This window comes from Acidimicrobiales bacterium, assembly GCA_034521975.1.
Lineage (GTDB): Bacteria > Actinomycetota > Acidimicrobiia > Acidimicrobiales > SKKL01 > SKKL01.
Genome location: JAXHLR010000005.1, coordinates 1 through 114640, shown reverse-complemented (window position 1 = coordinate 114640; position 114640 = coordinate 1). Strand labels below are relative to the sequence as shown.

The following is a 114640-nucleotide window of genomic DNA, read 5'->3' as shown; positions in this document are numbered from 1 at the left end:
ATCCCCGACTACCCGCCCTTCGCCAAGCGGTTCATCCTCGACAACGGAACCTGGACAGCGGCGATACGACGCGACGACGTGCACCTCGTGACCGACCCGATCGCGGAGGTCACCGAGACCGGCGTCCGCACCGCCGACGGAACGCTCCACGAGGCCGACGTGATCATCTACGGCACGGGCTTCGCGGCGTCGGACTTCCTCACCCCCATGAAGGTGACCGGGCGAGGTGGGATCGACCTGCACGAGCGCTGGAGCGGCGATGCCCGTGCCTATCTCGGCATCACCCTGCCCGAGTTCCCCAACTTCTTCATGCTCTACGGGCCCAACACCAACATCGTCGCCAACGGCAGCATCATCTACTTCTCCGAGTGCGAGGTGCACTACATCCTCGGGTGCATCCGCGAGATGCTCGAGCGGGACCTCGTCGCCATCGAGCCCACGGTCGAAGCCCACGACGCCTACAACGCCGAGGTCGACGCCCAGAACCAGTGCATGGCCTGGGGTGCGTCGTCGGTCAACAGCTGGTACAAGAACGATGCCGGCCGCATCACCCAGAACTGGCCCTTCACTCTGCTCGACTTCTGGCAACGCACCCGCAAACCCGACCTCGAGCACTACGAGGTGCAGTAGCCGCGGTGGCCGTCGCCGAGGCGGGCTGACTGCCACGGCGCCGGTCGCGGCGTCGGGACCTTCGACCCTAGGCCGGTGGGCGATGAGGCCGGGAGGATGGGACCCATGCCACTGGCGAGCAGCGGACGGGTCGCGGTCATCGGCGGAGGCATCACCGGCCTGGTGGCCGCGCGGCGACTGGCCCAGTCCGGTGCCGAGGTGACCGTCCTGGAGGCCGGCCGGCGCCTCGGCGGACAGGTCCACACCGTGCAGGTGGCCGGCCTGCCCGTCGACGTGGGCGCCGAGGCGCTCCACCTCTCCGCTCCCCAGGTCAGCGCCCTGGTCGACGAGCTCGGTCTCGCCGACCAGCTGATCAGATCGTTTCCCGGCAGTGCCAACATCTGGAACGGAGACGAGCTGCTCCCCCTCCCGGCCGGGGTCGGCCCGACCGGTCCCACCCGTCTCGGCCCGGTGGTGCGCTCGGGCATCCTGTCGCCGCGGGGGCTGGCCCGAGCCGCCTTCGAGCCCCTGATCCCAGGCGGGCTCCCCGACCGCCGGGACATCAGTGTCGGCCACTTCCTCTCACAGCGGTTCGGTACCCAGGTCACCAGCCGCCTCGTCGATCCCGTGTTGGGCAGCCTGCATGCGGGGGATGTGACCCAGCTCTCGCTGCGGGCAGCGGTCCCCCAGCTCGCCGCCGTCGCCGGCCGGCACCGATCCCTGGTCCTCGCCCGACGGGGCGGCCCGAAGCCACCGCCACCAGCCTTCGCCACCTTCGGCGAGGGCCTGGTCACCCTCATCGACCATCTGCTCGACGGCGTCGACGTCGAGGTGCGGACGTCCGCGCGGGTGTCGACCATCACCCCGGTCGAACGGGGCTACGAGGTGTCCACCGCGGGCGGCCTCGCGCTCGACGTCGACGCCGTGGTGGTCGCGCTGCCGGCGGCTGCTGCTGCATCGCTGCTGGAGCCGATCACCCCCGGGTGCGAGGACACCCTGGGTTCGGTGCGCACCGCGTCGGTGGCCACGGTCGTGGCCGTCTATCCCCGCAGCGCCACCGACAGGGTCGAGGCGATGATGGCCACCGGGTTGCTGGTACCCAGCTCCTCCGGCCGGGCCCTCAAGGCGGCCACCTTCCTCTCCTCCAAGTGGCCACACCTGCAGCCCCCTGATCACTTCCTCGTACGACTCTCGGCGGGGCGAGCCGGTTCGCCGCTCGTGGCGTCCCTCGACGACCAGCAGCTGGCCGAGGCCCTCCACGCCGACCTCGCCGAGGCGACCGGTCTGGCCGCCGACCCGACCGAGGTGCAGGTCCACCGGTGGCCCCGCGCGCTGCCACAGCTCGAGGTCGGACACCTCGACCGCATGGCCGCGGTGCGCGAACGTTTGGCCCTCCACCCCGGGCTGGAGCTGGCCGGCGCCTCCTGTGACGGGATCGGCATCGCGGCCTGCATCGCCTCCGGCGATCGGGCGGCGGCCGCCACCAGACTCGCGACGACACCGGAGGTCGTCTGATGTCCAGGCTTGCCTCTCCCGACGGCGCCGTCCGGACCACTCGCCAGGACAAGGCAGACCGACCCTTCCTCGTGATCTGGGAGGTGACCCGGGCCTGCGCGCTCGCCTGTGCCCACTGCCGTGCGACCTCGATCCCCGACCGCGACCCCGACGAGCTGACCACCGCCGAGGGGCGAGCCATGCTCGACGACATCGCGGCGTGGGGGCCTCCTCGCCAGATCGTCGTCCTCACCGGCGGCGACCCGTTCCAACGTGACGACCTCGCCGACCTCGTCCGCCACGGCGCATCGACCGGGCTGAGCATGGCACTGGCTCCGTCGGTGACACCGCGCCTCACCCGCGACGCCCTCGTCGAGCTGCGCGAAGCGGGTGCCAGGGCCGTCTCGCTCTCGCTCGACGGGGCCTCAGCCGCCACCCACGACGGCTTCCGGGGCGTCGACGGGGTGTTCGCCGCCACCTGGCCCGCAGCCCGCACCGCGGTCGAGCTGGGCTTTCGGCTCCAGATCAACACCACCGTCACCCGGACCAACGTGTCCGAGCTGCCATCGATGCTTCGCCAGGTCGTCGAGGCCGGCACCGGGTTGTGGAGCGTGTTCTTCCTGGTCAAGACCGGTCGCGGCACCGATCTCGACGCCCTCGAGCCCCACGAGGTGGAGGACGTGATCCACTGGCTGCACGACATCTCCCACCACCTCCCGGTCAAGACCACCGAGGCGCCCTACTACCGTCGGGTGGCGATCCAGCGGTCGCATCCCGACGCCCAGCAGCCCGGGAGTCGGGGCCCGGTGTGGGAGGAGCTCACCGCCCGGACACGGGAGGTGTTGGGTACCGGTACCGGCGAGCGTCGGGCCCGGCCGCCGATGGACGTGAACGCCGGGCGGGGGTTCGTGTTCGTCGACCACCTGGGCATCGTCCAGCCGAGCGGGTTCCTTCCCATCCCCGTCGGGTCGGTGCGTGAGCGCCCCCTGCGGGAGATCTATCGCGATGCTCCCCTGCTCCGGGCGCTGCGCGACCCGACGGGGTTCGGGGGCCGGTGCGGACGCTGCGAGTACCGCGAGGTGTGTGGCGGTTCGCGGTCCCGCGCCTTCGCCGCCACCGGCGACCCGCTGGCCGAGGACCCCACCTGTGTCCACGACCCCGGCGCACCCGTCGAGATCAGCTGAGCCCGAGGCGGGCGAGCAGGGTCGGCGGGGGTGACGGATCGCCCGCGGCCATCATGGCGGCCCGCTCGACGTTGACCTCGGTCCACTCCTGGCCCGGCCACTCGTCCCAGGGACCTGGTCCGACCCGGGCCGGGTCGCCGTCGGCGGCCACGCAGGCTCGCAGGTAGGCCTGCAGCTCGCGCACCTCCTCCTCTCCGCCGATGCGACCGTGCCCGGGCACGATGATCGGAGCGAGCTCGACGACCTGATCCAGCGCGTCGGCCCAGGCGGCGGGATCACCGTCGTAGGCAGCGGGCACGACCCCGAAGCTGCACATCGCCCCGGCGAAGACGATCTCGGCGCCGGGCACCACCGCCACCAGGTTCTCCAGCGCCTGCCCGGCCACGGGGACCAGCACCACCGCCGGGGTCAACGCAGCCGCCTCGGTGACCACGTGGGTGACGGTGCGGGTACGGAAGTCGTCGCCGAACTGGGCGACCGATGCCGGGAACAACCGGCGGAAGACCTCGACGTTGGCTGGTTGATCGAGCATGGCGCTGGCGTGTTGGGTCCCATAGATCCCCGCCAGCCGGAAGCGGGACGTGCCACCGCTGAACTCGACGTGGCTGCTGGTGAGCACGACCCTGGGAACGGGACGACCGATCGCCTCGACCGCCCCGGCGAAGTCCTCCCACTGCGAGGCGACCATGAGGGTGTCGACCACGGTGATGCCGTCGTCCTCCACGATCGCACCGGCGTTGGTGCGCCCGTGGCCGGGATCGTCGGCGAGCCAGGCGTAGACACCCGGCGCCAGCCCGGCGAGGGGGTCGGTCCGGTTCAGCGGCGCACCAGTAGACGCAGCACGTACCAGAACATGGTCATGATCGAGGCGAACAGGCCGGCCGCAGCGGCCACGTAGGCCTCCTCGGGGAAGGTCCGGAGGGCCTTCTGGGTCTGGTAGAGGATCGCTCCGCCGGCGAGACCGATCATGGCCACCGAGAACCAGGTGCCGAGGTTCATACCGAACAGCACCGCGCCGACGATGGCCAGAAACGCCAGACCGAAGCCCCACATGATGATCGGCCGCAGGAAGCTGAGGTCCTTCGCGGTGGTGAGGCCGATGACGCTGAGGATCGCGAACCCGATGGCGGTGATGACCGCCGCGTTCACCACCGGCGCCGCACCCTGGTAGGTGAACACGTAGTAGAGGAACGGAGCGAAGATCACCGAGTAGGCACCGGCGATGGCGAACAGACCCATGTACTGCTTCGCAGGGTTGTCGAGCGCGGCGGTGGCCTGAGCGGCGAACCAGTTCACGACCATGAACGCGCCCAGCAGCAGCAGCCAGGAACCGCCGCTGTCGCCAACGAAGAAGAGCTCGAACAGCATCTCGGCCACGCCCCCGTTGAACAGGGCGACCTCGATGCCGATGAACACGGCCAACGCCAGGGCGATGTGCTGGTAGACCTTGATCATGAACGCCCGGCGGCGATCGTCGGCCAGCGAGACGACCGGCGTGGGGGTGGGAGTTGGGGCACCTGCGTACACGTGAGACCTCCGCCTCATGTTCTGCGAACGATCACCGTTCTACCAGGTCGAAGGCGAAAACCAGCGGTCAGGACCGCCCACTGAGGAGCGAAGGATCTACCCCGGCGTCGCGAAGGTGCAGCGGGGCCCGGTCGCCGCTGCCAGTCGCTGGTCCACGGTGGCCAGAGGCGCGCCGAGTTGCTCGGCCAGGGCCACGTAGGCGGCGTCGTAGGTGGTGACGTTCTCCCGAAGCTGCCAACACCGTTCGGCCAGCGGGGCGTATGGGAACAGCTCGATGCGCAGGGCGAGGAGATCGCCGTGGGCGAGCGCCGCGGAATCGGTGGTCAGCTCACCCGAGAGCGTGGCACGGCGCAGGATGTTGGCCGCCTCGATGGGCATGTGGTGCGGCGCGGCCAGGACATGGCCGTCGAGGATGTCGGCGGCCCAGTCACCATCGCTGCCGCTGTCCACCAGGGCCGCGACGATCACGGACGCGTCGACGACCAGGGTCACCTGCGGTCGTGGTCGCGGTGGGCGAGGATCTGGGCGGCTGACAGCCGACTGCCCGTACGGCGAGTGCGTTCGCGCACCTGGGCCATGAGCACCGCCGGGTCGGGCCGACCGGCCAGTTCGGTCAGCTCCGAGCGCAGGTACTCCTGCAGGGACCGGCCCGACAAGCGCGCGCGGGCGGCGAGCTCGTCGCGAACCTCATCCGGTATGTCGCGGATCGTGATGGACGTCATGCATGCATTATGCATTCGTCGGCGATGATCTGCAATCACCGAGTGCTCCGCCTGCCGCTGCGCCACCGACGGACCGACGGGATGCCCCAGCCGAGCTCAGACGGCCGACACGGATCCAGCCTCGCCATGGCTGTCCGGGTCGTGGGGGCCGTGGCGGTCCTCGCGCGACGGCGGCACCAGCGCGACCAGCAGGGCAGGGACGGCCGAGGTGAGCAGCGCCTCGGGACGACCCAGGCGGGTGGCCAGCACCCCGAACAGGCTCGGCCCGATGACGAACCCGGTCGCGACGAACACGATGGCCAGCGTGAATCCGGTGGTGGGGCGGTCGTGGAAGACCTGCTGACTCCACATCACCAGAAACGCGAACCCCGTGGTGAAGCCCACACCGAACATCGCCGCCGACCCCAAGGCGGCGACCACCGAGCCGGGCGCGACCAGCAGCACCAGGCTCGATCCACCCACCAGGACGAGCATCACCGCCAGCGGCCCGCGCAGCCCATACCGGTTGGCGATCCCGCCACCGAACACACCCACCGCCGCCCCGGCGATTCCCAGGGCCGCCCACATCGCCGGACCGGTCCAGCTGGCCAGCCCGGCGGCCTGTGCCGTGTCAGGTGCGTACGCGAAGTAGGCACCGGAGGTGATCGACACCCCCAAGGTGACCGCCAGCAGCCGCACCGACCGGGGGTTGAAGAACCACCGGAGCCGGAGCCGTGCCCGGTCGAGGGCCGGATCCGCCGGGACCGGCGCCAGCACCCTCCAGGCCGTCGCAGCTGCCACCAGCCCAATCGTCGCGAACGCCCACCACACGGCCCGCCATCTGTCCCCGGCCACCAGCACGAGGGCGCTGGCAACCATCAGGCCGACCGGAGAGCCGGCATTGACCAGCGCCAGGGCACGCCGACTCCCGGACGGCGGGACCTGGTTGTGGACCACATCGGAGAACGGCGCCCACGCCCCGCCGGCGCTCGTCCCCGCCGCCGTGATCCCAACGGCCAGCAGCACCGGGCCCGGCGCAGACGCGGTCATGGCCGCGCCGACCGCGAGCAGCAGGCACCCCGACACCACCGGTACACGAGGCCCGAAACGGGCCGTGAGCACGCCGGTGATCACAGTGGTCACCAGGTAACCGGCCTGGGCAGCGCTGGCATAGAAGCCCAGCACCTCCAGTGACAGGCCGAACTCCTCCCGGAAGGTCGGCACGAACAACCCGTACGCCTGCCGGCCGATGCCATAGGTCGCCACCAGCGCCAGCAGGCCCGCAATCCCCACACGGGAGCTCTGGCTGATGCTGATGACCGGTCGGTTCCGGCCGAAGCCGTGGGTCAAGGTGCAGGCGGAGCCAGCACCGGCCGACCGCCTGCTCCTCGCTTCGATTCGTACATGGCGTCGTCGGCCCTGGCCATCAGCGACTCTGCCGACTCCTCGCCAGCAGTCCAGGCCACACCCATGCTGGCGCGGATGGCACGGAGGCGGTCGTCGGCGGCGGGACCCGGTTCGAGTGTCGCAGCGACGCGACCGGCGGCAGCGAGCGCGTCGTCGACACCACCGACATCGGGGCAGACGACGAGGAACTCGTCGCCTCCGAGGCGACCGACGACGTCGCGGCCCCGCACCGCCCCGGCCAGGCGAGCTGCCACCTCGGCGAGCACCTCGTCGCCGACCGCGTGTCCGAACGAGTCGTTGACCGTCTTGAACCCGTCGAGATCGATGAAGATCGTCGCGACACCCGTAGCCGCGACACCACCCGGCCCGGCCGCGAGCACCGCCGCCTCGAGTGAACGGATCGTCGACTCCCGGTTGTGCAGCCCGGTGAGCGGGTCGAAGGTGGCCCGGATCTCGAGGTTCTCACGCAGGCGCGCCCGCTCGGTGACATCGGAGATGCAGCAGATGAACCCGTCCGGCGCACCGCCGTCCCCGGACAGGCTCCGCAGGACGATCTCCGCGATCAGCGGGTGAGTCCTGCCGGGGACCGAGAGCAGGACCTCGATGTCCTGGTCCCCGCCCCGCAGCGAGGCCTCCAGAGCCGAGGCCAGCTCACCCCGGCGCTCGGGATCGGTCGCGGCGAGCAGCGGTTCGACCATCTCCACGCCCGCTCCGAACAGCTCGCCCACCAGGCGGTTGCGGTAGACCACGCGCCCGTCGCGGTCGAACTGCACGATGGCTTGGGGCAATGCCTCGGCCAGGCGGTCGAGCAACCGCTCGCGTCGTCGGATCTCGTCCTGGGCCTCCACCTCGAGGGAGATGTCGACGAGCCCGAGCCGCACCTCGGGCTGTTCCGGGTCCGCCAACCGGTTGGTCATCGATGCCTCGAACCACTTCCAGCCGTCGCCGAAGCGGCGACGGAAGCGCAGACGATGCACCACGTCGGGGTTGGCCAGCATCTCTGCCCAACCCAGACGTACCCGGTCGTAGTCGTCGGGGTGCACGACCTCCATTGACAACGAGCCGACCGACCGCTCCTCCGCCGGGTCGAGGTCGTCGCGTCCTGCGGTGTCGACCCAGAGCACCCGGCCAAGGTCGTCGGTGCCGAGATGGGTGACCCGAACGGGGACGACGTCGCGCGCCGCGGTGGCCGGCGGGGCCGACGCGCCGGAGGCAGGGACCTGCAGGCCGAGATAGACCTTGCGGCGAGCGATCGTGTCGAACAGATAGGACTCGACCGGTGAACCGTCGGCAAGGAAGAGATGGTCGCAGACCACGCCGGTGGGGGCGACCCGGTCGATGGCGGTGAGCGCGGCCGGTCGCGAGTCGGGGTGGAGCAGGTCGAGCGCGGCCACGGGACCGTGGACCTCGAAACCGGCCTCGACCAGGTCGGCGATCCCAGGATGTCCGGGCTCGACGACCGCGTAGTTGCCCGGCTCGATGGCGAGGACGGTGGCGTCGGGGTGGAGCGCGAGCAGGTCCTGGATCTTGGCCTCGAGTTGCTCGTCCGAGTAGCGCTCGCTGCTCATGTGTCTCCCCGTCGGAAACCGATCCGACCTGAACAGGATACGCAGACCCGATTCTCGGGCGTCAGCCGACCCCGAGGATGCTGCGCACCTCCGGCAGCGTCGAGTCGTCGGCCATGACCAGGAGCCGGTCGCCGCCGTTGATCTCGGTGCGCCCCTCGGGAACGACCACGTCACCACCGCGCTGGATCAACACGATGAGCGAATCGGCGGGGAGGTGCAGGCCCACGATCGCCACCCCGTCGGCGGCCGAGCCCGGCGGCACGACCATCTCGTGCAGGTCGTGACCGGAGTCGCCCGCGAGGGCGGCCTCGATCCAGTAGCCCCTCGGCTCGTCCTCATCGGAGGCCACTCCGAGCCACCGCGCCACCAACGGAATGCTCGAACCCTGGATCAACACCGAGCTCAGCACCACGAAGAACACCACGTTGAAGATGGTCTCGGCCCCTTCGATCTCCTCCACCACCGGCAAGGTGGCGAGGATGATCGGGGTCGCACCCCGCAACCCCACCCACGACACGAACCCGACGTGGCGCCAGGGCACCCGGAACGGCAGCAACGTGATCACCACCGCCAGAGGGCGGGCCACGAACATGAGCACCAGCGCGACCGCCAGCGCCTGCAACACGACCGGTCCGAGATCGGAGGGGAAGACCAACAGGCCGAGCACCACGAACATGGCGATCTGCATCAGCCAGGCGATGGCGTCGTGGAAGTGGGTGAGACTGCGCTTGTGCAACACGTCGCTGTTGCCGAAGGTCAGTCCCGCCACGTAGGCGGCGAGAAAGCCCGAGCCTCCGAGCCAGGTCGTCCCTTCGAAGACCAACAACACGAAGGCCACGGTCATGACCGGATAGATGCCGTCGTAGTCGAGCCGGACGGTGTTGATCACCCACACCGCCCCCTTGGCGGCGACCAACCCGATCAGGATCCCGAGCCCCATCTGCAGCACGAAGACGCCCGCAAGGCCGGCGACGCCCGGACCATCGGCATTGATCAAACCGATGATACCGACGGTGAGGAACACCGCGGCAGGGTCGTTGCTACCCGACTCCAGCTCCAGCAAGGGTTTGAGGGGCCGTTCGACACCCAACCCGCGCGACCGCATGACCGAGAACACCGCCGCGGCATCGGTCGACGCGATGACGGCCCCGAGCAGCAGGCCATCGACCAGGTCGAACCCCAGGATCAACGCGGCGAAGGCACCGAGCACCCCCGCCGACAGGCCGACGCCGACCGTCGCCAATGCGGCGCCGCGAGCGAGCACCGTCCGGATCCTCGTCCAATCGGTGCCCAAGCCTCCGCTGAAGAGGATGAACGCCAGCGCGATGAAGCCGATCCTGCTGGCCAGCTCGAAGTCCTCGAACTCGATGCCGAGCACTCCCTCGGAGCCCGCAGCCATCCCGAGGAACATGAACAGCAACAAGCTGGGGACCCCGAAGCGCGACGACGTCTTGCTCAACAGGGCCCCGGTCAGCAGCAGGGCCGCGGCGGCAATGATCATCGGCTCGGGCGTCACCGCACCAGCGTGCCCCAAGACCACATCACTCGCGCGCTGCAGCGACTCAGGTGGGTGGGGTGCCATCATGTCGACATGATCAGCCCTGGCGAGTTCGATGCCGTTGTGCTCGACACCGACGGTGTGATCACCGACACCGCAGCGGTCCACGCCGCTGCCTGGAAGGAGCTCTTCGACGAGTTCCTGCTGGCCCGCAGTGGTGATCGCGACTACGAGCCCTTCACCGACGACGACTACCGCCGCTACGTCGACGGCAAGCCCCGCTTCGACGGGGTGCGCGGGTTCCTCAGCTCCCGCAGCATCGAACTACCCGACGGCGACCGTGACGACGCACCGGGCCACGACACCGTCGCCGCGCTCGGTAACGCCAAGAACGACCTGTTTCTCGCCCGACTCCAGCGGGAGGCGCCCCGCGCGTTCGCCGGCACGATCACCTTCCTCCGCGAGGCTCGCCGGGCGGGTATCGCCACCGCCGCCATCTCCGCCAGCCGCAACGCCCGGGCCGTGCTCGACGCCGCCCGGGTCACCGACCTCTTCGACGTGATCGTCGACGGCAACGATGCCGACGAGCTGAGGTTGGCGGGCAAGCCCAACCCCGACATCTTCCTCGAGGCGGCCCGCCGCCTCGGCACCGAGCCCGCCCGCACCGTCGTGGTCGAGGACGCCATCTCGGGAGTCGAAGCCGGCCGCGCCGGCGGCTTCGGGCTCATCGTGGGTGTCGACCGCACCGGCCACCCCGAGGACCTGGCCACCCACGGTGCCGGCCAGGTGGTGCACGACCTCGACGAGATCGAGATCATCACCCCTGCCGCCGCCCTGCGCGAGCTTCCCCACGCTCTCGACGACATCACCGGCCTGGCCGAACGGCTCGAAGGTCGCCGTCCGGCGGTCTTCCTGGACTACGACGGAACGCTCACCCCCATCGTCGACGACCCGGCGGCCGCGACCTTGTCCGACGCCGCCCGGCGGGCGATTCATCGCCTGGCCAAGCTGTGCCCGGTGGCGGTGGTCAGCGGGCGCGACCGGGCCGACGTCGCCGACCTCGTCGGCGTCGACGAGCTCGTCTACGCGGGCAGTCACGGGTTCGACATCACCGGGCCGGGCTGGGCCCACCAGCACCCCGACGGCGCGGCCGCCCAACCACGGCTCGCCGAGGCCGCCGACGCTCTCGACGACGAGATCGGCGACATTCCCGGAGTCATCGTCGAGCGCAAGTCCTACGCGGTGGCCATCCACTTCCGGATGGCGCCCGACGCCGAGCTGCAACGGATCGACGAGGCCGTGGACCGCGCCATCGAATCGAGACCCGGGCTGCGACGCACCACCGGCAAGAAGATCTTCGAGCTGCGCCCCGACCTCGACTGGGACAAGGGTCGGGCGCTGCGGTTCCTCCTCGGCCAGCTCCACCTCGACCAGCCCGACGTGATGCCGCTCTACGTCGGCGACGACGACACCGACGAGGACGCCCTTCGGGTCATCCACCACGACGGCCTCGGCGTCATCGTCGGCACCGAAGAGCGCTCCACCGCAGCCCACCTCCGCCTCGACGACCCCGGTCAGACGGTCACCTTCCTGCACCGTCTGGCCGACCTGCTCGAGTCCCGTCTGCACACCGACCGGTGGGTGCTGCGCTACGAGGGGTTCGACCCCGATCAGGAAGGGCTGCGCGAGGCCCTGTGCACCCTGGGAAACGGCTACATGGCGGCCCGCGGCGCGCTGCCCGAGAACGATGCCGGGGGATCCAGCTATCCCGGCACCTACCTGGCCGGCGTCTTCAACCGACTCGTCAGTGAGGTGTCGGGCCGCGAGGTCGAGAACGAGGACATGGTCAACGCCCCGAACTGGCTGCCGTTGTCGTGGCGCCCAGAGGGCGGTCAGTGGTTCGACCTCCGTCTCGTCGACATCATCGAGCACTCGCTCGAGCTCGATCTGCGCCGCGGGGTCCTCACCCGCAGCTCGCGGGTGAGAGACGCCCAGGGCCGCACGACCCGCATCACTCAGCGGCGCCTCGTGTCGATGTCGGACCCGCATCTCGCGGTGCTGGAGACGACACTGCTCGCCGAGGACTGGTCAGGCCGGGTCGAGGTGCGGTCCTGCATCGACGGCGGCGTCACCAACGGTGGGGTACCGCGCTACCGCGACCTGGCCAATTGCCACCTTCAGGTGATCGACGCCGAATCCCGCGACGACGGCGTCGCCTACCTGCAGGCCGAGACGACCCAGTCACGGGTCCGACTCGCGGTGGCGGCGCGCACGAGGCTCTCCCCCGGAGGTACCGGACCCAGTGCCGAGGTGCGCGCGACCACCGACGGCGACGTGGTCGGCCACCACCTCTCGTTCGACCTCGAGCAGGGGTCGCCCGTCTCGGTGGAGAAGGTCGCGGCCATCCACACCTCCCGCGACCACGCCGTCACCGAGATCGGCGCCGATGCCCGCGCCCGCGTCGAGCGAGCAGCGACCTTCGACCAGATCCTGGCGCCCCACGTCATCGCATGGAGCCACGTCTGGAACCGGGCCCACCTCGACGCGTCGGTCGAGGAGTCCACCGCCATGGCGATCAACCTCCACCTCTTCCACCTGAGCCAGGTGGTCTCGAAGCACTCGGCGGAGGTCGACGCGGGGGTGCCGGCCAGAGGGCTCCACGGGGAGGCCTACCGGGGCCACATCTTCTGGGACGAGCTGTTCATCCTGCCGCTGCTGGCGGTCCGCTGGCCGGGCCTCGCCCGCGGACATCTCATGTACCGCTACCGGCGCCTCGACGAGGCGCGTCACGCTGCCGCCGAGGAGGGCTATCGCGGTGCGATGTTCCCGTGGCAGAGCGGGAGCAGCGGGCGGGAGGAGACCCAGACGCTGCACCTCAACCCCAGATCGGGTCGGTGGCTCCCCGACGGATCGCATCTGCAACGCCACATCAACGCCGCGGTGGTCTACGACGTGTGGAAGTACTACGAGGCCAGCGGCGACGGCGACTTCCTGGCCTTCCACGGCGCCGAGCTCATCCTCGAGATCGCCCGGTTCTGGGACAGCGCTTCGACCTACAACAAGGCCCTCGACCGCTACGAGATCGGCGGGGTCATGGGACCCGACGAGTTCCACGAGCGATACCCCGACGCCGACGAGCCGGGCCTGCGCAACAACGCGTACACCAACGTCATGGCGGTGTGGTGCATCAGCCGGGCCCTCGACACCCTCGACGAGGTGACCGAACGCCGATCCCAGGAGCTGCGCGAGAGTCTCGGCCTCACCGCCGCCGAGCTCGACCGTTGGCGCGACATCACCCACAAGATGCGGGTCTGCTTCCACGACGACGGCATCATCAGCCAGTTCGAGGGCTACGGCGCCCTCGCCGAGCTCGACTGGGCCGACTACCGGTCGCGCTACGGAGACATCCAGCGCCTCGACCGCATCCTCGAGGCCGAGGGCGACAGCCCCGACAACTACAAGCTGTCCAAGCAGGCCGACGTGTTGATGCTGTTCTTCCTGCTGTCGCCGCGGGAGGTGGCCGAGATCTTCGAACGGCTCGGCTACCCCTTCGATGACACGACCATCGCCCGCAACGTCGAGTACTACGACGCCCGCACCTCGCACGGCTCGACGCTCAGCGGTGTGGTCCACGCCTGGGTCATGTCACGCATCGACCGGCGCCGGTCGTGGAACTTCTTCCTCGAGGCGCTGCGCAGCGACCTGTTCGACGTGCAGGGTGGAACCACCCAGGAGGGGATCCACCTCGGCGCCATGGCCGGCACCGTCGATCTGCTGCAGCACTGCTACACCGGCATCGAGACCCGCGACGGCGTGCTGTGGCTCGACCCCAGCCTCCCGGCCGAGCTCGAGCACCTCTCGCTCGACCTGCGCTACCGGCGCCGGTGGGTCGACCTGGAGTTCGAGGACGGCACGGTCACCGTGGCCGTCCGTCCAAGCAAGCTCGGCCCGATCCGTGTCGGCTTCGGAGGCGAGGTCCACGAGCTCGCCCCCGGCGAACAGCAGACCTTCGCCGCCGACTAGAAGATCTCGAAGAGCCCGGCGGCGCCCATGCCTCCGCCCACGCACATGGTGACCACGCCGTACTTGGCGCCACGACGCTTGCCCTCCAGCAGCACGTGGCCGGTGCAGCGGGCACCGGTCATGCCATAGGGGTGACCGATCGAGATCGCCCCGCCGGACACGTTGAGGCGATCGTTGGGGATGCCGAGGGTGTCGCGGCAGTACAGCAGCTGGCTGGCGAAGGCCTCGTTCAGCTCCCAGATCCCGATGTCGTCGATGCTGAGCCCGGTCTGTTCGAGCAGCTTGGGCACGGCTGCGACCGGACCGATGCCCATCTCCTCGGGATCGACGCCAGCGACGGCCATCCCCCGGTAGGCGCCAAGGGGCTCGAGGCCCCGGCGCTCGGCCTCGGCGGCCTCCATCAGCACCACCGCGGCGGCGCCGTCGGAGAGCTGGGAGGCGTTGCCGGCGGTGACGTACTTGCCTTCCTTGGCGAACTGGCCGCCGCTCCACACCGGTGCCAGCTTCTGGAGGTCTTCGATGGTGGTGCCGGGACGGTTGCCCTCGTCCTGGGTGAGGGTGACCTCCTCCTCGCTCGTCTCGCCCGTCTCCTTGTTGACCAGGGTCTTGACGGTGGTCATGGGGACGATCTCGGGCTCGAAGCGGCCCTCCTCCTGAGCCTGGGCGATGCGCTGCTGGGATTGGAGTGCGTACTCGTCCTGAGCCTCGCGGGAGATGCCGTAGCGGTCGGCGACGACCTCGGCGGTCTCGATCATGGCGGTGTAGATGCCGGGCACCTCGGCGACGAGATCCTTGTCGACGAGGCGGTAGACGTTCTGGTGCTCGTTCTGCACCAGCGAGATCGACTCGACGCCGCCGCCGACGGCGATCTGCTGGCCGTCGAGGATGATCTGCTTGGCGGCGGTGGCGATGGCCATGAGCCCCGACGAGCACTGGCGGTCGATGCTCTGGCCCGGCACCGAGGTGGGGAGCCCGGCCCGCAGCGCCGCCTGGCGGCCGATGTTCATGCCCTGCGACCCCTGTTGGAGGGCGGCACCGACGACGACGTCGTCGACCTCGGGGCCTTCGAGACCGGCGCGCTCGACGGCGTGGCGGATCGCGTGACCGGCGAGGGCCTGGGCCTGGGTGTTGTTGAACGCACCCCGGTAGGCCTTGCCGATCGGGGTGCGGGCGGTGGAGACGATGACGGCTTCGCGCATGGGCACGACGCTACCGCCCTCGCCCACATCAGTCGAAGTGGCCCCGACCGTCTTCCCCGGACCCGGGCGATGGCGTTCGGGTAGGCTCCACGAAAGAGCCGTGTGGACCACGGGGAGGTCATCACCGTGCAACCAGTTGCCGAGATCCTCGGACCAGTTGTAGAGACGATGGTCGGATCATCAACACCGGTGCGGATCGAGTTCTGGGACCAGAGCTCGCTCGGTCCTGACGACGCTCAGACCACCATGGTCATCCGTTCACCCGACGCCATCCGCCGAATCATGTGGGCACCGGGCGAACTGGGCCTCGCCAGGGCCTACGTGTGCGGCGACATCGACATCGCCCCCGGCGACGACCTGCTCGAGGGACTGCGCAGCTTGCGCGCCGCGGCCCCCGAGCGACCGATGTTCAGCCCCAGGATCCTTCGCGAGACCGCGTCCGCGGCGAGGACGCTCGGGCTGGTCGGCAAGCCACTCCCCCCTCCGCCCGAGGAGGCAGCCCCCCGGGGAGTGCTGCACTCCAAGCGTCGCGATGCGCAGGTGGTCGGCCATCACTACGACATCAGCAACGACTTCTACCGGTTGGTGCTCGGACCGAGCATGACCTATTCGTGTGCCCGCTTCACCGAGCCGACGCTGTCGCTCGACGAGGCCCAAGCTGCCAAGCACGACCTCATCTGCCGCAAGCTCGGGCTCCACGAGCGCTCGGACATGCGGCTGCTCGACGTCGGGTGCGGGTGGGGATCGATGGCCATCCACGCCGCGACCCACTACGACACACGAGTGGTGGCGGTCACCATCAGCCGGCAACAGGCCGAGCTCGCCCGCAAGCGGGTGGCCGAGGCCGGGGTGTCCGACCTCGTCGAGATCCGCCTCCAGGACTACCGCGACGTGCCCGACGGCCCCTACGACGCCATCTCGTCGGTTGGCATGTTCGAACATGTCGGCGCCAAGCGGATGGGCGAGTACTTCGGCCACCTCCACGAGCTGCTGGCGCCAACGGGCCGCTTGCTCAACCACGCCATCTCCTCGGTGGGCGGGTCCAGGGTCGACGATCGCAGCTTCGTCGGTCGCTACGTCTTCCCCGACGGTCACCTGATCGATGTCGGCGACGTCGTGGCAGCGATGGAGGCGGCGGGGTTCGAGGTCCGTGACGTCGAATCGCTCCGCGAGCACTACGCGCAGACCCTCCGCAGCTGGGTCGACAACCTCAGCACGAACTGGGACGCTGCGGTCGACCTGGTCGGCGAACGGCGCGCCAGGGTGTGGCACCTGTACATGGCCGGCTCCGCCCTCGGCTTCGAAGATGGCGGCATCTCGATCCACCAGGTGCTGGGCGTGGTCCCGAACGCCACGGGATCCAGCGGGATGCCGCCCACCAGGGCCACGTGGGGATGATGACCTTCGACCCTTGGAAATCGCGGCGACCCGCGCCACGCTGAGAGAGCAATGCCGACGCGTCGCGACACCTTCCGACGGAGAACCCCACGGATGTCCTGCGACGCGGCCGGGCCACCCCGTCCCGTCTTCCCTCCCGGCGCATCCGCGCGCTCCGGGAGCGACGAGACCTGACCTGAAGGGATCAGCCATGGTTGATCGTGTGTTGGGAGACCTGCCAGTCGAGGTCGCGCTGTCCGGCGAGATCGCCGACGCCGACCGTGAGCTCGCACTCGACCGGATCGAGAAGGTGCTGCATCTGATCGACCAGCCGGTCCTGCACATCGACCTGCGCATGGAGATGGCCGGCGGCCCCGGGCGCGAACGGCCCGCGCTCTGCCGTGCCACCCTCGACCTCAACGGCGACCGCATCCGTGCCCACGTCTCGGGCACCTCCATGACCGAGGCCATCGACCTGCTCGAACAGCGCCTGCGCCGTCGCATCGAGCAGATCCACGAGCACCGTCGCGCCCTCCGTCGGAGGGGCCCGACCAGCCCCCCGGGCGAGTGGCGCCACGGCGACCTGCCACCCGAGCGACCGCCGTGGTACGACCGGCCGGTGGCCGAGCGCGAGATCGTGCAGCACAAGTCCTTCGCCACGCCGGCCGCCTCGATCGATGAGGCCGTGTTCGACCTGGAGTCGATGGACTACGACTTCTTCTTGTTCCGCGAAGCCTCCTCGGGGCGCGACGCCATGGTCCACCGCCGCGACGACGGGGCCTACGGGCTGCGCTTCGACGACGGGCGCGACAGCACCGGTCAGAACGGGGCGCCCCCGGCGGCGGCGATCGTGGTCGAACCGCTCGCCGCGCCCGAGCTGAACCTCGACGAGGCACGTGAGGCACTCGACAACAGTCCCGACCCATGGGTGTTCTTCACCGACCTCGCCACCGAACGCGGACGGGTCCTCTACCGCCGCTACGACGGTCACTACGGTCTCATCACCCCCGTCGACGACGAGGACTGAACCCCCACCCGCCCGTCGGACACGAGCCCATCAGGACCTTCGCCTCTGTCGCTCAGCTGAACCGCTCGCGACAATGGCGACATGACCGGGCCGATGGGGACCCCGGGTCCCGCCAAGAGGTGCGACGACGATCGCAAGGTGCAGCTGCTCACCGCTCGCGCCTTGGCCCTGGCGCTCGACACGAGCCGAGGCACGGCCGACGCATCCGCCGATCTGGCAAGGTACTCGGGCGGCGATGAGGCCGCGGTCGAGGATGCAGCCGACCAGGTGCACGCGATCGCCGCCGACCACCCCGGTCACGACGCCACCAGAGCCCGGCTCATCGTCGACGGCGCGGTGCGCCGGGTCGCATCGCTGCAACGGCACCCGAGCAGCGGTTGCCCGGCCCACGGTGCGCGCCGCGTCCTGACCGACCGCGTCGACACGGCATAGGGTCGATGCGACCGGCCCCACCCGAGGAGACCGATGGCCCGACCCGAGATCACCCGCGTCGACTTCCACTTCGACATCATGTGCCCGTGGGCCTACCAGGGCTCGATCTGGATGCGCGACGTGCGCGACCAGCTCGGCATCGAGGTGGGCTGGCGGTTCTTCAGCCTCGAGGAGATCAACCGGGTCGAGGGCAAGAAGCACCCGTGGGAGCGCGAGTGGTCCTACGGCTGGTCGATGATGCGCATCGGCGCGCTGCTGCGGCGCGACGACCCCGCTCTGCTCGACCGCTGGTACGAGGCCGCCGCCACCGCGCTGCACGTCGACGGGCGCAAACCCCACCATCCCGATGTCGCCGAGGAACTGCTCGGAGAGATCGGTCTCGATCCCGGCCTGGTCCGAGCGGCGATCGAGGACCCGTCCACCCACGACGAGGTCCACGCCGACCACGCCCGCGCCACCGGCCTCGGGGGCTGGGGCGTGCCCATCCTGGTGTTCGAGAACGACCGGGGCGGTGAGACAGCACTGTTCGGCCCGGTGCTCATCGACCCACCTCGGGACGACGCCGCGGTCAGACTGTGGGAGCTGATGCTGGGATGGCTCGAGTTCCCCCATCTCTATGAGGTACAGCGGCCCAAGCGACGCGACGACCTGGTCGAGATCAGCGAACGCTTCCGGCCATACCTCGAGGCTCGCGACTGGAAGACCATCCAGAACGAGACGCCCTGACCGGGCGTTCGCGTCAGCGGCCCGGCCCGAGGCGGGCGAAGCAGATGGTCGAGACGTCGTCCTACGTCGAACCATCGGCGAGCGCTGCGTCGACCAGCGCGCTCGCGTGGAGATGCGTGGTCGGGAACACCGCTACTGAGCTGTCGTCGGCGCCGACGAGCAGCTCGATCTCGGTGCAACCGAAGATCACGCCTTCAGCGCCGGCATCGACGAATCGCTCGATCACTTCCCGGTAGCGATGTCGCGACCCGTCGTCGACCACGCCGTGCACCAACTCCTCGTAGATCACCCGGTGCACCTCCGCCCGGTCGGCATCGTCGGGGACCAACACCGTCAGGCCGTGCGACTCGAGGTGACGCCGGTAGAAGGGCTGTTCCATGGTGAAGGCAGTGCCGAGCAGGCCGACAGTGGAGAGCCCGGCGTCGCGCACCGCGCGCGCGGTGACATCTCCGAGGTGAACCAGCGGAACCTCGACCGCGGCGGCCACGACATCGGCGACCTTGTGCATTGTGTTGGTGCACAAGCCGAGTACCCCGGCCCCGGCCCACTCAAGACGCCGCGCAGTCTCAGCGAGCAGAGCCCCCGCGTCGTCCCATCGCCCGGCAGCCTGCATCTCCTCGATCTCGGCGAAGTCGACCGACCACAGCACGAGCCGAGCCGAGTGATGCCCGCCGCGGCGCCGTTGCGTCTCCAGATTGATCAGCCGGTAGTACTCGGCGGTGCTCTCCCAGCTCATCCCCCCGATGAGTCCGATCGTCTCCATTGGCCCATACTGCCCGACACATCGACAGACGGGGTCACAAGAGGAGAAGCACGTCGAGGTGGTAGCCGGCGCGCTCATCGAGTCGGTCCCGCTCCACCACCCCGGGTGCGCCCGATTTCCCGCACTCGCGCCGCGTCAGTCCGAGCCGCTTGCCCTGGTCGCCACGAATCGATCCTCGGGCTGCAACTGGAAGAGGTCGTCCCACCGGCGGTCGAGATGGGCGAGTGCGTCGCGCAGAGGCCGGCACCGGAGCCGGTCGTCGCCCTCGACCAGATCGAGATCTCTCAGCTTGTCGAGCGCGTCGTCCACCTCGAAGTCGATGTCGGCGTCGTAGCGATCCGACAGCCACTGCTCGACGCGGGCGTCGAGCTCGTCCTCGGTCATGCCCTCGGGCTCGGCGAGCAGGAAGCGATACGCGAGCAACACCTCGACGACCTCCTGCTGCTCGGCCGACGACAACAGGATGTGCAACACGCCGGGCCCGTCGGCCAGGGTGCGGAAGTACAGCGCCTCGGAGAGGGTCTTGAGGTAGTTGACCCGGCGGTTCTTCAGCTTCGACCACTGCCGGACCATGAACCCGCCGACGGTCATGAGCCCACCGAAGAGCACCACCAGCGCTGCCTGGTCGAGCTCGGGCTGCTCGTCGCGCACACCGATCCAGGCGCCGGCCAGCACCAACATGAGCCCGATCGTCGGCAACAGCTTGGTGGCCAGCACCACGATGCCCGAGGCCACCGCCGGGACACCGACCATGAGCGTGTCGATCGGCCGGTAGCGGACCTGGGTCGAGGGCAGCAGCATCTCGATGTCGGCCCGCGGGACCCGCTGGAACTGCTTGAGCGAGACGTGCCCGGGGACCAGGTTGCGCTTGGCGGGGTCGATCCCCCGCTCCTCGAACCACTCGGCGGGCCGCACCTTGGCGAACACCACGACCCGGCCCTCGATGGTGACCGTGCGCTCCTCGGTGCGCAGGCCCTTCCACCTCGGTATCTCGATGGTCTCCTGGCTGGTGTCGCGCCGGCAGATCAGCAGCTCCTCGTAGTCGTCGAGGTCGACCTCGAGCCGCAAGGGGATCATCGACTCGCGATGGAGGGCGTCATCGAGCTCGTCAGCGCTGACGGTGATGTAGTTGGCATCGTCGAGCAGCTCGTCGAGGGCGGAGCGCAGCTCGGTCGCCGCGCCCGGGTCGCGCGCCATGAGGTCCCAGGCCTCGACGAGGGACTGCTCACGTTCGTGGAACTCGAAGTGGTACAGCGCCGCGGCCAGGCGAGCGAAGGCCCGGAAGGCCTCGGCGTCGTCGGTGCCGCCCTGGTCGTCCCATGGCATCTCGGCCAGGTCGCGCATCAGCTGGCCGACCCGGCGGGGCACGAATCGCTCGCGTTCCTCCATGAGGTCAGGGTAGGACGCCCCGGTAGCTCATGCGCCCCAGTGGCACGTCGCGAGGGAGACGCCTTGGACCGATCCGCCGTCTCAGCAGGATTCGGCCACCGTGTCGTGGTGCACCGCGGCCGCAACCACCTCCGAGGCTGCATCGCCTCGGACCGCATCACCAGCGCCTCCTCAGGCGAGGGGCGCCGCCGGGCTCGAACGGATCGTCGCGGTCGACGCCGCCCATCTCATCGACCGTGCGGCAGCAGTGGAGTTCTGAGTCACTCCACGATCAGCTCGGCGTACATGCCGTGAGCGATGTGGGGCGGCCCACCCTCGACCTGTGGCGGCCCTTCCTCGGTCTCGGCCGCGGCGGCGAAGTACACCTCGGGCTCGACGCCGGTGGGGATCACGCACAAGATGGCGTAACGGCCGGGTTCGCTCAGTGTGCCGTCACCCACCGCGGCGATCTGCTCGCCACCCGGCGCAGCCATGAGCACGGTGACCGGCTCGACGGCGAAGAGCGATCGACCCATCTCCTCGGGAGGAAGGCCGACCAGTTCGTCGACGGATCGATCCTCGTCTTCGGGCAGGAGCACCGCCACCAGCTCGTGCAGCTCGGTGGGTGCGTTGTTGACGAAGGTCAGCTGGGTGCCGGCCGGGACACGCTCGGGCAGGTTCTCGAACTCGAAGTCGACCGCGACGACCTCGAGCGTGTCGGGCGCGGCGGCGGTGTCGGGCGCGGTGGTGTCGGGCGGGGCGGCAGAGGCCCCGTCGTCCTCGTCACCGCAGGCGGCGAGCAACAGCGTCAACGCACCCGTGAGTGCCGCAGCACGGATCAGACGGGACGGAGCTCGGGTCTCGACAGACATGATGTCCTTTCGGTTGGGGATCGAGTCGGTTGGGGATCGAGTCGGTTGGGGATCGAGATCGGATCAGGCCGGCACCGAACCGCTGACGATGGCGGCGAGGGCCTGCTGGTCGGGGTGGGGCGGGGGCACCGTGGAGGGCAGCGCCGCGAGCAGGTCGAACGCCCGCTCCACCGCCTCGCCCCCGATGATCGGGCTGTGCGCCGACACGACCACCTCGGGTGAGAGGGAACGGAGCGCGCCCACCTCGGCCTGGTACTTCGACTCGTCGACGATCGAGAGCCACGGGCACAGCGCATGGTGGTGGAACATGGCCATGCCCTCGGCCCACATCGTGGGTGACAGCTCCTCGACGTCGTCGACCGTGTCGCCCGGCATCGGCGTGGCGAAGGCATCCGACGCCCAGTAGACGCGGGTGGCGGGGTCGAACAGGCCACGAGTCGTCGGGCTGTCGTACACCGGCGGACGAATGGCCCGCAGGGTCCGGTCACCGACCTCGAGGGTGCCGCCGTCGTCGACCCAGCGCATCCGCTCGGGTGGCAGGCGGAAGGACGCCCCCATCCGTTCGGTGGCCGCCCAGCTGACCACGAGGATCGCGTTGGGGCAGCGCTCCATCGTCTCGGCGAGGTTGCCCACGTGATCGTCGTCGTCGTGGGAGATGTAGATCCAGCGCACATCGGTGGGCTCGACGAGGGAGAAGACATCGTCCAGCCACTGCCTTCGGTTGGCGATGGTGCCGGTGTCGACGATCACCGGCTCCTCGGCCCGGATCAACAGCGAGTTCAGGTTGACCGCGAGGGGTGCCCCGAAGGCGGGCTGGGCCGAGCGGATCAGGAATGTGTCGGGGGCGACCTGGACGGGCGCCATCCGGATCGGGGGGTGCGGGTCGAGGCTCACGGCGTCGGACCTCCGGTCGGTGCGGGCGGACCGGAGGAACCTACGACGATCCGGTGGCTGACCAACATCCCCGGTTCCGGGGAATCCTTCCCCCCGCCACGGGGAGCCAGACCCCCTCGAATGAGGGGCACCACCTCGGGGGCGATCGTTGGTGTGCTGCTCGAGGCCGAGGGAGACGTCCGCACCGCCGACCAGCGGGCTCACCCGCCGGCGAGCACCGAGTAGATGAAGTCGTCGTCGGTGGGGAGCGAGCCGGTGATGATGAGGGTGGCGAGCCCGTGCACCAGCGCCCAGTGGCGCGCCGCGGTGACCCCCGGCTCCTCTCCCTCACATGCCGCATCGGGTGTGGTTGCGATGGCGTCGCTCAGTCGCTGGTACGCCGAGGCCGAGGTGGTCACGAGGTCGGGATCGGACCCATCGAGCAGTTCGGGACGGAACATCACCGCGAACTCGCCGGGATTGTCCCGAGCGAAGGCGACATAGGCCCACCCGAGCGCCAGCAGTGGCTCCGTCGACGACCCGGCCGCGGCCACCATCGTCTCGTTCATGCGGCGGAACCCCTCGGCGGCCACCGCGGTGAGCAGGCCGGCCCGGTCACCGAAGTGGTGCGCCGGTGCGGCGTGGCTGACACCCGCCCGCCGGGCGATGGCCCGCAGGCTGATGGCACTGGGACCGTGTTCGGCGATCTCGGCGGCGGCGGCATCGAGCAGCGCCCGCCGCAGGTCGCCGTGGTGGTAGCCGGCCATGCCCATATCTTGACACTGTCACGGCACTTCGCCTAGGTTGCCACTGTCAAGATTCAGCGACGAGGGGACCCCGATGAGCACCGACGCCGAGACCGGCACCGCCAATCCTTACCTGCGAGGCAACTACGCCCCGGTGCAGATCGAGCGCACCGACCACGACCTCGAGATCACCGGCCGGCTGCCGGCGGCGCTGAACGGTCGGCTCCTGCGGGCCGGACCCAACCCCGCCGGACCGGTCGGCCCGGACCACCACTGGTTCCTCGGCGACGGCATGATCCACGGCATCGAGATCTCCGAGGGCCGGGCCCGCACGTACCGGAACCGATGGGTGCGAACGCCGTCGGTCGAAGAGGCCCGTCCCGAGCTTCCGGCAGCGGGAACGGTGCCGAGCGGCGCGGTCAACCCCAGCAGCGGTGCGGTGCACGTCATCGAACACGGCGGGCACGTCCTTGCCCTGGGCGAGGTCGGGCTCCCGTACGAGCTCACGCCCGAGCTGGACACGGTCGGGCCCCACACCTTCGGCGGAGCGCTGTTGACCTCGATGACCGCCCACCCCAAGCGCGACCCCGACACCGGCGACCTGCACTTCTTCGGCTACGACTTCGGGCCGGTCCACCTTCGCTATCACCGGGCCGACGCGGCAGGCGAGCTGGTCCAGACCGAGGTGATCGACCTCCCCCGCACCACGATGATGCACGACTTCAACATCACCGCCAGCCGTGTGGTGTTCATGGACCTGCCGGTGGTGTTCTCGACCGAGCTCCTCGCCCGACAGACGATGCCCTTCGCCTGGCAGCCCGACGCCGGCGCGCGCCTGGGGGTCATGCCCCTCGGCGGCTCGGGCGACGACGTGCGATGGTTCGACATCGACCCCTGCTATGTGTTCCACCCGCTCAACGCCTTCGACGACGGCGACCGGATCGTCCTCGACGTCGTCCGCTACGACACCATGTTCGCCGCATCGACGATCGGTCCCGAGGGCGAGTCGTCCCAGCTGTGGCGCTGGGTGATCGATCCCACGAGCGGTGCCGTCTCCCAGACCCGGCTCGACGACCGGCCGGCCGAGTTCCCGCGGGTGCCCGATGCCCTCGTGGGTCGGCGCCACCGGTTCGGCTACGGGGTCGCCATGGACGCCTCGGCGCTCGACGAGGCCTTCGACTCCGAGGGCCTGATCAAGTGGGACCTCGACAAGGGTGACGCCACGCTGCACCCTGCCGGCGACGGCCGGTTTCCCAGCGAAGGAGTGTTCGTCGCCGACCCCGACGGCACCGCCGAGGACGACGGTTGGGTCCTGTCGGTGGTCTATGACGCCGCGACCGACCGAAGCGACGTCATCGTCGTCGACGCTCGCGACTTCGACGGCTCACCGGTGGCCACCGTGCACCTGCCGGTCCGGGTGCCCTTCGGGTTCCACGGCAGCTGGCTCCCCGCCACCTGAGCTGGCGGATCAGCGGTCAGGTTCTGGCCTGAATCACCACAGGGTGGTCACCCCCACCCCCGCCGTCGCGGCGAGCGCACCGATCACCACTGAACCGACGACGTTCACCAGGCCGACCAGCGTCTCGCCCTCCTCCAGGAGGCGCACCGATTCGAAGGCGAGGGTCGAGAAGGTGGTGAACGAACCGATGCCCCCCACGACGACCACGGTGACCGAGTCGGCGGAGAGGCCCTGGTGCAGGGCAACGCCAGCCATCAGCCCTGCGACGAGACACCCACCCACGTTCACCGCGAAGGTGCCCCAAGGGTGGTGACCGCCGACGCGTCGTTGGATCCAGAGGCTCGCCAGGTAGCGGCAACAGGCCCCCAGGGCAGCGGCGGCAAGGAACCCGCACCAGGTCCACACACTCAACGGTCGTGCTCCCCTGCCGCGGTCAGCACCGAGCGAGCGAGGACGATGCCCACCCACGCGGCGCTGAGGCCGGCAACCAGGCTGAGCACCCAGTAACCGGCCGCCAGCACGGCCTGGCCGTCGCGGATCAGTTGGTCAGCCTCCACCGCCAGCGCAGAGAAGGTGGTGAACGAACCGAGGAAGCCGACGGCGAGGAACGGACGCAGATACCGCGAGCCGGGAAACCGCCTGACCAGCGCGCTCAGCACGACACCGAGGAGGAAGGCGCCGGCCACGTTCTCGACGAAGGTGTCCCAGGGCACCTCACCAGGCGTGGCGGAGATCAGGGTCCCGAGACCGTAGCGACACGCCGCCCCGGCCATCCCGCCCAGGGCGACGACCACCAGAATGTCGGGTGCGGCCGCAGACCGCAGCGGGTCGGCGTGCGCGGGCGAGCTGGTGTCGATCGGATCCTCCTCCAGAGCGCGTGGCCTCGATCGAGTGGGGCCTCATCATTCCACGATCATCGAGCCGAGACCCCCCAACTAGGGGATTGAGCACCAGGTCCACCCTGCTTAGGCTCCGCCCATGGGGATCGTCGCCTTCACCCGTGCCCGTGACCGACTCCGCGCCGCCGACGAGGCCGAGCGGCCGCTCAGGGAGGTCAACGACGAGGTAGTCCTGGCCTTCGAACAGGTCGCCCGGTTCGACGGTGCGGCGGTGATGATCACCGACCCCGACACCAGCTTGCCCGTGTGCGGCGTCGTGAAGGGGTTCGACCCCGTGCTGTGCGAGCCGTTCTGGGACAATGAACTGCTCGATCCCGACTTCAACAAGTTCAACCAGCTGGCGCGGGTCTCACCCCCCATGGCCACCTTGGCCGAGACGATCGACGGCGACCTCGACCGCAGCCCGCGGTTCACCAAGGTCTATGGCAGGAGCATCGACGACGAGCTGCGAGTGGCCTTCGTCGCCGGTACCACCTGCCTGGCGGTCGGGGTCTTCGCGCGCGCTGCCGGCGACGGCCCGTTCACCCCCGAGGAGATGGCGGACGTGCGCGAGCTCATCCCCGCCGCCACCATGGTCCTCCGGCGGGCATTGGGCCGCGTCGACCACGCCACCAGTGCCCAACCGCCGGTGGTGCTCATCCTCGACGCGGCAGGAGCGGTCCGTTCGGTCAGCGCTGGCGGCCAGCGTCTGCTCGACGACCTGCGCACCCAGGGCGCCGAGGAGACCGGGCTGCCGAGCATCGTGCGGGTCGCCGCCACTCGGGCGCGGTGGAGCCGCAACACCTCCAGCCTCGCCACCAGGGTCCAGGGCCGCGACGGCGAGTGGCTGCGCATCCACGTCACCCCCATGGACGACGGAGAAGGATCGGTTGCGGTCACCATCGAACAGGCACGCCCCGGCGATCTGGTGCCGATCATGCTGGAGTCCTACGGCCTCACCGGTCGCGAGACCGACGTGGTGCTGTACATGGCCCGCGGTCTGTCCACCAAGGAGATCGCCGAGGAGCTGCTGATCTCCAGTCACACGGTGCGCGACCACATCAAGTCGGTCTACGAGAAGTCACAGGTGACCGGCCGGGGTGAGCTGCTGGCCCGGCTGTTCTCCGAACACGTGCTCGATCAGTTCCACACCTCGGTCTCCCACGTCCCCTGACACCTCAGGAGCACGTCTTGAGCCTGTTCCCGGGTCGGCGGTCGACGCAGCCACCATCGGCCACCTCGCCGACTCACCGATGCACCTGTCCGCCGCCGGGTAGCACCGGGCCGGTGCGTGCCTAGCCTGAGGTCATGGCCATCGACGAGGAACTGATCAACAAGGTCACGTGGAAGATCCCCAACGCCCTGGCGTTGGTGGGCTCACGAGCAGGTGACGAACGCAACGCCATGACCACCAGCTGGATCACCCAGCTGTCGATGGAACCGGTGCTGATCGGCATCGGGGTCGACAACGATGCCGTCACCCACCGACTCATCACCGACGGCGGCGGCTTCACCGTCAACCTGTGGGATGCCGACGACACCAAGGTGTTCGTGAAGTTCTCCAAGCCGGCAACCTTCGAGGACGGCGCCCTCAACGGCCGCGCCGTCAAGGAGGCCACCACTGGCGCACCGGTCTTCGACGAGGCGATCGCCTGGATGGATTGTGAGGTCCGTCAGCACCTCGACCTGGGCACCCACACGCTGTTCATCGGCGAGGTGGTCGACGCCGCAGTCAACGACGAGGAGACCCGCGCCGCGGCGATGTCCGACACCCGCATGAAGTACGGCGGCGTCAAGCGCCACTGACCGCCCGGGGGGTCAACCGCCGGCGCCGGCCGGGTTGTCCGGAGGCGGCAGGGGGGTGCCGCTGTCGAGGAACCGTCGCAACCGGTCGCGGTCGCAGTCGGGACACAGGTACACCGTGGTCATGGCCACGATCGACAGCTGGGTGCCCCGCGACTTCTCCCACACGGCCTGGGGCACCGGACGCAGCTCGGTGCTGCCACACGACGCGCAGCGCGGGGCAGGATCGCGGTCCCAGATCAGGTCGCAGGCCGAGCACGTGATGCGGATCAGGTCGCCGTGGGGCTCGCCGGCGAGGTGCTCGTCGGAACCGCAGTTGGGACAGAGGAGATCGTTGCTCACCCCGCGAGTATCCCATCCGACTGCGGTCAACCCGACAGCGACCCGCCGTAGATCTGCCAGGCGAGCGCCGACTTCGCGCCGAGGCTGAGCACCAGATAGGCCTTCTCGCCGAATCCGTAGTCGGCCCACGGGCCCACGCCGCGGTACTGCAGCCACTGGTTGAGCCCGAAGCTGAAGAAGAACACCAGCTGCACGACGAAGATGGCGTAGACGAAGCCGGGCACCTGGTCGGCGCCCACGAAGTTGATGGCGATGGCGATCCAGGGGGCGACGCCGGCGAGGGTCCCGAACCAGAACGCCAACATCGTCGTCCGCGTGCGACCCGGCGGGTTCAAGACCTCCTGCAGCCAGCCGAACAGGATCATGGCCACGTTGGCCCCCGCCACCGCGACCAGCGCGTTGATCCCGGTGATGCCGCTGTAGAGACAGATGAGGATCACCATCAGGGTGGCGCTGAACGAGTACTCGACCCAGCGGAACCGGTTGATGCCCCGTTGCAGGTCTCGCTCATAGACGCCGCGGCCGACGGTGGCGGTGACGAGGTGGTCGAGGGCGGCCAGGCCGAGGAACACGGCGATGGCCCCGCCGATCCACACCTCGAACAGCTGCTCGGGCGCGGGCACCTGGCTGCCCGGTGGTCCCTGGGGGAAGGTCGAGGTGACGGCGACGGCGAAGCTGCTGGCCAGCACCAGGACCAGCACCGCCTGGGCGCCGTGCAGCGCGGCGAGCCCCAGGTTCCAAACTCTGAGGTTGGCGAGGCGATCGTCGCTCAGACCGGTCGTGGCGTGGCTGCTCGGCTCCATGGGCCTCCCTCCTACCCACAGGGTTGCAGAACCAACACCACACACGAGGCCAGTAGGGTCACCGGGCGTGAGGGGGCACGTGAGCTTCGAGGGGATCCTGGTCGCCAACCGGGGAGAGATCGCCGTCCGGATCCAGCAGACCCTGGCCGACCTGGGTCGACGCGGCGTGGCGGTGCACGCGGCCGACGACGCGGATGCCGTGCACGTCCGGCTGGCACCGGAGGCGGTGGCGTTGCCCGGCCGGGGGGTCGAGGGCTACCTCGACGTCGAGGCGGTGATCGAGGCCGCCCGCTCCACCGGATGCGGGGCCATCCACCCCGGCTACGGCTTCCTCAGCGAGCAGGCCGTGTTCGCCGAGGCCTGCGATGCGGCCGGGGTCGCCTTCATCGGTCCCTCCCCGGCGGTGTTGCAGGTGCTGGGCGACAAGGCCAGGGCGCGGGGGTTGGCGCGGGATCTCGGGATCGGCGTGCTCGACGGCTCCGAGGGACCGGTCTCGCTCGAGGAGGCGGCGGCGTTCCTGGAGTCGGCGGCTGGACCGGTGGTGCTCAAGGCGGTGGCCGGCGGTGGCGGGCGCGGGCTGCGGGTGGTGGAGCGCGCCGAAGACCTGGCCGGCGCCTACGAACGCTGCCGGAGCGAGGCCACCGCGGCGTTCGGTGACGGCGACCTGCTCGTGGAGCGCTACCTGTCCGGCGCTCGCCACGTCGAGGTCCAGATCGCCGGGGACGGCGCCGGAACCGTGCTCGCACTGGGAGACCGAGACTGCAGCGTCCAGCGCCGTCACCAGAAGGTGGTGGAGATCGCGCCCGCTCCGAACCTCTCCCCCGACATCCGGGGCGCGCTGGTCGACGCCGCCACCAGGATCGGACTGGCCGTCGGCTATCACGGCCTGGGAACCGTGGAGTTCCTCGTCGACCCCACCGCAACTGATCCTGACGACGCGGTGCGCTTCCTCGAGGTGAACCCCCGCCTCCAGGTCGAGCACACCGTCACCGAGGAGGTCACCGGGCTCGACCTGGTGGCCGTCCAGATCCAGCTGGCCGAAGGGGCCACTCTTGCCGACCTCGGACTGGAGAAGACTCCGGCCACCTCCGGTGTCGCGGTCCAAGCTCGGGTGTATGCCGAACGGATGGCTCCCGACGGCTCGAGCCTGCCGTCGGGTGGCACCATCACACGCGTCGACCTGCCATCGGGACCGGGCATCCGGGTCGACCACGCCACCGCCGTCGGCGACACCGTGCATGCGGGGTTCGATCCCCTGCTGGCCAAGGTCATCGCCCGTGGCCCCGACCTCGCCACCGCGCTGCGTCGCGGCGAACGGGCGCTCGGCGAGCTGGTGGTGACCGGTGTCGACACCAACGTCGGGTTCCTCGTCAGGGTGCTCGCCCATCCCGACACGAGAGCCGGACGGGCCGGCACCGACCTCGTCGAGACCCACGCGTCGTCGCTGGTCCCCGACCAGCCGCTCGCGACCGGCACCGGCACAGACACCGACACCGTCACCGCTCCCCTCGCCGGCACCGTCGTGGCCGTCGACGTCGCTGCCGGCGACGAGGTGCCCCGTGGCGGCCAGCTGATGGTGATCGAGTCGATGAAGATGGAGCACGTCGTCGTCGCCCCCGCCGACGCCGTGGTGGTGGAGGTGGCCGGCCGGCCCGGCGATCTCATCGCCGAGGGTCAGCTGCTCGTGCGGATCCGGGCGACGGGCTCCGGTGACGAGGACGCGGCCGACGATCCGCACCACATCGACCTCGATGCACCGCGAGCCGATCTCGACGCCATCGTCGACCGGCACGCGATCGGTCTCGACGAGGCCCGGCCCGAGGCGGTCGAGCGCCGCCACTCCACCGGTCACCGCACGGCCAGGGAGAACCTGGCCGACCTCGTCGACCCCGACTCGTTCGTCGAGTACGGACCGCTGGTCATCGCCGCCCAGCGGCGACGCCGCGAGCTGCAGGAACTGATCGAGCGCACTCCAGCCGATGGGCTGGTCGGCGGCATCGGGCGGGTCAACGGTCGACGGTTCGGAGCCGACCGCAGCCGTTGTGTGGTGATGTCCTACGACTACATGGTCCTGGCGGGGACCCAGGGCCACAACAACCACATCAAGAAGGACCGCCTGTTCGAGTTGGCCGAGGCTCAGCGGCTGCCGGTGGTGCTCTTCGCCGAGGGTGGCGGTGGACGGCCGGGCGACACCGACATCACCCAGTTCTCGGGTCTGGCCACCATGGCGTTCCACCTGTTCGGACGGCTCAGCGGCACCGTCCCGCTGGTCGGCATCGCCGCCGGACGCTGCTTCGCCGGCAACGCCGCACTGCTGGGGTGCTGCGACGTGATCATCGCCACCCAGAGCGCCACCATCGGCATGGGCGGTCCCGCCATGATCGAAGGTGGGGGTCTGGGCAGCGTCGAACCCGACGAGATCGGTCCCCTGTCGGTGCAGGTGCCCAACGGCGTGGTCGATGTTCCCGTCGCCGACGAGGCCGAGGCGGTGGCGGTGGCCAAGCAGTACCTGTCGTACTTCCAGGGCCCGATCGACGACTGGGAGTGCGCCGACCAGCGCGTGCTGCGGCACCTGATCCCCGAGAATCGGGTGCGGGTGTACGACCTGCGCCGGGTGATCGATGCGCTGGCCGACACCGGGTCGGTGCTCGAGCTGCGACGGCACTTCGGGGTGGGCATCGTCACCGCCCTGGTGCGGATCGAGGGCCGGCCCATGGGACTGATCGCCAACAACCCCGCCCACCTCGGCGGAGCGATCGACCACGACGCCGCCGACAAGGCAGCCAGGTTCATGCAGCTCTGCGACAGCTACGGGCTGCCCATCGTCTCGCTGTGCGACACGCCAGGGTTCATGGTGGGGCCCGAGTCCGAGCGGGCGGCCACCGTCCGCCACTTCTCCCGCATGTTCGTGAACGGAGCCAACCTCGATGTCCCCATCGGCACGGTGATCCTCCGCAAGGGCTATGGGCTCGGCGCCCAGGCGATGGCGGGCGGCAGCTTCAAGACCCCCCAGTTCACGGTGTCGTGGCCGACCGGGGAACTGGGTGGCATGGGCCTCGAGGGGGCGGTGAAGCTGGGGCAGCGTCGGGAGCTGGAAGCGATCGAGGACCCCGACGAGCGCGAGCGGGTCTTCCAAGCCGCGGTCGCCCGGGCCTATGAGATGGGCAAGGCGGTCAACGCCGCCTCGACCTACGAGATCGACGATGTGATCGATCCCGCCGACACCCGTCGGTGGATCACGACGGTGCTCGTCGCGCCCGACCGGCCAGTGGGAGCGCCGCCACGCCGCCCCGCCATCGACACCTGGTAGGACACGCGTGGCACGATCTCGTGCACGAAGTCAGTGGTCGGGATGAGGTACCTCGACGACCTCGAGGCCATCGATTCCAGCGAAGTCGGCCGGGTTGCAGGTGTGGACCGGCAGTTCGCTCGCGACACAGATCGCAGCGATCATCGCGTCGTAGGCGCGGGCCGATGTCTTCCGGCCCGACCGTCGCAACGACACCGCGACCCGACCGAAGCTTCGTGCCGCCGCGGCGTCGAAGGGCAACGGATCGAAGTCGGCCTCGGCCTGCTGGAGATGGGCCTGACGAGCGGCTCGTTCCTCGTCGCTCGTGGCGACCAGCGGACCCACGGAGAGCTCGGCGAGCGTGACCGTCGTGATCAGAGGCTCCGTTGGCATGGTCTCCGCGGCGCCGATCCGCCCCAGCATGATCAGCGTGCTTGTGTCGAGAACGCCTCGGACCATGTCAGATCAGAGCGCGGGGTCGACGACGTCGTCGATGTCGCGCCGCAGCGCGGCGGGATCCACCACGGGAAGCTTCGCCCATCGCCGGCGCAACTCATCGAGAGGAGCCGGAGGCCGGGGGAGCGCAACGAGCTGCGCGACCGGCTTTCCGGCCCGAGTGATCGTCAGTCGCTCGCCGCGCTGGGCTCGCTCGACCACCTCACCCCCGTGGTTCCTCAGGTCCCGGATCGAGATGTCTGGCATGTGATCACTGTATCACAGGTGATACACCTACCGAGACTCACGAGCGGCAAGGACCTCGTCGGGGTGCTTGTCCATCCACTTGGTGGCGAAGGGGCACTCCGACTCGAGCTCGAGACCCTCGCGGGCCGCCTTGGTCGCCGCGGCGAGGACCAGCCGTCCGCCAACACCTTGTCCACCCCAGCTCTCGGGCACCTCGGTGTGCTCCATGACGAGTTGGTTCCCGTCGACGCGGTAGCGCAGCTCGGCCCGCTCATCGCCTTGGACCACCTCGAGCCGCCGGTGGGCGTCGTTGTCGACGACGTCGGGAGTGGACGGGTCTTCGATGCTCTCAGCCATGGTCATGGCCTACCACAACCGTGGTGGGTTCCAATCCGCTCGCTCTCGACCCATCCGTGCTCCGGTTCTCTTTCGGCATGTTTCGGTGGTTGTGGTTGCGAACAGGTGTTCGAGCCGGTATTGTGGGGTGCATGAGCGAACATCCGGCGGTGTTGGTGCGACAACTGGGGGAGGTGCTCGACGGGTTGGCTGGGGTCGACTGGGCTCTGGTCGATCCGGGGTCGGCTGGTGAGGTGTTGGTGGGGTTGATGGGGGCGGGTTCCAAGCTCGATGCGGTCACCGCGGCGGTGGCGGGCCGGGTGGAGGCGTCGCGGGTCTGGGCCGAGGACGGGTCCAAGTCCGCGTCGGCGTGGTTGGGTCGGGCCGCGGGTCGTGATCGGGCCGAGACCAAGGGCGTGTTCGGGCGGGCTCGGGCGTTGCGGGACATGCCCGGGACCGCGGCTGCCCACGAGGCGGGGGAGTTGTCGGCGCGTCATGTGCGGTTGTTGGCTCGGGCCCAGCGGATCAACCCCGAGGTGTTTGCCGGTGATGACGAGGCGTGGCTGGTGGCCCAGGCCCAGGTGTTGGGTTTCGACGATTTCGCCAAGGTGGTCGACTATTGGTGTCAGTGCGCGGCGCCTGATGAGGTCGAGGACCAGGCCCGGGCCCGTTACGAGGCCCGCCGGGCCCGACTCACCACTGGGTTGGACGGGATGGGCCATCTCGAGGTCGATCTCGACCCGGTCGCCCACGCCGTCTTCGCCGAAGCGTTGGCCCGTATCGAACAAGAACTGTGGGAGACCGATTGGGCCGAGGCCCGCGACCGTCTCGGGGCCGACGCCACCAAGGCCGATCTGGCCCGCAGCGATGCCCAACGTCGCCACGACGCCCTGGTCGAGATGGCCCGGCGTTCCGCCGCGACCCCCGCCGGTGCCCGCAAACCGGTGCCGTTGATCACCGTGCACATCGACCACGACACCCTGGCGGGCCGGGTGTGTGAGCTCTCCACCGGCCAGGTCCTCACCCCCGGTGAGGTCCTGCCCCTGTTGAGCGAAGCCGACATCGAACGGGCCGTGTTCGACACCCCGTCGCGGCTGGTCGACCTCGGCGAACAGGCACGGTTCTTTGTCGGTGGCACCCGCCGAGCCGTACAGATCTGCCAACCCCAATGCGTGCACAACACCTGCGAGGTGCCCGCCGAACGCTGCGACGTCCACCACATCGAGGCCTGGCCCGCCGGGCCCACCACCCAAGCCAACGGCGAACCCCGCTGCCCCGCACACCACCCCGGCCGCCGCCGCACCGACAAAGCCCGCCAGAAACGACGACGAACTGGCCGCGGCAGCAAGACAGACAGCAGCGACGACGACAGCGACAGACCAGATCCGTGAACCGGGGGCACCCCGGGGGCCGGCATGGGTGACAGAGTTGTCGATGTGAACGATCCAGCCAGCAGCAGGCCATGGTGGCGCGACGCTGTCGTGTATCAGATCTACCCGCGGTCGTTCGCGGACGCGAACGGCGACGGCGTGGGCGACCTGGCGGGCATCGTCGAGCGGCTCGACTACCTGGCCGACCTCGGTGTCGACGCGCTGTGGCTCTCCCCCATCTTCGTGTCGCCCATGGCCGACTTCGGCTACGACGTGGCCGACCACACCCGGATCGATCCGTTGTTCGGCACCGACGAGGATCTCGACGCGCTGATCGGGGGTCTTCACGACCGGGGCATGCGGCTCCTGCTCGACTGGGTTCCGAACCACACCTCCGACCAGCACCCGTGGTTCGTCGAGTCGCGGGCGGCGAGGGACAGCCCCAAGCGGGACTGGTACGTGTGGCGGGATCCGGCGCCCGACGGTGGTCCGCCGAACAACTGGATCGCCGCCTTCAAGGGTGTGCCCGCCTGGACCTTCGACGAGGCGACCGGGCAGTACTACCTGCACTCGTTCCTAGCCGAGCAGCCCGACCTCAACTGGTCGAACCCGCAGGTCGAGACGGCCATGCACGATGTGCTGCGGCACTGGCTCGACCGCGGGGTCGACGGGTTCCGGGCCGACGTGGTGCACCTGATCGGCAAGGGAACCGAGTTGCCCGATCTGCCCGAGGAGCTCCGCGAGCTGCTGGTCATCTCGATCGACGAGCCCTTCACCCACGAGCTGATGCGGCGGATCCGGTCCCTGCTCGACTCCTACCCGCACCAGCCGATGATCGTCGGCGAGGTCTACCTGTTGAAGCCCGGCCAGGCCGCCACCTATCTGGGCGACGGCGACGAGCTGCACCTGGCCTTCGATTTCCGTCCCGTGCACACCGACTGGGATGCCGCGGCCATGCGGGCCACGATCGCCGCCACCCAGAGCGAGTTCACCGAGCCGCACTGGCCCACATGGGTGCTGTCGAACCACGATCGCCGGAGGCATCGCACCCGTTTCGGGTCCGACGACGCGGCGCGCGCTGCGGCGGTGCTGTCGCTCACCATGCGGGGCACGCCCTTTCTCTACGCGGGCGAGGAGTTGGGGCTGGAGGACGCGGTGGTCCCGCCGGACCGGGTCGTCGATCCCGATGGGCGCGACGGCACCCGGGCCCCGGTCCCGTGGACACCCGACGCCGGCCACGGGTGGGGACCCGACCCGTGGCTCCCGTTCCCGCCCGATGCCGACACCAGAGCGGCCGCGGTGCAAGTGGGCGATCCGGGCTCGTTCCACACGCTCTACCGCGACCTGCTCGCGCTGCGGCGATCATCGCCCGCGCTTCGCCGAGGAGCGTTCGAATGGCTCGATGCCGAGTCGCCCGAGGTGCTCGCCTATCGACGCTCCCTCGGCGACGAGCAGCTCATGGTTGCGGTCAACATCGGGGCCGGGCCCGCACACGTCGGCCTGGGCGGAACGGTGGTGGCCGCCAGCCGCGCCGACCGCCCCACCGGATCCTTCGACGGCACCCTCGCGGCCAATGAGGCCGTGGTTCTCGAGGATCGATCCCGGTAAGGCGCGGCCAATGTCAGGGGACAGCGTCTCCGAGGGCGGTGACGCAGCGATTGCGCAGCTCGCCGATGACCTCGGCACCGCTCTCGACCACGTCGCCGTCGCGAAGGAACCGGCCTCGGGGCCCTCCGACACCGGCGGGAGTCCCGGTGAAGACCACATCGCCGGGTTCGAGCGTGCAGATCGATGACAGGTAGGCGATCAGCTCCGGTACGGCGAAGATGAGGTCGCTGGTGCGGGCATCCTGCATTCGCTCCCGGGAGACGTCGCACCACAGCCCGATGTCGTCGGGGTCGTCGAAGGCGTCGACGCTCACCACGGCGGGGCCGATGGGCCCGTAGGTGTCGAAGCTCTTGCCCATCGAGAACTGCGCGGGGTTGCCGGTGAGCTGCACGGTCCGGTCCGAGACGTCTTGGCCGAGGCAGAGCCCGGCGACGTGTTCCCACGCGCGGTCCTCGGCGATGTGGCGGCCACCGCGGCCGATCACCGCCACCAGCTCGACCTCCCAGTCGACGGTGTCACCCCCGAGCTCGATCTGGGCGGTGGGCCCCGCGAGGCAGCTGGGGAACTTGGTGAACACGACCGGCGCCGATGGGAACTCGAGATTGGACTCGGCGGCGTGCGAGCGGTAGTTGAGGCCGATGGCGAAGACCTTCTGGGGTCGGGGCACACAAGGCCCGAGCGTCACCTCCTCGATGAGGCCTCCCGGGTCGGCGCCGGCCAGGCGTTCGTTCGCGGCGTGCAGCTCATCGAAGCGGGAGATCGCCACCATCGGATCGGCGAGGGCGGGGGCATCGGCGAGCGACGCCAGGTCGTACCAGTGGTCGACGGCGACCAGCACAGAACGGCCGTCGAGGTTGGCGAGTCGGAACATCGGACGCTCCCCTTGTCGGCGAGACCCCAGCGGGGATCAGTCCCCCAGACGATACGGGACCCACCCAGACGCCGACACCGATGCGGCGTCCAGGTGGTCGACCCTGACTCGCTCGCCACGCCCTACAGGCCAGCTCGTGATCGCGAGCGGCTCACAGGCGCGCCTCGTACACGATGTGGAGTGGCGTCTCGGCGACCCGGCGGAAACTCGAGTAGCTGGCATGGTCGAAGATCGACCGCAATCTGGCCTCCCCCGCCTGGGCCCCGAGCGCTGCTCCGTCCTCGGCGAGCGATGACGGGGTACAGATCAGTGTCGATCCGGAGTAGTACAAGCGGCCGACGGGGTTGAGGTTGTCCTCGAGACGATCGGCCGCAAACGGCTCGACCACCATGACCGAGCCGCCGGGCGCCAGGATCGTCGCCGCGTGGCGAACCGCTCCGAGCGGATCGGCCATGTCGTGGAGGCAGTCGAGATAGGTGATCAGGTCGTACCCGTCACCCGCGAGCTCGGTCGCACTGGCGACGTCGAAGGTGATCCGATCGCCGAGACCTCGCTCAGCGGCACGGCCTCGGGCGACCTGGATCGACTCGGGGTGCTTGTCGCACCCGACGACGGTCGCATCGGGATAGGCCTCTGCCATGAGCACGGTGGAGGCACCATGCCCGCAGCCGACATCGGCCACCCGTCCACCGGCAGCCAAGCGTTGCTCGACCCCGTCGAGGGAGGGGATCCACTCAGTGGTCAGCGCTGCCTCATAGGTGGGGCGGAAGGTCCGCTCGACGCCCTCGAACATGTCGTGGTGATGGTCGGCCCACCCAAGGCCCGTTCCGGTGCGCAGTGCCGCCAACGCGTCGTGGGGCCTCTGGTACACGCCGGTCACCATCTGGAACCCACCTCCCAGGAACGCGGGGCTCTGCTCCTCCGCCAGCACCATCGCATGCTCGGCCGGCAGCTCGAACTGGCTTGTCGCAGGGTCGTAGGTCACATAGCCCGCTGCCGCTTGGGCCGACAGCCACTCCCGGATCATGCGCTCGTTCGTCCCCGTCGCTACGGCGAGCTGGTCGGGAGTGGTCTGGCCTGATCGGGAGAGCTCCCGCCAGAGTCCCAGCTGATCGCCGAGGTGGGCGAGGAGGACCCCGAGCGCTGCCCCGAGGTCGGCGCCGACCTGGAAGGCGAACGCTTCGACGGCACTGGGATCGATCGTCGGGTCGGGGGTCGGTGCTGGCGTGGTCGCCTGCTCGGTCATCTTGCACCTCCAGGTGTCGGTTCGTTGCCACCGACCGTGCACCCGAAGGAGCGAACGAGCATCACCCGACCGGGTGATCCGGCGAAGACCAACAGGTCAGCTGGCCCGACGAGCGACCTCGGCCGCCAGCTCGGAGCGCCGGCCGATACCGAGCTTGTCGAAGACGTGGGAGAGATGGGTCTTCACCGTGTTGACGCTCACGAACAGGCGATCCGCGACCTCGGCGTTGGTCAACCCTTCGGCAACCAGCGATGCGACCTGGCCCTCCGCTGGAGTGAGGCTCTGCCAACCGGTCACGGCGCGAACGCGCTCACCCCGACCTCGCCTGGCATAGGCCACCGCCTCACCGACTGCCAGGGAGACACCGCCGGCCAGCGCCTGGTCGAACGCCTGCTCGCCGAGCATGGCCCGGGTGGTCGAGACCATCTGTGGATACCGATCCCGTTCGAACGGGAAGCGGGCGATCCCGATCTGGTTGCGGAGGCGGTCGGCGGCGCCCAGCAGTCGAGCGGCCTGCTCGGCCCGATCGGTGACCAACCCGAGACCTGCGAGCGCCTCGAGGGCGTCGGCCACGTCGTGGAGGAGCTCGGCACCCGAGGCGATCTCGAGGCTCTCGTGGGCGTGCTCCCAGGCTGTGGCGAGGTCACCGTCATCGAGCGCGAGGTGACTGAGCGTCAGCGACGCCCCAGCAAGGACCTGGGCGTATCGGGGATCGTCACTCAGGGCCCTGGCCCGCATGGTGTGGTCCCATGCCGATTTGGTGTCGCCGTCGAGCCGATCGAGGATCCCGAGGACCCACCGGCTTTCCGCTTCGAAAGTCCGGCTACCGGTGTCCAGCGAGCCGGCGTAGGCGCTCTCGGCGTGGCGTCGAGCCGAGTCGAAGTCGTCGAATCGGTACGCCCTGTGGGCCGCAACTTGGTGCGCCATCATCTCGAAGGTCACGAGGTTCTCGGCCTTGGCGACGTCGAGCGCCTCGCGGAGGTGAGCAGCAGATGCTGCGCTGTTCCCGGCGAAGGTCTCGGCGGCAGCGAGACGCGTCAGACCGGCCGAAACGAAGGCATGAAAGCCGATCATGCGACCTTTCTCGACCGCCTCACAGGCTTCACGGCGTGCCCGGTCGAGATCTCCCCTGAGCACGAGCACCTGCGACATGAACACCTGCACAGGTGCTGCCAAGTTCGTGAGGTCGTGCGCAGCGGCCGCCTCGAGCGCGCGCTCGAGCTCGGTGAGACCAACTGAGGTCCGGCCGGCCATCGCGTGCAGTGTTCCGCGATACAGATCCACCCGCACCCGATCATCGGCCAGGCCCACCTCACCAAGCTCGACCGACGCTGCGTCGAGGTCATGCTCCGTGTCCTCGGTGGAGGCGAGTCCGCCGAGGTAGCCGCACCAGGCCCGGTAGAGGTGGGCCCTACCTGCGATGAGCCGGTCATGAGATCGCTCGGCAGGCGCAACTGCATCGTCGGCGCACGCGAATCCAGCGTGGAAGTCGCCTCCCATCAGGGCGAGCACCGACGCCGACGCCAGCGCCTTCGCCCGATCCTGTTCGGAGTCGCCACCGGTCGTTGCCGCCTCACTCAGACGGCGATGGGTCTCGTTGAAGAGGCAACGCACCATCCAGAACCCCCAAGAGGCCTCGACGATGGCCACGACGTCAAGAGGTCGGCCAGATGCCATCGCCCAGTCCATCGCGGCGCGCAGGTCGTCCAGCGCACTCCCGAGCCTGCCGAGCCATCGGGGGGCGTCGGACACAAGACCTTCACGGGAGCTGGCCGCCAGATCGATGAAATAGTGCAGATGGCGGTCGCGAGCCGCATCGGGGTCGTCGAGCCCGGCGAGACGCTCGCGAGCGAACGCTCTCACCGTCTCGAGGATCCGGTAACGGGCCTCGTCCTCACGGAGGTCGGCGTGGACCAAGGAGCGATCGACCAGTGAGCTGAGGAGGTCGAGGAAGGCCCGATCGCCGCGCTCGCTGTCCTCGCGGGCGACGACACCTGCAACTCGTTCCGCGGCCTCGATGGTGAACGAGCCGGCAAAGACCGACAGCTGGGCGAGGACGAGCTGCTCAGACGGGGTGAGCAGGTCGTAGCTCCATGCAACCGACGCCTCCAGGGTCCTCTGCCGGGGGAGGGCGCTGCGTCCACCCCCGGTCAGCAGTCTGAAGCGGTCGTCGAGACCTTCGGCGATCTGCAGGGGAGTCAGCATGCGGACCCGAGCTGCCGCCAGCTCGATCGCCAGCGGGATGCCGTCCAATCGGGAGCAGATGGCAGCGACCGCAGGCGCGTTGTCATCGGTCAGCGAGAAGCCTGGTCGCACCTGGCGGGCTCGATCGACGAAGAGCCGGACCGAGTCGACCGACTCGAGGTCGGCGACAGCGGACTGACCTCCGACGGGGACCGCCAACGAGGGCACCCTGAAGGTCGTCTCACCCATGACACCGAGGGGTTCTCGGCTGGTGGCCAGCACCACGAGATCCGGGCAACCGCGAACGAGCTCGTCGACGACTCGTGCACACTCCTCGATCAGGTGCTCGCAGTTGTCGAGCGCGAGCAGCGAATCGAGCGGGGACAGCGCTTCGACCAGGGCTGGCAAGGGGTCCCGACCCGGGCGGGGGCGTAGGCCGATGGCCTCGGCGACGATGGTCTCCACCAGCGCCGGATCGCTCACCGACCCCAGCTCCACCCATCGAACACCCCCGTCTCGCCGCGACCGCTCACCTGCGGCGACCGAGATCGCCAGGCGGGTCTTCCCACTCCCGCCCGCTCCGATGAGGCTCAGTACGCGGGTGGTGGGGAGCAGGCGGGTGATCGAAGCGATCTCCTCGGTCCGACCGACGAAGCTCGTGGCGGGCGCGGGGACACCGCCGGGGCACGCTCCGGACATGCGGTCGACGGTGACCTCGGCGAGATCCGGGTGGCGAAGCCAGTAGACACGTTCGGGCCGTCCGAGGTCCCGGAGCACCTGGCTGCCGAGGTCCTCGAGGACTGACCCGTCGGGGAGCGAGTCGAGCACCAGATCACGCGTGGGTTGGGAGACGAGGGTCTGGCCGCCCCGCCCGAGATCCCTGATGCGGGCACACCGGTTCACGGTGGGACCGGCGTAGTTCCCTTCGTCGCGAAGCTCGATCTCGCCGGTGTGCACACCAAGGCGGAAGCCGAGATCGAGCCCGCCCGGCCAGGCTTCGGTCTCGACCTCGCGCTGGAAGGCGAGAGCGAAGGCGACCGCAGCGGACGGGCGCGAGAACGCCAGGACGAAACTGTCACCCTCACCCTGCTCCACCGGCCGCACCCCTTCATGGCGGACTGCCAGGGAACGAACCATCGAATCGACTCGCTCCACCGACGTTGCCATGGCCTGCCGGTCTTGCTCCCACAAGCGCACCGACCCCTCGAGATCGGAGAGCACCAGGGTGACCGTTCCCACGGGAAGCGACTCGTCCATGTCCACGACCTCACCCTGGGCGTCCCGAACTCGGCAAGCATCACCCGTTCGGGTGACCTCGTAGATGCCTCAGCCATCCCGACGATACGGGTTCCAGGCAGCGGGCGCCTTCTGGAACGGTCGGCGATCTCGCGGCGGACGCTCTCGGGGTCGAGGACACGAAACCCGGGGCGATTGATCATGGCATGGGACCGACGGTACGAGCTCAAGCCGCCTTGAGGTCAAGGGTGTCGAACCTCAGCACCGACAGGTGGCCGAGGGGGCACCGGACATAGGCGATGCGGCCCTCGCTGGTGGTGTGGACCGAGACCACGTCGCGGCTCGATCCGGTGTGGGTGGTGTCGCAGCGGTTGCAGTGGAAGGTGAACATGGGTGCAGCGTCACACGACCTTACTCTGAAGAAAAGCGAAACGTTGATTAGGACTCCATCAAGTGTAGCTGTTGAATCGCTGCTAGGGTCGCCGCAGTGGATCTCACCCTCCGCCAGCTCCGCATGCTCCGCGAGGTCGCGGTCCGTGGCACCCTCGCTGCGGCGGCGGCATCGCTCGGCTACACCGCGTCGGCCGCGTCGCAGCAGATCGCGGCGCTCGAGCGGGCCACCGGCCAGCCCGTGCTCGAGCGGGTGGGGCGGGGCGTGCAGCTCACCGATGCCGGCCACGCCCTCGCCGCTCACGCCGAGGAGGTGCTCGGCACGATCGAACATGCCCAGGCCGCGCTCGAGGCCATCGGCGAGGAGCCGACCGGGACGGTGCGGATCTCCACCTTCGAGTCCTTCGCCTCGGCCCTGATGCCCGAGGTCGTCACCCGCCTCGCCGCCGAGCATCCGGGCGTCACCTTGCGATCCACCCAGCTCGACCCCGATGTGTCGCTCGAGGCCCTGCTGGCCGGCGCCATCGACATCGCCCTGGTGCTCGACTACCCCCACGCCCCCAGCCCCCGCCCGCGCGGAGCCCATCGCGAGACCGTGCTGACCGAGCCGTTCCGGCTGGCCGTGCCCGACCACCACCCCCTCACCGCACCGGTCGATCTCACCACGCTGACCGACGAGGTGTTCATCGCCGGAACCGCCGAGTCGAGCTGTCGCCGGTGCGTGGTCGGGGCGTGTCGGGAGGCGGGCTTCGAGCCCCGCGTGGCTCACGAGATCGACAACCTGCCGGCCACACTTCGCTTGGTGGCGGCAGGGGCGGGCATCACCCTGCTTCCCGAGCTGGCGTTGCACGACCGGCCGCCGGGGGTCCGGCTGCTCGAGATCACCCAGCCGGTGCAGCGCTCGGTCGAGGTGGCCTACCGCGAGGCGTCGAGCAAGCGCCCCACGGTTCGAGCGGTCCTCGATGTCATCATCGACGCGACATCCAGCGCGAAGCTCACCGCGGCCTAACCGTCGAGCGAGTCGAGCGCGGCCTGGATACGCTCGGCGGCGGCGCCGGCCAGCTCGGCGAACTGCTCGCCGGCCATCAGCGAACGGGGATCGACTGCCGAGACCTTGGTGCCACCCTCGGGATCGGGTTCGAGCACGACGTTGCACGGCAGCACGAGACTCGCCGACGGGTCGAGCTCGAGGGCCTGGTGGGCGAAGGTCGGGTTGCAGGCGCCGAGGATCTTGAGCGGTGCACGCTCGACGCCGATCTTGGCGCGAAGCGTGGCCGCCACGTCGATCTCGGTGAGCACGCCGAAGCCCTCGGCCGCGAGTGCCTCCCGGACCGCGGCTTCGGCTTCGTCCATGGGCATCTCGACCCGAATCTCGATCGCTCGCGGTGTTGACGGTGATGGTGTGGTCATGGGTTCATCCTGCCTCGGCCCGGACCGAATCGTCGCTCGGACCGGCGAACTCCCGGTAGGCATCCCAGGCCCGTGGGCCGTACACCGAGGCGGTGCCGCCGTCCATGAGCAGGGCGACGCCGAGCACCTCGGCCACCTCCTCGGGGGTGGCCCCTCGACGGGCAGCGGCCTTGGCGTGGTAGGCGATACAGCCGTCGCACTGCTTCACCACCGCGATCGACAGCGCCACCAGCTCCTTCACCCGAGCGGGAAGGGCTCCATCGGACACCGCCGCCTTGTGGAGCTCCCCGAACCCGGCCCAGACATCGGGCGAGGCCTGCCGCAACGAGCGAGTGGGCTCCTTGAGCTCATCGATGACATCGGTGTAGTGGTCTGTGGTCATGTCTCCATCCAACCCGCTGCACCGGTCGATCCATAGGGTCGAAGGTCCTGGCGAGTGGGGCCGACGGTCGGGAATACCTCCAGGGGTATCCTGGTTGGACCGTGGTGAACGCCCCCGACAGACCGCCCCCACAAGGAGCAATCGTGACTGCAACCGTCGAACTGACCGAATCGAACTTCGAAGAGACCATCAGCAACAACGACATCGTGCTGGTCGACTGGTGGGCGTCGTGGTGTGGCCCGTGCCGCGTGTTCGCCCCCATCTTCGAAGAGGCCGCCGAGAAGCACGACGACATCGTGTTCGGCAAGGTCGACACCGAGGCCAACCAGGCACTCGCCGGTGGAGCAGGGATCATGTCGATCCCCACGCTGATGGTCTTCCGTGAGAACGTGCTGGTGTTCAACCAGGCCGGCGCCCTGCCCCAGGCCGCCCTCGAGGACCTGATCTCGCAGGTGCGCGACCTCGACATGGACAAGGTCCACCAGGAAGTCGCCGCTCAGTCCAGTAGCTGATCATCCCGTTCGACGGGCCGGGGTGGGACCATCGTCCCACCCTGGTCCGCTGGGGCCTTGGTAGGTTCCCGGCACGGAGGTGGTCATATGGAGGTTGGGGTCGCCATCACCTCCTTCGTGGTGGCTGCAGGACTCATCACCGTGTTCGGGCTGCGCCTGGCCACCGTGGTTGACGTGCTGGCCGACCGGACCGGGATCGGCGGAACCCTGGTCGGAGCGTTCCTCACCAGCATCGTGACCTCGCTCCCCGAGCTGGTCACCTCGGTGGCCGCGATCCTCGGCGTCGGGCTGATCCGACGACAGCGCAGCGGGATCGGCTTCGAAGGAGTCGCCATCCTCGGTCTCTACGCCGCTGGTGTCGTGGTGGTGTCGCTCATCGGGTGACGGCTGCCCCACCGACTATGGTGGTTGGACCACCAACCAGACCACGCCAGGGGGAGCCGTGAGCCAGGTCTTCGACGCCGACAGTCACGTGATGGAGGTGGAGGGCTGGCTGCCGTCCTTCGCCGACCCCGAGATCCGCGAGCGCCTGGCCCCGCTCGGGCTCGAGAAGGCCGGCAAGGGCGCGGCCGAGCTCATGCAGTCGCTGCCAGAGCTGTGGGAGAAGCACAAGGACGAGGCGATCGATGCCTCGGTCATCTCCGGCCCCAAGGGCTGGCAGGCACCAGGCGCCCTCGACACCGGTGTGCGCTCCAAAGTGCTCGACGCCCTGCAGATCGACGCCCAGCTGGTCTTTCCCACCTTCTCGCTCGGCCACTTCGCCCGCAGCAAGGATCGCGACGTCCTCTACGGAGGCACCCGGGCCATGAACCGGGCGATGGCCGCGTTCTGCGCCGACGACCCACGACTGCTGCCGGTGGGGTACCTGCCGCTCAACGACCCCGACCGGGCCCGCCAGGAGCTCGACCTGGCCATCCAGGCCGGCATCAAGGCGGTGTGGGTCCCGTCCGAGGCACCCGGCGACTTCTCTCCCGCCCACGTCGACCTCGACCCGGTCTGGGCACGTCTCGCCGAGGCCGGCATCCCGTTCGTGCTGCACGTGGGGGGCGGCAAGACCCTGGCCAAGGCGTTCCACAACAACGGGCGCCCCCTGCCCAAGGACTGGTTGGGGGGAGGCGAGAACCTGCGGGCCAAGGACCTGCCGGTGCTGCACCACTCCCCCGAGCAGTTCCTCGCCTCGATGGTCCTCGACGGCACCTTCGAACGACACCCCGGCCTGCGCGGCGGCGCGATCGAGCTGGGCGCCTCGTGGGTGCCCACCCTGTTGCGCAACCTCGACCACGCCGCCCGAACCCTCGGCAAGCGCGAGCCGTTGATCAGCGAGCTGTCGCTCGATCCGTCGGACTACCTGCGCCGCCAGGTCCGCTTCACCCCGTTCCCGTTCGAGGACACGGCATGGCTGGTCGAGCAGTGCGGGCCCGAGCTGTTCTGCTTCTCCACCGACTACCCCCATCCCGAAGGTGGTCGCCGCCCGTTCGAGATCTTCGGCGAGGCCATGGCCGGCTTCGACGACAACGCCCGCGAGCGGTTCTTCTGGCGCAACGGCGCCGACCTCGTCGGACTGGGGTGACCCGTGGTCGAGTTCGCCTCGATCCCCAAGGTCGACCTCTCGGACGCGGTCGTCGAACAGATTCGCGACGCGGTGCTGCTCGGCCACCTCCGCCCCGACGACACCTTGCCCTCCGAGCGCGAGCTCGCCGTCCAGCTCGGGGTGAACCGTACGACGGTCCGCGAGGCCCTGCTCCGCCTCGAACTGCTCGGGCTGATCGACCGCGGGCATGGCCGCCTCTGCCGGGTGCTCGACTTCCGGCGACACGGATCCACCTCGCTGGTCCCACACCTGGTTCGGCTCCGGGTCGAGGGGGCCGCCGAGTCGTTCGTCGAATCGATCGCGGTGATGTATGAGGGCACCGTCGGCCTCGCCACCGTTCGTGCGACCCCCGACGACCTCCACACCATCGAGCGAGCGGTCGAGGAACTCGAGGACGCCATCGGCTGCGGGGACCACCATGCGATCGTCGTCGCCGACCGCGAGTTCCACCACGCGGTCGCCGCGGCATCGCACTCGGTCGTGCTCGAGCTGATGACCGGCAACCACTACCGCACCTTCGACGGCGCGTTCGACGCTGCCGGCCGGGTGAAGCAGTCCCAGGTCGACGAGCTGGTCGACCTCCACCAGCGAGGCCGGACCCTGCCCCACCGGCGCATCTTCGAAGCCATCGCCGCCGGCGACGAGGAGCGGGCCCGCGAGCGAGCGGTGGCGCTGGTCACCCGGTCGCCGCGGGGGCGTCGCTCGGACTGAACCAGGATGAGCGCGCCGGGATGAGCGCGCCGGGATGAGCGCGCCGGGATGAGCGCGCCGGGATGAGCGCGCCGGGGTCAGACCGGTCCGGCTGGGCGGGCCCGCTCGACGATCGGAACCAGATCGAGCCCCGACGGCAGCGTCCCGAACACCCGGCCAGAGCCTCGGTCCAACCGCGATGCCACGAAGGCGTCGGCCACCGGGGCCGGGGCGTGGCGCACCAACAGCGACGCCTGGAAGACCGTGGCCATGGCTTCGACCAGGCGCCGGGCCCGCACCTCGATGCCGTCGAGATCGCCGAGTTGGGCGTGCAGGTCGGCCACCGCCGCGTCGAAACGGGCGTCGGCTCCCGATGCCAGCTCGACCTCGGCCCAGTAGCGCTCGAGTGATCGAGGCTCGCGGGCGAGTGCCCGGAGCACGTCGAGGCAGATGACGTTCCCCGAGCCCTCCCACACACCGTTGACCGGTGACTGACGGAACAACCGGGGCAGATCGGACTCCTCGACATAGCCCGAGCCGCCCAGGCACTCGAGCGACTCGGCGGCGTGCTGGGGTGCCCGCTTGCAGGCCCAGTACTTGAGCACCGGGGTGAGCAGCCGCTTGAGGAGCTGCTCGTCCTCGTCGGCCGGGTCGGCGTCGAAGGTCCGGGCCAGACGGAGGGCGGCGAGGGTGGTGGCCTCGGATTCGACGGCCAGGTCGGCGAGGACGTTCACCATGAGCGGCTGGCTGTCGAGCACACCGCCGAAGGCCGAACGGTGGTGGGCGTGCCAGCTGGCCAGGGCAACGCCCTGGCGCATGACCGCGGCCGACGCGAGCGTGCAGTCGAGCCGGGTGTGGTTGACCATCTCGATGATGGTGCGCACACCGGCTCCTTCGTCACCGACCCTCGCTCCCCAGGTCTCGAACAGCTCGATCTCGCTCGAGGCGTTGGACCGGTCTCCGAGCTTGTCCTTGAGTCGTTGCAAGTGGATCGCGTTGCGCTCACCGTCGGGGAGCCAGCGGGGGACCAGGAAGCAGGTCAGCCCGCCAGGCGCCTGGGCCAGCATCAGGAACCCGTCCGACATCGGCGCCGAACAGAACCACTTGTGGCCGGTGAGACGGTAGGTGCCGTCGGCGGCGGGATCGGCGCTGGTGGTGTTGGTGCGCAGGTCCGAGCCACCCTGCTTCTCGGTCATGGCCATCCCGAAGGTGGCGCCGCGCTTCTCGGCGGCGGGACGGTTGGCGGGGTCGTACCGGGGCGAGGTCAGCAGCGGCTCCCACTCGGCCGCCAGCTCGGGCGCGTGACGCAGCGGCGGCACCGCCGAGTAGGTCATGGAGATCGGACAGTGGTGGCCGCCGTCGACCTGGTACCAGACGATGAACTTGGCGGCCCTCGCCACGTGGGCGCCCGGCCGGCCGTCGGCCCACGGTCCCGCGTGGATGCCGTTGGCCACCGCCACCGACATCAGCTCGTGATACGCGGGGTGGTAGTCGACGACGTCGAGGCGATGGCCGTACCGGTCGTGGGTCCTCAGCGTCGGGGGGTCGGCATTGGCCTGGCGTCCCCACTCGAGGCACTCGGCGCTCCCGGCCCGCTCGCCGAGGGCCAGCAGATCATCGGTGGCCCAGCCCGCGCCCTCGCGCTCGGTCGCCTCGGACAGTGCCACGTCGGACGCGAAGACGTTGTGACCCTCGAGGGGTGGGGGTTGGTTGGTGACCTCATGGGTGCTGAAGCCCGGAGTCATAATCATCGCTCCTTCTCGACGCTGCGGTGGACCGCGTCCATCTCATCCCACATGACATCATCGAAGCCGAACATCGCCATCGGGAACAGCTCGAACTCCTCCTCCTCGACGTGGGCTGCCAGCGCGTAGTAGTCGTCCCGGGTGAAGGTCCCGGCCTCGAGGATCGCGTGCTGGTCTCGATGCTCCTGTTCGAGGGTCGCGATCTGCTGGGGCGTGCAGTCGCCGGCCTCGAGCACCAGCGGGAACAGGCCGCGCTCCTCCTTCGTCGAGTGCCGCGCCCGCAGGTCACGTAGCCGGGCACGCACCTCGGCGTCGAGCGCGTGGCCCCCGCGTTGGGCCTCGGCCACCTGCCAGGCCAGGCCGAGGATCTCGTCGTGCTCGGCCGTCAGCTCAGCGGTCGGCCCCACGTCCCGGCAGCCGCAGTGGTCGCACATGACCTCAGCCTACGAGCCGCCGGAGGCAACAAGCTCGAGGTCATTCGATGATGCGGAAGGAGACGAGCACCTCGAACCGCGCGTAACCGGCACCGTGGTCGGCGGTGGCCGCCACGATGCAGCCAGCGGTAGGGTGCCGCCGACCCCGTGCGCCACGTGGCTGATGCCGGTTGTCCGGCCGGGGCCCTTCAAGGTCAGCGTCGTTCCGGAGTGCATCTTGCGCTCCGCCGTCTCGGCGATCTTGTCCTGGTTGATCCCGAGCCGGAACGTGAGCTCACCACGGTTGTACTTGCCGTCACCGTCGTAGGTGACACCGATCCGGTGGAACGTGATCAGCAGGGTGTGCTCGACCTCGGGGTTGTGGAACGATCCCGCCCGGTGGGCCCGTCGACCCTCGCCGTCCACCGCGTTCACGACGATGTGGTAACCGGTGTCACCCTTCAGCCCGGTCAGGGTGGTCGTCCAGGACGACTCCATCTCACCGCCGGTCGTGACGAGGGGATCGACGCCGGGGAAGTGGGGCACCCCATCGGCGTCGGTGCTCGGTGGCTGTTCGGAGACGAAGACCTCGATCGCCGCAGGAACTGTCGCCTCGACCTCGATCGAGACGCCGGCGCCACCCTCGGCCGGTGTGAGCAACGCCTTGGTGATGCACTGGGAGGCGCACCCCCCGACATCGTCATTGGGGACGAGGACTGCAGGTCCCGTCGCCGGGGAGATCGTGGTGAACTCCCCCGCCTGGGAGGCGAAGTCGAAGGCACCAGCGCCGAGGGCGCCGCAATCGATGACGAACTGGATGTCGACCTCGGCTCCACCGGCCAGCGTGCCGGCGTGCCGGCGTCGAGATGGAGGCTCACCTGCGGGACGGTCTGCGCGGTCCAGTCAACCGGCGTGTCGCTGCAGTTGGTGACGAGGAGCTCCGACGCCATCACCTCTGGCTCGAGTTGCAGTGGATCGGGGGTGACGAGAAGGGACCGGCCGGGTGGGAGCGCGTCGCACGGATCAGCGGGGACCGGGTCTCCGTCGGGCAGCTCGACGCCGACGTCGTCACCGCCAGGGTCGCCGGAGGCGGGCTCACCGGTCTCGGAGCCACCGACTGGCGAGCCGTCGCTGAGGTCGATGTCCGACCCCGAACGCACCACGGTGAGGGTGGCGGCGAGCACGAGCAGGGCCAGGGTGGCCGCGATCATCAACAGGCGACGGTCGCGGGCAGAGGTCGAAGTGGTTGCGGCGATGGTCGGATCGATGGTCATGGCGGGTCCTTTCGCAGCAGCTACCACTCCTGACCACCAATCCGGTCGGGCCTTACCTGGCGACGGACCTTCGCTCCCAACCGGTTGGGCGAGCCGCCGACCTGCGAGACTCGGGGTATGGCCTTCGGTCAACAGCCCGGTCCGCCGGCGTCGCACCGACAGATGCAACAGCTCACCGATCTCGTCCACCAGGCCGGTCATGTCGACTTCCGCGACGCGCGTGGCCCGCTGGGGCTCAACCAGCGTCAGGCCGGCGGCAAGTTCACCCGCGAGGAAGCCGACGAGCTGATCGCCCGTCTCGAAGCCGAGACCGAGGACGCTCCCGGCGATGCTGACGAGCAGGAACCGCCACAACCGAGCCCCTCGGCCGCCATCGACCGACGTCAGGCTGAGCAGGCTCGCTCGCTGCAGAAGGTTCCGGACGAGGTGCTCGCAGCCGAGCTCCAGCGGCGAGGCTGGGTCGTGATGGAGCCCTGACCACCCGGCCGTGGCAGGTTCGGGCGGCAATGATCATGGAGCGGAGAAGGAGGAGTCGCTGATGGAACCCCAGCTACGGTCCCGGCCTCTCGACGAGCTCACGCTCACCGTGGTGGTCGACAACGAGACCGACACGCTCTCGACGGTCGACAAGGAGCTACCGCAGGTCCCCGAGCTGATCGGGCACATGGGACGGATCGCACCAACCACCTCGGCCGACGGTCATGACTGCTTCGAGGTGTTCGGCGAGTTGTGCGTGGCGTGCCACGGGTACTCGGCGGTGGCCGAGGGACGGATCGGCGACGAGACCCACACCGTGCTCTTCGACGCCGGCCCCTACGAGGAGGTGTGGCTCGACAACGCCGCCAGACTCGACATCGACCTGGCCGCGATCGAGGTCGTGTTCCTGTCCCACTGGCACTGGGACCACAGCGGTGCCCTACCGGCAGCAGCGAAGGTGATCGCCGAGGCTCGTGCGGCAGCGGGGTTGCCGCCCCCCGTGGTCGATCTCCACCCTGACCGTCCCGACCAGCGCGGCACCAAGGCCGCATCCGGAGCGATGGTCCTCCTCCCCAACGAGCCCCGCTTCGAGGCGTTCAGCAGCGCCGGCGGCGAGGTGACCACCAGCGCCGAACCCCACACGTTCGCGGGCGACTTCTTCCTCGGCAGTGGCGCCATCGAGCGACGCACCCGCTACGAGGTCGGCCTCATCGGCCACCACTCGTTCCGCGAGGGTGTCGGCGAACCCGACCCGCTGATCATGGACGAGCGGTTCCTCGCCGCCGAGGTGAAGGGCAGGGGCGTGACGGTGATGTCAGCGTGCTCGCACGCGGGGATCGTCAACGCGTGCATGGGTGCGCGAGACCACTTCGCCGACACCCCGGTCGATCTCGTGCTCGGGGGGTTCCACCTGGCCGGCGGCGCGGTCGAGTCCCGTATCGCCGACACGGTGGCCGACCTGGCTGGGGTGATCGATCCGACGATCGTCGCGCCCGGTCACTGCACGGGCTGGCGAGCCAAGGCGGCCCTGGCCGACCGCTTCGCCCCAGACCGCTACGCCCCCAGCGTGGTGGGGACCACCTACCGGCTCACCGCCCACTGACTCCGCTCCACTCGAGCGACCGGGCCCGCGACGCTTGTACCGTGCCCGACCAGATGGTGAGTCGGCTCGAGCGTCATCAGGTCTGGGTCTATCTGGCCGCGATCCTCCTGGGCTTCGGGGTTGGCCTGGGTCTCGACGACGGGGCCGGGGCGCTCGACGTCGCGGTGCGACCGACCCTGGTCGCACTGCTCTTCGTGACCTTCGCCCAGGTGCGGTTCGATCGACTGCGGACGGCGGCCGCCGATGTGCGCTTCCTGGCCACGGCGGTGGCCGCCAACTTCGTGGTGGTACCGGTCGTGGTGTGGGGGCTGCTCCCTGTGGTGGGGCCCGACCCGGCCGTGCGGCTCGGTGTCCTGCTGGTCCTGCTGGCTCCCTGCACCGACTGGTTCATCACCTTCACCCATCTGGCCCGGGGGGACACGGGGCGAGCGATGACGCTCATGCCGGTCAACCTGGTGCTGCAACTGGCGCTGCTCCCCGTCTACCTGTGGCTCATGCACGGCGAGGTGTTCGATGGGATCATCTCGATCGGGTCGGCGACGGGGACCTTCGCCACCCTCATCCTGCTGCCGCTCGTCGGCGCCTGGGGAGCCCAACGCCTGCTCGAACGGACGGCGGGCGGGCCAGGCTCGCTGGAACGAGTCGGGACGCTGGCCGTTCCGCTCGTCGCGGTCGTCGTGTTCCTCGTCGCGGCCTCACAGGTGAACGTGGTGACCGACTCGTTGGGCCTGCTCCCCCGCCTGGGAGGCGTCTACGTCGCGTTCGCCGTGGCCGCGTTGCTGATCGGTGTCGTGGGCGGGCGACTGGTGGGGTTGTCGCCCGGGCCGGCGCGTACGCTCGTGTTCAGCGTCGGCACCCGCAACTCGTTCGTCGTGCTGCCCTTCGCCCTCGCGGTGCCCGATGCCTACGGGCTGGCCGTGGTCGTGGTGGTGTTCCAGTCACTCGTCGAGCTGCTGGCCATGGTGGCCTACCTGCGCGTCGTCCCGTGGCTCCTCCCGGATCGGGAGGTGTGAGGCGACTCGCTCGGTCCACCGAGTCTGGTCACCGTCGATGGCGTATGTGACCCATGAACGTGACCAGAGTGGCGACCCTTGCCGAAGCCGGCCACTCACGCATACGCTTCTGCACGCCTTCCCCGGGAGCTGTCGACTGCCTGGGGAACGCCATGTCCGCCATCGAGCGAGCGATCAATGCCCTGGCCCGAGACCAGCACGGCGTCGTGGCCTACCGCCAGATCACCGCGCTGGGCGGAACCGCCGACCTCGTGCGTCGCCGGATGGGCGCGGGCCACTGGCACCGAGCCTCTTTCGGCGTCTACCGAATCGGAGCTGCACCGAAGACCTTGCATCAGCGGTTCATGGTGGCGGTGCTCTCGGTGGGGCCCGACGCCCTGCTGAGCCACCGAGCCGCGGCCCGCATGTGGGGCATCGCCCCGACGGGAGCGGTTCCCATCGAGGTGTCGGTCCCGAGGGGAGGTCGAAACCGGAGCCGGCGCGGGATGCTGTTGCACGCGACGCGTGACCTCGACAAGGCAGGAGCCACCCACATCGACGGGATCCCTGTCACGAGCCTGGCCCGCACCCTGCTCGACCTCGGCGGGGTCGAACCGAGCGCGGTCCGTCCGGCGATGTGGGAGGCCCGGCGACGCCACGGCCTGGAGTGGGACGAGCTGCTGGCCACCCTCGTCGACCACGGCCGTCCCGGCCGCGACGGGATCGGTCCGCTGCGCCAGCTCGTCGCTGCCCACTACGGCGAGGTCGCCCGCGACAGCCGTACCGAGGATCATGCCTTCGTGCTGATGCGCGACTCGGGCCGGCTTCCCCAACCCAAAGCGCAGGTGAAGGTGATGTGCGCCGACGGGGTGCCGGTCACGATCGACTTCGGGTGGCCACACCTGCGCTGCTACCTGGAGATCTTCGGCGGGCCCCACTTCGCCAGCGAGGACCTGATCCAACTAGACCTCCACCGGCGGAACCAGATCGAGCTGGCCGGCAACGCGTTGCTGATCCACACGGGCCGCATGCTCGAACAGCGACCCGACCAGTTCGTCACCGACGTCGCCCAGATGCTGCGCTCGTCTGGTTGGGACGGTGATCCGGGAGTCTGGTCACCGTCGATGGCGCATGTGACCCATGGACGTGACCGGAGTTGAACCGCACCCGTCGGGCGGCGACGTCGGCCGGTCAGCGGGCGTGGGTGGGGTCCTCCGGGTGCACCGTGATCGGTTCGGTGGTGGAACCCTGATGCACCCGGATCGCCAGCTGGCCGTTGGCCAGCGTGGCCTCCAGCTGTCCCCCATAGCCGTCGGGCAGCTCGAGCTCGCGCTCGAACCCGCCGTACTCCCACTCGTGGATCAGGAACTGGCGAGGACCGGCGCTGCGAACATGGGCCCAGAACCGCAGCTGTCCGGGACGTAGCTCGACGGTCACGTCCTGGGGCTGCACCGCAGGCATCGGCGCCAGCACGACCAGAGTGGTGCTGGACTCATAGACGTTGACGGCCACGGTCTGGGGCTCCATGGTGCGCTCGGTCTCAGCCGTGGCGTCGAGCACCTCTTTGTGGGTGGGCTGATCGATCGACATGGCGGTCCTCTACCCTTGCGTACACCCGGCCAAACGGCCTCGGTCGTGGTCGCGACGGTTGCGATGACCGACCACCGCTGGGGCACGACTGCCGACACGACGACCGAGGACCGACGCTGGTGAACGACCAACGCAGGACACGATCCAGAGCCCGGGCGTGGACGGCCACGGCCGTGCTCTCATGCCTGCTCGTCGCGGGCATCGTCTTCTCGGGAGCGGGTCTGCTCACCGGCGACACGTCGCCGGAGACGACCCGGTCCGACGCGCCGGGCTCGCCGGACGCAGCGGCCGAGTTGGTGCCAACCAGTCACCGGCGACCGGCCGAGCGCGCCACCACACCGGTCCCCGCCACCCTCGGCGACCACGAGGGCTTCCTCAACGCGGCCTACCAGGGATTGCTCGGGCGCGAGCCCGACATCGCCGGGCGGCGCTACTGGCTCTCGCGATTCGACGACGGCGTCGCGCCGAGGGCGGTGCTGGAGTCCTTCGGAACCTCGACCGAGCACCACCGCCACCTCGTCACCCGGGCCTACGAGCGCTTCCTCCATCGATCGCCCGAGCCCGCCGGCCACAGCTGGTGGGCCGCGCGGTTGGGTCGTTCCCGGGCGGTCACCGACCTCTGGACCGGTCTCACCGCCTCGTCGGAGTACTTCTCCGCACAGGGCGGCGGTACGCCCGAAGGGTACGTCCGAGCGTTGTATCGCGACATCCTCGCCCGGGACCCCGACCCCGCGGGGCTCACCCATTGGAGCGCACAGGTGGCCGCCGGCGCCGAGCGGACCAGCGTCGCACGCGCCGTGCTCACCTCGCCCGAGGCGTTCGGGCTCTCCGACCTCGGGGTGCAGTCGGCGTCGCCCGCCCCTGGACGGGAGATCACCCATCTCGACACCGTCGTCTTCGACACCGACAGCCCTGTTGTGGTCGAGGCGTCGACGATCATCGTGACCGTCGACGGTCGCCGGGTCGCCGGCACGATCGACGCCGACGGGACGACGCTGCGGTTCACCGCCACCGAGACACCGGTGTGGGTCCCGCTCGGTGGGCAGGCCGACGTGGTCGTGACCGCGTTCGGCTACGACGGCGACACCGTGGCACGGGCCGACTACACATTCTCTCTCCGCCGTGGTCCGAGGCCGGGCCGCACCGACGGCCAACTCCCCAGAGGCGGCACCGAGCTGTTCCCGGATCACCTGCTCGTCGCGTTCTACGGAGGGACAGCCACTCCGGTCCTGGGGGTGCTGGGTGAAGGTACTCCTGCAGAGGCGGGTCAGCGTCTCCTCGAACAGGTCCGGCCCTACACCGAGCTCAGCGACCGCACCGTGCTCCCGGTCTTCGAGCTGATCGGCAGCATCGCCCACTCCACGCCGACCTCCACCGGCGACTACACCTCCCACACGCCCTTCGCAGAGATCGAGCCGTACCTCGACGCGGTGCGCGCTCTCGAGGGGATGCTCGTGCTCGATCTCCAGCCTGGACGGGCACGGTTCATCGACCATGCCCGCCACTACGAGCCGTTCCTCGTCCAGCCCGACGTCGGGCTCGCGCTCGATCCCGAGTGGTCGGCCGGACCTGGTCAGGAGCCTGGTGGCGGGCTCATCGGCACCATCGACGCGGCCGAGATCAACCAGGTGTCGGCCTACCTGGCCGAGCTCGTCGCCACCCACGACCTGCCCGAGAAGCTGCTGGTCGTCCACCGCTTCACACCGGGCATGGTCACCAACGCCGACCAGGTCGTCGACCGCGAGGGGGTGGCGATCGTCTTCCACGCCGACGGCTTCGGCTCGCCGGAATCCAAGCTGGGCGACTATCACACACTCCTCCCCGACCGCTTCGAGCGGGGCATGAAGCTCTTCTACCGCCAGGACACCAGGGTCATGACCCCGGCAGAGCTCATGGGGCTCGACCCACCTCCGGGGTTCGTCTCGTACCAGTGACGCCGGCAGTCGTCCTAGGGTGGCAGGGATGGAGATCCGGGGGGACATCGAGACGCGGGTGCTGGTCGTGGGTGCGGGCTTCGCGGGGATCTGTGTGGGACACGACCTGCTCGACGCGGGCATCGACGAGTTCGTGATCGTGGAGATGTCCGACGGCGTGGGCGGCACGTGGCGTCACAACACCTATCCAGGGGCGGCCTGCGACGTTCCCAGCCACGTGTACTGCTACTCGTTCCGAGGAAACCCCGAGTGGAGCCGGGCCTACTCCCCGCAGACCGAGATCCTCGCCTACCTCGAGCGGTGCGCGTCCGAGTTCGGTCTCGACGAGCACCTCCACTTCGGTCGCCGGGTGACCGGCCACACCTTCGACGACGACCGATCCCGCTGGCACACCGAGCTGGCCGACGGGTCGACGATCACCTCCGAGGTCGTGGTCAAGGCCACCGGGGTGCTCCACCATCCGAACTGGCCCGACGTCGCCGGACTCGAGTCCTTCGGCGGGCAGCTGATGCACACCGCTCGCTGGGACCACGAGGTCGACATCTCCGGCAAGCGGGTCGCGGTGATCGGCTCGGCCGCCAGCGCGATCCAGGTCGTGCCGGAGCTGGCCGCCACGGCGGAGCGGGTCACCGTGTTCCAGCGAACCCCAAGCTACGTGCTGCCCCGCAACGATCGGGAGTTCACCGCGGAGGAGATCGCCGCGTTCTGTGCCTCGCCCGACGACTTCGATCGCTTCCGGGCCACCATGGCCGACGAGCGCGAAGCGTCGCTCTACCCGTTGTTCGAGTCCGGGTCCCCACTCAACGCCGGCGCGGCCGAGCTCGCGCTCGGCTACATGCGCAGCGTGATCGACGACCCCGACCTGGCGGCCAAGCTCACCCCCGACTACGAGCTCGGATGCAAGCGTATCCTCATCTCCGACAACTGGTTCCAGGCCCTGGCTCTGGACCACGTCGAGCTGGTGGACGGTCCGGCCACCGGACTCACCCCCACGGGGGTGGTCGCCACCGAACAGGGACGCGAGGTCTCCGTCGACGCCGACATCGTGGTGTGCGCGACCGGGTTCGATCCCGAGGGCGGCTGGCGGACCCCACCGGTCACCGGTCCCGGTGGGATCAACCTGTCCGAGGTGTGGGCCGACGACCTGATCTCCTACAAGGGCGTCGCCGTCCCCGGGTTCCCGAACTTCTTCCTCATCGACGGACCCAACTCGGCCAGCGGCTACCTCCCGAGCGTGGCCACCATCGAGGTCGACTCGCGGTTCGTGACCGAGCTGCTCGTCCGCAACGGGCCCGGGGTGCTCGTCGAGGCCAAGCGCGAACCGACGCTGGCCCACTGCGAAGCCCTGCAGGCGCGCTTCGAGCCGACGGTGTGGTCGGGCTCGTGCGCCAGCTGGTACCAGGCGCCCGACGGCCGGATCTGGACGCTGTTCCCCGGCAACCTGGCCGAGTACACCCAGGACAAGGACCTCCGCTACCTCGGCGACTTCGAGGTGTTCGTGCCCGCTCCTGCCTGACGCCCGGCCATGGCCGCTACTGGTCCAGCAGCCGGGAGCGGAGATGCTCGAGGACCCGGTCGAGCGCGGCGCGTGTGGGCTCGCCAGGAACGTCGATGAGATGCTCGGTCAGCACCGAATGCGGCTTCATCCTCGCGTCGGGGTTGGCCGACTCGGCGTCGAGCTCGATGGCGACGAAGGCGTCGCCGAGCTGCTGACGCAGCAACTCGAACCGTTCGGGGGGCACCAACCGGTCGCCCCGGAACCTCAAGCCCAAGACCTCGAGACCCTCGGTCGCGCAGCGCTGCGCGACCAGGTCGAGGTCGGCGGGCGAGCAGTCGATGGACCTGCGCTGCTTGGATCGAACGGCGATCGGCATCGACGGCTGGCTCATCACGGGAGCGACGAGGACGGGGTCGGTGGCCATCGCCAGGGCGAAGCCACCGGTGAAGCACATGCCGACCGCACCCACGCCCGGTCCCCCGCAGCGTTGGTGCTCCTGGGAGGCGAGGGCACGCAGCCACTCGACGACCGGCGAGGTTCGCCCGGTTGCCCAGGTGGTGAACTCGCGGCTGACACAGGCCGGGACCAGCGATGACATGGCGTAGGTCAACGGCGCGATGCGACCGGCGTTGGGATCGCGCCCCGGGATGCCGAACAGGTGGGGCATCACCGCGGTGCAGCCGAGGTCGGCCACGCGTCGGGCGAAGTCGGCGACGTTGGGGGTGATGCCCGGCAGCTCCGCGATCACGATGACCGCGGGGCCGTCGCCCTTCCGGAAGATCGCGCGCTCCTTCCCATCGACGGGAGCGAAGCTCGTGTGCTCGAAGTCGGACAGCTCGTCGTCGGCCATGGTGCGCTCCAGGTGGTCCGGGGGGTCAGGTGGTCAGCGTCGGGTTCTCATCGGATCGGGAGGCTCGGTCGGCGGGCCGGGCAGCGAGAATGGCCTGGGCGATGGCGAGACGGGCCGTGGGCACACGGAACGGTGAGCATGACACGTAGTCGATGCCGATGCTGTGGAAGAAGGAGATCGACTCGGGATCTCCGCCGTGCTCGCCGCACACACCGATCTTCAGCCCCGGGGTCACCGACCGACCGCGCTCGGTACCGGTGGCGACCAGTTCACCGACGCCGCGGACGTCGATCGTCTCGAACGGGTCTCGGGGCAACAGCCCTTCGCTGAGGTACCGGGGCAGGACCCGGGCTTCGATGTCGTCCCGGCTGAACCCGAAGGTCATCTGGGTGAGGTCGTTGGTGCCGAAGGAGAAGAAGTCGGCGGCCTCGGCGATGTCGTCTGCCCGGATGGCCGCCCGCGGCGTCTCGATCATGGTGCCGATCGACACCTCGACCAGCCGTGGGGATCGTGCCTGGGCATCCTCGACCTCCTCCTCGATCCAGCGGCGAACCAACGCCACCTCGGCCAGGGTGACCACCAGCGGGATCATGATCTCGATGATGGGGGTTCCCCCGGCGTCGGCCCGCTGGGCCGCCGCCTCCAGCAGGGCACGAACCTGCATCTTGTACAGACCGGCCTTGATGACCCCCAGCCGCACGCCGCGGACACCGAGCATCGGGTTGGACTCCCGCCAGACCCCCGCTGCGGCGAACAGCGCCAGGTCGTCGGCGTCGAGCTCGTCGCGGGCGTGGGCGCGCAACAAGATGTCGTAGTCGGGGAGGAACTCGTGCAGCGGCGGATCGAGCAGCCGGACGGTCACGGGCAACCCGTCCATCGCCTCGAGCACCTCGACGAAGTCGGCTCGCTGGACCTCGAGCAGCTCGTCGAGCGCCTCCTGCTCGGTGTCGGGGGTCGAGGCCAGGATCATGCGTTGCACCACCGGGAGCCGGTCGCCGAGGAACATGTGCTCGGTGCGGCACAGCCCGATCCCTTCGGCGCCGTAGGCACGTGCCTGGGCGGCGTCGGGAGCCGTGTCGGCGTTGGCCCGGACCGTCATCTGCGAGCCACGGATCGCGTCGGCCCACCCGAGGACGGTGGTGAGCTCGTCGGGGACCACCGACGCGGTCAACGGGACCGCTCCCACCGCCACCTCACCGGTGGTGCCGTCGATGGAGATCACATCGCCCTGGTTCACGGTCGTGGAACCGACGGTGAAGGACCCGTCGCCGACCTTGATCGAGTCGGCGCCGACCACCGCCGGCTTGCCCCATCCCCGGGCGACGACCGCGGCGTGGCTGACGAGACCACCGCGGGAGGTGAGGATGCCCTCGGCGGCCTGCATGCCGTGAACGTCGTCGGGCGAGGTCTCGACCCGGACGAGGATGACCTCTTCGTCGCGCTCGCGGGCGGCGACGGCGTCGTCGGCGGTGAAGTACACCTTGCCGACCGCTGCTCCCGGCGACGCACCCATGCCGGTGACGAGCACCTCGTGGGCGTGCGACTTGTCGAACTGGGGGTGCAGCACCTGGTCGAGGTGGTCGGCGGTGATGCGTTGCACCGCCTCTTCCCGGGTGAGGGCGATGATGGGGTCGTCGGTCATCGCTACGGCCAGGCGTAGTGCTGCCGCGCCGGTGCGCTTGCCCACCCGCGTCTGCAGGATCCACAGCTTGCCCTGCTCGATGGTGAACTCGATGTCGAGCATGTCGCGGTAGTGGGCCTCGAGGCGCGAGAAGATGGCGACGAACTCGCCGTGGATGTCGGGGAACACGTCGTCCATCTCGGCCAGGGGTTGGGTCCGGTGACTGCCGGCCACGACGTCCTCGCCCTGGGCCTGGAGGAGGAAGTCGCCATAGAGTCCGCTGGCCCCGGTGGCAGGGTCGCGGGTGAACCCCACACCGGTGGCCGACCGCTCGTCACGGTTGCCGAAGACCATCATCTGGACGTTGACGGCGGTGCCGAGGTCGTGGTCAATGTGCTCGCGGTTGCGGTAGGCGCGGGCCCGCGGCGAGTTCCACGACCCGAACACCGCGTCGATCGCCAGATGGAGCTGGTCGCGGGGGTCTTGGGGGAAGGGGTCACCAGTGTGGTCGACGATCGCCTGGCGGAGCTGGTCGATCACCTGTTTGAGCTGCTCGACCGGGATGGCGGCATCGTGTTCGACCCCCGCAGCGACCCGGGCCCGTTCCATGGGCTCGTCGAGCGCGGCCGACGCGACTCCGAGCACGACCTTGCCGAACATCTGGATGAACCGCCGGTAGGAATCGAGCGCGAACCGGTCGTCACCGGTGACCTGAGCGAGTCCTTCGACCGATCGGTCGTTGAGCCCCAGGTCGAGCACGGTGTCCATCATCCCCGGCATCGAGAACTTGGACCCCGACCGAACCGACACCAGCAGCGGGTCGTCGGGATCGCCGAGACGACGGCCGGCCTGCGCTTCGAGCTGGGCGATGGCGTCATCGACCTCACCCGCCAGCTCATCGGGCCAGGAGTGGGCTCGGAGGTAGTGGCGGCAGGCGTCGGTGCTGATGGTGAACCCGGTCGGAACCGGGAGGGACAACACCGACACCATCTCGGCGAGGTTGGCGCCCTTGCCGCCGAGCAGGTCCTTCAGCTCCATCGGTGGCCGAACGTGCTCGTGGTCGAAGGAGTAGACGTAGCGCAACGGGGTTCCTCCCCTTTCGGACTGATGATCGCCCTTTCGGACTGATGATCGGAGGCTACCGAGTAGGCCAACCCACCGACAGATCGGTATACAGGAGCACGAGGCGTCGCGAGGAGGTGCATCACCATGGAGCGCAGCGTGGGCGAGGTCACCATCGAGGTGGTCGAGGGAGACATCGCCGATCAGGTCGGCTTCGACGGGGTCGTCAACGCGGCCAACGCCGAGCTGCTGCCGGGCGGGGGTGTTGCCGGTGCGATACACCGGGCCGCTGGTCCGGAGCTGGCCGACGAGTGCCGGCCGCTGGCGCCGATCCGGCCGGGCGAGTGCGTGATCACCGGAGGCCACGGTCTCCCGAACCCGCACGTGCTGCACTGCCTCGGCCCGATCTACGGGATCGACGAGCCAGCCGACGAGCTGCTGAGGTCCTGTTACCGCCAGGCGCTCCAGCTCGCCGACGACTACGGACTCGTCTCGGTGGCGTTCCCCGCGATCTCCACCGGAGCGTTCGGGTACCCGATGGACGACGCCGCCGACATCGCCGTCGGCACGGTCGTCGAGGTGGCGCCGGCGCTGCGATCGGTACGGCGGGTGCGCTTCACCCTGTTCGACCGCAACGCGGTCGACCTCCACGCCGCTGCGCTCGAACGGGCGGTCGACCGAACGGCCTGAGCCATCGATTGAGTGAGCGCTCACTCAATCGTCTAGTGTTCGCCCGATGTCGCCGACCCACGCCACCGGGCGAGGGGCCTCCCGGGCGCGACCCGGCCGGGCCACCCCACTGTCACCACCCGAACGACGGGCCGCAATCATCGCGGCCACCATCCCGCTGCTGCGTCATCACGGCCCCGCCGTCACGAGCCGACAGATCGCCGAGGCCGCGGGCGTGGCCGAGGGCACCGTCTTCAGCGTCTTCGACGACAAGGACTCCCTCATCGCCGCCGCAGTCGAAGCCGCTCTCGATCCTGAACCCGCCATCGAGCGCCTCTCATCCATCGACCCGGAACTGGATCTCGAGGACCGGCTGATCGAGGCGGTCCGGATCCTCCAGGACCACATCGCCCACATCTGGCAGCTGCTGGTCGCCGTCGGCCCGGCCGGCCATCCCACCCGCCCCAGGACGGCCAGCAACCACGCCGCCGCACGTCAGGTCAGCGCGCTCGAGCCGCTGTTCGCTCCGGTGGCCGCAGAGCTGCGCCAATCGACCACCGACACCGCCCGCGCCCTGCTGGCGCTCACCTTGGGCTGCTCCCACCCGGCAGTGGTCGAGCACCCGATGCCACCGGCACAGATCGTCGACCTGCTCCTCGACGGAGTCCGGGGCGCCCGCCCATGATCGAGCTGCTCCGCACCTTCATCCCCCGCGTCCGCCGCCTGCTGGTGGGGGTGCTGGTGTTCCAGGCCGGACAGGCGGTGTTCAACCTCTACCTGCCCCGCATCACCGCCCGGATCATCGACGAAGGCGTCGTCGCCGGCGATCGCCGTGCCATCTGGTCCATCGGGGCGATCATGCTCGGCGCCACCCTCGCCCAGGCGGCCTGCATGGTGTCGGGCATCTACTTCGCATCCCGCACGTCGATGGGTGTCGGCCGCGAGATCCGCTCCGAGCTGTTCCACCAGGTCACCGGCTTCTCGGCCCGAGAGGTCGGCCAGTTCGGTCCACCGACCCTCATCACCCGGATCACCAACGACGTGCAGCAGGTCCAGGTCATGGTCCAGATGGCGTGCATGATGGCCGTCGTCGCCCCCATCACCATGGTGTTCGGCACGTTCATGGCGGTGCGCGAGGACATCGGTCTGTCGGTGGTGCTCGTCGTGGCGATCCCCGTCCTGGCACTGATCGTCGGGCTGCTCATGAGCAAGCTCCATCCGGTGTTCACTGCGATGCAGGACCGCATCGACGACGTCAACACCGTGCTGCGGGAGCAGATCACCGGCATCCGGGTCGTGCGGGCATTCGTGCGCGAACCGGCCGAGCGTGAACGGTTCGCACGGGCCAACGAGGGCCTCACCGCCACTGCGCTGCGCAGCGGTCGGCTCATGGCGGTCATGTTTCCGCTCGTGCTGCTCGTGCAGAACGGCACCAGCGTGGCGGTGATCTGGTACGGCGCGTCGAGGATCGACGCCGGCCAGACCAGCGTCGGCTCGCTGGTCGCCTTCCTCGGCTACATCGTGCTCATCCTCATGTCGGTGATGATGGCGAGCTTCATGTTCGTGATGCTGCCCCGCGCCGCGGTGTCGGGTCGGCGGATCATGGAGGCGCTCGGCACCGAGTCGTCGGTGGTGGCGCCCGCCCGACCCGTCACCGGCCTCGCCCGCACCGGCACCCTCGAGCTGCGCGACGTCAGCTTCGGGTATCCCGGCGCTGAGGAGCCGGTGATCAGGAACGTCTCGCTCACCGCCGGTCCCGGCCAGACGACCGCCATCATCGGCAGCACCGGCTCGGGCAAGACCACCTTGTTGAACCTCGTTCCCCGCCTCTACGACGTGACCGGGGGCTCGGTGCTGGTCGACGGGGTCGACGTGCGTGAGCTCGCGCTGGACGACCTGTGGTCGCGGATCGGGCTGGTGCCGCAGAAGCCGTTCCTCTTCTCGGGCACCATCGCCGACAACCTGCGCTACGGCAAGGAGGGCGCCACCGAGGACGAGATGTGGGAGGCCCTCACCATCGCCCAGGCCTCCGACTTCGTGGCCGCCAAGCCCGAGGGGCTCGATGCCCAGATCTCCCAGGGCGGCAGCAACGTGTCCGGTGGCCAGCGCCAGCGGTTGGCGATCGCCAGAGCCCTCATCCGCCGGCCCGACATCTACCTGTTCGACGACTCGTTCTCGGCCCTCGACCTGGCCACCGATGCTCGTCTGCGGGCAGCGCTCGTGCCCTACACCTCGGGGTCCACGTTCGTCATCGTCGCCCAGCGGGTGTCGACCATCATCGACGCCGACCAGATCATGGTGCTCGAGGGCGGTGAGGTGGTCGGCCTCGGCATCCACGACGAGCTGCTCGACACCTGCCCCACCTACGTCGAGATCGTCGAGTCCCAGCGCAGCGTCGAGGAGGTGCTGTGACCACGACAGCACCACAGCCGTCGTCCGGCGAGCGCGTCTCCACCCGCGATCAGGCCCTGACCCGCAGCCCCTTCACCGCCAGCGCGCCGCCGATGGTGACCCCCGAGGACCCTCGCGGTGCGGCCAGGCGCCTGTTCGCCCTGCTGGGTCCCGAGCGGTCGAAGGTGATCGTCGTGCTGGTGGCGGTCACGATCAGCGTGTCGTTCACCGTGCTCGGCCCTCGCCTGCTCGGCCAGGCCACCGACGTCATCGTCGAGGGCATGTTCGCGGGCGACGGCGTCGACTTCGCCGAGCTGCGCGGGGTGCTCGGCGTGGCCATCGGCGTCTACCTCACCGGCGCGCTGTTCTCGTGGCTGGTCGCGTTCCTCATGGCCGGTGTCGTGCACCGAACGATGTCGAGGTTGCGCACCGCCGTCGAGGAGAAGGTCAACCGGCTCCCGCTCAGCTACATCGACAAGACCCCACGAGGCGACCTGCTGAGCCGGGTCACCAACGACATCGACAACGTCGCCCAGGGTCTGCAGATGACGGTCAGCCAGGCGCTCAACCAGATCCTGATGGTGATCGGCGTCGTGGCGATGATGGTGTGGATCTCGCCCCTGCTCGCCATCTTCGCCGTGGTGCTGATCCCCACCTCCATCCGGCTGGTCAAGTACATCGCCGGGAAGGCCCGGGTCCGGTTCATGGCCCAGTGGCGTCACACCGGTGAGCTCAACGCCATCGTCGAGGAGGCGTTCACCGGGCACTCGCTGGTGAAGGTGTTCGGCCGCCAGCAGGAGGTCGAACGACAGTTCTCCGAGGTGAACGACGCGACCTACGAGGCCGGCTACAAGGCCCAGTTCGTGGTGGGGATCACCCAACCGACGATGATGTTCCTCGGCAACCTCAACTACCTGGTCGTCGCCGTGTTGGGCAGCCTCCGCATCACCGCCGGGGCCATGAGCATCGGCGAGCTCCAGGCGTTCATCCAGTACTCGCGGCTCTTCACCCAGCCGCTCAGCGCCCTGGCGGGGATGATGAACATGTTCCAGTCGGGTCTGGCATCGGCCGAGCGGGTCTTCGAGCTGCTCGATGCCGACGAAGAGAGCGAGGAACCCACCGATCCCCCGCCGCTGGAGACCACGCGGGGCCGGATCGCGTTCGAGGAGATCTCGTTCTCCTACGATCCCGAACAGCCGCTGATCGAGGACCTGTCGCTCGTGGCCGAACCCGGCCAGACGATCGCCATCGTCGGTCCCACCGGGGCCGGCAAGACCACCCTGGTCAACCTCATCATGCGGTTCTATGAGATCGACGGTGGGGCCATCACCCTCGACGGCATCGACATCCGGGCCCTCCGGCGCGATCAGCTGCGCGAGAAGATCGGCATGGTGCTGCAGGACACCTGGCTGTTCGAGGGCACCATCTGGGACAACATCCACTACGGCAACCTCGACGCCACCGACGAGCAGATGATCGCGGCGGCGACCGCGGCCTACGTCGACCGGTTCGTGCACACGCTGCCCGCCGGCTACCAGACCGTGGTGGACGAAGACGGTGGCAACCTCAGCGCCGGTGAGAAGCAGCTGCTCACGATCTCCAGGGCGTTCCTCAACGACCCGTCGATCCTGATCCTCGACGAAGCCACCAGCTCGGTCGACACCCGCACCGAGATGCTCATCCAAGAGGCCATGGCAGCGCTGCGCTCACAACGGACGAGCTTCGTCATCGCCCACCGGCTCTCCACGATCCGCGACGCCGACATCATCTTGATGATGGAGGACGGCCGCATCGTCGAGCAGGGCTCCCACGCCGACCTGATCGCGGCCCACGGCGCCTACTTCCGGCTCTACGACTCGCAGTTCCGCGCCCCTGCGGTCGAGGTCGACCAGAACGGGCAGCCGGCCAAGCCGGCGATCACACCTCGTCCACCCGCCCGTCCCCCGATGTCGTTCTAGACCCCCCCCGCCGGCGGTGAGGCTCCGGCCCTGCGATCAGTAGTTGAAGACCAGCGCCCCGCCGGCGGTGTACTCGTAGACAGCGGGCACGCCCTTGATCTCGGCGTTGTCGACCAGGTCGGCGTCCTCGAGACCGCGCAGCTTCACACAGACGGGACAGGCGTAGAGCCTCCCGCCCAGCTTCACGTACTCGTCGTGCAAGTCGGTGATCGATGGGGCTCCTGGCACCCCGATCTTGTCGAGGTGTCCCGTCGTCGCGATCGCCACCGCGTCCTTGGTCAACCAGAACAGCGCCTCCTTGCCGGCCCGGACGGCTTCGACGGCCATCAGGTAGGCGATGAGCACGTTCTCGGGTTCGTCCTCGGCGTGGGTGAGTCCGATGAGCACCTTGTCGTCGCTGGCCATGGGGGTTCCTCCCGTGTTCGGTGTCGGTCGGAGGCCACGATCCACCAACCCGGCCCGCAAGTCTTGAGGAACCGGTGGTGAAGTGGTGGCGGAGTGGTGGTGCGACCGACGAGCGCGAGATGGTCCATGCTTGGGCGACCGAGCCGACGACCACAGGAGGACACGATCGGGGTGAGCGCGCTCTTCGAGGAGCTGGACCGGCAGCCCACACCGATCGGCGAGATCAGCCTTCGACGCCGACTCGAGCCGGTGCTCCAGGTCGAGGTCTACGAGGCCAAGCTCGACGACGAGTTCCTGATGTCGAGCCTCTTCACCGCATCGGAGGTTGCCCTGGCGTCGCTCGCCCTGTCCGAAGCCGCGAGCGACGATCTCGACGTGGTCGTCGGTGGTCTCGGACTCGGCTACACGGCCCGCGCGGTCCTCGAGGACCCTCGGGTGCGGTCCCTGGCGGTCGTCGAGGCGTTGGCAGCGGTGATCGGCTGGCACGACCAGCAGCTGCTGCCCGATGCCGCTGCGCTCACCTCCGACCCGCGTTGCCGCTTCGTCGAGGGCGACTTCTTCGCCATGGTCGCCGGCGACGAGGGCTTCGGACCACTGGTGCCGCCGCGGGTTCACGTCATCGCCGTGGACATCGACCACTCGCCCCGCCACCTGCTCGATCCCCGCCATGCGAGCTTCTACGAGCCTGCCGGCCTCGCCCGGGTCGGCGACCTGCTCCACCCCGGCGGCGTGTTCGCCCTGTGGTCCGACGATCCACCCGACGACGAGCTCATCGCGGTGGCCGACCGGGCCTTCGAGTCATGCGTGGCCCATGTGGTGTCCTTCCCCAACCCCTACACCGGCGACGAGTCCGCCTGCACCGTGTACGTCTGCCGGCGTGGGGCGGACTGACGGCGCGCATGGACCTGCTCTGGCAGTACGTGCTGGTGTTCCTCACCGCAGCGGTCCCGATGCTGGAGGTGATGATCGTGATCCCGGCATCGGTCGCGGCGGGGATGCACCCGGTGCCGGTTGGACTGCTCGCCTTCGCGGGCAATGCCACCACCCTGGTGCTGGCGGTGGTGGCCGGCGACGAGGTGATCGGCCGGATGCGGCGCGAGCCGCGCGGCGACGCACCGCCGAGCCGACGCCGGGAGCGGGTCCGCCGCATCGCCTACCGCTGGGGGCTGCCCGGCGTGGCCCTGCTCGGCCCACTCACGGTCGGGTCCCACACCGCGGCCCTCGCCGCGGTCGCCCTGCGGATGCCCCGGGGTCTGGTCCTGGCCTGGAGCCTCGCAGGGGTCGCGGCGTGGAGCATCGTGTTCGCCGTCCTGTCGGCGTTCGGCCGAGCTGTCATCTGATCGCCGAGGCCAGCCACTCGTCGACCAGCGCCCGGTTGTCATCGACGCCCGGCGGCGGCGTTCGCTCAGGACGAGGGTGAGGACTCGGTGAGCTCGGGTGGCGTCGTCCAGGAGTGCAGGGTCTGGAAGTAGTTGGCCCGCTCGAACGCGGCGGCATCGCCGGAGGTGGCCTGGGTGGCGCTGCCCCGGAGCTGGTCGACCGAGTCGTACTCGTGCTCGACCAACCAGTCGTGCAGCTCCGACTCGACCGTGCGCAGGTGCTCGGGCCCGTTGCGCAGCACGGCCGAGGTGAGCATGGCGACGTCGGCGCCGACCATGATCGCCTTGACCGCATCGGTGCCCGAGTGGATGCCGGTGGTGGCGGCGATCGACACATCGGGTCCCAGCTGGGGACGCAAGATGGCGATCCACCGCAGCGGGAGTCGCAGCTCGCCCGGGGTGCTCAGCTCGACGCGATGCACCACCTCGAGGGTGTCGAGGTCGAGGTCGGGTTGGTAGAAGCGGTTGAACACCACCAGCCCGTCCACGCCGGTGGCGGCGACCTGACCGGCGAAGTGGGCAAAGGCCGAGTAGTGGGGGCTGAGCTTCACCGCCATGGGGATGGCGACCTTGTCCCGCACCGAGCGGACGACGTCGAGGTCGGCCGCCTCCATGTCGGCCGCGTCGCGGGTGGGATCGGCGGCGACGTGGTAGAGGTTCAGCTCGAGGGCATCGGCACCCGCCTGTTCGATGAGGGTGGCGTGGCGAACCCAACCACCGGCGCTGGTGGCGTTGAGGCTGGCGATGACCGGCACCGACAGCTCTGCCTTGAGCGCTTCGATCTTGGCGAGGTACCGGTCGCCGGCGGTGTCGAAGTCGCCGATGTCGGGGAAGTAGTCGAGCGCTTCGGCAAAGTGCTCGGATCCGGCCTCGAGCGAGCGGTTGAGCTCGACTTCCTCGTGGAGGATCTCCTCCTCGAACAGCGAGGGCATGACGATCGCCGACGCCCCCGCGGCCTCGACCCGTCTGGCCGTGTCGGGTTCGCCGTTGAGAGGCGACGCCGAGGCGACGATCGGGGTTGCCAGATCGAGGCCCAGGTAGCGGCAGGTGAGATCGACCATGTCAGTCCTCGCTCTCGCGTCGACCGGTGTCGATGTCGACCTCGGTCCCGGGGTCCGGATCGGGCTCGGCGCCGGGGTCGCCGACGTGGGGCATCCTGCGATGGATGGCCGAGAGCTGCTCGTAGTAGCGCCAACGCTCGTCGACGTCGGCCTGCAGCGCCTGACCGAGCTCGCGCGCCCGGGCGGGGTCGGTGCGTTGGAGGATCGCGTAGCGGGCCTCGCTGTTGGCGAAGTCGCTGATGGGGATGGTCGGAGCCCTGGAGTCGAGCTTGAAGGGCTGGCCGTCCTCGACCTCGCTCGGCTGGAAGCGGTACAGCGGCCAGTAGCCGCTCTTGACCGCGTCCTTCTGATGGGTCATCGACTTGGACATGTCGATCCCGTGGGCGATGCAGGTGCTGTAGGCGATCACGAGCGACGGACCCGGCCAGGCGTCGGCCTCCAGCAGCGCCTTGGTGGTCTGCAACTCGTTGGCCCCCATCGACACCTGGGCGACATAGACGTTGCCGTAGGCCCGGGCGGTGGCACCGAGATCCTTCTTGCCGGTGTCCTTGCCGCCGGCGGCGAACTTGGCGACCGCGCCGCGCTGGGTGGCCTTGGAGGCCTGGCCACCGGTGTTGGAGTAGACCTCGGTGTCGAGCACCAGGATGTTGACGTTGCGGCCCGAGGACAGCACGTGGTCGAGCCCACCGAAGCCGATGTCATAGGCCCATCCGTCGCCGCCGATGAGCCACACCCCTTGGCGGACCAGGTTGCCCGACATCGCCCACAGCCGCTGGGCCGCGACCCGGTGCTCGCCCTCGACGGTGGCCAACCGCTCCTCGAGCTGGGCCACCAGACGGCGCTGCTCGCGGATCTGGCTCTCGTCCTCCTGGGGGTTGTGCATGATCGCCCACGCCAGGTCGGCGCCCACGACCTCGGTGAGCTGTTCGAGCAGCACCCGCGCCACGTGGTCCTGGGCATCGAGGCCGAGGCGCATGCCGAGCCCGAACTCGGCGTTGTCCTCGAACAGCGAGTTGTTCCACGCCGGGCCCCGGCCCTCGGCATTGGTCGTCCACGGAGTCGTCGGCAGGTTGGCTCCGTAGATCGAGGAGCAGCCGGTGGCGTTGGCCACGATCATCCGGTCGCCGAAGAGCTGGCTCACCAGCTTGATGTAGGGAGTCTCGCCGCATCCCGCGCACGCGCCGGAGAACTCGAAGAGCGGTTCGAGCACCTGGGACCCCTTGACCGTGTCGTGGGGCAACAGGTCGCGGTCGAGCGGAGGGATGGCGAGGAAGTGCTCCCACCGTCGCCGCTCGGTGTCGCGGTGGACCATCGCCGGCTCCATGTTGATCGCCTTGTGACCGATCTCGGTCTTTGACTTGGCCGGGCAGACGTCGACGCACACACCGCAGCCGGTGCAGTCGTCGGGGGCGACCTGGATCGTGAGGTGGTGCCCGTCGATGTCCTTGGACCGGAAGGGCTTGGTCAAGAAGTCGTCGGGTGTGTCGGCCGCGACGTCCTCGTCGAACACCTTCATGCGGATGGTCCCGTGCGGGCAGACGATGGCGCACTTGCCGCAGTCGATGCAGACCTCGGGGTCCCAGATGGGGATCTCCTTGGCGATCGAGCGCTTCTCGTAGGTGGCGGTGCCGGTGGGAAACGTGCCGTCGACGGGCAGGACGCTGACGGGAAGCAGGTCGCCGTGGCCCGCCATGAGCACCGAGGTGACCTGCTTGACGAAGTCGGGTGCGTCGTCGGGCAGGTCGAGCACGATCGAGCGGTCGCTGGTGGCCGATGCCGGTGTCTCGACCCGGTGCAGGTTGGCCAGCGCCTGATCGATCGCCGCGAAGTTGCGCTCGACGATGGCCCGCCCCCGCTTGGCATAGGCCTCCCGGACCGAGTCCTTGATCTTGGCGATGGCCACCTCGGCCGGCAGCACCTCGGCGAGCTGGAAGAAGCACGGTTGCATCACGGTGTTGATGCGGTTTCCCATCCCGACGTCGCGGGCGACGCGGTCGGCGTCGATCACCCACAGGGCGATGTCCTTGTCGAGGATCTCGCGCTGCACCTCGACCGGGAGGTGGTCCCAGACCTCGTCGGCGGCGAAGGGAGCGTTGAGCAGGAAGGTGGCGCCGTGGCGGGCGTGGGTCAGGACCTCGAGCTTCTCGAGCAGCCCGAACTGGTGGCAGGCGACGAAGTCGGCGCCGTCGATGAGGTAGGTCGACCGAATGGGCTCGGGGCCGAACCGCAGGTGCGACACGGTGACGGCACCGGACTTCTTGGAGTCGTACACGAAGTAGCCCTGGGCGAACAGGTCGGTGTGCTCACCGATGATCTTCACCGAGCTCTTGTTGGCACCGACCGTGCCGTCGGCCCCCAGGCCGAAGAACATGGCCTGGACCTCGTCCTCGGCGCGGGGCACGGCGAACCCGGTGTCGATGGGCAGGCTCAGCCGGGTGACGTCGTCGTAGATGCCCATGGTGAAGTGGCGCTTGGGATGGTCGGCGGCAAGCTCGTCGAACACCGGCTTGAGCATCGACGGGGTCACCTCCTTCGACGACAGCCCGTAGCGCCCTCCGATCACGCGGGGCATGTGTCCGAACGGGGGCTCGTCGGTGTCCATGGCCTCGTGCAGTGCACCGAGGACCGACAGGTAGAGCGGCTCGCCGACGGCGCCCGGCTCCTTGGTGCGGTCGAGCACGGCGATCGAGCGCACCGTCGGCGGCAGCGCCGCGACCAGGGCCTCGGAGGGGAACGGTTGGAACAGCCGGACCTTCAACAGGCCGATGCTGTCCCCGGATGCACACAGCGCGTCGACGGTCTCCTCGAGGGCGCCGGCGGCCGATCCCATCACCACGACCACGCGGTCGGCGTCGGGGGCACCGTGGTACTCGACCAGGCCGTAGCGGCGACCCGTGCGCTCGGCCAGCTCGTCGAACACCTCGTTGACGATGCCGGGCACCGCCAGGTGGAAGGGGTTGGCCGCCTCGCGGGCCTGGAAGAACACGTCGGGGTTCTGGGCGGTGCCCCGCACCACCGGTGCATCCGGGGTCATCCCCCGCGACCGGAAGGCGGCGATGTCGTCGTCGCGCACCAGGGCGGAGATGTCGTCGTCGGCCAGAGTGGCGATCTTGTCGATCTGGTGCGAGGTGCGAAAGCCGTCGAAGAAGTGGAGGAACGGCACCCGCGACCGCAGGGTCGCCGCGTGGGAGACCAGGGCGAAGTCGTGGGCCTCTTGGACCGATCCGGCCGAGAGCATCGCCCAGCCCGTGCTGCGGGCGTGCATCACGTCGCTGTGGTCGCCGAAGATCGACAGGGCGTGGGTAGCCACGGTGCGAGCGGCGACGTGGATCACCGCCGGTGTGAGCTCACCGGCGATCTTGAACATGTTGGGGATCATCAGCAGCAGGCCCTGCGATGCGGTGAAGGTGGTGGCCAGCGCCCCCTTCTGCAGCGCGCCGTGCAATGCACCCGCGGCACCACCCTCGGATTGCATCTCCACCACGTCGGGCACCGCTCCCCACAGGTTGGGGCGGTCGGCTGCGGCCCAGTCGTCGCAGTGCTCGCCCATGGGCGAGGCCGGCGTGATCGGGTAGAGCGCCACGACCTCACTCAGGGCATAGGCGACGCGTGCGGCCGCCTCGTTGCCGTCGAGGCACTTCCACTCTTGGCTCACATGACCGTCTCCCGGGCTCGCCAGTTCGCTGCCTCTCGCCCGCCCAACCGTACCGGTGGAGGCGGCGAGTTCGTCCGATCACCAACCTGCCGCGGGCGCCTCCTATTCTGTGTTCCAGCCGCTGCACGTGTGCCCCACCACCCGTGGTATCGTTCATCGTCGAATGACGATCAACGGAGATTCCTCAGTGACCGACACCGCGCAACCCGACGCCGCGCAACCTGACGCCGCGATCGTGGGCCGGCTGTCGAAGCTCGACCGCTTCCTGCCGGTCTGGATCGGCCTCGCGATGGTGTCGGGGATCGTGCTCGGGAAGATGTTCACCGGGCTCGACGACACCCTCGACCGCGTCAAGATCGACACCGTCTCGCTGCCGATCGCCATCGGTCTACTGGCGATGATGTACCCCGTGTTGGCCAAGGTGCGGTACCGGTCCATCAGCACCGTCATCGACCGGCGATCCCTCACGATGTCGCTCGTGCTGAACTGGCTGATCGGCCCGGCCCTGATGTTCACCCTTGCCTGGCTGCTGCTGCCCGACCTGCCCGAGTACCGCACCGGCCTCATCATCGTCGGCCTCGCCCGTTGCATCGCGATGGTCCTCATCTGGAACGACCTCGCCTACGGCAACCGCGAGCTCGGAGCGGTGCTGGTGGCCATCAACTCCATCTTCCAGATCGCCGCCTACTCGGTCCTCGGCTACTTCTACCTCGAGCTGCTGCCCGGTTGGCTGGGACTGGACTCCAACGGCATCGACGTCACCATCTGGGAGATCACCAAGTCGGTGCTCATCTTCCTGGGCATCCCGTTGCTCGCCGGGTTCCTGACCAGGACCTTCGGAGAGCGCGCCAAGGGCATCACCTGGTACGAAGAGCGGTTCATTCCCCGCATCGCACCGGTGGCGCTGTGGGGTCTGCTGTTCACCATCGTCGTCCTGTTCGCCCTCCAGGGCGAGCGGATCACCGACGGCCCCTTCGACGTCGCCCGGATCGCCCTGCCGCTCATCCTCTATTTCGCCATCATGTGGACCGGTGCGTTCTATGCCGGCTACCGGCTCGGCTTCCCCTACGACCGCAACACCTCCATCGCCTTCACCGCCGCCGGCAACAACTTCGAGCTGGCCATCGCCGTGGCAATCGGGGTGTTCGGAGTGTCGTCGGGTCAGGCACTGGCCGGCGTCGTGGGTCCCCTCATCGAGGTGCCGGTCCTGGTGGGGTTGGTCTATGTCGCGCTCTGGGCGCGCCGCCGCTTCTATCCTCGGCCAGGACGTGCGCGCCTGAGCGGCGGGTGCGACGTTGCAACAGCACGGCTCGGCGCGGGCCTCATCGCGCCCCGACCTGCTCACGTACGACCTCGGCCGGGTCCTTGTCCTCGCGCAGGCCGAGGAACCGTGGATGTCGCAGCCGGCCGTCTCGGGTCCACTCCGTGAACCCGACCTCGCACACCAGGTCGGGCTCCACCCAGTGAACATCGCGACCATCGGGCGGGTCGTCGAAGGGAGGATCGTCCCGTTCCCGCTCTGCGAGCAGATCACCCAGCTCCGCCAGCATCGATTCGTCGAAGCCGGTGCCCACCCGGCCGGCATCGATGAGCTTGCCGCCGTCGTGGTAGCCGACCAGTAGCGCACCGAACCGAGAGCGGCTACCCGTCGGCTCGGTGAACCCGCCGATCACCATCTCCTGGCGGGCTACGCACTTGAGCTTCAGCCAGTCACGGCTCCGCCCCGACCGGTAGGTCGAAGATGCCCGCTTGGCGATCAGCCCCTCCCACCCCGCCTCACACGCCTGCTCCAGCAACGCCGGTCCGACCGAGTTGCGGTGGGGACAGAAGCGCAACGGATCGGCGAAGTCGAACGTTCGGCGCAGCATGGACTTGCGCTCGCGCAGCGGGAGTCGATCCCGATCCTCGCCGTCGAGGTGCAACAGGTCGAACACGTAGAGCTTCACTGCGGGGAGGCTTCTGCCCGCGTCCTCGGGACCGGCCCTGCCGCTGCGGCGCTGGAGCCTGGCGAAACTCGTCCGGTTTCCGTCGAAGGCCACGACCTCACCATCGAGGACGTACCGGTCGCTGGGCTGGTCGGTGAGGACTTCGTGCAGGTCGGGATACCGGTCGGTGTGGTCGAGGTGGTTTCGGGTGAACAGGCGCAGCGTCGGACCGTCGCGCACCACGATCAACCGGATCCCGTCGAGCTTGCGCTCGAAGATCCACTCCTCGCCCTCGACCGGATCCTCGACGAGGGTCGCCAACATCGGCGAGCGGAACGACGGGCGGGTCATGGCTCGTCGACGCCCGAGGGGTCCCGGTCGGAAGCGGTTGCGGCCACCTCATCGACCGTGTCGCCGGTGATGACCGACTCGGGCTGGGTTGAGGTCGGCCGGCGGCGAGCATCTGCCTCGCCGTCGTCGTGCTTGATCAGCAACCAATCGTCGCCGACGCGCTGGAGCGTGTAGCCACCCGACAGCTTCTCCCCGTCGATGTTGAAGCTGAGGTGACCCTGGTCGACCGCATCGGCGGGCGCGACCGGCTCGTCATCGTCGGTCGTGAGGTTCTGCCAGGTCCCGATGTCCCACACGATCACCGATCCACCCCCGTACTCGTCAGCGGGGATGGTGCCCTCGAAGTCGAGGTAGTCGATCGGGTGATCCTCGGTGCGGACCGCCAGCCGCCGCTCGCGGGGATCGGTCGATGGCCCCTTCGGCACCGCCCACGACACCAGCACACCGTCGATCTCGAGACGGAGGTCGTAGTGCTCGGACGAGGCCCGGTGGTGCTGGATCACGAACCGTGGATCCCCCGACCGTGGGGAAGGGTGGCCGCCCGCGGGCTCAGCGGTGCGGTGGAGGTCGCGCTTCGACCGATACTCCTCGAGGCGGTCGTTCATCGCATACCCGCTTCCTCGAGGATGGCTTCCTGGTCCCGTTCCAGGCCGGTGCGGACCAACGCCGCCACCAAGCGCGCGAAGGTGCCGACGTCATCGACTGTGACCCGCAGGCCCGCCGCGGACGAGGGAAGCCCGAGCGTCGCGGCGACACCGAGCGTGCGGTCGTCGACGAAGGGGACGTACTCGAGCCACACGGCCTGGACCTCGCGGACGAACACGTCGGCGCCGACGCCCCCGATCCCCTTGCAGTCGGTGAGCCGGCTACGGAGGCGGTCGAGATCACCGTCGGCCTCGACCCGCATTCGACGCAGGTCGCCCCGGTACCGCTCGACCACCAGGCTCGCGGTGCTGGCGAGGTAGGCCGAGGTGCTCTCGTCATAGCGGGCGTACCCGGACCGGTTCAGGACCCGTGTGCGCTCCTCCCAGGTGGCCTCCGCCATCTTGTCAGCGGTGGTCCAACCGGCATCGAAGAGCGCCCGTGTCGCCGCCACCGCGATCCCTGCGCTGATCCGGGCGCTGACCAGCAGCGAGAGGCACAGCAGCTGGAACAGCGGTGCCGGAGTGTTGCGTCCCAGCCGGATGCCGGCCTCGGCGGCGAAGGTCCGGCCGTGACGCGAGAGGAGCGCATCGACAACCCGTTCCTCAGTCGGTGCACGGTGCGCTGTCACCCGGTGGACATACCCTCCGGATCGTCCCCGCAAACAGGACGGGTCGGTCGCGACCGACCGACCCGTCAGCGGCTGTAGGTACCCACGATGCGGGCTTGCTCGAGGATCAACGGATCGATCTTGGCCAGCAGATCCGCTCTCGTCAGACCCGGCTGGGCGTCGACCTCGCCGCTGAGCGCGTAGAGGTGGAAGTAGTAGTGGTGGATGCCGTGCCCCGGGGGAGGCGCCGGACCGCCATAGCCCTGGTTGCCGAAGTTGTTGACCCCTTCGGTGAACGCACCGCCTCCACCCTCGGGGATGCCGGTGGCATCGCCAGGGATGCCGTAGGCGACCCAGTGGGTGAACCCGTCGGTGAGCGGGGCGTCGGGATCGTGGCACACCAGCGCGAACTGTGCGGTGCCCTCGGGCACCTTCGTCCAGGCCAGCTCGGGCGAGACGTCCTCGCCGTTGACCGTGTAGCGATCGGGGATCGGTGACCCGTGTTCGAACGCCGGCGAGGTGATCGACAGCTCACCGAGATGAAGTCCAGCCATGAGCTTCTCCTTTCGAGGTCGGGCTCGTGCCCCACCGTCGAGGGTAGGGCCAGACCCGGTCGACCACCAGCGAGGCGGCTCGGGTCAGCCGCCCTTGGCCACGGCCGGACGCGAGCTGGCCGCCCCAGTAGACGAGGCCACCGGCATCGGGTTCGCGCCCGAACACGGCGAGCCGGATGCACCATCAACGGAGACACGTCCACCGCCTCGAACCAGCCGGCGGGGATCGTCTTCAGCTCGCGAATCATCTGTGGATCCCAACCCTCGTCGGCCGATCCGGTCACGAACCAGTTCGACCCGTTGTCGGCCACGACCGCTCCGTGCCGCGCCGGCCACAGGAAGCTGCGGTCCGTTCGCGACGCGGTGATCCGCAAGGCGTGGTCGATCCGGCCCGACCTCACCTCGTCGAGTCGAAGGAGCCCGGGGAGGATCGGCAGGCCAGCGGCGTCAGCCGAGGTCCACCCGCGGGGGCGCAAGGCGTTCGAAGGTGAAGTCGGGGTCCACGCGCGGGAAGCTGCGATCGACCACCGCGTACGGGATCCCGTAGGGCGCGCCACTCCCCGCGGGGCCGAGGTCGGCATCGCTGATGCCAGCGTCACCGCGGACACGATCATCGCCGTCAGAACCCTCGCCGCTCTCATCGTGTGTCCATCGCCATCGTCGGGGTGAACTTGAGACTCCGCAATGGAGACGATGCTCGGACTGTCGGTAGCGTGAGGCGCGTGTGCTCCGAGCGGCACACGCCCGACGAACAGGAGCTGACCCAGATGGACGTGGTGGTGTGTGACGGCGACGAGACCGGCCAGGAGCTGCTCGTCGAGGCGTTGAGGGTGTTGGACCCGGACCTGCTGGGCCTGCCCATCAACCTGCACCACTTCGACCTCTCTCTCGAGAACCGACGTCGCACCGACAACGCGGTCGTGCACGAGGCGGCGGCCGCCATGCGCGACACCGGTCTTGGCGTCAAGGCCGCCACCATCACCCCCGTCGGAGCCGACGATGTCGGCTCGCCCAACCGCATCCTGCGTGAGGCGGTCGACGGATCGGTCATCGTCCGCAGCGGGCGTCGCATCCCCGGCGTCGCTCCCCTCGCCCCCATCGTCAACCCCATCGTCGTGGTGCGGATGGCCGTCGGTGACGCCTACGGCGCCGCCGAGGAGCGGCGTGGCGAGCCCGGCAGCAAGGGCGAGGAAGCGCTTCGGGTCGAACGGATCGAACGAGGCGTCTGCCGTGACGTGGCCGAGTACTCCTTCGTCGAGGCGGCGTCGATCGGCGGTGTCGTCTACGGGGGCCCCAAGTGGACCGTGTCCCCCGTGTACGAGGGCATGTTGAAAGAGGAACTCGACGCGGCTGCCGAGCGACACCCCGAGGTCCTCTACCGCCCCATGCTGATCGACGCCGCGTACGCGGGGTTCATCAACGAATCGGTCGAAGCTCCGGTGGTCATGCCCACGCTCAACCGCGACGGCGACTGCCTCTCCGACCTCGTCCTGGCCCTGTTCGGATCCATCGCCGGGGCCGAGTCGATCCTGCTCGCCCTCGACGACGACCTGCGTCCGTCGGTGGCCATGGCCGAGGCACCCCACGGCACCGCTCCCACTCTCATGGGGCGCAACATCGCCAACCCGCTGGCGATGGTGCTCGCCTGCTCCGCCGTGGTCGACTACGCCTCGCGCATGGGCCACGGCGACGCGGCGCCGGCCGCCAAGGCCATCCAGGACGCCGCGTTCGGAGCGGCAGCCGACGGGATCCGCACCAACGACCTCGGCGGCAGTGCCTCGACCAGCGAGGTCGTCGACGAGATCATCACCCGGCTCGACGCTTGATCGTCAGTCGAGGTTGCGGAGCCGGGGCACGAAGGCCAGCGTGCCGAGCGCGAGCAGCACGAGCGCGAGCGAGGTCCCGCCGAGCGCCACTCGCGGTCCGACGAAGGCGGCGAGCACCCCGGTGAGGAACGCCCCGAGCTGAGCCAGGTTGAACTGGAGCATGTAGACGCTCATCACCCGACCGCGGTACTCCTCTTCGACATAGCTCTGGACCAGCACGTTGGACAGCGACTGGCGAGCGGCCTGGCCGAGGCCCATCAGGAGGAAGAACCCGGCGATGATCCACATGTCGGTGGAGATCGTGAAGGCGAGGAACAGCATGAGGCCCTGGAACGCCGAGCCGACGAGGTAGATCGTGCCCCTCCGTTGGGGCCGCAACGAGGCGATCACCAGGCTCCCGACCAGCGACCCGAGCCCACTGATGCTGAGCAGCAGGCCCTGCGAGTCGGCACCGGCGTCGAGGACGTCCTGGACGTAGCCGCCGAGCAGGAACATGTAGGGCATGGCGGTGATGACCACCAGCACGTTGATTCCCATGAGCGGCCCGATGACCGGGCTGTGGAGGATGTAGGCCAGCCCCCCACGGATGTTGCGCAGCCCGGCACGCACCTCGCCCTTCACGCTTCCCGCCGAGGTCGTCTCGCGCGAGGTCTCGGGAACGCGCAACAGGAACAGGCTGGCGAAGAGGTAGAGCCCCGACATCAGGAAGTAGACCCACGCGGCACCCACCGACTCGAAGATGAACCCGCCGAGCGCCGGCGCCAGCAGGCGCATGGTGTTCATCCCCGCCGCGTTGAGCGCCACCGCGTTCATGAGCTGTTGACCGGGCACCAGCGACGGGAGCAGCGCCTGGCGGGAGGGCATCATCAGCGCCATCGAGGTGCCCTGCACCACGGCGGTGACCAGCAGGAGCTGGAAGGTGAGCGCGTCGGTGAAGAGCAGCAGCCCCACCGCCATGGCGTTGAGCGCGTTGACGAACTGGCCGGCCTGGACGACGATCTTGCGGCGCGGCACCCGGTCGGCGATGGCGCCGCCCACCATCGCCAGGGCGATACCCGGCATGGCACTGGCGATGGCGATCGTGCCGACGGCGGCGTAGGAGCCGGTGAGCAGGTACGCCAGGTACGAGCGCACCACCATCTGCATGTTCTGCGAGGCCATGTGGCCGAGCATCGACAGGAAGAAGTCGCGAAAGATCGGGATCTTGAGCGAGTCGAAGGTGCGCAACCTGGCCACCCGGCGGCGCCCGGGACCCTCAGAAGGTGCCTCCGCCGGCAGCTCGGCCTCACGCTCGGTCGCGGAGAGCCCGTCGTCGGCCCGAGTGGTCCCGGTGGGGTTGGTCACCGATCGTCTCGCTCGCCCGACGTGGCGGCGGCGCGGTTGCAGAACACTGTGATGGCCTGGCTCTCCTCGTGACCCTCTGCCGGCAGTAGTTCCAGAGACTAACTAATGCCCGGCCGCGATCAGAGCAGGTTTCGTGTGATCCGCTCCGACCAGTCCCGCGAGAACACGCGCTCGTCTCCGTCGTAGGCGTCGATCTCGGCGTGGACGTGGAACTCGGTCGCCGTGCAGTTCACCACGGTTCGGGTGTGGGTCTCGGCCGACCAGTCACCGCGTCGGATCCCGCGGATGCTGTAGATCTCGCTGCGGGGAGAGGTCCAGTCGTCGCCCATCGAGGTGCACCACTCCCACACCCGATCGACCAGGGTCAGGTCGATCGCATCGATCCGGAACGCGCCCTCGTCCTTGACCACTTCGAGCGTGGATTCGTCGGTGGCGAGGTCGCGGATGACCCGCCACGAGTGCCGGGTCGGCTCGACCTGGGTGATCGCCGGCGCGGGTGCGCCCTCGGGCGCGGCGAACCCGATCGTGGTGTCGAGGTCGTCACGGCGGGGCCGGACAGGGAGCGCGAAGCTGCTCGCATGGGTGGCGACGGTGAGCCGCACCGGTTCCGGAGGCGGCCAGGCCAACGGCCAGTACGACGTCGAGAGCGCCACCCGGAGACGGTGTCCGGCAGGGAACTGCTGCGCAACGTGGTTCAGCGGGATCTCGGCCCGGTAGCGCTCGCCGGCCTGCAGCGGCGTCGGCTCCTCGTGTCCGTCACGATGGGTGAGGTTGAGCAGCCCGTAGGTGATGCGGGTCGCCTTGTCGTCGGGTGCGACGTCGGACAGGCGCACCGCCACCATGGCGATCGGCTGGTTGGAGGTGAAGTCGAGGGTCAGCACCGGCGACCCGAGGATCTCGATGTCGTGCTCGAGCGGCGCGCTGTCGAAGGTGAGCGCGCCACCGTCCTCCTGTCGCTGGTCGTGGGGCAGATCGGGCGTGGCGCTGTAGGAGCACCACTTCCCGGCGAAGAGGCCGACGGTCAGCGGCGACTGGATCGTGGCGTCCCCCTCCTCGACCGGCTCGGACCCGTCGACGAGGCGGGCCGGTGCCAGCGCCAGGGTCTGCCAGTCGATCTCGGGCGACGGCCACTCACGCTCGCCGACCCAGCGGCCGGGCCGCATCTCGTAGTAGGAGATGGGTTGCACGCTGTCCTGCATCCACGCACGCAGCATCGGCTCGTCCTCCACTCCTCGATCGATGCCCTTGATCCAGTGGTCCCACCACCGGACCTCCTCCTGGAGGAACCCGATCGCCGGACCGGGCACCCCTTCCTGCGGATAGAGGTGGCTCCACGGGCCGATGAGCCCCTGCCGGGGCCCCGGGAGGTGTTCGAGCAGACGGAACACGGTGTTGGTGTAGCCGTCCGCCCAGCCGCTGACCGCCATCACCGGGACCTGGATGGCGTCGTAGTCCTCGCACACCGACTCCCGACGCCAGTACTCGTCGCGGTGCTGGTGCTGCAGCCAGGTGACGACCCAGGGCGTGTTGGCTTCGAGCCGCTCCATCCACATCGACCGCCACTGGTCGCCCACGATGGCCGGATCCGGGGGACACGAGTTGTAGGCGAACATCACCGCCGCCCAGGAGAGGTTGTCGGTGAGCAGACACCCGCCCATGTAGTGGACGTCATCGAGGTAGCGGTCGTCGGTCGACGACAGGCTGATGACCGCCTTGAGCTCCGGGGGGCGCCGGGCCGCGATCTGCAACCCGTTGAACCCGCCCCAGGAGATCCCGATCATGCCGGCACCGCCGTCGCACCACGGCTGGTCGGCCAGCCATGCGAGCACCTCGAGCCCGTCCTGGATCTCTTGTTCCAGGTACTCGTCGAGCAGCAGGCCCTCCGAGTCGCCACTGCCCCGCAGGTCGACCCGGACGTAGGCATACCCGTGCCCGGCCACATAGGGAGCCGAGACGTCGTCGCGCAGGCGCGTGTCATAGCGCTCGGGATACGGGATGTACTCGAGGATCGCGGGGACCGGGTCGGCATCGGCGTCGACCGGAAGGTGGATCCGGGCCGCGAGGCGGGTGCCGTCGCTCATCGGGATCCAGGTGTGCTCGATGAGCTCCACCTGCCGCGGGTGCTCGGCAACCTCACGCACGCGGATCGGACCGCAGGGTCGCGACGTCGCGTTCGAGCAGCGCGCTGGCAGCGCGGACCAACACCCGCGCCGTGCGCTCGGTCGCATCCAGCGAGACACGTTCGTTGGCGCTGTGGGCCTGGTCGATGTCGCCAGGTCCGTACATCACCGTCGCTGCGCCGGCGATTCGCACCCATCCCGCCATGTCGCAGCCGTAGGGCACCGCCGTCACCACCGGGGGCGCACCGAACACGACCTCGGCCGCGTCTCCGAGGCACTCGACCAGCGGGTGGTCGCGCGACACCTGGGCGGAGCCGAACCCCGCCGCCTGCCATCGCACCACCGGAGGGTTGGCGCTGAGCCATGCGTCGCCTTGGAGCTTGTCCCGAAGCGACTGCTCGAAGCGGGCCTTGGCCTGATCGGTCGTCTCGTCGATGCCCACCCCGACCCGCAGCCCGACCTCCAGGCTGTCCATCACCGTCGACGACCAGGTCCCTCCCTGGACGGTCCCCACGTTGGTCGCGTAGGGCAGCTTCAGCTCGCGCAGCAGCGGATCCTGCTCGGCCTCGTTGTGCACCCGCTCCATCTCACGGATGGCATTGTGGAGCGTGACGTAGTGGTCGAGCGCGCTCTCGCCGTCGAGGCGCCTCGAGGCGTGCGCGGACCGACCGGTGAGCTCGACGAGACAGGACATCGCACCGGCGTGGGCGACGACCAGCTGGGGAGCGTCCCCGCACCAGGTGGGCTCGGGGATGATGACCGCGTCGGCGGTCCAGCCTCGACGGATCGCGGCCAGCGTACCGATGCCGCTGTCCTCCTCGGCGGGGACGGCGACGAACACCACCCGCCCGGCGAAGTCGCGGGGACCGCGGGCGAAGGTCTCGAAGGCCTCGAGCGCCGCGACCAGACCACCTTTCATGTCGGCGGTCCCCCGGCCGTACACGGTGTCGTCCTCCACCGAACCCAGGAAGGGGTCGTTGTCCCAATGGTCGTAGTCGCCCGGCGGGACGACGTCGACGTGGCCGGTCAACATGATGGTGGGACCCGGGCGCACACCACGGACCAGCCCGGCGACCACCGGGACCCATGCTCGTTCGACCTCGTGTCCGGCATAGGCCGGGTCGACGACCAGCTTGCCGATGCCGTCGAACCAGTAGTCGACCTCGGCACCGCTCTCGCTGAGCCAGTCGGCCAGGCGCCGGATCGCCGCCTCCTCGTCACCGGTGATCGACGGGATGCGGGTCAGGTCGACCAGACGGTCACGCACCCGATCGGAGTCGATCAGGGTCGTCCGATCTCGCATGGTGGGTTCTCCTCAGTACCGGATCTCGAAGTGGAGGTCGTCGCGGCAACGTCGGTCGAGCTCGGCGAGCTCCCCGGGGCTGTCGGCGCCGATGTAGAAGAGTCCGAGGATCGAAGAGTAGCTGTCCTGGTGCGCCAACTCCGAGAGGCGCATCCCGGCGCTCACGTGGATGTCCACGCTCAGCCCTGGTACGTCACGGGACAGCGCCTCGATCTCCTCGTCGCTCGGGACCCGGGTGACCACACCGTCGTCGAAAGCCCGCAGCCAGCAGCAGGCGGCGTGGCGGAACGCTCCCGCTCCGTGGGGGAACTGCAGGGGTCGACCGAGCGCGACGTCGACCGCCACCCGGTGGTTCGACACACCGTCGACCTTCTCGAACAGGTCGCTGTGGTGTTGGGCGATTCGGGGGTTGATCTCGAGTAGCCAGATCTCATCGGTGTTGTCGTCCCAGAAGAACTCGACGTTGAAGCACGAGTGGTCGAACCCGATGTGGGTCAGCACCTTCGAAGCGATCCGGCGCATCCGCTCCTGCACCGCATCCGGCAGCGCCGATGGGTACTGGTAGCGCTGAAAGGACGACTGGTTCGGCACGCGGATCGAGTCGATCATCCCGTGGAAGGCGATCCGTCCGTCCTGGACCGCGCCCTCCAGGGTGACCTGGTACCCACCGATGAGCGACTCGACCAGGCAGTGGTGGCCGCCGACCGCCGCGATCTCGGGCGGGAGGTCGGCGCGCTCGAGCACCCGGTCGAACGGTCCGCTGAAGATCCCGATGTTGGCTCGGATCACCTCCATGGCGTGCTCGAGCTGGCGCCGACTCTCGATCCGGAACCCCAGGAACGAACCCGCCGACTTCACCGGCTTCAACCAGTAGGGGTACGCCAACTCGATCCCGTCCACGCTGGTGGGGTCGAACGGGTCGACCAACTCGAAGGCGGGGATGTGCTCAGGGACGACCTCGGCCTGCACGCGTCGGCTCCAGTACTTGTGCTCGCACCGAAGGAGGCTCTCCAACCCGACCGCCGGCAGGTCGAACCGGGCGGCGAGCAGCGGCAGCATGGTGCTGACGGGGAAGTCGACGTAGCCGATGATGCCGTCGACGGGCGTCCCGGCAGCACGGATCTCGCCTTCGGCCTGCTCGAGCATCGCCTCGATCGGGAAGTCGGTCCCCTCGAGGATCAGGTGCGGATCGAGGACACCGTGAAAGCGGTGCTCTCCGGTTTCGTCGAGTCGCTCGAGCATGCGTCGGTTGAAGGCGTCGAGCCCGAGCACGAAGATGTCGGTCACATGGGGATCCAATCGTGGGACGACATGGCGCGTTCGGCGTCAGTCGAGCACGAAGGTCACCAGGAGGTTCACCTGGTACTCGGACACCTTCCCGTCGACGACCTGGACCTGCTGCTCCTTGACCCACGCGGAACTCACGTTCCGCAGCGTGGTCGACGCCCGCTCGACGCCGATGTTGATCGCGTCCTCGAGGCTGTTGTTCGACCGGGCGGTGATCTCGGTGACTCGTGCGACGTTGCTCATCTCGTGCTCCTACTGCTCGGGTGCGTCTACTTGTCCTTCGCTACCCACACATCGGCGATCCGACACGTGCTGCTCCCCGCCTTGGTGCACCCGGTCCGCCCCGTTCAGATCCCGTCAACGAACTCTTCAATCGCCAACACTGGCATCGACACCACGTCGTACGCGAAGGTGGCCCTACCTTCCGGGCGAGCGCGGGAACCCCGAACGGGCCGTGCCCCTGGAAGGCGAGAGGCTGGCGGCACAGCCTTGCCAGCCTCACGCGCACTGCCCCCGACAGAAGGTACGAACCCACCCAATGGTCAACCACACATCAGCCGCGACCGATCCAGAGGACATCGAACGAGCACGGGTCCAAGAATACGGAGACCGCCCCGAGGAGGTGCGTGAGTCGGACCACTACCGGGCGGAGTACATCCAGAGCTTCGTCGAGAGGTGGGACGATCTCATCGACTGGGACGCCCGAGCCGAGAGCGAGGGTTCCTTCTTCGCCGAGGTGCTGCGGGGCAGAGGCAAGGAACAGGTGCTCGATGTCGCCACCGGCACCGGGTTCCACTCCGTCCGCTTGCTCGAGGAGGGCTTCGAGGTCATGAGCGCCGACGGGAGCGCCATGATGCTCATCAAGGCCTTCGACAACGCTCGCGAGCGTGGTCACGTCCTCAAGACCGTCCAAGCCGACTGGCGCTGGTTGAACCGCGACGTCCACAGCAAGTTCGATGCCATCATCTGCCTCGGCAACTCGTTCACCCACCTGTTCGATGAGGCCGACCGTCGGCGCTCGCTCGCCGAGTTCTATGCCGCGCTGCGCTATGACGGCGTCTTGATCATCGACCATCGCAACTACGACAAGATCATCGACGAGGGGTTCAGCTCGAAGCACAAGTACTACTACTGCGGCGATCGGGTCTCCGCCGAGCCCGAGTACGTCGACGAGGGGTTGGCACGTTTCCGCTACGACTTCCCCGAAGACGAGCACTACCACCTCAACATGTTCCCGCTGCGCAAGAACTACGTGCGCACCCTGTTGAACGAGGCCGGGTTCCCGCGGGTGCGTACCTACGGCGACTTCCAGGAGACCTACCAGGAGTCCGAACCGGACTTCTTCATCCACGTCGCGGAGAAGTCCTACGGTGCCTAGCTCCCAGCCCAGCAGCGAGGCGGTCGCCAGCGAGGCCGAGCAGTACTACGACAGCGACGACGCCGACGCCTTCTACTTCGACGTGTGGGGTGGCGAAGACATCCACATCGGGCTCTACGACGGTGAGCGCACCATCGCTGAGGCCAGCCGCGAGACGGTGGCGGTCATGGCGGCCCGGATCGAACCGCTCGGACCTGAGACCCGGGTGCTCGATCTCGGGGCCGGCTATGGCGGGTCCGCCCGGTTCCTGGCCGACCGCTACGGCAGCCCCGTCGTGTGCCTCAACATCAGCGAGGTGCAGAACGACCGGAACCGGCAGTTCAACGCCGATCGCGGCCTCGACTCGCTGGTCACGGTCGAGCACGGCAGCTTCGAGGACGTCCCCGCCGACGACGCCAGCTTCGATGTGGTGTGGTCCCAGGACGCGTTCCTGCACGCCGGCGACCGCCGACGGGTCCTCGACGAGATCACCCGGGTCCTCCGGCCCGGTGGTCGATTGGTGTTCACCGATCCCATGCAGGCCGACGACTGCCCCGACGGGGTGATCCAGCCGATCCTCGACCGGATCCACCTCGACTCGCTCGGTTCTCCCGGGTTCTACCGCGAGGAGCTCGCCGAACGAGGCTTCGTCGAGGAGGGCTTCGACGACCTCACCGATCAGTTGGGCACCCACTACGCCACCGTGCGAGAGGTGCTCGAGGCACGGGCCGCCGCCGGGGAACTGCGCGCCTCCGACGACTACGTCGAACGCATGAAAGCGGGTCTGGGGCACTGGGTCGACGGCGCCGCGCGGGGATACCTCAAGTGGGGCATCTTCGTGTTCCGCCGGGCCGACTGACCCAGCCCGGGGCCGGGCCCACCCGCGCCGCAGGAATGGATGGGCCCGGCCGGCGGTTGAGCAGTGATGTGAAGCCCGGCGACACCGCACCCCGGTTCGAAGCCACCGACCACGAGGGCCAGAACGTCCGGTTGGACGACTACCTGGCGCAGGGCCCAGTGGTGCTGTTCTTCTACCCACGGGCGATGACCAAGGGGTGCACGGCCCAGAGCTGCCACTTCCGTGACCTGGCGGGAGAGTTCGCCGAGGTCGGCGCCACCCGGATCGGCATCAGCTCCGACTCGATCGAGCGCCAGGCGGCCTTCGCCGACCAGGCCGGGCTCGACTACCCCCTCTTGTCGGACCCGGACCGCAGCATCGCCAAGTCGTTCGGCGTCAAGCGACCGGGCCCCTTGCTCAACCGGCGAACCACCTTCGTGATCGACACCGACCGCACCGTGCTCGAGGTCGTGTCGAGCGAGACCAACATGGAGGTCCATGCCGACACCGCCCTCGAGGTGCTGCGGGGCCGATGACGACCCCGGAGGCCCCGAGTGAGACCACCCCGGCGGCAACGGTGGTCCTCCTGCGCGACGAGCCGGGCGGGCCCACGACCCTGATGCTGCGCCGGAACCCCGAGGGAGCGTTCGGCGGCATGTGGGTGTTCCCGGGCGGCCGGGTCGAGGACGCCGACCGCACCGACGACGACGACGACGAGAGGTGGGCACGCCAGGCAGCCGTGCGAGAGGCGGTCGAGGAGTGCGCCCTCCGCCTCGAACCACACGAGCTCGTGTCGTTCTCGCACTGGACGCCTCCACCCTCGACGGGGCGCCGCTTCGCCACCTGGTTCTTCGTGGCGCGGGCCGCCGATGGCGACGTCCTCATCGACGGCCACGAGATCCATGACCACACGTGGCTTCCCCCCGCCGAGGTGCTGGCCCGACGCGACGCGGGGGAGCTCGACCTCGCGCCTCCCACCTATGTGACCCTTCACGATCTCGCGTCCGCGACCACGGTCGACGACGCCCTCGCGATGGCGTCGTCGCGTCGGCCGGTTCCACGCTATGCCTCTCGCCTCGTGCGGAGCGACGAAGGCCCCGTGATCCTGTGGCCGGGCGACGCCGGCTACGCCGAGTCGGACCTCGGCGCTGCCGGTCGCCGCCATCGGTTGTGGATGCTGTCGGCCGGATGGCGCTACGAACGGTCCTGAGCGGTGTACCGGACGACCCACGTTGAGAGTCCATAGGATGGTGGCCCACATGACCAGCGCCGACACCTTCGACCACCACCGCACCTGCCCGCTGTGCGAGGCGACCTGCGGGTTGACCCTCAACGTGCGCCGCCAGTCCGATGGGTCACCCGGCGCGGTCGAGCGCGTGCGGGGCGACGCTGACGACGTGTTCTCCCACGGTTTCGTCTGCCCCAAGGGCACCACCATCGGACGCCTGCACGACGACCCCGACCGGCTCCGGCGACCCCTGCTCCGCCGGGGCGACGATCCCGCCACCGCCACCTGGCACGAGGTGAGCTGGGACGAGGCGTTCGCCGAGGTCGAGCGGCGCCTGGCGCCCATCCACGAGCACTACGGGCGCGATGCGGTGGCGATCTACCTGGGCAACCCCAACGTCCACAACCTGGCCGGCGGGCTCTACGCACCGGCACTGGCCCGGGCGCTCGCCACCACAAACGTGTACTCGGCCAGCACCGTGGACCAGATGCCCAAGCACGTGTCGTCGGGGTACCTGTTCGGCAACGCCAACACCATCCCGGTGCCCGACCTCGATCGCACCGACCACCTGTTGCTGCTGGGTGCCAACCCGTGGGAGTCCAACGGCAGCCTGGCCACCGCTCCCGACTTCCCGGGTCGGGTCAAGGGCATCAGGGAGCGGGGAGGCAAGGTCGTGGTGGTCGACCCGCGCCGGACCAAGACCGCGGCCAACGCCGACGAGCACATCGCCATCCGCCCGGGGACCGACGCCCACCTGCTGGTCGCCATGATCCAGGTGCTCTTCGCCGAGGACCTGGTGGCGTTGGACCGACTCGCGCCCCACGTCGCCGGGGTGGACGAGCTCCGGTCCCTCATCGTGGCCTTCACGCCCGAGGCGGTCGCCCCCGTCACCGGTGTCGATGCCGCCACCATCGTGCGGATGGCCCGCGAGCTGGCCGCGGCCCCGACCGCGGCGGTCTATGGCCGGATCGGCACCCACACCGTCGAGTTCGGCACGCTGGCGTCCTGGGCGGTCGACGTGTTGAACACGCTCACCGGCAACCTCGACCGGCCGGGCGGCGCCATGTTCCCGCTGGCCGCCCACGCCCCTCGCCACCCGAAGCGACCGGGACGGGGCTTCTCGGTCGGTCGCCGTCACAGCCGAGTGAAGGGGTACCCGGAGGTGAAGGGCGAGCTGCCGGTCGCCACGCTGGCCGACGAGATCGAGACGCCCGGCGAGGGCCAGGTGCGGGCCCTGTTCGTCGTGGCCGGCAACCCCACACGGTCGGCGCCGGACAGCGAACGGATGGAGCGGGCCGTCTCCGGGCTCGACCTGGTGGTGTCGGTCGACATGTACCGCAACGAGACGTCCCGGCTGGCCCACGTGATCCTGCCCCCACCGTCGCCGCTGGAGCGCAGCCACTACGACCTGGCCTTCTACACCTTGTCGGTCCGCAACATCGCCCACTGGTCACCGCCGCTCCACGACCGCGGCGATCGCCCCGATGAGGCCACCATCCTGGCCCGGCTCGCCCTCATCGCCTCGGGGGTGGGAGTCGAGGCCGACCCCGCGACCATCGACGACCTCATCCTCGACGGCGTGCTCGGCCGGGCGGTGAAGCCGGGCGGGATCCACGAAGGCCGCGACGTCGCCGAGCTCGAAGCGATGCTCGAAGCCACCTCGCCGACCGATCGGGCGCTCGAAGCGATGATCCGCCTCGGTGCCTACGGCGACGGGTTCGGGATCGACCCCGACGGACTCACCTTCGCCCGCCTGCGCGACGCGCCCCACGGCATCGACCTCGGGCCGCTCGAACCCCGGGTTCCCGATGTGATCACCACGCCGAGCGGCCTGATCGAGCTCGCCGCCGAACCGATCGTGGCCGACCTGCCACGCCTTGCCGCGTCGCTCGACGCTGGTGTCGACGAGCATGAGCTCGTGCTGATCGGTCGGCGCCACGTGCGGTCCAACAACTCGTGGATGCACAACGTCGAGGTGCTGGTGAAGGGACGCGATCGCTGCACGCTGCAGATGCACCCCGACGATGCCGCCCGCGTCGGGGTAGCCGACGGTGCTCACGCCGAGGTGGCCTCCAAGGCCGGCTCGCTGGTCGCATCGGTGGAGGTCACCGACGACATCCGGCCAGGGGTGCTGTCGCTGCCCCACGGCTGGGGCCACGACGCCCCCGGCGCCGCCCTGAGCGTCGCCGCAGCCCACCCCGGAGTGAACTCCAACCTGCTCGCCGACTCCGCGCGGATCGATCCGCTGTCGGGCAATGCGGTGCTCAACGCGATCCCGGTGACCGTTACCGCCGTTCCCGGTTGACCATCGGTCGGGGTGGCCCACCCGCCGGGCGCTACCTCGACACGCTCGAGGCGCCAGCCGTCACCAGTGGTGCACCACCGGTGACGAGGGCAGCGAGCGCGTCGGCACCGGTGGGTGCCGTCACCTGCCATGGAACGACCGCGAGCTGGTCGTGGCGCTCGAGGATGTCGACCAACCACCGCTGCTCGTGGCGAGCGCGCTCGGCGAGGATCGGGTCGGTGGTGCCGGTGGCGGTGAGCGTCTGGTTGGCGACCCAGGCAGCCGGCCGGATGTCGGCGCGCTCCAGATCGGCCTGGAGCTCGGCCGCCTCGTGCACCGGGGTGGGTTCGGGCAGGGTGACGAGCAGCAGCGTGGTGTAGTCGGGGTCGCGTAGCCGGGCCAGGAGCTGGGCGACGTCGTCGCTGGTGGTGTCCTGATGCCGCTCGACCTCGCGCTGGTAGCTCTGTGCCGCATCGAGCAGCAACAGGGTGTGACCTGTTGGTGCGGTGTCCAGCACGACGATGCGGTCCGACGCGTGGCCGACGGTGGCGGCGAAGGTGCGGAACACCGCGATCTCGGCGGTACAGGGCGACCGGAGGTCTTCTTCGAGCACGGCGACGCCGCCGGCGTCGAGGCCAGCACCGGCGTCGGCCAGCACCTCCGCGGTGTAGGCGGCGGTCGCGGCGTCGGGGTCGATGCGCTCGACGACGAGGTTGTCCGGCAGGGCCGTACCACCGGCAAGGGCACCGGTCAGATGGGCGGCGGGGTCGGTGGTCGACAACGTCACGGGGAGGCCACGTCGAGCCAACTCGACCGCGAGCGCGGCCGCGACCGTGGTCTTGCCGACGCCTCCTTTGCCCATCGTCATCACGAGGCCCCGGCCACGCTCGGCCACGCGGTCGGCGATCTGGAGGAGGCTGGTGGTCGGGGCATCGAATCCGGTCGCCTCGCCGGGCGACGGTGCGCTCCGACCGTCGAGCATGCTGGCGAGTGCGTCGGCACCGATCGGCGGCACCGCGAGCAGCGGGAGGGTGTCGCGCGCCAGGCTGGCCAGACCGGGCGGGACGTCGGCCATCGCCGCGGCCTGACGGTCGGCAAGCGCCCGGGCGGTGGCATCACCGGGATCGCCGGGGGCGAACGCCCCGTTCACGACGAGGTGCTGGTTCCCGATGCCGATCTCGGCCAGCTCATGGCGGGCGCGATCGGCCTCCTCGAGCGACGCGCCCTCGGGGCGGGTGACCAGAACGAGGGTGGTCGCGCTCGGGTCGGCGAGGAAGTCGAGGGCCACCCGGTAGCGGTCGTGGGCCTGGGTGAGACCCGACATGGGGCCGATGCAGGTCACCCCCGCGGTGTTGGTGTCGAGGAATCCGGTCCACGCACCGGGGAGGGCGAGGAGCCGCAGCGTGTGACCCGTGGGGGCGGTGTCGAAGACGACGTGGTCGTATCCGGCGGTGGCACCCGGATCGGCGAGGAGCGCAGTGAACTCGTCGAACGCGGCGATCTCGACGGTGCAAGCGCCCGAGAGCTGCTCTTCGATGTTGGCGACCACGACGTCGGGCAGGACCCCCCGGTAGGGGCCGACGACCCGGTCGCGGTAGGCCGAGGCGGCGGCATCGGGATCGATGTCGAGCGCGTCGAGGCCGGGAACCCCGTTGACGGGGCGTGGAGTCGACCCGATCGACGTGTCGAGGACCTCGGACAGATTCGAGGCCGGATCCGTGCTGACCAGCAGGACCCGCCGCCCCTGGCGGGCAAGGGCGACCGCGGCAGCCGAGGACAGCGAGGTCTTGCCGACCCCGCCCTTGCCGGTGAAGAACAGGAATCGGGTTGGGTCCGAGAGGAGCGCGTCGAGCATCAGCAGCACCCCGATGACGTGGCGCCGAGCGCGACCGGCTCGGTCTCGGAGGAGGCCTCCCCGCCGCAGCATCCGCCGGCGTCATCCTCGGCCTCCGCAGCAGCAACCGCCGGCGCGGCGCCACCGATGGCGGCGACCTCGACGCCGAGGAGGCGCGACGCGGTGTCGAGCATCTTGTCGGCCGGGACCGTCTTCACCGCCTGGGCGGTCTTGACCGCGAGGGCGAGATCGGCGTTGGTGAGTCCGAGCTTGCGGGCCTCGGCGTAGTGGTATTTGAAGCAGGGTTCACAGTTGGATCCGATCGCCGCCCCGATCGCCGCCAGTTCGGCGATGACGGGGGCGCCCACCACTGGCGCGGTCGCGCCGATCCACTGGGCCAGCTCGTCTCGGGAGGGGAAGCGACCCGAGGAAGCCAGTTCGCCATCGACGAAGACCGCGGGGAGGGCATCCTCGCCCTGCTGTTCGAGGAGCACCCGAATCTCTTGGTTGGCGGCGAACTCACCGGGCTCTTGTCCGAGGTTGTACCGGCGGACCTCGGCCCCCTGGTGATCGAGCCAGTCGAGATCGTCGGCAAAGGTGGCCAGTGCCGGATCGACGCTCGGGCCGCACACACCGGTCGAACAGCACATCGCGGGGTCGTACACGTCGATCTTCACAGTGGTTCCTCCATGGATCTGGGATTGGTGGTCGGTCAGAGCTCGGCGATGCCGGCCTTGAGCATGGCGATGCCGTCGGGGTTCGCGCAGTAGCGGGTGCGGGGCCCCTCGATCTCGCCCTGGATCAACCCGGCCTCGCGCAGGATGCGGAGGTGCTCCGACACCGTCGATTGGGCGAGGGGAAGCTCGTCGACCACGTCGCCGGTGGTGCAGGCGTTGCGGTCGGCGAGCAGGCGCAGGATGGTCAACCGGGCCGGATGGCCGATGGCCTTGGCCATGACGGCGAAGGTCTCGAGATCGGGACTCGATACCGCACCGGCCGGCGGGGGCGGCTCGCAGCAGTCGTCGCTGTCGATGAGGATGTTCGAAGCTTCAGATCTAATCGCCATTCGACGATGAACGATACAACCGAATGCTCCGAGGCACAACCCGCTTCGACGGCACGCCCACGGTGCCTGACCCGATCCCATCGCTCCACGGGCTACCGTCGCCGGGATGCGTCGCAGCGAGAAAGCGGAACGGATCGGCCAGATCCTCGACGAGCTGTACCCGGAGCCGCCGATCCCGCTCCACCACACCGACCCCTACACCTTGCTCGTGTCGGTGGCCCTGTCAGCACAGACCACCGACAAGAAGGTCAACGAGGTGGTGCCCGCGTTGTTCGCGCTGGCATCCACCCCCGAGGAGATGGTCGAGCTCGGGCCCGAGAAGATCCTCGAGATGATCCGTGAGATCGGCCTGGCGCCCACGAAGGCAAGGAACCTGTGGACCGCCGCCACCCAGATCCTCGAAGCCGGCGGCGAGCTGGTGCCCGACTGGGACTTCCTCGAGTCGCTGGCCGGGGTGGGCCACAAGACGGCGAGCGTCGTGATGGCCCAGGCCTTCGGCGTGCCGGCGTTCCCGATCGACACCCACATCCACCGGCTGGCGTGGCGGTGGGGTCTGTCCGATGGGAGCTCGGTCGAGCGCACCGAACGCGACCTCAAGGCCGTGTTCCCGATCGAGACCTGGAACCGGCGCCACCTGCAGATCATCTACTTCGGCCGGGAGTACTGTCCCGCCCGGCGCCACGTCTTCGAGACCTGCCCGATCTGCTCGTTCGCGGCGAGCAAGACACGGATGGCCGAGGAACGTAGGCAGGCCAGCAGGGGGCGGCCACGCCGGACCGACGCGTGAACCAGCCCGACGGCGCCCCGTCGAGGGCTGCAAGGCTGGCGTGGGTCAGCCTCGGGCTCTCCTGTGTGGGGCTGGGCGGGATCGGCGTCGTGGTTCCGGGGCTGCCGACCACGGTGTTCTTCATCGCCGCCGCGGGCTGCTTCACCCGATCGAGTCCCCGTCTCGAAGCCTGGGTGCTCAACCTGCCCCGCATCGGCCCCGCGGTGCGCGACTACCGAGCGGGATTGGGGATGCCCCGGCGAGCCAAGGTGCTCGCACTGACGATGCTGACGGTGTTCGTCAGCCTGAGCGCGTGGATGCTCGACTCATGGACCGTCCGGACCGTCGTCATCCTCGCCGGACTCGTCGGGGCCTTCTGGATCCTGCGGACCCCGACCCGCGAGGACGACCGCTGATCGGTCCCCACCAGTGGTGCCCCCGCGGCGGGACCGGCGCCGCGCCACGAGGACGACGCCCGGAACGATGGCCACCAACCCGACCGCGCCGAACGCCACCACGCCGAGGACACCGATGGTGCCGGTGGCAACGACCAGCCAGAGGACCGGCGCCGCGCAACACGCGACGCACGCCGCGATCCCGACGCCAACCAGGTTCGGCGCATCGTCGTGCGCCTTCACGAGGCCGACCCGAAGGCAGCGACGAGGACGTCCTGGCCGTCTTCGGGCGCGGTCACCTCGAGCGCGGCCCCGCGGCGGTCGACGGTGAGCGAGAAGCCGAAGAACGAGCAGCACTGGTGTTCGGCAGCGGCCAGCCGGGCGATGTCGCCGAGAGGTGCATCATCGTCGAGCATCAGCCGGAGCCCACCCGCGAGCGGCTGTCGATCGATCACCGAGTCGAGCACCCGCTGCCAGTCCTGGAACCGGGTTCCCATCTCCCCCGCCGGCAGCGAGCAGGCGATCGCCGTCTCCTCCGACGTTTCCGAGCTTCTACGACCGAACGGGACCGGAACCGACTGGTCCGCGTCGCCACGACGCGGCGCAGACTCGATCGCAGCGGTGGTGGTCGCGCACCCACAGCTGTCGTCGCAGGGACCATCGAGGGGACGTTCGGCGAGCAGCGCAGAGGTGGCCTGGAGCTGAGAGGCGAGGGCGAGCTGGTCGGCGAGGTGCTCCTGGACCGCAGCGACCTTCTCGTCGACCAGCGAGCGGAGGCGATGCTTGACCGGTCCGCACTGCTCGTCGTCCCATGCCTCGAGGAGGTCGCGGACCTCGTCGAGGGTGCAGCCGAGCTGCTTGGCGCGACGGATCAGTCGCAGCCGATCCAGGTCGCGGTCATCGTAGATCCGGTACCCGGCGGCGGTGCGCGCCGAGGGGGCGAGGATCCCGGCGTCCTCGTAGTAGCGCAGAGCCGTCGGGGCGAACCCGCTGAGGCGGGCGGCATCCCCGATCGTGTACCCGTCCGAGGTGGTGTCGGTTCTGGTCATGGGCTCACCATAAGCCTTCGACTCGACTCGAAGGTCAAGAGGTGTCCGAGATCCGCGAACTCCTCGAGGGGTCAGCTCCAGCCGAAGATGGCCTTGGTCTCGAGGTACTCCTCGAAGCCCTCGATCCCCCACTCGCGGCCGTTGCCCGACTGCTTGTAGCCACCGAACGGAGCGTTGAAGTCGGGCCCGGCACCGTTGAGGTGCACGTTCCCGGTGCGGATCTGACGAGCGATCTCCCTCGCCCGGTCGACGGGGCCCGACACGTAGCCCGACAGGCCGTACTGGCTGTCATTGGCGATCCGCACCGCGTCGTCGTCGTCCTCGTAGCCGATCATGACCAGTACCGGACCGAAGATCTCCTCGCGGGCGATGGTCATCTCGTTGGTGACGTGGGTGAAGAGGGTGGGTTTCACGTAGTAGCCGGTGTCGAGGCCCTCAGGCTTGCCGGGGCCGCCGATCTGGAGGGTGGCGCCCTCGCCGATGCCCTTCTCGATGAGGCGCTGGATGCGGTCCCACTGGGTCTCGGAGACGACCGGGCCGATGGTGACGCCCTCGGTGTTGGGATCGCCGACGACCACGTTGGCCATGGCCTCGGTGGCGATGGCTGCTGCTTCGTCCATGCGCGAGTTGGGCACGAGCATGCGGGTGGCCGCGTTGCACGACTGGCCGGAGTTGGTGCACATCCCCCCGGCGTCGCGGGCGACGGCGGCGGCGAAGTCGTCGTGGTCGAGGATGATGTTGGCCGACTTGCCGCCGAGCTCCTGGGCCACGCGCTTCACGGTGGGCGCAGCGGCCTTGGCGACCTCGCTACCGGCCCGGGTCGAGCCAGTGAACGACATCATGTCGACGTCGGGGTGCGCTGACAGGGGCGCGCCGACGTTGACGCCGTCGCCGTTGACCAGGTTGAACACCCCAGCGGGCACTCCGGCCTCGTGGAGGATCTCGGTGAGGACGATGGCGTTGAGCGGCGCAACCTCCGAGGGCTTGAGCACCATGGTGCAACCGGCGGCGATGGCGGGACCGACCTTGCACGCGATCTGGTTCAACGGCCAGTTCCACGGGGTGATGAGCCCGCACACCCCAGCGGGCTCGCGCACCACGAGCGTGCTGCCCCGGGCCTCGTCGAACTCGTAGCCCTCGAGCACGCCGCGCACCGTGATGAAGTGCATGAGACCCGCCGGCACCTGAGCAGCCTTGGCCAGCCACATGGGCGCGCCCATCTCCGAGCTGACCGCAGCGGCCAGGTCGTCGGCGCGGGCCATGTACAGCTCGATGATCTTGTCGAGGAGGGCGAGGCGCTCGTCCTTGGTGGTGCGCGAGTACGACTCGAACGCCTCCTTGGCCGCGGCGACAGCGGCATCGACGTCGTCGGACCGACCCGCGCCGACGTGGGCGATGGCCTCCTCGGTGGCCGGGTCGACGACCGCGATCGTCTCGTCAGACGACGGATCTACCCACTGGCCACCGATGTAGAACTGACCTACGTGATCCATTCAATGCTCCCTACCTGTCGGACGTCTCCGACACTGTACGCCGTACACCGATTCCCGCTTGCGGCGCCTGCCTTCCCGCCGACTGGTCGAAACGACCCCTCGCTGCTAGATCAGAGGGGGTCGCGTCAGAAGGGCCGCGCTCGATGCCACCACCACCACCGTCCCCCACCGTCGAGGTCTACTGGCGACCCGGCTGCCGGTACTGCGCCGCAATGCGGGCCACACTCGGCGATGCCGGCGTCTCCGCCCGGTGGTGCAACATCTGGAAGGACCCCGACGCACGGGCGTTCGTGCGCTCGGTGGCCGACGGCAACGAGACGGTTCCGACCGTGCGCGTCGGCGACGAGGTGATGGTGGCTCCGCGGCCCCACAAGGTCGTGGAGCGGGTTGCAGAGATCGACCCCTCGCTGGTGGCCGATTCGCGCCCGTGGCCTCCGCTGCGCCTCGCGCACCTGATCGTGGTCGCCACGCTGCTGGTAGCCGCCGGCGCGGTCATGGTGGGCACCGACTCCAGCTGGGGAACCCCGCTGGTGGGCGTGGCGCTGGCCGCGCACATGGGGCTTCGCTGGATGCGCGGCCGTCGGGCCGCCGTCGTCGACGCCGGTCACTGAGCGCACCGAGGGTCCGTTACCGGTCGATCACCAGCGGACCCGTGTCAGCAAGGTCCGTGGTCACTACAGCTAGGTGTTCGATGCTGCAGCAGCGCGGTCCTCGGCCACCGCGTCGTAGGCCTCGTAGTCAGACCCGGTGTCGTCGGCGAACTCGAACTCGAGCATCCCGACCGCCTCCCACTCCTTGCGCAGATGACCGTCGTTGGCGTCGAGCAGACCGAGCTTGCGGACGTTGGGCACCAGTTTGGCGAAGAAGCTCCGCTGGAACACGGCGAACTGGTTGGTGCCGAGCTTGCCGGCTGCCTCCACCAGCGACGGCAGCACCGCCTCTTCGGTCGTGCCCAAGCGCTCCCACACCTCGGGGGTCGTCGAGCGGCGGCGGCTGCGAACGGTGTTCTCGAGGAGGAAGTCCTGGCGCTCGGCCAACTCGGCCGAGCTGAGCTCCTCGTAGTACTCGGCGAGGCTCAGGACCCCGAAAGCCACGTGGCGGGCCTCGTCGGCCATGACGTAGCGGAGCAGCTTCTTGAGCAGTGGCTCCTCGGTGGCACGGAGCATGGAACCGAACGCAGCCAGGGCGAGCGACTCGATCACGATCTGCATGCCGAGGTAGGCGATGTCCCATCGGCTGTCGCTGATGAGGTCGTCGATCTGTTGTTCGAGGAACGGGCTCATCGGGTAGGCGTCGCCGAGCTTGGTGTGGAGGTACTTGGCGAAGACCTCGGTGTGACGGGCCTCGTCCATCGTCTGGGTCGACGCGTAGTACTTGGCGTCGATCCAGGGGACGGTCTCGACGATCTTGGCGGCCACCATCATCGCGCCCTGCTCACCGTGCATGAACTGGCTCAGCGAGCCCTTGAGCAGCTCGATGCCCAGCGCGGTGAACTCCTTCTCGGTCCACGAGGCGAACGGCGACCCGGGGATCTTCGACGCTTCGCGCGCCAGCTCCACCGTGAGGTTCTGCTGGGGCGACGACTCCACGAGGCGCTCGGGATCGACCTCGGTGGCCCAGTCGAGGTCGGTGACCGAGTTCCACTGGGAGGCCATCGCCTTGTTGTAGAGGGTGACCAGCTGGTCCCAGCTGCGGTCGTAGTCCCACAGGAAGATGCGGGGCGCGTTGTCGGTGATCAGCTTGATCGACCCGTCCATCTCCGCCTGGCTCGGAAGCCGCGGAACCGCTGTGTCGGTCATCAGGTGTCTCCCCTTCGTGTCGTGCCCCGGTCGCGGTTCACCCCGGGCCGGGGCGTCGGGCACGACACGAAGAATAACAATTCTTCTTCAGGTGTCAAGGGCGGGGGTCCCCCGGGCACCACCGCGAGGGGTCCGTCAGTCGTCCGGGGTCGGCTCCTCGTCGCGGGCGTCGTGGTCCGTGGTGGCCATCGTGCGGATCACTCGCTCGAGGAACCGATTCCACGCCTCGGCATCGGGGGCGTACTGACCGGCACCCCGCTGGACCATGAGTCCCAGGTTCAGGCTCTCCATGAAATAGACCACCGACGGAAAGTCGGCATCGGCATCGGCGGTGCCGTCGTCGATCGCCCGTCGGATCATGTCGGCCGCGATGGTCGCTCGCCACTGTTCGCGGGCCTCGGCGATCGCCTCGGCGACCTGGGGCTGGCGCCTGGCGGCGATGAAGGCCTCCAGCTGGGTCGCCTCGGCGTCGCTGAGGGCACCGTGGGCGCGGCCCGAATCGACGAGCACGTCACCGACCGTGCGACCCTCGAACCGGTGACGGACAGCCGTTCGCTCCACCTGGCGGATGACGGCCTCGACCAGCAGCTCGTCCTTCGAGGAGAACCTCCCGTAGAGCGCGCCGCTCGACAGGCCGGATGCCTTCACGATGTCTTTGATCTTGGTGCCGGAGTACCCTTTCTCGGCGAAGACCCTGGCGGCGGCGTCGAGCAGCTGCTCCCGGATGGGATCGCCGGCATCGGTTCGCTCACCCGCTTCGTCGGCCGCGCGCTCCAGCATCGAGTACGAGGGTACTGCAACGCCGGGAGGCCTCGGCCCCGGTTCGCGTCGAGATCCGACCACTAGCCTGCGGCCATGATCCGAAGCTTCGAAGAGCACACGCCCCGGATCGCAGGGACCGCGTGGATCGCGGAGACGGCGTTCGTGATCGGCGACGTCGTGATCGGCGAGGGCTCGAGCGTGTGGCCGTCCGCCGTGGTGCGAGGAGACTTCTCGTCCATACGGATCGGGGCCAACTGCCACATCGAGGACGCCGCGGTCGTCCACTGCGGCGAGCCCCTCGTCGTCGGCGACAACGTGACTGCGGGGCACGGGGTGGTCCTGCACTGCCGGCAGGTCGGCGACAACGTTCTGCTCGGCAACAACGCCACGATCCTCGACGGCGCCGAGATCGGCTCGTTCTGCATCGTGGCAGCGGGCGCGGTCGTACCGCCGCGGATGGTCGTACCGGACCACTCGATGGTACGAGGGGTGCCGGGCACGATCGAACCCTTGGACGATGCCCGCTCCGCCCGCCTCGAGGCCCGAGGCCGCACCGACGTGGGGTACGCCGACATGGTCCGCCGCTACCGTGCCGCCGGTCTCTGACCTCGGAACCGGGTGCTGGTGGCGTGACACCAAGCATCGACGGCACGCTCCCTGGTTCAGGGCGGCTCACCCGCGGTCTCCGGGCCTCGAATGTACTTGCTGATGATGGTCCTCGCCAGGAAGGCCGCCATGCCGACAAGCCAATTCGCCAGCACCCCCGAGAGCACCGCCTGAGCGAAGCCGGCCGCTCCGCCGATGTCTCGGTAGCGCATCTTCACCTCGACGATCTCGCCGAACAGGTAGGGAACAGACAGGCGGCCCGGCGGGTTCCCGTCGCACCCATCCCACCACCAGCGCAGAGGAGCACCGGCATGGTCAGAGCGATCTGGACCGACACCCTCCGGGTCGAGGCCGACGCAGCACGCGAGACCGGCTGACCGGTGGTGGGGCCCCTCTCTCACGGCCCGGTCGGTCGGCAGCGATCGAGGACCACGCCCTGATCTCGAACTGCCAAGGCTCCGCGCTCGTCACCCTCGACGGGACCGTCGACTGGGCTTGCCTTCCCCGGTTCGATTCCCCCGCGAGCTTCGCTTCGATCCTCGGCCCCGACGCCGGCCACTGGTCGCTTGCCCCCTCCGGTGACGGCATGGCATCCCGGCGCTACCTCAGCAAGACCATGGTCGTCTGCACGGAGTGGCGCACCGAGACCGGTCGTGTGGAGGTGTGGGACCTGTGCCCCCTCGGCGAAGACGAGCGCGGCCACCACATCGGCCGGCACGCCCCACCCGGGATCATCCGCGTCGTCACCGGCCTGGAGGGGACGGTGACGATCGCCACCGACCTCGCGCTGAGACCCGAGTACGGGCTGGTGCACCCACACCTTGTCGACCGCCCGGACGGGGTCCTCGCCCGTGGCGGCGCCACCGCCGCGGTCCTCACTGCCCCCAGCGGGTGGGAAATCGACCCGGAGGCGGCAACGATGCACGCCACGGTGGAGATCACCGGCGGGGAGCGCCTCGCGTTCGGCCTCTTCCTGCACGACCCGTGGACCGAGCCACCCAAGTCGCGTTCGCAGGACGACCTGCTGCGACACGCTGACGCCACTCCGGAGCGGTGGTCGCGGCCCCGACGACCTCGCTGCCCGAGGCGCTCGGCGGGACCCGGAACTGGGACTACCGGTATGCCTGGGCGCGCGATGCCAGCCTCACGCTGGAGGCGTTGTGGGTTGCGGCTTGCCCGGACGAGGCGGAGCACTTCTTCGGGTTCTTCGCCACCGCCGCCGGGACCAGGCTGACCAGCGGGGACCCGCTTCGGATCATGTACGGCGTGGGTGGCGAGCAACACCTGCCCGAGACCGAGCTCGACCACCTCGAGGGCTACCACGGGAGCCGGCCGGTGCGGGTCGGGAACGGCGCATGGGACCAGGTGCAGCTCGACGTGTACGGCGAGCTCCTCGGTGCCGCCTGCCAGCTCATCGCCCAGCTCGGCGAGCTCGACGAGAGCACCGCCGGGTTCCTCGGCGATCTCGCCGACGCCGCGGTGAAGCGGTGGAAGGAACCAGACCAGGGGATCTGGGAGATCCGCGGTGAGCCGCGACACTTCACCCACTCCAAGCTCATGTGCTGGGTGGCCGCCGACCGTGCCTGCTCACTCGGGGCGACGATCGGGGCGAGTGATGCCCAGATCGGGCGGTGGGAGAAGGCACGGGAGGAGATCCGCGACGAGATCACCGCGCGGACGTGGAACGACTCCCTCGGCGCCTTCGTGCAGAGCTTCGACAGCGACGAGCTCGACGCATCGGTGCTGATGATGGCGATCGTCGGGTTCCTCCCCGCCGACGATCCCCGCATGCGATCGACCATCGAGACGATCGCCGACCAGCTCAGCGATGAGCATGGCTTCGTCTTCCGCTACCGGGGCGACGACGATCTCGACGGCGACGAGGGGACCTTCGCCATGTGCACCTTCTGGCTCGCCCACTGCTGGGCCCTGCTCGGCGAGACCGAACGGGCCCGCGAGCTCTGCGATCGCATGGTGTCATGCGCCAATGACGTCGGTCTGTTCTCCGAGGAGATCGGCTCGACGACCGGGACGCTGCTCGGCAACTTCCCCCAGGCGTTCACCCACGTCGGCCTCGTCAACGCTGCCTGGGCCATCCAGGTCGCCGAGCGCGCCGGCGCAGCCCACATCGGGTGACGCTGCCGGAATGGTGAGAGCAGGGACCGGGCTGCTCGGCAAGAACTGGGGAGCGATGACCCCGGTCGGGTTCATCATGGGCCACGCCCTCTACGGGCTGGTCCTGGCGCTCGTCTACGACGCCATCACCTGAGCGGTCAAGCGAGCACTGCGACGGCGGTGACGGCGACCACGGCGATCCCGAAGAACATCTGCTGCAGTCCAATGACCTTGGCCGGCCGCGGCGCAGCGCGCACAGCACCGAGGTTGAACACTGCGACGCAAGCGATCGCAAGGGCGGCAGCGAGAGGAACGGCGCCGGCCAGCCACCCGACGGCGGCGACGACGACGGCAAGCGCTTGCGCGAGGTCGCTGTGCCAGAGGTGGTGCGGCCGGTCGTGCCCGCGCAACACCTGTGTCCGCGCGTAGGGGATCGCTGCTGCTGCTCGTGCGGCGACGACGAGCCACAGGGCCAGTGCCACCGCCGTCTCGGCATCATCCAGTAGGGCGATCGCTGCGGCGACCGAGCCGATGCCGACCGTGCCCGCGAGCTCGGGAAGCAGTCGTCGGCCACGGCTGCGCATGTCGAACCACAGCTCGATCGCCACGAGCGGTGCGGCGGCGATCAACGGCAGCCAGAACCACCGTCCGTCGGCGCCGATGGCAGCGACTGCGACGAGGGTGACGAGGGCGAGCAGTTCGACGATTGCAACCCGCGCGGCGACCCTCGTCCGTGCCAACCATCGTCCCCGCCAGCGATCGACGAGGACGAGCTTCAGCGGGGTCCGAGCGAGGAACGCAAGCATCGCCGCGAGACCGAGCGCCAAGCCCGGCCAGGACCACGCCACCAGCAGGCCGAGCAGGACCGGTTCCAGCGTGAGACTCCAACCACCGTGCTCGGTGGGCATCGCCACCGCTCGCAGCGTGAACCGATCGCCGGCGATGGTCGACCCGTCGGGGACAGCAGCGGCGTGGCGGGCGGTCATGGCGAGACCTCGGGATCGATGGATCGGAGATCGTTGGTGCCGATCACCGCACCCACCGGGCGAGGAGGCAGGAGGACGAGGAGTGCCAGGCCGCAGACGACGAGCATGCTCTGATAGCTGCTGTGCAGGCCGACCCCGCCGGCGGCCAAGAGCCCGAGACCGATCGCGAGGGCTCGGTCCCTGCGCACCGCGCTGGTCAGGACCGCTGCCATCAACCCGGCCGCCGCCGCGTAGAACAGAGGCGGGAGGTAGCCGGGGAGTCCGAACGTCCACAGGATGAGGATCTTGGTCGTCGCCGCGCTGGCGGTGAGGGCGCCGAACACGATCAGGCCGATCCCGGCACCCACGAGCCGGTCGCGGCCATCGGTGCGCACGACGAGCGCGAGCGCGACGACGCCCACGAGCAGCAGCAGCTCGGACGCGGCCAACAGCTCCGACGTCGATCTCGGTCGCAGGCTGCCCGCACCCGAGAGGTCCTGGGCGATCGCGTGCGCGACCGCAGCCAGGAAGGCAGCACCGAACAGGCCGACGAAGGCGCGCAGTCGCGGGTCGGCGAGGGCAAGACCGAAGGCAAGCACCGCCACCGCCCCCCCGACGACCACCGCGAGGGCCGTTCCGGTGATGACATCGAACCGGGTGGCAACGGCGGCCAGGACCACAGCGCCGAGGGCGCAGGCCTCGGCGCGCTTGTCGTGCCGGGTGAGCAGCGGCACGAGAAGCGCGAGGGTGACGGCGACCAGCACGGCACCGGCGTAGAACGCGAAGCGACCGACCGACGACACCACCTGGTAGGGGCCGGCAAGTTCCTGGATCCCCGGGATGTGGATCGCTGTGCGCGTCGCCAGCCGGAGCAGCGCGAGCTCGACCAGCGCGGCGATGAGGGCAGGGCCGGCGAGCCACCGTGCGAGCTCGACCTCGCGGAGACCGGCCGACGACCGGCCTGCGGGTGATGCGATGTCGGTCATGATGAGCGCTGCCCGCGCGGCTCGAGCAGGAACGTGAATCCCAACCCGACGGCGACGACGCCGGCAACCGTGGCGCCGATGATCAAGAGCAGCGCGACATCGCTCCGCGGAGCTGCCGGCAGGTCCGCGGCGGAGATCGACAGCCGCAGAAACGCCGAGACCGCCTTCTGGCCGTTGCGGTCGCCCGCTGCGCCGTCCCAGGCCGCCACCGCGACGTCGGTCGTGGACCCCACGTCGAAGGCCGGTCGCTCAGCATCGGCGGAGGAGAGGGGCCTGGTGAACACCACGGCCCACTCGTCGCGGTCCCACCGGCCCGAGCCGGTCACTGTCTGGTCGGTCGCAGGACCGAGGGTCCCGAATCCGACGGCGACGAGATCCTGCACGGGGCCGAGGGTGGTCAACGCATTGGGGTTGCCGGCCGCCCGGGCAGGGAAGTACAGGTCGTCGGTCGATGGGTAGCCGTCGACGTAGCCGTCGACATGGAGGTCCTCGACCGAGCTCGGTAGCCCCCGCTGGCCGTCGGCACGCCAGTGCCAGATGTTGACGCCTTGATCGGCCTGGCCCATGCACAGCGGCGGTGCCGTCGACGCGGCGATTGCGGGGAACTGAACGGCCACCGCGTCGGCGAAGTCCTCGCTCGCCACGGTGCTCTCGTCGGCCGTGGGGTCGGGCCACGCCACGCGGATGAACAGCGCGTCGCCATCGTGCACCGCTTGGACCCGAACCGAGGGCAGTGCGCTCCCACCGAACGGGTAGGTGGTGCTCTGGGCGCTGAGGGCGACCTCCGCCATTGGAGCCCGATCCCAGACCGAACCACCAGGATCGAGATCGGGGACCTGGTCGACCTGCATCGCCTCGACCGCGGTCGACTGCGACACCGCGGGGTTCGCACCGAGGAGCTGCAACGTCGCGGCAACCACGAGGGCCAGGGTCACGGTCACCGACCGGGCCCGAGCGGTGGACGTTCCTGCAATGCGTGTGATCACCGCGATGTCCCCCTTCGGCCGGGCATCGACACCGGGGTGGCCGGCGCCGATGGCATCGGATCGATGTCGCTGCACTCGGCCTCCTCGAACCCACAGGTCCCGTCGTCGGGTGGGATCGGTGGATGGGGTCGGTCGAGGTAGGCCTCGGGTGTTGCCGCGAGCAAGGTGCAGTCCAACTCGATCCACGTCCGGAGCAGTCGCCCGAGCAGGCGGTAGGGTTCGTCGGCTGCGGAGATGGCGAGGCGGTCACCGAAGGCGACGGCCCACCGGCCGAGGTGATCACGCAGAAACGTGGTTTGGGTGCGGTGGCACTCCTCGACCTCATCGGCACCGAGCTCGTCGATGGCACAGACCTGCTTGTGGGCCATGAACGCCATGAACTCGAGCTCGGTGCAGATGTGGTCGTGTCGCTCGGGTTCACCGCCACCCGCACGCAGACCGTGAGCACGGTAGAAGGCCCCGATGTCGGCCATCACGTCGGTCTGCACGAAGATGTCGCTCGACACATAGGCGCTCTCGTAGGGCGGGTGATCGCGGGAGTCGATGGGCGGGAAGGTCAACGTGTGGGCGCGGCGCAGCTGCGCGGCCGGACGATCGAACATCGAGAGCAGGTCACCGACCATGGGCCCGAGCTGCGGGTCGTCGATCACGATCAGCGCGGCCAGCGGGCCGACCGTCTCTCGCAGCTCGGCCAACCGGGCCTCGCTCGGGTGGGCGAGTGCCCGGCTGAGCAAGCCATAGACCACGCTGCGGGCGATCGTTGTGTCCCGATCCTCCTGCTGGCTGTTCGACGTGGTGCTCATGGCACTCCTGTCAGATCGAGTTGTACTTCCCGGGACGCTCATGGATGGGTTCGTCGACGGTGACCCGGACGATCTCCCGCCCCTGGCTGTCGAAGCCGATGACGGTGTCGTCATAGAGCGTGACCGGCTCGCCGTCGACGGTGATCTCGGCGAAGGGCGGTCCTTCCTCGATCTCGTAGCTGAAGACGATCTTCTGGTGGGCCCGGAACAGCTGGAGGACCGCACGAAGCTCCCGCGACGGTTGCGAGTAGCGCTCGATGGCGCGATCGACGCCAGGGCCGAACATCTGGCGCAGGTAGGGGCGTGGCACCCACCGGGGCGGGATGTAGTACACGTTCGGCTGCGTACCGAACTGCGGGTACAACGGCAGTGCCACCTGCTCGGTGTGTACGAGGAAGTACAGGGGGTTCTTCGGGTCGTCGGCCCAGGTGCCGTCGGCCTCGGTGCGGGCGAGGCCCTGCAGCCGGATCTTTCCGACGCAGGCAGCCATGCAGCGGGTCTCGGTCGGGACTCCGTCGGTGAGGGGATCCTGGCCCTCGATGCGCGGGTAGCAGGCGATGCACTTCTCGGTGGTGCGCGTCGTCGGCCGGTACATCGTCTTCTTGTAGGGGCACGCCTCGACACACTTGCGGTAGCCGCGGCAGCGCTCCTGGTCGACCAGCACGATGCCGTCCTCGGGACGCTTGTAGATGGCGTTGCGCGGACAGGCGGCGAGACAGCCCGGGTAGGTGCAGTGGTTGCAGATCCGCTGGAGGTAGAAGAACCAGCCTTCGTGCTCGGGCAACCGGGTGCCACCGGGCTTGTACGCCGTGGCGTGATCCTCGAACGCGTTCGGACCCTTCCACTCCTCCTCGGTCGGCAGGTAGCCCACCACGTTCTGGGTCGTGCCGTCGGCCGCCTCGAAGATGGTCTGGCCCTCGTAGCGCCCGTAGGGAGCACTCACCGGCTGACCGTCAGCGGGATCCCAGGTCGGATCGCCACGGCTGGTGTCGGCGAGGAGCTCGAGGGTCTTCACATCCCAGCCGTCGGGGTAGCCGCCGTAGGGCTTGGTCTCGACGTTGTTCCACCACATGAGCTCCTGGCCCGGCGAGTGGGTCCAGGTCGACTTGCAGGCCATGGTGCAGGTCTGGCACCCGATGCAACGGTTGATGTTGAAGACCGCGGCGAACTGCCGATCGGTCTGGCCGGCGTCGAACCGGTAGTCCATCTCCCGGCCGAGGTGCCAGTTGTAGACGACAGGCATCAGTGCTCCTCCGTGCTCTGCGTGCCGCGGAAGACCTCGCCGAGGATCTGGTCGATGAACGCCGAGCCGCGACGTCGGTAGATGTCGTGGGCGCCGGCGAACTGCGGGGTTTCGAACAGCATCCGCACCTTCGCCTCGCGCCAGCCGAGCAGGGCGTACTCCTCGACGAAGGCGCGACCCAGCTCGTGGTCGGCGTCGACGCCGGGGGCGACGGGGAAGCGCATGCCGACCAACTCGTAGGGGTCGTCGTCCTCGACGGCCTTGGCGGCACCATCGGGCATGGCCCGTTCTGCCGCAGTCAGCAACCGCACCGGTGTGCTGTCCATCAACTAATCCCCCTCACCTCGATGAGCCCACCTGAGAGGTAGCTCTGCATCCTTGCGTTCTCCTCGCCCGGCGCCCGGCCAGTGGTGCCCCGCCACCAGCGACCCTGGCCCCCGACACCGCCCGGAGCCGCCTTGGTCACCCGGACCAGGGTCTCCTTGGGCGTCGTGTTGATGGCGTGGTTGTCGACGTCGAACCCGAACACGAACCCCATGGCGCCGGCACGCTTGTGGAACAGCGTGTCGGTCTGGTGCATGGGGGGTGCCCAACCGCGGGTGATGCTCTGCTGGCTGCCGGATCGGAAGCTCGACTGATATCCGGTGGGCGCCAGCGCCCGGTGGTCGTCGCGCGCCGCCTGGGCCCGGAACGTTCGCGGGGTCGCCATGTAGAAGGCGTGCTTCAGCATGGTCACGCCCCGCGGGTAGGCCGGGTTGAGGGTGAGCCGAACCTGCAGTCGGGCGACCTCGAAGAACGCGTCGTCGTCACCGGTGTCGATGAACGGGCGGTCGGTGGAGCTGGCGTCGATCCACACGTAGTCACCGCCCGCCAGCCCGAGGTCCCGGGCGTCGTCGGGGTTCATGTGGATCTGGGGCTCCCCGACCCCCGGCATCCGGGTGTCGGCGCGGTAGGGGTCACCGAAGTTGGAGGCCCAGAGCCAGTGCCAGTCGGTGACCGCCCACGAGGAGTGCACGCTGTGCCGCGACTTCGGCGTGAGGCAGAGGAAGCGGAACCCCTCTTCGAACAGGGGGTTGGTCGTCGCCTTCGCCTCCTGCCACGACATCTTGATGTTGCGGACCTGACGCATGTCGGCGTCCATCTCGGCCGGGTCGATCCCGTAGTCCTCGGGTCGGAGGAAGCGGCTGGTCGAGACGATGACGTTCGGCAGGTGCCGCGTCGCCTCGACCGCCTCGCGGTGCACGATGAGGTTCTCGCCGTACTCGATGGCCTCGGGGATGTCGACGTAGGCGTTGAGGCGTCCGGTGTCGGTGTAGAAGGGAAGGCTGTCGCGGATCTGCTCGAGGAAGGGGACACGCGGGTAGGTGCGGTACTGGAACAGCGCACCACCCGGTTCGCCGTAGCGGCCGGCGAGGATGTCGGAGGTGGTGTAGCCCTCGGTGGTGAACGAGGCTGCGAGCACCCGGTCGAGATAGACCTCTGGCCGGTCGGAGAACTCGAAGTACTGTCCGAAGCGCTCATCGCCGGTGAGGCGGCTCAGCGCTCGGGCGGCACCAGCGAAGATCTCGATGTCGTCGCGGGTGTCGTGAAGCGGCTCGATGCCACCCTGCCAGACCTGTAGGAACGGGTTGGAGCACGATCCACCCATCTCCAGCGTCCTGGCCTCGAGCCAGCTGTTGGCCGGGACCATGATGTCGGCGAACTCGGCCGATCCGGTCCACTCGATCTGCTGGTCGACGATGAGGTCGACCTTCGGGTTCACGTGCTTGATGATGTGGTACGCCCACTTCGCCTGGTTGATCAGGTTGGCGTTGTTGTACCAGATGACCTTCGTGGGGGTCGGCAGGTGCGTGCGGCCGGTGAAGACCTTGCGTCCGGCGGCGGGGGTGTCGACGATGAGCGGACGATCGCCGTAGCCCCAGTAGCTCGTCTCCTCGCCGTGGACCGTGTGGCGCTGGTTGTCAAAGGTGTACTTCGCATCCGGATCGCGCAGTGGGTGGAAGGGGTCTTCGTTGATGAAGCCGCCCACTCCGGGGCCGTGCCACGGCGCACCGTGGAAGATGCCGCCCTTGTAGTTGCCGGCCCAGGTGGACACACCGCCACCGGGCACCCCGATGCTGCCGATCAGCATCGCCACCAGGTAGCAGGCCCTGTTGTGCAGCGTGGCGTGGAAGTAGTGGTTGATGCCCTCGCCGACGTGGATCGCGGCAGGTCGCAGCGTGGCGAGGTCTTCGATGAGCTGCTCGACCAGATCACGTGGGAGAGCCTGTGATGTCGACCACCGTGTCGAGGTCGTAGTCGGCCAGGTGATCGCGGTACATGGCGAACACCGAGGCCACCTGCACCTCGGTGCCGTCGGCGAGGGCGACCGTGCCCTCGAAGTCGAGCTGGGGGTCGATGCCCTGCGCGGTCAGCCGCGCGCCGACGGCCTCGCGGCTGATGGCGCGGGGACCACCGCTGGCCCGGTCGTACACGACGCGATCGCCGAGTTGCTCGTACTGCTCGGCGGTCAATCCGTGGACCGCGAAGCTCGGCCCCTCCGCGTCGAGCAGCGGCTGATGGTCGCCGAACACCTCGTCGGCACGAAGACGCTGCAGCGTGTCGAGACGCACGAGGAGGGGCATGTCGGTGAACTCGAGCAGGAACCGCTCGTCGTAGGCGTCGCGGTCGATCAGGGCCTTGGCGATGCCCAGCACCAGCGCGGTGTCGGACAGTCCGGCCCGCACCGGGATCCAGTAGTCGGACTTCGTCGACGGCGGCCCGTACTCGGGGACGATCGAGACGATCTTGCCACCGCGCTCCATCACCTCGTGGAACCAGTGGCTGTCGGGCATCTTGTTCTCGACGAGGTTCTTGCCGATCATCACGACCAGGCGGCTCCGGCGCATGTCGTTCATGTCGACCTCGGTCGACTGGAGCCCGTGGACGAACGGGAAGCCCGGTGCCTGGTCGCCACGCCACGTGTACTCCGACCACTCGCGTCCGCCGACCGCTTCGTCCTCGCCCACGCCTCGGACGTCGGCGTCGAGCAGCGACAACATGTTGGCGAACCGGAAGAGGCTGAACTTGCCGGCGACCCCGTGCACCGGGAGCGAGGAACCGAACTTCATGGTCCGCACGCCCGACTCCTCCCAGAACTCGAGCATCTCTGGCTCGTATCCGTCCTGCTCGATCAGTCGCCGCTCCCCCTCGTCGCCGCTGTAGGTCTCGGCGATGGCCTGGAGGCCCCGGGCGAGGTACTCGTCGACCTCGTCCCAGCTCAGCCGCTCGAAGTCATCGTCGCCACGAGCGTCGAAGCGGTAGCGCGTCCGCAGCGACGGGTCGTCGGACAGCGATGGGAACCCGTCGTCGGCCCACTCCTTCCACCCGGCGCGGACCATCGGGTACTTGGCTCGGTACGGCCCGTAGACCCGACGGTGCAGGGTGAAGCCCTTCGGGCAGCCGCGTGGGTTCCAGGCCACCGTCGAGGTGTTGCCTTGCGGGTCGCCGTAGGAGGCCCCGTCGTAGTTCTGCTCGATCCGGGTCACGACACCGTTGCGGACGAAGGCGCGCAACCGGCACATGTGGGTGTCGTTCGGCGCGCAGACGAAGGTGAAGCTGTCGTCGTACGCGTACTGGTCGCGATAGAGACGCTCCCAGTCGCGGTTCGGGTAGGCGAGCAGTGGGTTGTCGATGCCCTCCTGTGCGCTCAGAAAGTGCATCCCGAGCCGCAGGTAGGCGGCGCTGGCAGCCACAGCACCACCGGAGATCTGCAGGAACGCCCGCCGCGACATCCCTCCGCCGGTCGGCACGTTCTGTGGTGCTTCGACTTCTCCCCCAAGTCCCACACTGCCAATCGACCGCGGTCTGCCGCTATCGCGAAAGGGTCTTTGGTCCCAAGAATCATGCCGGTTGGCCCATTCTCGGGCGGCCGAAGGTCACGCGGCGGAACAGCGGCGGTGGCTCAGACCGCGACCGCGACCTCGGGGAGCGAGCGTCGGCGCACGTCGCGCACCCCCTCGGCGCCCAGGCAGTCGACGACGGTCTCATCGAGCCGCACGATGTCGCTCACCCCCGAAGGCGGATGCGCGTGGTTGGGGGCGACGGCCGCGAGGTGTCGGTACAGGTCGGGCTCGGTGCCGACCCCGACGCGGGTGCCGACGGTGAATCCAGTGTCGCTGTCGAGCCCGGCCTGAGAGTGCAGCAGGGCGTGGCTTCTGTCATCGAGATCAGCGGTGGGGATGGTGTAGAAGGCGAGGGACGCTGACGGCCCGCTCCTCCAGCAGCGCAGCTGGCCATGCACTACGGGGTCGGCGGCTGCACTTGGCGATCAGCCCTTGTGGGGACCTCGCGGCAACAGGTCACCAAGTGACGCGCGCTCACTGGTGCCGTCGGGCGCGACGGCACTGACCACGAGCTCGCGACCACCAAGCTCGAGCCCCACCTGAAGGCACGCTCCACAGGGGAAGGTGAGCGACCCGCTCGTGCGAGGTGAGGCCACCACCAGGGCCGTCGGTCGCTCGCCCGAGGCAGCTGTGGAGAAGAGCGCCACTCGCTCGGCGCACATCGCAAGGCCGAGCGACACGTTCTCGACGAGCGCGCCAGTAATGATCGTGCCGCCATCGGTCAGCACCGCCGCGCCCATACGGAACCCGGAGTAGGGCGCATAGGCCCGTCCACGCGCCTCCAGGGCAGCCTTGGTCACCTCTCCGAGATCCATGTCGCCTCCGGAAGGTTCGATACGGCGATGAGACCGTTGACAACGACGGCCTGCCGGTAGTGTGCGGCCGCGATCGGAGCCATCCCGGAGGGTATCAGTGGCGCCCGCGCCTGATCAGAACGCACCCCACAACGAGAATGGCGATGAGCAGACCTCGGCGAAGACGTATCCGGTGCAAGGTGCCTCGGTCCTGGTGGCCGGCGCAACCGGTGGCATCGGTAGCGCGCTGGCTGACGAGCTGCACCGTCGTGGCGCCGAGCTCACCCTCGTGGCCCGCAGCAGCGACCGGTTGAACCAGATGGCCGTGCCGGGACGTCGTATCGCCCTCGATCTGCGGACGCCTGACGCCTGCGCCCGTGCAGTCGATGCCGCGATCGCGCACGCCAGCAAACTCGACGTGGTCATCAACGCGGTCGGGGTGGTGGCGTTCGGTCCGGTGGGCGACCTGACCGTCGATGCGATGGAAGAGGTGTTCCTGACCAACACGTTCTTGCCGATCATGCTGGCCAAGGCCGCCCTTCCCCAGCTGGCGCCCGGGGGCGCCGTCGTGAACGTCTCGGGCACGGCGTGAAACAGCTCTATGGGTCCCGGTGGTGTTGTGGTCACCCGGGGCAGAGGCCCTCACTGGCGGACCCCGCCGGCTCCATCGGTGAGCCGCCTGAGTCGGCGCAGCGCGATCCGGCACACAGCCAGGTAGGGGGCAAGAGGCCAGCCGACCCCGAAGTCCACGCGGCATCTGTCAGGTCCCAGAGGCTCGACACGGTGGTCGGTGGCGTTGATGCCGCCGACCTTCCACGCCCAACCGGCGCCGGGTGAGAACGTGGTGACCTCGAAGGCGAGCGAGATGCCCAGCGCCGTCTGCACCTTCCCGTGGGCGCCGGCCGCCAAGGCACCACCTTCGATCGACGCACGGCGAACCGACGGGCCCCACCTCGGCCATGCGTCGAGGTCGACGAGCAGCCCCCAGACGGCGGCTGCGGGCGCATCGATCTCTGTGGAGACCCAGAGTTGCCTCATCGGTCGTCCATCCGAGCCTCGGTCGAGCCGCCCGAATCGGCGGTCCCGAGCAGGGATGCAAGCGCCTCTGACGCCGCAGTTCCCGACAGCGCGGCACCCTCGACCTTCGCTCCGCCGAAAGCGTCGCCAGCGAACACCAGCGGGGGGACACCTTCGGCAACCAAGAATCTTTCGGGGTGAATCGTTGTCGGGCGGGCGAACTTCCAGCGCTGAACGTGAACCTGGTCGGCGAGAGGACGGGCGCTCAGCCCCGCTGACCGCAACAGCTCAGCGATCACGATCTCGTCCCCGTCATCCCAGTGGGATCGACTGAAGTCGGCGGTGGCGTGAAGCGTCACCGCCGGAATCGCGGACACACCCTTGAGGTGGTTGTCTGCCATCCAGCTGATCGGGCCGGCGGACGGGAGGACCGCTCCGGGATCACCGAGCCCAGACGCGCCGTCGAGTGTGGCCAGAATCGCCAAGCAGGGTTCGTAGCGGATGGCCTGCAGCGCTTGGACATCCGCCGCTGACATCCGGACGGAACCGGCAGCGAGAAGTGCGAGGGATTGGGGCACCGGTGCGGTGAGGACGACAGCGTCGGCCACGAGTTGGGTCTCGTCCTCGAGTCGGATCCGCCAGCCGGCATCGGATGGCTCCACGGCAACCACCTGGGTTGAAACGCGCACGTCGAGTCCCTCGGCCAGGTGTTCGGCGATGGCCCTCATCGTGGCGACGCCACGGAACCTGATGTGACCATCGGCGTCGATGACCCCGTCGGGGCCGGTCCGACCCTCGAACCACTGCCGGGCCACCCCGGCTCGTTCCCACCCGGCCACCAGCTGAGCGAACTCGGGGGTATGGGTGGTGATGAACTGCGCGCCGTGATCGAACGTAGCGCCACCGATCCGGCGGGTGGCGAGACGACCGCCCACCTTTCGGCCCTTGTCCACGACCATCACATCGAACGACTGAGACAGGTACCTGGCGGCGGTGAGACCTGCGACCCCGGCACCCACCACCACGACGCGCCGGCGGGGCGTCACCGAGCGCCTCCCTCTCTGTCAGACACCGGACTTCGAGTCCAAGGTTGATGAAGGGATGCCCCTGCCCCTGCAGTCAGGGCGATGGCTAAGACTCCGGCGCCGGCGGAACTGCACCGGGGCCGGCTTCCGCTTGATCGTCCTCTGGTGGCAGGCACCTAAGCACGGGCCGTCAACGTCTCAAGCCTCGTCGCCAATCAACATCTCGGCCTTGTTGCCGTACTTCTGGGTCAGACCCATGGCGTGCTTGCTCGCCTCCATGATGCTGGGGTCGCCCATCGCCGCCTGCATGTCCTCCTGTGAGTCCCACGTGGCAACGAACATCACGTAGTACGGAGGCTCGGTGCCGCGGGGCGTGCCAGTGAACACCGTGGTGGTGTGCGAGGTCATCTTGGGGAACTTCGCGGCGATCGGCAGATGGTCCGACTTGTACTCCGCGAGGAAAGCCTCGGCATCGGATTCGGGCTTGGTGTACAGAACGGTGAGGTTTGCCATGTCTCCTCTCTATCGTGCAGACACGGCGTTCACGCGGTCCGCTGGTCACCAGCCATCTCGGTGGCCCCGGCTGTTGAGCAACGGCCGCAGCGCCTCCGATCACGCCAGGAGCGTCAGCCGACCTCCCGATCTCGCTCGCGGCGACTCTCGTGTCGATCCGATCAGGACGCGGGTCGACGCCGGTCGGTCCCCCGAGTGCCTGCAACCTGGGCAGCTCGCTTGCCCTCGTACATGCTGCGATCGGCCCGGCCGAGCAGACTGGAGCGGTCGTCACCCGGGACCGAGTGGGCGACACCCACGCTGGCGCCGACCCGACGGA

111 protein-coding genes (1 of these 111 cut by a window edge) are annotated in these 114640 nt (G+C 69.2%); 46 read left to right on the top strand and 65 right to left on the bottom strand.

Annotation, left to right across the window (positions count from 1 at the left end; translation table 11 throughout):
* The 3 genes from U5K29_07315 to U5K29_07305 form a co-directional block, all read left to right on the top strand.
* Positions 1 to 630: the 3' portion of an NAD(P)/FAD-dependent oxidoreductase gene (locus U5K29_07315; protein ID MDZ7678345.1), read on the top strand. 1296 nt of this gene lie to the left of the window's left edge; the window shows 630 of its 1926 coding nt (coding positions 1297–1926); the start codon falls outside the window, past its left edge; its stop codon occupies positions 628 to 630.
* A gap of 105 nt (positions 631 to 735) precedes the next feature.
* Positions 736 to 2124, top strand: a complete 1389-nt coding sequence (gene hemG / locus U5K29_07310; protein MDZ7678344.1) for a protoporphyrinogen oxidase — start codon at positions 736 to 738, stop codon at positions 2122 to 2124.
* Positions 2124 to 3287: a TIGR04053 family radical SAM/SPASM domain-containing protein gene (locus U5K29_07305; GenBank protein MDZ7678343.1), complete on the top strand. Its 1164-nt coding sequence runs from the start codon at positions 2124 to 2126 to the stop codon at positions 3285 to 3287. The genes hemG and U5K29_07305 overlap by 1 nt, the downstream gene beginning before the upstream one ends.
* Here U5K29_07305 and U5K29_07300 read toward each other — a convergent pair.
* The 7 genes from U5K29_07300 to U5K29_07270 all read right to left on the bottom strand — a co-directional run bounded on the left by U5K29_07300 (position 3280) and on the right by U5K29_07270 (position 10006).
* Positions 3280 to 4011, bottom strand: coding sequence for a hypothetical protein (locus U5K29_07300; protein MDZ7678342.1), 732 nt, complete (start codon positions 4009 to 4011; stop codon positions 3280 to 3282). The genes U5K29_07305 and U5K29_07300 overlap by 8 nt on opposite strands.
* Positions 4012 to 4103: 92 nt before the next feature.
* Positions 4104 to 4814, bottom strand: a complete 711-nt coding sequence (locus tag U5K29_07295; GenBank protein ID MDZ7678341.1) for a Bax inhibitor-1 family protein — start codon at positions 4812 to 4814, stop codon at positions 4104 to 4106.
* A gap of 96 nt (positions 4815 to 4910) precedes the next feature.
* Complete coding sequence (locus U5K29_07290) at positions 4911 to 5306, bottom strand: type II toxin-antitoxin system VapC family toxin (protein MDZ7678340.1); 396 nt, start codon at positions 5304 to 5306, stop codon at positions 4911 to 4913.
* Positions 5303 to 5536 carry a hypothetical protein gene (locus U5K29_07285; protein ID MDZ7678339.1) on the bottom strand — a complete coding sequence of 78 codons (234 nt, stop codon included), beginning with the start codon at positions 5534 to 5536 and terminating at the stop codon, positions 5303 to 5305. Before U5K29_07285 ends, U5K29_07290 begins: the two co-directional genes overlap by 4 nt.
* Before the next feature lie 96 nt (positions 5537 to 5632).
* The gene (locus U5K29_07280; GenBank protein MDZ7678338.1) at positions 5633 to 6808 is read right to left on the bottom strand and encodes an MFS transporter; all 1176 of its coding nucleotides are present in this window, start codon (positions 6806 to 6808) and stop codon (positions 5633 to 5635) included.
* Positions 6809 to 6861: 53 nt separating this feature from the next.
* Positions 6862 to 8490 carry a diguanylate cyclase gene (locus U5K29_07275; GenBank protein MDZ7678337.1) on the bottom strand — a complete coding sequence of 543 codons (1629 nt, stop codon included), beginning with the start codon at positions 8488 to 8490 and terminating at the stop codon, positions 6862 to 6864.
* 61 nt (positions 8491 to 8551) lie between these two features.
* On the bottom strand, positions 8552 to 10006 hold the full coding sequence (locus tag U5K29_07270; GenBank protein ID MDZ7678336.1) for a potassium/proton antiporter: 1455 nt from the start codon (positions 10004 to 10006) through the stop codon (positions 8552 to 8554).
* A gap of 75 nt (positions 10007 to 10081) precedes the next feature.
* Here U5K29_07270 and otsB point away from each other — a divergent pair, with 75 nt between their 5' ends.
* Positions 10082 to 14011 carry a trehalose-phosphatase gene (otsB, locus tag U5K29_07265; protein ID MDZ7678335.1) on the top strand — a complete coding sequence of 1310 codons (3930 nt, stop codon included), beginning with the start codon at positions 10082 to 10084 and terminating at the stop codon, positions 14009 to 14011.
* On the opposite strand, the gene U5K29_07260 is transcribed toward otsB, so the two are convergent.
* Complete coding sequence (locus U5K29_07260) at positions 14008 to 15210, bottom strand: acetyl-CoA C-acyltransferase (protein ID MDZ7678334.1); 1203 nt, start codon at positions 15208 to 15210, stop codon at positions 14008 to 14010. The genes otsB and U5K29_07260 overlap by 4 nt on opposite strands.
* Positions 15211 to 15336: 126 nt before the next feature.
* On the opposite strand from U5K29_07260, the gene U5K29_07255 reads away from it, so the two are divergent.
* From U5K29_07255 to U5K29_07240, 4 genes are all read left to right on the top strand, one after another.
* A complete protein-coding gene (locus U5K29_07255) occupies positions 15337 to 16608 on the top strand; it encodes a cyclopropane-fatty-acyl-phospholipid synthase family protein (protein MDZ7678333.1) in 1272 nt (423 codons plus the stop codon).
* A 190-nt stretch (positions 16609 to 16798) separates the two neighbouring features.
* Positions 16799 to 17614, top strand: a complete 816-nt coding sequence (locus U5K29_07250) for an HPF/RaiA family ribosome-associated protein (GenBank protein ID MDZ7678332.1) — start codon at positions 16799 to 16801, stop codon at positions 17612 to 17614.
* An 81-nt stretch (positions 17615 to 17695) separates the two neighbouring features.
* The gene (locus U5K29_07245; protein ID MDZ7678331.1) at positions 17696 to 18046 is read left to right on the top strand and encodes a hypothetical protein; all 351 of its coding nucleotides are present in this window, start codon (positions 17696 to 17698) and stop codon (positions 18044 to 18046) included.
* Positions 18047 to 18079: 33 nt separating this feature from the next.
* Positions 18080 to 18772 (top strand): DsbA family protein, encoded by a 693-nt coding sequence (locus U5K29_07240; protein ID MDZ7678330.1) that lies wholly within the window; start codon positions 18080 to 18082, stop codon positions 18770 to 18772.
* A gap of 61 nt (positions 18773 to 18833) precedes the next feature.
* Here U5K29_07240 and U5K29_07235 read toward each other — a convergent pair whose 3' ends face one another.
* The gene (locus tag U5K29_07235; protein MDZ7678329.1) at positions 18834 to 19535 is read right to left on the bottom strand and encodes an aspartate/glutamate racemase family protein; all 702 of its coding nucleotides are present in this window, start codon (positions 19533 to 19535) and stop codon (positions 18834 to 18836) included.
* Between the two features lie 135 nt (positions 19536 to 19670).
* Positions 19671 to 20924, bottom strand: a complete 1254-nt coding sequence (locus U5K29_07230; GenBank protein ID MDZ7678328.1) for a TMEM143 family protein — start codon at positions 20922 to 20924, stop codon at positions 19671 to 19673.
* A 100-nt stretch (positions 20925 to 21024) separates the two neighbouring features.
* Between U5K29_07230 and U5K29_07225 the strand changes: the two genes are divergently transcribed.
* Entirely contained in the window at positions 21025 to 21183 is a 159-nt protein-coding gene (locus U5K29_07225; GenBank protein ID MDZ7678327.1) for a hypothetical protein, read from the top strand.
* Between the two features lies 1 nt (position 21184).
* Here U5K29_07225 and U5K29_07220 read toward each other — a convergent pair whose 3' ends face one another.
* From U5K29_07220 to U5K29_07210, 3 genes are all read right to left on the bottom strand, one after another.
* Entirely contained in the window at positions 21185 to 21775 is a 591-nt protein-coding gene (locus U5K29_07220) for a hypothetical protein (protein ID MDZ7678326.1), read from the bottom strand.
* A gap of 63 nt (positions 21776 to 21838) precedes the next feature.
* Positions 21839 to 22669 carry an MBL fold metallo-hydrolase gene (locus U5K29_07215; GenBank protein MDZ7678325.1) on the bottom strand — a complete coding sequence of 277 codons (831 nt, stop codon included), beginning with the start codon at positions 22667 to 22669 and terminating at the stop codon, positions 21839 to 21841.
* 200 nt (positions 22670 to 22869) lie between these two features.
* Entirely contained in the window at positions 22870 to 23415 is a 546-nt protein-coding gene (locus U5K29_07210) for a TetR/AcrR family transcriptional regulator (GenBank protein ID MDZ7678324.1), read from the bottom strand.
* 73 nt (positions 23416 to 23488) lie between these two features.
* On the opposite strand from U5K29_07210, the gene U5K29_07205 reads away from it, so the two are divergent.
* Positions 23489 to 24853, top strand: a complete 1365-nt coding sequence (locus U5K29_07205) for a carotenoid oxygenase family protein (GenBank protein MDZ7678323.1) — start codon at positions 23489 to 23491, stop codon at positions 24851 to 24853.
* A 33-nt stretch (positions 24854 to 24886) separates the two neighbouring features.
* Here U5K29_07205 and U5K29_07200 read toward each other — a convergent pair whose 3' ends face one another.
* Together U5K29_07200 and U5K29_07195 are read right to left on the bottom strand one after the other, a co-directional pair.
* Positions 24887 to 25258 (bottom strand): CrcB family protein, encoded by a 372-nt coding sequence (locus tag U5K29_07200; protein ID MDZ7678322.1) that lies wholly within the window; start codon positions 25256 to 25258, stop codon positions 24887 to 24889.
* A gap of 2 nt (positions 25259 to 25260) precedes the next feature.
* Entirely contained in the window at positions 25261 to 25647 is a 387-nt protein-coding gene (locus tag U5K29_07195; GenBank protein MDZ7678321.1) for a CrcB family protein, read from the bottom strand.
* A gap of 184 nt (positions 25648 to 25831) precedes the next feature.
* On the opposite strand from U5K29_07195, the gene U5K29_07190 reads away from it, so the two are divergent.
* Positions 25832 to 26905 carry a helix-turn-helix transcriptional regulator gene (locus U5K29_07190; GenBank protein MDZ7678320.1) on the top strand — a complete coding sequence of 358 codons (1074 nt, stop codon included), beginning with the start codon at positions 25832 to 25834 and terminating at the stop codon, positions 26903 to 26905.
* A 134-nt stretch (positions 26906 to 27039) separates the two neighbouring features.
* Positions 27040 to 27537, top strand: coding sequence for a flavin reductase family protein (locus tag U5K29_07185; protein ID MDZ7678319.1), 498 nt, complete (start codon positions 27040 to 27042; stop codon positions 27535 to 27537).
* A gap of 12 nt (positions 27538 to 27549) precedes the next feature.
* On the opposite strand, the gene U5K29_07180 is transcribed toward U5K29_07185, so the two are convergent.
* Both U5K29_07180 and heR read right to left on the bottom strand, forming a co-directional pair.
* On the bottom strand, positions 27550 to 27876 hold the full coding sequence (locus U5K29_07180) for a hypothetical protein (GenBank protein ID MDZ7678318.1): 327 nt from the start codon (positions 27874 to 27876) through the stop codon (positions 27550 to 27552).
* A 26-nt stretch (positions 27877 to 27902) separates the two neighbouring features.
* Positions 27903 to 28679 (bottom strand): heliorhodopsin HeR, encoded by a 777-nt coding sequence (gene heR / locus U5K29_07175; GenBank protein ID MDZ7678317.1) that lies wholly within the window; start codon positions 28677 to 28679, stop codon positions 27903 to 27905.
* Positions 28680 to 28746: 67 nt separating this feature from the next.
* Here heR and U5K29_07170 point away from each other — a divergent pair, with 67 nt between their 5' ends.
* Positions 28747 to 31989 carry a carboxyl transferase domain-containing protein gene (locus U5K29_07170; GenBank protein ID MDZ7678316.1) on the top strand — a complete coding sequence of 1081 codons (3243 nt, stop codon included), beginning with the start codon at positions 28747 to 28749 and terminating at the stop codon, positions 31987 to 31989.
* A 30-nt stretch (positions 31990 to 32019) separates the two neighbouring features.
* On the opposite strand, the gene U5K29_07165 is transcribed toward U5K29_07170, so the two are convergent.
* From U5K29_07165 to U5K29_07155, 3 genes are read right to left on the bottom strand one after another with little or no spacing between them, the layout of a single operon-like run.
* Positions 32020 to 32427 (bottom strand): type II toxin-antitoxin system VapC family toxin, encoded by a 408-nt coding sequence (locus U5K29_07165; GenBank protein MDZ7678315.1) that lies wholly within the window; start codon positions 32425 to 32427, stop codon positions 32020 to 32022.
* 6 nt (positions 32428 to 32433) lie between these two features.
* On the bottom strand, positions 32434 to 32670 hold the full coding sequence (locus tag U5K29_07160; protein MDZ7678314.1) for a type II toxin-antitoxin system prevent-host-death family antitoxin: 237 nt from the start codon (positions 32668 to 32670) through the stop codon (positions 32434 to 32436).
* 27 nt (positions 32671 to 32697) lie between these two features.
* The gene (locus U5K29_07155; GenBank protein MDZ7678313.1) at positions 32698 to 33006 is read right to left on the bottom strand and encodes a GNAT family N-acetyltransferase; all 309 of its coding nucleotides are present in this window, start codon (positions 33004 to 33006) and stop codon (positions 32698 to 32700) included.
* Between the two features lie 131 nt (positions 33007 to 33137).
* Between U5K29_07155 and U5K29_07150 the strand changes: the two genes are divergently transcribed.
* Positions 33138 to 34376 carry a DUF222 domain-containing protein gene (locus U5K29_07150; GenBank protein MDZ7678312.1) on the top strand — a complete coding sequence of 413 codons (1239 nt, stop codon included), beginning with the start codon at positions 33138 to 33140 and terminating at the stop codon, positions 34374 to 34376.
* A 45-nt stretch (positions 34377 to 34421) separates the two neighbouring features.
* On the top strand, positions 34422 to 35963 hold the full coding sequence (locus U5K29_07145; GenBank protein ID MDZ7678311.1) for an alpha-amylase family glycosyl hydrolase: 1542 nt from the start codon (positions 34422 to 34424) through the stop codon (positions 35961 to 35963).
* A 13-nt stretch (positions 35964 to 35976) separates the two neighbouring features.
* Here the strand turns inward: U5K29_07145 and U5K29_07140 are convergent, their stop codons facing one another.
* From U5K29_07140 to U5K29_07125, 4 genes are all read right to left on the bottom strand, one after another.
* The gene (locus U5K29_07140) at positions 35977 to 36834 is read right to left on the bottom strand and encodes a fumarylacetoacetate hydrolase family protein (protein MDZ7678310.1); all 858 of its coding nucleotides are present in this window, start codon (positions 36832 to 36834) and stop codon (positions 35977 to 35979) included.
* Positions 36835 to 36985: 151 nt separating this feature from the next.
* Entirely contained in the window at positions 36986 to 38080 is a 1095-nt protein-coding gene (locus U5K29_07135) for a methyltransferase domain-containing protein (protein MDZ7678309.1), read from the bottom strand.
* A gap of 96 nt (positions 38081 to 38176) precedes the next feature.
* Positions 38177 to 41521, bottom strand: coding sequence for a LuxR C-terminal-related transcriptional regulator (locus U5K29_07130; GenBank protein MDZ7678308.1), 3345 nt, complete (start codon positions 41519 to 41521; stop codon positions 38177 to 38179).
* 205 nt (positions 41522 to 41726) lie between these two features.
* Positions 41727 to 41891 (bottom strand): hypothetical protein, encoded by a 165-nt coding sequence (locus tag U5K29_07125; protein ID MDZ7678307.1) that lies wholly within the window; start codon positions 41889 to 41891, stop codon positions 41727 to 41729.
* 96 nt (positions 41892 to 41987) lie between these two features.
* On the opposite strand from U5K29_07125, the gene U5K29_07120 reads away from it, so the two are divergent.
* Complete coding sequence (locus U5K29_07120) at positions 41988 to 42899, top strand: LysR substrate-binding domain-containing protein (protein MDZ7678306.1); 912 nt, start codon at positions 41988 to 41990, stop codon at positions 42897 to 42899.
* Here U5K29_07120 and U5K29_07115 read toward each other — a convergent pair.
* Both U5K29_07115 and U5K29_07110 read right to left on the bottom strand, forming a co-directional pair.
* Positions 42896 to 43300 (bottom strand): DUF302 domain-containing protein, encoded by a 405-nt coding sequence (locus U5K29_07115; GenBank protein MDZ7678305.1) that lies wholly within the window; start codon positions 43298 to 43300, stop codon positions 42896 to 42898. The genes U5K29_07120 and U5K29_07115 overlap by 4 nt on opposite strands.
* A 4-nt stretch (positions 43301 to 43304) precedes the next feature.
* Complete coding sequence (locus U5K29_07110; protein MDZ7678304.1) at positions 43305 to 43682, bottom strand: carboxymuconolactone decarboxylase family protein; 378 nt, start codon at positions 43680 to 43682, stop codon at positions 43305 to 43307.
* 143 nt (positions 43683 to 43825) lie between these two features.
* Between U5K29_07110 and trxA the strand changes: the two genes are divergently transcribed.
* The 4 genes from trxA (at position 43826) to U5K29_07090 (ending at position 46496) form a co-directional block, all read left to right on the top strand.
* Positions 43826 to 44194, top strand: coding sequence for a thioredoxin (gene trxA, locus U5K29_07105; protein MDZ7678303.1), 369 nt, complete (start codon positions 43826 to 43828; stop codon positions 44192 to 44194).
* 87 nt (positions 44195 to 44281) lie between these two features.
* Positions 44282 to 44578, top strand: coding sequence for a hypothetical protein (locus U5K29_07100; GenBank protein MDZ7678302.1), 297 nt, complete (start codon positions 44282 to 44284; stop codon positions 44576 to 44578).
* 58 nt (positions 44579 to 44636) lie between these two features.
* Positions 44637 to 45764 carry an amidohydrolase family protein gene (locus U5K29_07095; GenBank protein ID MDZ7678301.1) on the top strand — a complete coding sequence of 376 codons (1128 nt, stop codon included), beginning with the start codon at positions 44637 to 44639 and terminating at the stop codon, positions 45762 to 45764.
* A gap of 3 nt (positions 45765 to 45767) precedes the next feature.
* Entirely contained in the window at positions 45768 to 46496 is a 729-nt protein-coding gene (locus U5K29_07090; protein MDZ7678300.1) for a GntR family transcriptional regulator, read from the top strand.
* A 77-nt stretch (positions 46497 to 46573) separates the two neighbouring features.
* Here U5K29_07090 and U5K29_07085 read toward each other — a convergent pair whose 3' ends face one another.
* The 3 genes from U5K29_07085 to U5K29_07075 are packed head-to-tail and all read right to left on the bottom strand — an operon-like array spanning position 46574 to position 49293.
* Positions 46574 to 48226, bottom strand: a complete 1653-nt coding sequence (locus U5K29_07085) for an isovaleryl-CoA dehydrogenase (protein MDZ7678299.1) — start codon at positions 48224 to 48226, stop codon at positions 46574 to 46576.
* Positions 48223 to 48654, bottom strand: coding sequence for a hemerythrin domain-containing protein (locus U5K29_07080; protein ID MDZ7678298.1), 432 nt, complete (start codon positions 48652 to 48654; stop codon positions 48223 to 48225). Before U5K29_07080 ends, U5K29_07085 begins: the two co-directional genes overlap by 4 nt.
* Before the next feature lie 9 nt (positions 48655 to 48663).
* Positions 48664 to 49293 (bottom strand): hypothetical protein, encoded by a 630-nt coding sequence (locus U5K29_07075; protein MDZ7678297.1) that lies wholly within the window; start codon positions 49291 to 49293, stop codon positions 48664 to 48666.
* 731 nt (positions 49294 to 50024) lie between these two features.
* Here U5K29_07075 and U5K29_07070 point away from each other — a divergent pair.
* The 4 genes from U5K29_07070 (at position 50025) to U5K29_07055 (ending at position 53638) form a co-directional block, all read left to right on the top strand.
* Entirely contained in the window at positions 50025 to 50384 is a 360-nt protein-coding gene (locus tag U5K29_07070; GenBank protein MDZ7678296.1) for a hypothetical protein, read from the top strand.
* A gap of 61 nt (positions 50385 to 50445) precedes the next feature.
* Entirely contained in the window at positions 50446 to 51486 is a 1041-nt protein-coding gene (locus U5K29_07065; protein MDZ7678295.1) for an MBL fold metallo-hydrolase, read from the top strand.
* Between the two features lie 41 nt (positions 51487 to 51527).
* Complete coding sequence (locus U5K29_07060; protein MDZ7678294.1) at positions 51528 to 52499, top strand: hypothetical protein; 972 nt, start codon at positions 51528 to 51530, stop codon at positions 52497 to 52499.
* Between the two features lie 152 nt (positions 52500 to 52651).
* Positions 52652 to 53638, top strand: a complete 987-nt coding sequence (locus U5K29_07055; protein ID MDZ7678293.1) for a hypothetical protein — start codon at positions 52652 to 52654, stop codon at positions 53636 to 53638.
* 31 nt (positions 53639 to 53669) lie between these two features.
* On the opposite strand, the gene U5K29_07050 is transcribed toward U5K29_07055, so the two are convergent.
* Positions 53670 to 54068 carry an Hsp20/alpha crystallin family protein gene (locus U5K29_07050; protein ID MDZ7678292.1) on the bottom strand — a complete coding sequence of 133 codons (399 nt, stop codon included), beginning with the start codon at positions 54066 to 54068 and terminating at the stop codon, positions 53670 to 53672.
* A gap of 119 nt (positions 54069 to 54187) precedes the next feature.
* Between U5K29_07050 and U5K29_07045 the strand changes: the two genes are divergently transcribed.
* Positions 54188 to 56002, top strand: a complete 1815-nt coding sequence (locus U5K29_07045) for a DUF4214 domain-containing protein (protein MDZ7678291.1) — start codon at positions 54188 to 54190, stop codon at positions 56000 to 56002.
* Between the two features lie 28 nt (positions 56003 to 56030).
* Positions 56031 to 57518: an NAD(P)/FAD-dependent oxidoreductase gene (locus U5K29_07040; protein ID MDZ7678290.1), complete on the top strand. Its 1488-nt coding sequence runs from the start codon at positions 56031 to 56033 to the stop codon at positions 57516 to 57518.
* 16 nt (positions 57519 to 57534) lie between these two features.
* Here U5K29_07040 and U5K29_07035 read toward each other — a convergent pair whose 3' ends face one another.
* Together U5K29_07035 and ppdK are read right to left on the bottom strand one after the other, a co-directional pair.
* Positions 57535 to 58350: a dienelactone hydrolase family protein gene (locus U5K29_07035; GenBank protein MDZ7678289.1), complete on the bottom strand. Its 816-nt coding sequence runs from the start codon at positions 58348 to 58350 to the stop codon at positions 57535 to 57537.
* 25 nt (positions 58351 to 58375) lie between these two features.
* The gene (ppdK, locus tag U5K29_07030) at positions 58376 to 61054 is read right to left on the bottom strand and encodes a pyruvate, phosphate dikinase (protein MDZ7678288.1); all 2679 of its coding nucleotides are present in this window, start codon (positions 61052 to 61054) and stop codon (positions 58376 to 58378) included.
* A gap of 126 nt (positions 61055 to 61180) precedes the next feature.
* On the opposite strand from ppdK, the gene U5K29_07025 reads away from it, so the two are divergent.
* From U5K29_07025 to U5K29_07010, 4 genes are read left to right on the top strand one after another with little or no spacing between them, the layout of a single operon-like run.
* Entirely contained in the window at positions 61181 to 61723 is a 543-nt protein-coding gene (locus tag U5K29_07025; GenBank protein ID MDZ7678287.1) for a macro domain-containing protein, read from the top strand.
* Between the two features lie 46 nt (positions 61724 to 61769).
* Complete coding sequence (locus U5K29_07020) at positions 61770 to 62387, top strand: TetR/AcrR family transcriptional regulator (GenBank protein ID MDZ7678286.1); 618 nt, start codon at positions 61770 to 61772, stop codon at positions 62385 to 62387.
* Positions 62384 to 64114 (top strand): ABC transporter ATP-binding protein, encoded by a 1731-nt coding sequence (locus U5K29_07015; GenBank protein MDZ7678285.1) that lies wholly within the window; start codon positions 62384 to 62386, stop codon positions 64112 to 64114. The genes U5K29_07020 and U5K29_07015 overlap by 4 nt, the downstream gene beginning before the upstream one ends.
* Complete coding sequence (locus U5K29_07010) at positions 64111 to 66051, top strand: ABC transporter ATP-binding protein (GenBank protein MDZ7678284.1); 1941 nt, start codon at positions 64111 to 64113, stop codon at positions 66049 to 66051. The genes U5K29_07015 and U5K29_07010 overlap by 4 nt, the downstream gene beginning before the upstream one ends.
* 36 nt (positions 66052 to 66087) lie before the next feature.
* Here the strand turns inward: U5K29_07010 and U5K29_07005 are convergent, their stop codons facing one another.
* Positions 66088 to 66456, bottom strand: coding sequence for a DsrE family protein (locus U5K29_07005; protein MDZ7678283.1), 369 nt, complete (start codon positions 66454 to 66456; stop codon positions 66088 to 66090).
* A gap of 171 nt (positions 66457 to 66627) precedes the next feature.
* Between U5K29_07005 and U5K29_07000 the strand changes: the two genes are divergently transcribed.
* Together U5K29_07000 and U5K29_06995 are read left to right on the top strand one after the other, a co-directional pair.
* Positions 66628 to 67347: a spermidine synthase gene (locus U5K29_07000; protein ID MDZ7678282.1), complete on the top strand. Its 720-nt coding sequence runs from the start codon at positions 66628 to 66630 to the stop codon at positions 67345 to 67347.
* A gap of 8 nt (positions 67348 to 67355) precedes the next feature.
* Entirely contained in the window at positions 67356 to 67796 is a 441-nt protein-coding gene (locus tag U5K29_06995; protein ID MDZ7678281.1) for a small multi-drug export protein, read from the top strand.
* 65 nt (positions 67797 to 67861) lie between these two features.
* Here the strand turns inward: U5K29_06995 and U5K29_06990 are convergent, their stop codons facing one another.
* Both U5K29_06990 and nifJ read right to left on the bottom strand, forming a co-directional pair.
* Positions 67862 to 68896, bottom strand: coding sequence for a dihydroorotate dehydrogenase-like protein (locus U5K29_06990; protein ID MDZ7678280.1), 1035 nt, complete (start codon positions 68894 to 68896; stop codon positions 67862 to 67864).
* Between the two features lies 1 nt (position 68897).
* Positions 68898 to 72551: a pyruvate:ferredoxin (flavodoxin) oxidoreductase gene (nifJ, locus tag U5K29_06985; GenBank protein ID MDZ7678279.1), complete on the bottom strand. Its 3654-nt coding sequence runs from the start codon at positions 72549 to 72551 to the stop codon at positions 68898 to 68900.
* A gap of 187 nt (positions 72552 to 72738) precedes the next feature.
* On the opposite strand from nifJ, the gene arsB reads away from it, so the two are divergent.
* Entirely contained in the window at positions 72739 to 73980 is a 1242-nt protein-coding gene (gene arsB, locus U5K29_06980) for an ACR3 family arsenite efflux transporter (GenBank protein ID MDZ7678278.1), read from the top strand.
* On the opposite strand, the gene ligD is transcribed toward arsB, so the two are convergent.
* The 4 genes from ligD to U5K29_06960 all read right to left on the bottom strand — a co-directional run bounded on the left by ligD (position 73874) and on the right by U5K29_06960 (position 76633).
* Positions 73874 to 74827, bottom strand: coding sequence for a non-homologous end-joining DNA ligase (gene ligD / locus U5K29_06975; protein ID MDZ7678277.1), 954 nt, complete (start codon positions 74825 to 74827; stop codon positions 73874 to 73876). The genes arsB and ligD overlap by 107 nt on opposite strands.
* Positions 74824 to 75432, bottom strand: coding sequence for a DNA polymerase ligase N-terminal domain-containing protein (locus U5K29_06970; GenBank protein ID MDZ7678276.1), 609 nt, complete (start codon positions 75430 to 75432; stop codon positions 74824 to 74826). Before U5K29_06970 ends, ligD begins: the two co-directional genes overlap by 4 nt.
* Positions 75429 to 76100, bottom strand: a complete 672-nt coding sequence (locus tag U5K29_06965; protein ID MDZ7678275.1) for a hypothetical protein — start codon at positions 76098 to 76100, stop codon at positions 75429 to 75431. Before U5K29_06965 ends, U5K29_06970 begins: the two co-directional genes overlap by 4 nt.
* 65 nt (positions 76101 to 76165) lie before the next feature.
* Positions 76166 to 76633, bottom strand: a complete 468-nt coding sequence (locus tag U5K29_06960) for a YbhB/YbcL family Raf kinase inhibitor-like protein (GenBank protein ID MDZ7678274.1) — start codon at positions 76631 to 76633, stop codon at positions 76166 to 76168.
* Between the two features lie 722 nt (positions 76634 to 77355).
* On the opposite strand from U5K29_06960, the gene U5K29_06955 reads away from it, so the two are divergent.
* Complete coding sequence (locus tag U5K29_06955) at positions 77356 to 78459, top strand: isocitrate/isopropylmalate family dehydrogenase (protein MDZ7678273.1); 1104 nt, start codon at positions 77356 to 77358, stop codon at positions 78457 to 78459.
* A gap of 3 nt (positions 78460 to 78462) precedes the next feature.
* On the opposite strand, the gene U5K29_06950 is transcribed toward U5K29_06955, so the two are convergent.
* From U5K29_06950 to U5K29_06930, 5 genes are all read right to left on the bottom strand, one after another.
* Positions 78463 to 79803, bottom strand: coding sequence for an MFS transporter (locus U5K29_06950; GenBank protein ID MDZ7678272.1), 1341 nt, complete (start codon positions 79801 to 79803; stop codon positions 78463 to 78465).
* A gap of 119 nt (positions 79804 to 79922) precedes the next feature.
* Entirely contained in the window at positions 79923 to 81914 is a 1992-nt protein-coding gene (locus U5K29_06945; GenBank protein MDZ7678271.1) for a CocE/NonD family hydrolase, read from the bottom strand.
* 22 nt (positions 81915 to 81936) lie between these two features.
* The gene (locus U5K29_06940) at positions 81937 to 83226 is read right to left on the bottom strand and encodes an ArgE/DapE family deacylase (protein MDZ7678270.1); all 1290 of its coding nucleotides are present in this window, start codon (positions 83224 to 83226) and stop codon (positions 81937 to 81939) included.
* A 12-nt stretch (positions 83227 to 83238) separates the two neighbouring features.
* Positions 83239 to 84513, bottom strand: coding sequence for an ATP-grasp domain-containing protein (locus tag U5K29_06935; GenBank protein ID MDZ7678269.1), 1275 nt, complete (start codon positions 84511 to 84513; stop codon positions 83239 to 83241).
* Between the two features lie 39 nt (positions 84514 to 84552).
* A complete protein-coding gene (locus tag U5K29_06930) occupies positions 84553 to 84756 on the bottom strand; it encodes a dodecin family protein (protein MDZ7678268.1) in 204 nt (67 codons plus the stop codon).
* Between the two features lie 379 nt (positions 84757 to 85135).
* On the opposite strand from U5K29_06930, the gene U5K29_06925 reads away from it, so the two are divergent.
* From U5K29_06925 to U5K29_06905, 5 genes are read left to right on the top strand one after another with little or no spacing between them, the layout of a single operon-like run.
* Positions 85136 to 85891 carry a class I SAM-dependent methyltransferase gene (locus U5K29_06925; GenBank protein MDZ7678267.1) on the top strand — a complete coding sequence of 252 codons (756 nt, stop codon included), beginning with the start codon at positions 85136 to 85138 and terminating at the stop codon, positions 85889 to 85891.
* A complete protein-coding gene (locus U5K29_06920) occupies positions 85884 to 86729 on the top strand; it encodes a methyltransferase domain-containing protein (GenBank protein MDZ7678266.1) in 846 nt (281 codons plus the stop codon). Before U5K29_06925 ends, U5K29_06920 begins: the two co-directional genes overlap by 8 nt.
* A 56-nt stretch (positions 86730 to 86785) precedes the next feature.
* A complete protein-coding gene (locus U5K29_06915; GenBank protein ID MDZ7678265.1) occupies positions 86786 to 87244 on the top strand; it encodes a peroxiredoxin in 459 nt (152 codons plus the stop codon).
* Positions 87241 to 87918, top strand: a complete 678-nt coding sequence (locus U5K29_06910) for an NUDIX hydrolase (GenBank protein ID MDZ7678264.1) — start codon at positions 87241 to 87243, stop codon at positions 87916 to 87918. Before U5K29_06915 ends, U5K29_06910 begins: the two co-directional genes overlap by 4 nt.
* Positions 87919 to 87967: 49 nt before the next feature.
* Positions 87968 to 90241: a molybdopterin oxidoreductase family protein gene (locus U5K29_06905; protein ID MDZ7678263.1), complete on the top strand. Its 2274-nt coding sequence runs from the start codon at positions 87968 to 87970 to the stop codon at positions 90239 to 90241.
* 31 nt (positions 90242 to 90272) lie between these two features.
* On the opposite strand, the gene arsA is transcribed toward U5K29_06905, so the two are convergent.
* The 3 genes from arsA to U5K29_06890 are packed head-to-tail and all read right to left on the bottom strand — an operon-like array spanning position 90273 to position 93120.
* Complete coding sequence (gene arsA, locus U5K29_06900) at positions 90273 to 92075, bottom strand: arsenical pump-driving ATPase (GenBank protein MDZ7678262.1); 1803 nt, start codon at positions 92073 to 92075, stop codon at positions 90273 to 90275.
* Complete coding sequence (gene arsD / locus U5K29_06895) at positions 92075 to 92731, bottom strand: arsenite efflux transporter metallochaperone ArsD (GenBank protein ID MDZ7678261.1); 657 nt, start codon at positions 92729 to 92731, stop codon at positions 92075 to 92077. The genes arsA and arsD overlap by 1 nt, the downstream gene beginning before the upstream one ends.
* 35 nt (positions 92732 to 92766) lie before the next feature.
* A complete protein-coding gene (locus U5K29_06890) occupies positions 92767 to 93120 on the bottom strand; it encodes a metalloregulator ArsR/SmtB family transcription factor (GenBank protein MDZ7678260.1) in 354 nt (117 codons plus the stop codon).
* A 106-nt stretch (positions 93121 to 93226) separates the two neighbouring features.
* Here U5K29_06890 and nth point away from each other — a divergent pair, with 106 nt between their 5' ends.
* Both nth and U5K29_06880 read left to right on the top strand, forming a co-directional pair.
* Complete coding sequence (gene nth, locus U5K29_06885; protein ID MDZ7678259.1) at positions 93227 to 93907, top strand: endonuclease III; 681 nt, start codon at positions 93227 to 93229, stop codon at positions 93905 to 93907.
* A complete protein-coding gene (locus U5K29_06880; protein MDZ7678258.1) occupies positions 93904 to 94302 on the top strand; it encodes a YbaN family protein in 399 nt (132 codons plus the stop codon). The genes nth and U5K29_06880 overlap by 4 nt, the downstream gene beginning before the upstream one ends.
* 218 nt (positions 94303 to 94520) lie before the next feature.
* Here the strand turns inward: U5K29_06880 and U5K29_06875 are convergent, their stop codons facing one another.
* A complete protein-coding gene (locus U5K29_06875) occupies positions 94521 to 95330 on the bottom strand; it encodes a MerR family transcriptional regulator (protein ID MDZ7678257.1) in 810 nt (269 codons plus the stop codon).
* A gap of 71 nt (positions 95331 to 95401) precedes the next feature.
* Positions 95402 to 96823, bottom strand: a complete 1422-nt coding sequence (locus U5K29_06870) for an aldehyde dehydrogenase family protein (GenBank protein ID MDZ7678256.1) — start codon at positions 96821 to 96823, stop codon at positions 95402 to 95404.
* Positions 96824 to 96966: 143 nt separating this feature from the next.
* Here U5K29_06870 and U5K29_06865 point away from each other — a divergent pair, with 143 nt between their 5' ends.
* Positions 96967 to 97434, top strand: a complete 468-nt coding sequence (locus tag U5K29_06865) for a glutaredoxin domain-containing protein (GenBank protein MDZ7678255.1) — start codon at positions 96967 to 96969, stop codon at positions 97432 to 97434.
* A gap of 69 nt (positions 97435 to 97503) precedes the next feature.
* Here U5K29_06865 and U5K29_06860 read toward each other — a convergent pair whose 3' ends face one another.
* Together U5K29_06860 and U5K29_06855 are read right to left on the bottom strand one after the other, a co-directional pair.
* Positions 97504 to 98622: a ferritin-like domain-containing protein gene (locus tag U5K29_06860; GenBank protein ID MDZ7678254.1), complete on the bottom strand. Its 1119-nt coding sequence runs from the start codon at positions 98620 to 98622 to the stop codon at positions 97504 to 97506.
* Between the two features lie 135 nt (positions 98623 to 98757).
* The gene (locus U5K29_06855; protein MDZ7678253.1) at positions 98758 to 99402 is read right to left on the bottom strand and encodes a helix-turn-helix domain-containing protein; all 645 of its coding nucleotides are present in this window, start codon (positions 99400 to 99402) and stop codon (positions 98758 to 98760) included.
* Between the two features lie 75 nt (positions 99403 to 99477).
* Between U5K29_06855 and U5K29_06850 the strand changes: the two genes are divergently transcribed.
* Entirely contained in the window at positions 99478 to 99990 is a 513-nt protein-coding gene (locus U5K29_06850) for a gamma carbonic anhydrase family protein (GenBank protein ID MDZ7678252.1), read from the top strand.
* A 56-nt stretch (positions 99991 to 100046) separates the two neighbouring features.
* On the opposite strand, the gene U5K29_06845 is transcribed toward U5K29_06850, so the two are convergent.
* Positions 100047 to 100208, bottom strand: a complete 162-nt coding sequence (locus U5K29_06845) for a hypothetical protein (protein ID MDZ7678251.1) — start codon at positions 100206 to 100208, stop codon at positions 100047 to 100049.
* Between the two features lie 835 nt (positions 100209 to 101043).
* On the opposite strand from U5K29_06845, the gene U5K29_06840 reads away from it, so the two are divergent.
* Both U5K29_06840 and U5K29_06835 read left to right on the top strand, forming a co-directional pair.
* Complete coding sequence (locus U5K29_06840) at positions 101044 to 102126, top strand: glycoside hydrolase family 15 protein (protein ID MDZ7678250.1); 1083 nt, start codon at positions 101044 to 101046, stop codon at positions 102124 to 102126.
* 10 nt (positions 102127 to 102136) lie between these two features.
* Entirely contained in the window at positions 102137 to 102259 is a 123-nt protein-coding gene (locus U5K29_06835; protein MDZ7678249.1) for a hypothetical protein, read from the top strand.
* 4 nt (positions 102260 to 102263) lie between these two features.
* Here U5K29_06835 and U5K29_06830 read toward each other — a convergent pair whose 3' ends face one another.
* From U5K29_06830 to U5K29_06785, 10 genes are all read right to left on the bottom strand, one after another.
* Positions 102264 to 103091, bottom strand: coding sequence for a YwiC-like family protein (locus U5K29_06830; GenBank protein MDZ7678248.1), 828 nt, complete (start codon positions 103089 to 103091; stop codon positions 102264 to 102266).
* Entirely contained in the window at positions 103088 to 104056 is a 969-nt protein-coding gene (locus U5K29_06825) for a hypothetical protein (GenBank protein ID MDZ7678247.1), read from the bottom strand. Before U5K29_06825 ends, U5K29_06830 begins: the two co-directional genes overlap by 4 nt.
* On the bottom strand, positions 104053 to 105042 hold the full coding sequence (locus U5K29_06820) for an ethylbenzene dehydrogenase-related protein (GenBank protein ID MDZ7678246.1): 990 nt from the start codon (positions 105040 to 105042) through the stop codon (positions 104053 to 104055). Before U5K29_06820 ends, U5K29_06825 begins: the two co-directional genes overlap by 4 nt.
* Positions 105039 to 105845, bottom strand: coding sequence for a molecular chaperone TorD family protein (locus tag U5K29_06815; protein MDZ7678245.1), 807 nt, complete (start codon positions 105843 to 105845; stop codon positions 105039 to 105041). Before U5K29_06815 ends, U5K29_06820 begins: the two co-directional genes overlap by 4 nt.
* 10 nt (positions 105846 to 105855) lie before the next feature.
* Positions 105856 to 107088, bottom strand: a complete 1233-nt coding sequence (locus U5K29_06810; GenBank protein MDZ7678244.1) for a 4Fe-4S dicluster domain-containing protein — start codon at positions 107086 to 107088, stop codon at positions 105856 to 105858.
* Complete coding sequence (locus U5K29_06805) at positions 107088 to 107414, bottom strand: hypothetical protein (protein MDZ7678243.1); 327 nt, start codon at positions 107412 to 107414, stop codon at positions 107088 to 107090. Before U5K29_06805 ends, U5K29_06810 begins: the two co-directional genes overlap by 1 nt.
* On the bottom strand, positions 107414 to 109306 hold the full coding sequence (locus U5K29_06800) for a molybdopterin-dependent oxidoreductase (protein MDZ7678242.1): 1893 nt from the start codon (positions 109304 to 109306) through the stop codon (positions 107414 to 107416). The genes U5K29_06805 and U5K29_06800 overlap by 1 nt, the downstream gene beginning before the upstream one ends.
* 34 nt (positions 109307 to 109340) lie before the next feature.
* Complete coding sequence (locus tag U5K29_06795; protein MDZ7678241.1) at positions 109341 to 110861, bottom strand: molybdopterin-dependent oxidoreductase; 1521 nt, start codon at positions 110859 to 110861, stop codon at positions 109341 to 109343.
* A gap of 170 nt (positions 110862 to 111031) precedes the next feature.
* Positions 111032 to 111370, bottom strand: a complete 339-nt coding sequence (locus U5K29_06790; protein ID MDZ7678240.1) for a DUF3029 family protein — start codon at positions 111368 to 111370, stop codon at positions 111032 to 111034.
* A 27-nt stretch (positions 111371 to 111397) separates the two neighbouring features.
* Positions 111398 to 111787, bottom strand: a complete 390-nt coding sequence (locus U5K29_06785; protein MDZ7678239.1) for a cytidine deaminase — start codon at positions 111785 to 111787, stop codon at positions 111398 to 111400.
* A 193-nt stretch (positions 111788 to 111980) separates the two neighbouring features.
* Between U5K29_06785 and U5K29_06780 the strand changes: the two genes are divergently transcribed.
* A complete protein-coding gene (locus U5K29_06780) occupies positions 111981 to 112358 on the top strand; it encodes an SDR family NAD(P)-dependent oxidoreductase (protein ID MDZ7678238.1) in 378 nt (125 codons plus the stop codon).
* Between the two features lie 50 nt (positions 112359 to 112408).
* On the opposite strand, the gene U5K29_06775 is transcribed toward U5K29_06780, so the two are convergent.
* The 3 genes from U5K29_06775 to U5K29_06765 form a co-directional block, all read right to left on the bottom strand.
* Positions 112409 to 112804 carry an SRPBCC family protein gene (locus U5K29_06775; protein ID MDZ7678237.1) on the bottom strand — a complete coding sequence of 132 codons (396 nt, stop codon included), beginning with the start codon at positions 112802 to 112804 and terminating at the stop codon, positions 112409 to 112411.
* Positions 112801 to 113829 (bottom strand): FAD-dependent oxidoreductase, encoded by a 1029-nt coding sequence (locus tag U5K29_06770; GenBank protein MDZ7678236.1) that lies wholly within the window; start codon positions 113827 to 113829, stop codon positions 112801 to 112803. The genes U5K29_06775 and U5K29_06770 overlap by 4 nt, the downstream gene beginning before the upstream one ends.
* Before the next feature lie 177 nt (positions 113830 to 114006).
* The gene (locus U5K29_06765) at positions 114007 to 114321 is read right to left on the bottom strand and encodes an EthD family reductase (protein ID MDZ7678235.1); all 315 of its coding nucleotides are present in this window, start codon (positions 114319 to 114321) and stop codon (positions 114007 to 114009) included.
* Positions 114322 to 114640: the final 319 nt, after the last annotated feature.

Bases quoted from the DNA above. Each gene is read 5' to 3' on its own strand.
- hemG (MDZ7678344.1), top strand. From the start codon at position 736: ATGCCACTGGCGAGCAGCGGACGGGTCGCGGTCATCGGCGGAGGCATC.
- U5K29_07305 (MDZ7678343.1), top strand. From the start codon at position 2,124: ATGTCCAGGCTTGCCTCTCCCGACGGCGCCGTCCGGACCACTCGCCAG.
- U5K29_07285 (MDZ7678339.1), bottom strand. From the start codon at position 5,536: ATGACGTCCATCACGATCCGCGACATACCGGATGAGGTTCGCGACGAG.
- U5K29_07275 (MDZ7678337.1), bottom strand. From the start codon at position 8,490: ATGAGCAGCGAGCGCTACTCGGACGAGCAACTCGAGGCCAAGATCCAG.
- otsB (MDZ7678335.1), top strand. From the start codon at position 10,082: ATGATCAGCCCTGGCGAGTTCGATGCCGTTGTGCTCGACACCGACGGT.
- U5K29_07260 (MDZ7678334.1), bottom strand. From the start codon at position 15,210: ATGCGCGAAGCCGTCATCGTCTCCACCGCCCGCACCCCGATCGGCAAG.
- U5K29_07250 (MDZ7678332.1), top strand. From the start codon at position 16,799: ATGGTTGATCGTGTGTTGGGAGACCTGCCAGTCGAGGTCGCGCTGTCC.
- U5K29_07245 (MDZ7678331.1), top strand. From the start codon at position 17,696: ATGACCGGGCCGATGGGGACCCCGGGTCCCGCCAAGAGGTGCGACGAC.
- U5K29_07240 (MDZ7678330.1), top strand. From the start codon at position 18,080: ATGGCCCGACCCGAGATCACCCGCGTCGACTTCCACTTCGACATCATG.
- U5K29_07235 (MDZ7678329.1), bottom strand. From the start codon at position 19,535: ATGGAGACGATCGGACTCATCGGGGGGATGAGCTGGGAGAGCACCGCC.
- U5K29_07230 (MDZ7678328.1), bottom strand. From the start codon at position 20,924: ATGGAGGAACGCGAGCGATTCGTGCCCCGCCGGGTCGGCCAGCTGATG.
- U5K29_07220 (MDZ7678326.1), bottom strand. From the start codon at position 21,775: ATGTCTGTCGAGACCCGAGCTCCGTCCCGTCTGATCCGTGCTGCGGCA.
- U5K29_07210 (MDZ7678324.1), bottom strand. From the start codon at position 23,415: ATGGCCGGCTACCACCACGGCGACCTGCGGCGGGCGCTGCTCGATGCC.
- U5K29_07205 (MDZ7678323.1), top strand. From the start codon at position 23,489: ATGAGCACCGACGCCGAGACCGGCACCGCCAATCCTTACCTGCGAGGC.
- U5K29_07190 (MDZ7678320.1), top strand. From the start codon at position 25,832: ATGGGGATCGTCGCCTTCACCCGTGCCCGTGACCGACTCCGCGCCGCC.
- U5K29_07185 (MDZ7678319.1), top strand. From the start codon at position 27,040: ATGGCCATCGACGAGGAACTGATCAACAAGGTCACGTGGAAGATCCCC.
- heR (MDZ7678317.1), bottom strand. From the start codon at position 28,679: ATGGAGCCGAGCAGCCACGCCACGACCGGTCTGAGCGACGATCGCCTC.
- U5K29_07165 (MDZ7678315.1), bottom strand. From the start codon at position 32,427: ATGGTCCGAGGCGTTCTCGACACAAGCACGCTGATCATGCTGGGGCGG.
- U5K29_07160 (MDZ7678314.1), bottom strand. From the start codon at position 32,670: ATGCCAGACATCTCGATCCGGGACCTGAGGAACCACGGGGGTGAGGTG.
- U5K29_07155 (MDZ7678313.1), bottom strand. From the start codon at position 33,006: ATGGCTGAGAGCATCGAAGACCCGTCCACTCCCGACGTCGTCGACAAC.
- U5K29_07150 (MDZ7678312.1), top strand. From the start codon at position 33,138: ATGAGCGAACATCCGGCGGTGTTGGTGCGACAACTGGGGGAGGTGCTC.
- U5K29_07140 (MDZ7678310.1), bottom strand. From the start codon at position 36,834: ATGTTCCGACTCGCCAACCTCGACGGCCGTTCTGTGCTGGTCGCCGTC.
- U5K29_07135 (MDZ7678309.1), bottom strand. From the start codon at position 38,080: ATGACCGAGCAGGCGACCACGCCAGCACCGACCCCCGACCCGACGATC.
- U5K29_07130 (MDZ7678308.1), bottom strand. From the start codon at position 41,521: ATGGACGAGTCGCTTCCCGTGGGAACGGTCACCCTGGTGCTCTCCGAT.
- U5K29_07125 (MDZ7678307.1), bottom strand. From the start codon at position 41,891: ATGTTCACCTTCCACTGCAACCGCTGCGACACCACCCACACCGGATCG.
- U5K29_07115 (MDZ7678305.1), bottom strand. From the start codon at position 43,300: ATGACCACACCATCACCGTCAACACCGCGAGCGATCGAGATTCGGGTC.
- U5K29_07110 (MDZ7678304.1), bottom strand. From the start codon at position 43,682: ATGACCACAGACCACTACACCGATGTCATCGATGAGCTCAAGGAGCCC.
- U5K29_07100 (MDZ7678302.1), top strand. From the start codon at position 44,282: ATGGAGGTTGGGGTCGCCATCACCTCCTTCGTGGTGGCTGCAGGACTC.
- U5K29_07085 (MDZ7678299.1), bottom strand. From the start codon at position 48,226: ATGATTATGACTCCGGGCTTCAGCACCCATGAGGTCACCAACCAACCC.
- U5K29_07080 (MDZ7678298.1), bottom strand. From the start codon at position 48,654: ATGTGCGACCACTGCGGCTGCCGGGACGTGGGGCCGACCGCTGAGCTG.
- U5K29_07070 (MDZ7678296.1), top strand. From the start codon at position 50,025: ATGGCCTTCGGTCAACAGCCCGGTCCGCCGGCGTCGCACCGACAGATG.
- U5K29_07065 (MDZ7678295.1), top strand. From the start codon at position 50,446: ATGGAACCCCAGCTACGGTCCCGGCCTCTCGACGAGCTCACGCTCACC.
- U5K29_07055 (MDZ7678293.1), top strand. From the start codon at position 52,652: ATGTCCGCCATCGAGCGAGCGATCAATGCCCTGGCCCGAGACCAGCAC.
- U5K29_07050 (MDZ7678292.1), bottom strand. From the start codon at position 54,068: ATGTCGATCGATCAGCCCACCCACAAAGAGGTGCTCGACGCCACGGCT.
- U5K29_07040 (MDZ7678290.1), top strand. From the start codon at position 56,031: ATGGAGATCCGGGGGGACATCGAGACGCGGGTGCTGGTCGTGGGTGCG.
- U5K29_07035 (MDZ7678289.1), bottom strand. From the start codon at position 58,350: ATGGCCGACGACGAGCTGTCCGACTTCGAGCACACGAGCTTCGCTCCC.
- U5K29_07025 (MDZ7678287.1), top strand. From the start codon at position 61,181: ATGGAGCGCAGCGTGGGCGAGGTCACCATCGAGGTGGTCGAGGGAGAC.
- U5K29_07020 (MDZ7678286.1), top strand. From the start codon at position 61,770: ATGTCGCCGACCCACGCCACCGGGCGAGGGGCCTCCCGGGCGCGACCC.
- U5K29_07015 (MDZ7678285.1), top strand. From the start codon at position 62,384: ATGATCGAGCTGCTCCGCACCTTCATCCCCCGCGTCCGCCGCCTGCTG.
- U5K29_07005 (MDZ7678283.1), bottom strand. From the start codon at position 66,456: ATGGCCAGCGACGACAAGGTGCTCATCGGACTCACCCACGCCGAGGAC.
- U5K29_06995 (MDZ7678281.1), top strand. From the start codon at position 67,356: ATGGACCTGCTCTGGCAGTACGTGCTGGTGTTCCTCACCGCAGCGGTC.
- U5K29_06990 (MDZ7678280.1), bottom strand. From the start codon at position 68,896: ATGGTCGATCTCACCTGCCGCTACCTGGGCCTCGATCTGGCAACCCCG.
- ligD (MDZ7678277.1), bottom strand. From the start codon at position 74,827: ATGACCCGCCCGTCGTTCCGCTCGCCGATGTTGGCGACCCTCGTCGAG.
- U5K29_06970 (MDZ7678276.1), bottom strand. From the start codon at position 75,432: ATGAACGACCGCCTCGAGGAGTATCGGTCGAAGCGCGACCTCCACCGC.
- U5K29_06960 (MDZ7678274.1), bottom strand. From the start codon at position 76,633: ATGGCTGGACTTCATCTCGGTGAGCTGTCGATCACCTCGCCGGCGTTC.
- U5K29_06940 (MDZ7678270.1), bottom strand. From the start codon at position 83,226: ATGCGAGATCGGACGACCCTGATCGACTCCGATCGGGTGCGTGACCGT.
- U5K29_06930 (MDZ7678268.1), bottom strand. From the start codon at position 84,756: ATGAGCAACGTCGCACGAGTCACCGAGATCACCGCCCGGTCGAACAAC.
- U5K29_06910 (MDZ7678264.1), top strand. From the start codon at position 87,241: ATGACGACCCCGGAGGCCCCGAGTGAGACCACCCCGGCGGCAACGGTG.
- U5K29_06905 (MDZ7678263.1), top strand. From the start codon at position 87,968: ATGACCAGCGCCGACACCTTCGACCACCACCGCACCTGCCCGCTGTGC.
- arsA (MDZ7678262.1), bottom strand. From the start codon at position 92,075: ATGCTCGACGCGCTCCTCTCGGACCCAACCCGATTCCTGTTCTTCACC.
- U5K29_06890 (MDZ7678260.1), bottom strand. From the start codon at position 93,120: ATGGCGATTAGATCTGAAGCTTCGAACATCCTCATCGACAGCGACGAC.
- nth (MDZ7678259.1), top strand. From the start codon at position 93,227: ATGCGTCGCAGCGAGAAAGCGGAACGGATCGGCCAGATCCTCGACGAG.
- U5K29_06875 (MDZ7678257.1), bottom strand. From the start codon at position 95,330: ATGACCAGAACCGACACCACCTCGGACGGGTACACGATCGGGGATGCC.
- U5K29_06870 (MDZ7678256.1), bottom strand. From the start codon at position 96,823: ATGGATCACGTAGGTCAGTTCTACATCGGTGGCCAGTGGGTAGATCCG.
- U5K29_06865 (MDZ7678255.1), top strand. From the start codon at position 96,967: ATGCCACCACCACCACCGTCCCCCACCGTCGAGGTCTACTGGCGACCC.
- U5K29_06860 (MDZ7678254.1), bottom strand. From the start codon at position 98,622: ATGACCGACACAGCGGTTCCGCGGCTTCCGAGCCAGGCGGAGATGGAC.
- U5K29_06855 (MDZ7678253.1), bottom strand. From the start codon at position 99,402: ATGCTGGAGCGCGCGGCCGACGAAGCGGGTGAGCGAACCGATGCCGGC.
- U5K29_06850 (MDZ7678252.1), top strand. From the start codon at position 99,478: ATGATCCGAAGCTTCGAAGAGCACACGCCCCGGATCGCAGGGACCGCG.
- U5K29_06835 (MDZ7678249.1), top strand. From the start codon at position 102,137: ATGGTGAGAGCAGGGACCGGGCTGCTCGGCAAGAACTGGGGAGCGATG.
- U5K29_06830 (MDZ7678248.1), bottom strand. From the start codon at position 103,091: ATGACCGCCCGCCACGCCGCTGCTGTCCCCGACGGGTCGACCATCGCC.
- U5K29_06825 (MDZ7678247.1), bottom strand. From the start codon at position 104,056: ATGACCGACATCGCATCACCCGCAGGCCGGTCGTCGGCCGGTCTCCGC.
- U5K29_06815 (MDZ7678245.1), bottom strand. From the start codon at position 105,845: ATGAGCACCACGTCGAACAGCCAGCAGGAGGATCGGGACACAACGATC.
- U5K29_06810 (MDZ7678244.1), bottom strand. From the start codon at position 107,088: ATGCCTGTCGTCTACAACTGGCACCTCGGCCGGGAGATGGACTACCGG.
- U5K29_06805 (MDZ7678243.1), bottom strand. From the start codon at position 107,414: ATGGACAGCACACCGGTGCGGTTGCTGACTGCGGCAGAACGGGCCATG.
- U5K29_06795 (MDZ7678241.1), bottom strand. From the start codon at position 110,861: ATGTCGCGGCGGGCGTTCCTGCAGATCTCCGGTGGTGCTGTGGCTGCC.
- U5K29_06785 (MDZ7678239.1), bottom strand. From the start codon at position 111,787: ATGGATCTCGGAGAGGTGACCAAGGCTGCCCTGGAGGCGCGTGGACGG.
- U5K29_06775 (MDZ7678237.1), bottom strand. From the start codon at position 112,804: ATGAGGCAACTCTGGGTCTCCACAGAGATCGATGCGCCCGCAGCCGCC.
- U5K29_06765 (MDZ7678235.1), bottom strand. From the start codon at position 114,321: ATGGCAAACCTCACCGTTCTGTACACCAAGCCCGAATCCGATGCCGAG.